Here is a 115343-nt window from a genome sequence, read left to right as displayed (position 1 = left end):
GACGCGGCGGTTAGATCAAGCGCCCAAAATTTCGTGTTTTCTCAAACATAGCCTGCGGGGAAGGGCGACATGCCCGCAGGCCATTTGCTGCCCGCTGTCCCTAAAGGCGGATCCCCGAACGGTAAGGATCCGCCGGATTGAATATCAGCGTGGCATCGGACGTGACGAAGGCCTGCCCGGTGATGGTGGGGATGACACCGCCGTCAGGACCGGGCTGGTAGCTGATCTTGTAGGTGCTGCCGATGACGCTTTCCTGCCCGTAGTCCTGGCCCGGGGCCAGTGCACCATCGGCGGCAAGGCAGGCAAGCTTGGCCGAACAGCCGGTGCCGCAGGGCGAGCGGTCATAAGCACCGCCCGGACACAGAACGAAGTTGCGGCTTTGGGCGGCCGGGTCTTCTGCCGGTCCGAAGAGTTCGATATGATCGATCCAGGCACCCTCCTTGCCGGTCACACCGGCCTTTTCCAGCGCAGTTCGGATTTTCAGGGTCAGATCCGTCAGAGGACGGATGTTCGAGCCCGTCAGGGCAATCGGGCTGTTCTTGACCAGGAAGAACCAGTTGCCTCCCCAGGCGACGTCGCCCGTGACCGGCCCCACCCCTTCAACCTCGACCGTGACATCCTTCGCCAGCCGGTAACTCTCGACGTTGACCACGGATACCGTGTTGGCGTCGATCAGGTCGATCTCGACCACGCCGACCGGCGTTTCAAACTTATGCCGTCCAGGACCGATCCGCCCGAGATGAGCCAGCGTCACGCCAAGGCCGATTGTGGCGTGGCCGCACATGCCGAGGTTCTGCAGGTTGTTGAAGTAGATCACGCCGGCGGCACACGCCGGGTCGGACGGCGGCACCAGCAGAGCCCCGATAATGGCATCGTGACCACGCGGTTCCAGAACGACGGAGGCACAGAAATCGAGGTTCTCCGCTTCCAGCCGGGCAGCCCGCTCCGCCAGCGTCCCGGATCCAAGATCCGGGCCACCGTCAAGCACGACACGGGTCGGCTCACCTGCAGTATGGCTGTCGATTACGCGCATTCGGCAATCACGCCCCCTTTCGTGCTCCAGTCGGCGTACCAGGTCTTGAACAGCTTGTACTGTGCTTCGGCATAATTGCGCTGCGCATCACTGAGGGCATCCGTCTCGTTGAAGTGCAGCCGGTATTCGTCTTCACCGTTCAGCACCATCAGGTGCTTATAGTAGAGCACAAGGTCCGGACCTTCATCGAAGCTGGAGAGAACGGCCAGAGCTTCTTCCAGTTCCTGCGCCCGCAAACGCGCTTCCGCGTGCCCTTCGGCAGCCTTTTCGCAAAGCGCCACGAGATGCAGAACTTCCTTCGGAAGGGCATTTCCAATGCCGGTGATCGCACCTGTGGCACCGCAATTGACGAAGCCATGGTAGACAGCGGTGTCGACACCGACCATCAGCGTCACCTGATCGTCCTGTGAGGTGATGTTTTCAGCCGCATAGCGCAGATCTGCCAGACCGCCGAACTCCTTGAAACCGACCAGGTTCGAGAATTCGCCGCGCAGATCGAAGAAGAGATCCGCGCGGGTGGCAAAGCCATAGTAGGGGCTGTTGTAGATCACTGCGGGCAGGCTCGGGGCCGCTTTCAGAATAGCGCTGAAGTGGTGGCGCTGCGCGGAAATGGAACTTCCGCGGGACAAAACGCGCGGGATAAGCATCAGGCCACGCGCCCCGACCTTTGCCGCATGGACGGCGTGGGCAACGGCGGATCTGGTGTTGACGGCGCCAGTTCCAACGACAACCGGAACGCCGGCCTTCACCAGGCGCTCAACGCCTTCCATGCGCTGTTCGTCCGTCAGGAGCGGCCAGTCGCCCATGGAGCCGCAATAGACAACGGCGGACATGCCGGCCTCTATCAACTCCTTGCCCTTCTTCACGAGAGAATCGAAATCCGGCAACCGGTCGGCCCTGCACGGGGTCATCAGCGCGGGCATGCATCCGGAAAAGACATTGGACGTCATCATTCACTCCTGAATAGGCCAGACCTGACGGCGAATTCCCGCACCAGAGGTCTGGCGGTAAGATCTAGTTGCGCCGTGCCGGCGCATGTTGGCAAGAAATTTTCGGCTGTTCCCTGTTTCCCGCTTCAGGTTGACCGAAGACCGAAGCCGGTAGCCGATCCAGTTTGGCTACCTTGATTTGATGTCCCCCTGACGTCCATCGCCCCCCCCAACGCATCCTTGACGGGCAGCACGACACTCTTTTCGGTGTCAGGGCCATTCCCGCCCCTGAAACGCACCAAGGCAACTCTCAACACCGCAGACCTTGAACATCGGCCGTCTTTTTCAGTTTGCGGAATGGCACCTCTTCGGAAGACCTGGCGCGCCATGCCACGCACCGGCGAGAAACAGGATCGCGAACCGTTTCCTTTGCTTGCGATCAACGACATCACTCATTGATAGGTCAAATTGGATCCAATATTCAATATATAATATTGAAAATCATTTTCGCTTCACCAATCGGGGCCCATCCCGTAAAACGTGGCCTCAAGGAGATGTGGTCCTATGAAACTGAAAACGATGGATATTTCCGCGACCGCCTCGGCGTCGTCGATTGTGTTCGACGCCCTGCGGAAAGCCATTATCGAGGGCCAGCTCGAAGAAGGGGAACCTCTCCGGCAGGATGAGATCGCCCGCCTGTTCAACACCAGCCGCATTCCAGTGCGCGAGGCGATTTCGCGGCTGGAGGAACAGGGGCTCGTCAAGACACAGCGCTACAAGGGCGCGGTGGTCGCGGGTCTTTCACCGAAGGAAACAGCGGAAGTCTTCGACCTTAGGGCCCTGGTGGAACCGGAAATTATCCGCAATGCGGTGCCGCTAATGTCAAAGGAGATTCTGGAAGATGCGCGGGTAAAATGTGCAGCCTTCTCCTCAGCCACCAACCCGATGACCTATGGCGACCTCAACCGTGATTTTCATGAAACGCTCTACAGCGCCAGCGACCTGAAATTCTTCCAGGAGATCGCCAACAACGCGATTGACCGGGTGGAACGGCAGATACGGGCTCAGCTGGTCATGTCCAACGGCATGGAGCGGGCAGGACGCGAACATTTCGCCATCCTGGAAGCCTGTGAAAAAGGCGACGCGGACCTCGCCTCAAGGCTCATCCGGGAGCATATTCACGGCGCCAAGGCTTCGCTCCTGAAGCATCTGCCGAAGGCATGAACTGGTCAGGGTCCCGTTCAAACGGGACTGATGGACTGTACGGTGCCGGTTTCATCGATGACGCAAACCGCCTGCCCGCCGTCGAAGGTCAGATTCACCTGATAGGCGGTCTCGCCCGAGGGCATGGAACTGACGGGCAGAACATTGCCACCGGCGACTTTCAGCTCTTCAGCGGTCTTCGAGGCACACAGAAGCTGCAGATCCGTCGGCGCGGTTTCGCCCGACGAGCGCACGGCACCGGCGGTCGGGGCCTGATTGGAACTGGTGTTGCAGCCCGCAACCACGGAAAGACCGAGCCCCGCAGCAAGAAGGGCGGCACATTTCCTTGATACAATCTCGTTCATTCCACTCGTCTCCCCACCCATCACCGGCAGATCTCACACGCCCTTGTAAAGCGCGGCCCCCTGCATCAACACAATCACCTTCGCGCCGACTTCCACGCGGCTGTAGAGATCCGCAACATCCTCATTGTTGAGGCGGATACAGCCGGACGAAATGTTGAGACCGATCGTCCAGGGCTGATTGGTGCCGTGGATACGATAGATGGAATCCTTGTTGCCGATATAGAGATACATCGCACGGGCACCGAGCGGATTGTCCGGTCCGCCCGGCATCCCACCCGCCCATTTGGCAGATTCCGGATCACGGGCAATCATTTCGGGCGGCGGTGTCCATGTCGGCCACTCCTGCATGCGGCCGATCTTGACGATACCGGCCCAGCCGAAGCCGTCGCGGCCAACACCAATGCCATAGCGGATCGCCTGGAAGTTGGGTTGGACCAGATACAGGAAGTGCCGGTCGCCATCGATGATGATGGTGCCGGGCTTTTCCGCCGTGCGGAAGGTAACAACCTGTCGCCGGAACTCCTCAGGCGACTGGCCGTGCCGGTTGTAGAATTTTGCCGCCGCGCGCGGCGTGTAATCCACCCACTTGCGTGTCGTCGGATCATAGATTTGCGTCTGGAACGATTGCGCCAACGCCACCCCGGCAAAAGCCAGCACGACAACGGCTGGCAGCCAGCCCAGGACGGCGCGAAATGCGCTCGGCAGCTTGATCATTTGGTCCACTCCCCGATCCTGTCCGCATTCGCGGCAATCCAGTCCCTTGCAACCTCTTCGGCAGGCTTGCCCTCAACGACGACAGCATAGCTCATTCCGGTCACATCCTCCGGCGTCAGTTCCATTTTCGACAGGAAGGAAGCCACGTCCGGCATGCCGCTTTCCAGAGAGGTTGCAAAGGCGATCTTGAAACTGGAGGCATCCCAGGCGGTGTCAGCATGAGACTTTGCCAGCCAGTCGTTGTCCTTGGCCCGGGTGACGATTGTCCAGCGCGCAGGATCATACGCCGGTTCCTCCAGCGTCACGATGTCATGAAGCTCAAAAACATGATGCGGGCCATAACAGTAGAAGACCATGGGTTTGCCGAAGGAGACCGCCGCATCGACGGCCGCCATGGCGACATCTTCCGGCATTTCCAAAAGCGCCATGGTCTGGTCGTAGCCATAGGAATGCGCGCGAATTCTTTCGATCTCCGTCGAAGACCAGCTTGGCGCACCAATCCAGATCTCACCTTTGCCGTCACCGTCGCTGTCGAATTGCGCCGCCATCTCCGGCTTTGCAAGGTCGGCAACCGCCTTGATGCCGGTTTGCTCGACCGTTGCCTGTGTCGCGCAGATATTCTGCGTGGCCGCTACGCTGTTGGGACTGAGAGACAGAACATGTTTTTCCTCGCTCAGCCTCGTCGCCATCGCCGACAGGTTTGGAAACCAGACTTCCGGGTGAACCTGGATTTCGCCCCTGCCGATATCGGCAAGAATTGTCAGCGTCCCGCGCTCGCGCAGTTCCGTTTCAAGACCGAGACGCTCATTCAGAACATCGTGGATGATATGGGCCGTGACCTGCGCCGACGGCCAGGCAGGCACACCGATGACGATGGCATCAGCCTTGACCGGAGTGGCGGCGGCAACCGCCAGAAACGAGGACATGAGTATTGAACGCCACACAGCCATCACTCCCTGCGCACGTGGATCTCTACCATAAACACCGGGACAAATCTTACGCAACGGCAAATAGCAAAGGCAATTTATTCCCGAGCCTCCGCTGCAACGCGGGAGTTCGCAGATATGGCCTCAGTCCAGCAGAACGTCTTCCCGGTAATCAGGCAGCCAGCAGGGCCAATCCAGCTCGCTCTCGATCCTGTAGCGCAGAGCATCGGCGGCATCCGGTTCGCCGTGGGTGATGAAAGTCATTTTCGGCCGCCGCGTGAAATTGCCGAGCCACCGCAGGATCTCGTCCGCATCCGCATGGGCCGAGAGCATGTGCAGATTGCCGACCTCTGCACGGATCGGCACGTCGGACCCGTGGATCCTGACGCTTGTAGCACCGGACGTTATCTTCGCACCGCGCGTCCCGGCTGCCTGAAAGCCCGCAAACAGGATCATGTTGCGATGGTCGGGCGCGTAATGTTTCATATGATGCAGCACACGGCCACCGGTCGCCATGCCGCTGGCCGAGACAATCACCTTGGGCATGCGGTTCCGGTCGAGATCCTTGGATTCCTCGACATCCGCAACGTAGTGCGCCGCTCCGTTCGACCAGTCGCATTCCTCCGCCGTAAGCCGATGGTCGTCCGGGTGTTTGCCGTAGACGTTGGAGGCATTAACCGCCATCGGACTGTCGAGAAAGACCGGAAGATCCGGAATTCGCCCTGCCTTCTTGAGGCTCTGGATGTGGAACAGCAGCGATTGCGCCCGGCCGACGGCGAAGGACGGAATGACGACCGTGCCCCCGTGCCGGGCCGTCTTTGTGATGGCCTCGGCCAGAATATCCTCGGCATCCAGCTTTTCATGCCGCCGGTTGCCATAGGTGGATTCGACCAGCAGATAATCTGCCTCGCGAATGGGTGACGGATCGAACATCGTCGCATCGCCGTAGCGCCCAAGGTCCCCGGAAAAAACAATCCGCGTTCCGTCCCAGGTCAATTCAACGATGGCCGCTCCCAGGATATGCCCGGCCTTGCGGAAGGTGACGCTGAAGGCGTCCAGCATGTCGTGCGCTTCATTGAATGCCACCGGCCGGAACCGGTCCAGCGACTTTTCCGCATCCTTTTTCGTGTAAAGCGGCAGGGCCGGGCGATGCTTGGAGAACCCGTGCCTGTTGGCGAACTCCGCATCCTTTTCCTGCAAAAACCCGCTGTCGGGCAGAAGGATCGCACACAGGTCCCGTGTTGCCTGGGTACAGACGACAGGCCCCTTGAAGCCGTTGCGAACCAGCAGCGGCAGATAACCGGAATGATCCAGATGGGCGTGCGTCAGGATGACCGCGTCAATTGTTTTCGGGTCGACGGGCAGCGGCGCCCAATTCTTGAGCCGCAACTGCTTGTAGCCCTGGAACAGGCCGCAATCGACCAGCACGCGGACACCGTCCTTTTCGAGCAGATACTTTGAGCCCGTAACGGTGCCAACACCGCCCAGAAAAGTCAGTTTCACGCTCATTGCGCTGCATTCTCCCCATCGTTCGCGAAAGGTTCAGGTTCAACGCCTCACCTGCCCGCACAGTTCGGGAAGGGCAGTTTGAATTCATGCATGAAATCAGAAACTTGCGCAAGTGTCCCTTTGTCACGGAGGTCATGCGATATCGCAGCGCAGCAGTTTTTTGCCTGTTGAAGACCACCAGATCTGGCCGGAAATTTCCGCCTGAGCGAACGAGCACATTGAAAAATGCTGCATTGCAACATATCTTAGTGCTCTGATGCACCGACAGGCCGTGAATGGTTTACCGCCGATCGCCGCTGACAAGCGGCCGGGCATCTAACTCAAGCAAAAAACATCATGAGGAAACGTTTCGGGGTGGGACCAAACTTCGTGGAAAGGAACACGGACCTTGAAACAGACCGTTTCACACAGCCCTTCAAGGGCGCGCAGGACACGCGTAAACCTGGCACTCCAGGGTGGCGGTGCCCATGGCGCCTTCACCTGGGGCGTCCTGGACCGTCTCCTGGAGGAAGAGACACTTCAGATCAACGCCCTTTCGGGCACCTCGGCCGGCGCAATGAATGCGGCGGCGCTTCTGACCGGCCTTGAGAAAGGCGGACATGAGGAGGCACGCGCAGCACTGGCAGGCTTCTGGAAAACGGTTTCCAAGCGCAGCCGGTTTACCCCCTTCAACATGACGACATCCAGGGCAGTGCTCGGTGGATTGGGGATCGATTTCGAAAAATTGCCATTTCTGTTCGGCGCAGGCATGTCATTCCTGTCGCCCTACGATCTCAACCCGGCAGGCTTCAATCCCTTGCGGGAAATCATAGAAGAAACCATCGACATCGAAGCAATCTCCCGCTCCGAAATTGCTCTGCATGTCACGGCAACTCACGTCGGTTCGGGTGAAGCACGCATCTTTTCCAACGACTCCATCAGCGCCGACGTTCTTCTGGCCTCCGCCTGCCTCCCTTCCCTCTTCCACGCGGTCGAGATCGATGGCGAGCACTACTGGGACGGCGGCTATACCGGCAATCCCAGCCTGATGCCTCTCGTGCTGGAATCGGGGGATGCCGACCTGCTGCTGGTGCAGACCAGCCCGACCGAACGCGTTGCCCTGCCACAGGATGCCCGGCAGATCGCCGCGCGTGAAAAGGAGATTTCCTTCAATGCGCCCTTGATAAAGGAATTGCGGCTTCTGGCTGAACTGCAGCACCAGGCCGGCACAAAAGCGCCGTCCGTCCGGCCGGGTTTCCTGCCGAGCCTGACCGGACGTACTGCAAGTGCGGGACGATCCGGCTCCACGGGTGAAGCCGACCGCCCCACGAGCTCCATCGCCGATCTGCGGGTCCACCGCATTGCCGGTGCCGTCATGAATGGCCACAGCGACCAGTCGAAGCTCAACTCCACCTGGCCTTTTCTGGAGCAATTGCGCGAGGAAGGCCGCAGTGCGGCCGACGAGTTCCTGCAACACCATGGCGCGCAACTCGGGCGGCGGTCTACCCTGGACCTCAGCCAATGGCTGCAACGACCGGATGCCGCTCCTCTGCGAAAGGCAAAGGCCTCCTGAATCACTCCCCCTGAACGGTCAGCGTGGCAGCAGGCCGTTCAGGATGAGCTGAATCGTGTGGTTGAGATAAGTCCGAATATCCGACACGCCGGTGATCACGTCAGGCGCCCTGGGGCGGAACAGCCGGGCCGCGATGAGGACATCCAGAAGATATTTCGCGGTGTCCCGGGAAGACTGGGTCACGATCCGGCCCTTCGCGACTTCCTCCTCCACCCAGGCCGTCACCACGTCATGCAGTTCGCTGCCGCAGGCCCTTCTCAAAAGCACGCCCAGCTCCTCGTTGGCGACGGCCTCCACATAGAACAGGCGCATTTCGGCAGCTTGCTGAAGATGTTTTTCGTCGCTCTGGTCAACCTTGAAAAGCGCCTTGAGGGCCTCTTCAAGCGTCTCGGCCTCCCGCCCCGCCGGAATATCAAGGAGGTTGGCGCGGTGGCGCATGGCAAGTTCCGCGAACAGTTCGATTTTCGAGGGAAACAGCTCGTAGAGTGTTCGCTTCGAGATACCGGTGTTCTTGGCGACCAGCGCCATGGTGGTGCCGTTGTAGGAATGTTTCTGGAACGTGCTGAAAGCAATCTCGACGACACGCGCTTTCAGCGTTGCCTCGTCGTGAACCTTCTGGCGTCCACGCTGCCGCTGTTCAGCGCCATCGTCCTGGCACGCCGGACAGGTTTCCGTTGCTACGTCTGTATTTCCTGAAGAGCTCATCATGTCTCCTCCCCTCAATACGCACAAATACCGAATTTCGATTGACTAGGGAACCTCTGACATAATAATGGTACTCAGGAGTTTTCTAATGCTCCTCAGCATTTGCGACCAACGAGGTTCCTCCCGGAAATGACGTGTATCCCTCTCGGTTCGAGCACTGCGTTCCTGTGCTCAGCGAAGAAGCCGTTTCGTGCTTTTCTTTTCGCCTTTCTGATGTCCTCCAGCCTGGCGTCCGGTGGTGCTCAAGCCCAGCAGATGGGAGGTGCCGCGCCCAAGCCGGAAGTCGGTGTCGTTGAACTGCAACCGGAATCGGTGGCAATCACCGCCAAGCTGTCGGGCAGGATTGCGGCCTCCCTGGATGCGGAAGTCCGTCCGGAGGTTGGCGGTATCATCAAGGAGCGGCTGTTCAAGGAAGGCACCGAGGTAAGCGCCGGGGACGTGCTCTACCGGATCGAGGACGATCTCTACAAGGCAGCGCACGACAGCGCCCTGGCCGCCCTGCAAAGAGCGGAAGCCGCTCTGCCGAGCGCCCGGACCAAGGTTGAACGTTACGAGGAACTGATCACGCAGAACGCGGTCGCCAAGCAGGAGCTGGATGACGCCAAGGCGGCCCTCGCCCAGGCGAAAGCAGACATTGCCTCGGCGAAAGCCAGCGTGCAAACCGCAAGGATCAATCTCGACAACACCGTGATCAAGGCACCGATTTCAGGCCGCGTCGAAGCGTCGACGCTGAATGTCGGCGCCTTGGTGACTGCCAGCCAGCCGGCGCCACTGACCATTATCCGCCAGCTTGATCCGATCAATGTCGACGTCACCCAGTCGAGCACCAACCTGTTGAAGTTGCGCAAGGCTGTGCGCGAAGGCCGCATCAAGCTGTCCGGTGAAAACGTACGGGTGCGTCTGCTGCTGGAGACGGGTGAAGAATACTCGGAAACCGGCAAGCTGGAATTCTCGGAAGCGCACGTGGACCCGACCACGGGCACCTATACGCTGCGTGCTGAGTTCCCGAACCCCGACCGGCTTCTCCTGCCGGGCATGTACGTTCAGGCGATTGTCGAGGAGGGCATCGCCCAGAACTCCTTCCTGGTGCCGCAGCGCGCGGTGTCGCGCAATGCCAGGGGTGAACCGACAGCCCTGTTTCTCACCCGGGACGGCAAGGTGGAAGAACGCGTCCTCAGGGTGGAAGGCGACATTGGCAACAACTGGCTGGTCAACGAGGGCATCTCGCAGGGAGACAAGGTCATCGTTGAAGGATCGCTGTTCGTGCGGGCAGGCCAGGAAGCCACCGGTACTCTGGTGACCATTGACGAAGCAACCGGGGAGGTGGAAAGCCGCGGTGAGGCGGTGAAAAACACGGGTGAGACTTCCGACTGATGTCAGCTTTCTTCATCGACAGGCCGATTTTCGCCTGGGTTATCGCCATTGTCACCATGCTGGCAGGCGCACTGGCCATCACCACCCTTTCCGTTTCACAATATCCGCAGATCGCGCCGACCACGGTCAACATCAGCGCCAACTATCCCGGCGCCGATGCAGCGACGGTTGAAAACTCGATTACCAAGGTGATCGAGCAGGGCATGTCCGGGATCGATTATCTGGACTACATGACCGCAACCTCGTCGAACACCGGTTCGGCCCAGATCTCGCTGACATTCTCGTCCAAGGCCGATCCGGACGTTGCCCAGATGCAGGTGCAGAACAAGCTGCAGCTCGTCTCCAGCCAGCTCCCGCAGATCGTGCAGAACACCGGCATCACCGTTACCAAGTCGACCTCCGGCTTCCTGATGGTGCTTGGCTTCGTTTCGACCGACGGACGCCTGACCTCCACCGACATTGCCGACTATGTCGACAACACGCTGAACGACACGCTGAAACGTGTCGAGGGTGTCGGGGAAACCCGGCTGTTCGGTTCCGGCTATGCCATGCGCATCTGGCTCGACCCGACGAAGCTGCTGAAATACAACCTGATGCCGAGCGATGTCAGCTCCGCCATTCAGGCCCAGAACACCCAGGTTTCCGCCGGTCAGCTCGGCGGCCTTCCTCAGGTCGAAGGTCAGCAGCTCAACGCGACCATCACAGCCTCCAGCCGCCTGCAGACGGCCCAGCAGTTCCGCGACATCATTCTGAAAAGCTCCGAAGACGGCTCGGTGGTCCGCCTCAACGATGTGGCCCGGGTGGAAGTCGCCAACGAAAGCTACAGCACCTCGGCTTTCTACAACGGCATGCCGGCCTCCGGCCTTGCCGTCTCGCTCGCGACCGGCGCCAACGCCATCGACACCGCCGAGAGGGTGCGCGACACCATCGACAGGCTGTCCTCGACGCTGCCCGCCGGGGTCGAGGTGGTTTACCCCTATGACACCACCCCCTTCGTGAAGCTCTCCATCGAGAAGGTGGTTCACACGCTGCTGGAAGCGGTCGTGCTGGTGTTCCTGGTGATGTATCTCTTTCTCCAGAACCTGCGCGCGACCATCATTCCGACACTCGCCGTGCCGGTGGTTCTGCTGGGCACCTTCGGGGTTCTCGCCCTGTTCGGTTATTCGATCAACACATTGACGATGTTCGCCATGGTGCTTGCCATCGGGCTATTGGTGGACGACGCCATCGTCGTGGTGGAAAACGTCGAACGCGTGATGGCCGAGGAAGGCCTGCCCCCTCGCGAGGCCACTCGCAAATCCATGAAGGAAATCACCGGTGCGCTGATCGGCATTGCGGTGGTGCTGTCCGCCGTGTTCGTGCCGATGGCATTTTTTGGCGGGTCGGTCGGTATCATCTACCGGCAGTTCTCGATCACCATCGTCTCGGCCATGGTGCTGTCGGTGTTCGTTGCCCTCATCCTCACGCCTGCGCTCTGCGCGACCATCCTGAAAAAGGGCGATCACGGCCATAGTCGCGGCCCCTTCGCCTGGTTCAACAAGGGCTTTGATGCCAGTGCAAACGGGTATCGCGCAGCCAATGGCGGCATCCTGAAACGCGGCAAGCGCTTTCTCGTATTGTTCATCGCCATTGGCGTTGCCATGGGCTGGATGTTCAACCGCCTGCCGAGCTCCTTCCTGCCGCAGGAAGACCAGGGCATTCTGATTGCCATGGTCAACCTGCCCGTGGGCGCCACCCAGGGCCGGACACTGAGCGTGCTCGACAAGGTGCGCACCCACTTCATGGAAAACGAACCGGATGCGGTCGACAGCGTCTTCACCGTCGCCGGCTTCGGTTTCGGCGGTCAGGGCCAGAACGTCGGCCTTGCCTTCGTCCGCATGAAGGACTTCACCGAGCGTGAAGACCCGAGACTTGCCGCCCAGGCCGTCGCCGGGCGCGCCATGGGGGCCTTCTCGCAGCTCAAGGACGCTCGCGTGTTCGCGCTTGCCCCGCCTGCCATTCAGGGCATGGGCAACACCAACGGCTTTTCCTTCTACTTGCAGGACATCAACGGCGCCGGTCATGAGCGGCTGATGGAAGTTCGCAACCAGCTTCTGGGCATGGCCGCCCAGTCCGGCAAACTGGCTGCGACACGGCCCAACGGCCAGGAAGACCAGCCGCAGTTCAAGGTCGACATCGACACGCAAAAGGCGCGCCTGCTCGACCTCGGCATCCCCGACATCAACAACACCTTGTCGATTGCCTGGGGCTCCGACTACGTCAACGACTTCATGGACCGCGGCCGCATCAAGCCGGTCTACGTTCAGGCCGATGCTCCGTTTCGGATGCAGCCGTCCGACCTGAACCTGTGGCACGTTCGCAATTCCAATGGCGACATGGTGCCCTTCAACGCCTTTGCCTCCTCGCGCTGGGCCTACGGCTCACCAAGGCTTGAGCGCTTCAACGGCGCGTCCGCGGTGGAACTGCAGGGCCAGGCGGCTCCCGGTGTCAGTTCGGGCGATGCCATGGCGGAAGTCGATGCGCTTGTTTCCCAGCTCCCGACAGGCTTCATTCACCAATGGACCGGCCTGTCCTATCAGGAACGGCTATCGGGTGATCAGGCCGCTTCGCTTTATGCAATCTCGATCCTGATCGTGTTCCTGTGTCTTGCCGCGCTCTATGAAAGCTGGTCGATCCCCTTCGCGGTGATGCTGTCGGTGCCCATCGGTATCTTCGGCGCATTGGCCGCAGCGCTCATCTTCGGACAGACCAACGACGTCTACTTCAAGGTCGGCCTGCTGACGACCATCGGGCTGGCGGCGAAGAACGCCATCCTGATCGTGGAGTTCGCCATCGAACGTCAACGCCAGGGCAAGGACCTGCTGGAGGCAACGCTTGATGCCGCCCGTCAGCGGCTCCGGCCAATCCTGATGACGTCCTTCGCCTTCATTCTGGGCGTGACGCCGCTTGCACTCGCCACGGGCGCAGGCTCGGGCGCGCAGAACTCCATCGGCATCGGCGTCATGGGCGGCATGATCTCCTCCACCTTGCTCGGCATCTTCTTCGTGCCGCTTCTCTTCGTCACCGTCCGGCGCATCTTCAGCCGCAAACAGACGAACGAAGCCGCTCCCGATACGACAGGCAGCACAGCCCATTGAGAGAGTTTCCATGACCCTTTTCAAACCTGATACCGGCCCTGCCTGCGCCGCCCCCTCTCAACGCCGCAAGACCTGGCGGCGGCTCGGTGCGGGCCTGATGGCGGCAACACTGCTGAGCGCCTGTTCCGTCGGCCCCGATTACCAGCGGCCGGACGTCTCCGTCCCCGGCAAGTGGCGCAATACCACCAGCGAAACACCCGCGTCCGTGCCTCAGCTTGCCAACTGGTGGACACAGCTGGGCGATGCACAGCTCAACAGCCTGATTGCGCTCGCGGTTCAGAAAAACCTGGACGTCCGCACCGCCAAGGCCAAGGTACGCGAAGCGCGGGCCAGCTACAAGCAGGCCTCCGCCTCGCTCTTTCCCAGCCTTGACGGCGCGGCCGGACTGAACCGGTCCAAATCGAGCGGGTCCGACAGTGTCAACACGCTGTGGAACGGCGGCTTCGATGCGGCCTGGGAGATCGACATCTTCGGCGCCAATCGCCGGGCGCGGGAAGCTGCCAAATACGGTCTCGACGCTGCCGAGGAAGAGCTGAGGGCAAGCCTCCTGACCCTGATCGGCGACCTTGCCACAAACTATGTCGAGGCCCGTGGTCTCCAGCAGCGGGTGAAACTGGCGCAGGACACTGCAAGGTCGCAACATTCCTCGGCCAACCTCATTCGCAAGCGGTTCCAGGCAGGCTCGTCCTCCGGTCTCGACGTTGCCAATGCGGAAGGCCAGGCAGCATCGACCGAGTCCAATATTCCGGCCCTGAAGACGGCTCTCGCCGCCTCCATGCACCGCTTGAGCGTCCTGACCGGTCAGCAGCCAACCGCGCTCACCGACCAGTTGTTGAAAAGCAGCCGTATTCCGACACCGAAGCTGCCGATCCCTGTCGGTATTCCGGCAAGCATCCTGCTGACGCGCCCGGACGTACGCCTGGCAGAACGCAAGCTTGCGGAATCGACGGCGAAGATCGGACAGGCAACGGCAGCGCGCTATCCCTCCGTCAGCCTGACCGGTTCCATCGGTACGGCGGCAGCCGATTTCGGCGATCTCGGCAAGAATTCGTCGATCAGCTGGGCCTTTGGCCCGTCCCTCTCCGTGCCGATCTTCAATGCCGGCAAACTGGCGGCAGGCGTGGAGATTGCCGAAGCCCAGCGCGACCAATATTTCCTCGCCTATCAGGCTTCGGTTCTGACAGCGCTGGAAGACGTCGAAAACGCACTTGTCGGCCTCACACAGGAACGCAAACGCGTCGCCAGCCAGGCGCGCGCAGCAGCGAACTTCAAGTCGGCGGCGGAACTGTCCAGATCGCTCTATCAGACCGGCGCGGCCAGCTTCCTTGACGCTCTCGACGCGGAACGCTCGACCTACTCCGCCCAGGACACGCTCATCCAGAGCCGTGTCCGCCTGACCACCTATTACATCGCCCTGCAAAAAGCGCTTGGCGGCGGCTGGACCGGCAAGGTGGAAACCGACAAGCCGGAAGTGGTCGACAAGAACACCGGCCCGCATCTGTCCGTGGCTTACTGAGGGTGCGTTGATAATTCCGATCTTTGTCGAACAGACATCGGAGGAAAGGCCTTTCGGCCAAATTCGAAACAACCAGGACTGAGCAAGGGCCAGCCGCCCCTGCTCAGTCCTTTTTGCTTTTGAACGCCTTCAGCAAATCGGCGACCAGCGGGTTGGGGAAACGCCGATGCAGCGTAACGGCGAAGAACTCCTCCTTGAGCCCTTCCAGCCTGCCCAGTTCGATAAGCCGCCCGGAGGCCAGTTCGTCTCTGACGACGATCGGCGGAATGACGGCAAGCCCCGCATGCGCACGGGCAAGCAGGCGGATCATCGCCATGTCATCGGCTTCCGCGGCAACTTTCGGGGCAAGACCCAGTTGCTCCACCATCGCGTCGAAGGAGGCCCGCAGGGCCGACTCCGGTGTCGGCAGGATCAACGGCTGGGACGACAGCAGCTCCGGCATCGGCCGCCCGACAAGTCCAGTCGCGGTCGCCGGACCGACCAGGCTGACCGGCTGCTCGGACAGCCCATGCACCAGATAGGGGCTGGATGCATCGCGCGCCGGCACAAGGTTTGTCAGAACGACATCAATCGCCAGCGCTTCCAATGCCCTCAAAAGGTCTCCCTGCGCTCCAGAGCGAAGCACCACTTCGACATCCGAACGCCCGATCAGGGGTTCGATAAAACCGATCTGAAAGTTTCGCGACAGCGTTGCAAGGGAGCCGACCCGCAAAGCCCTGCGCTCTGTGCCGGTGTTGCGGAGCGTCGCCGTGAGGTCATCCGCGGTGCGGAAGATCGCTTCCGCGTGATCAAGGGCGATCCGGCCGGCCTCCGTCAGCACGAGACCTCTGCCGCGCCGTTCGAACAGGTCGTGACCAAGGGCGGCTTCCAACGTCTTTATCTGCGAGGAAAGCGCCGATTGCGAGAGGTTCAGCACCCGGGCTGCGCCCGTCAACGTTCCATCCCGCGCAACTGCCCGGAAAAGCCGAAGATGATGAAGGTTCAGCACGACAACACTTTCAAAGAATAGAACGGTTTTGACGATAATATGTAATTTTTTGCAAGAAAGCGAGACGGTATACCCACGACGTCTTTCAGCGCCCGTGAGGTTCCCATGTCGCACATGTTTCCCCTGCCCCTTCTGGCCCCGATGCTTCTGCTGGCCTCTGCTGCCCTGTCGACAGTGCGCCCCGGCCGCCGCCCGGGGTCCTATCCCCAGATCTCGGAAGCAAGCGCTTTCATCGCCTTTCTGATCGCACTTGCTGGCCTTACGCAGCTTCTGATTTCCGGAGCATCCGAGGCGGTCCTGTTCGAAGGTCCGTTCGCGCTTGCCGTCAAGCTCGATGCGATCAGCGTGACGATGACGCTGCTGGTGGCTTTCATCGGCTGGGTGGTGATGCGCTATTCCCGGACCTACCTCGACGGCGAAGCGCGCGAGGGCACTTTCCACGGCTTGATGCTCAGCGCCCTGGCAGCTGTCCTGATGGTTGTCCAGTCGGGCAGCCTACTGGTGTTGCTGCTGGGATTTGTGGGGATCGGCCTTTGCTTGCGCAGGCTCTTGCTGTTCTACCCGCAGCGCGCCGCCGCCCAACGGGCGGCAACCAAATTCGCGCTTGTCTGGCATGCGGGCGATATGTCCCTGCTGCTGGCCGCTGGACTGTTCATGCTCAGCGCCGGCTCGACCCAGATCGGGCAGCTCTCTGAAATCGTCGGCACCCACCTGTCACTGACCGAGCACTTGGCCGTCACCTTTCTGGTGCTGGCAGCTGTCCTGAAGACCGCCGCCTTCCCCCTGCACGGATGGCTGACAGAGGTCATGGAAGCACCAACCCCGGTTTCCGCCCTTCTTCACGCCGGCATCATCAATGCCGGCGGGTTCCTGCTGATCAGAACGGCCGATCTGGTTCAGGCCAGTCCCGGCGCCATGGGCGCGCTCGTCGCACTCGGCGGCCTCACCGCACTTTTCGGGGCCGTGGTGATGCTGACCCAGAGCGCGGTGAAGACTGCCCTTGCCTGGTCCACCATTTCCCAGATGGGGTTCATGCTGCTGCAATGTGGCCTCGGCCTGTGGCCGCTGGCGCTGCTGCACGTGGTGGCGCATTCCCTCTACAAGGCGCACGCTTTTCTCTCCTCCGGAGGCGCCGTTCTGGCGGTTGCCAAATTGCGGCGGCCCGGCCCCATCGCGGTCCCGAGCGTTGCCAACGTTCTGCGGTCCTTCGCAATCGCCCTTTTCCTCTATGCGGTTGTTTCCGTCGCCTTCTCGATGGTCGCCGGACCAAAGACCCCTCAGGCGCTTGCCATCGGAGCGATGCTGATCTTCGGCGTGGCCTATCTGGTCGCCCAGGGCCTCGCAGACGCAGCCCCCGCCGATCTGACGTACCGCACGTCGCTGTCTGCCATCGTCGTTGCCTTTGCCTATTTCGGCTTCCAGCAAGTCGCCAACCTGCTGTGGGGCGCAGCCCTGCCGAAGGCGCCGGTCGCCGGTCCGCTTGAATGGGCACTGATCGTCCTGGCGGTTCTTTCCTTCGGCGTCGTCGCCGTGGCCCAGACGCTGTTTCCTCTCTGGTCCCATCACCCGTCCACGTCCGGCTTGCGCGTTCACATCGCCAACGGGCTCTACCTCAACGCGCTCCTGGACCGCTTCATCGGCGGATACCGGGTTGCGAAATCCAAGTAAGACGAGGCAGCACAGATGTTTATCAAACACACACAATTCGCCTCGGCGCGGGTTTCAGACATCCTGGCGTCTGGAACGGCAGCCATTCGGGCGATCCCGCCGGCCTTTCCCCTGGACGCAACCGTTGCCGTCAATCCGTTCCTCGGACAGACCGGGGAAGATCTCGTAGAGGCGTCCGTGCGGCTGGCCAGAACAGCAGGCGTCAGCCTGACCCGGCCCAGAAGCAGCTTTGCCGCCGATGTCGCCAGTGGCCGCATCACTGACACAGACCTGCTTGCTGCCCTCGCAGCCAGCAACGCCGACACCAAGCCGGAGGATCTGGCACAGCTGAAGGCGCTTCTCCAGCAGGAGCCACCCGTGCCGACGGCGGCACCGACGATTGCCGATCTCGCAGCTTCGGTTTCGGGCATCGATTGGCCATCGATCATCGAAAAGTCGGTCGGCCTCTGGGCGGCCGGTTATTTCGACCGTGGGCAGGCGCTTTGGTCTCCGGCTCCAGGTGAAGGCGCCTATTCTGCCTGGCGGTCCTGGGCGAGCCGCGACCTGACACCGGAAATCGCAGGTCTTCCGGGCTTCTGCTCGCATGTAACCGCATCGCCGGATACCTCCGAGCAAGCCATCCTGCAGGTAACCGGCAGGCTGGCGATCAGCGTTCCGGCGGCCGAGACCGTGTTTCACCGGCTGCTGATGGATTTAGGTGGCTGGGCGCAGCATGCGCGCTGGCTGCTCTGGCAGGCCGAACAGGACGGCAAGACGGATGGAACGCTTGGCGACCTTCTGGCGGTGCGGCTGATCTGGGAAGAAGCGCTTTTCAACCGGTTCCCGGCCGTTGCCGAACAATGGCAAGCCACTTTGCAGCTCCATGAGGCCCCTCTTGTTCCGACGCAGGATCAGGTTGTCGACGCCGTTTTGCAGGATGCAGCCGAACGGGCCTACCAGCGGTCTCTTGGCCAAAGCCTGACCAACACGGCTGCAAGCACCGGCACCCGGCCAGCCCTTCAAGCGGCGTTCTGCATCGACGTACGCTCGGAAGTCTTCCGGCGGGCACTGGAGAACCAGAGCCCCTCGATCGAAACACTTGGCTTTGCCGGCTTCTTCGGCCTGCCCGCCGCCCACCGGGACCACGGCTCGGATGTTCAGGAAAACCACCTGCCGGTGCTGCTGAAACCGGCGCTCACCTCGACAAGCCACGGCGCTGCGCAAGAGGAAAAGACGGCACGCATCGGTGCGCGGGCCGTACGGGCACTGGACAGGTTTCGCCAGGCCGCCGTCTCGTCCTTCGCCTATGTGGAGGCCGCAGGCCCGCTATATGTGACCAAGCTGATAAAGGACTCCCTTGGCTTCCACGCAAAAAGGGCCGATTGCCCTCCCGCGCCCAGGCTCGATCCGGCGCTCGATGCCGAAACCAAGGCGGCAACGGCCGCTGCGGTTCTGAAGGCCATGAGCCTGACAAAAGATCATGCGCCGGTTGTGCTCCTGGTCGGACACGGAGCCAATGTCAAAAACAACCCTCATCAGAGCGCCTACCATTGCGGCGCGTGCGGCGGCTATTCGGGAGAAGTCTCGGCACGGCTGCTTGCAAACCTGCTGAACGACACGGAGACCCGCGCGGGGCTTGCCGGCCATGGCATCGAACTGCCGGACGACACCTGGTTTGTCGCGGCCCTCCACGACACGACGACCGACGAAGTTACGCTGTTCGACAAGGACCACCCCGGCCAGATCGACGGGCACGACCTTCTGAAGACGTGGCTGAAGCGGGCAGGCGTTGAAGCCCGGGCGGAACGCGCCCTGCGCCTGCCGGGTGTCAAACCTGCTTCCGTGGCGGCCAGAGCGTCCAACTGGGCCGAAATAAGGCCTGAGTGGGGCCTGGCCGGCTGCGCGGCATTTGTCGCTGCCCCCAGGAATGTAACCTCGAAAGCGAACCTGGGAGGCCGGGCGTTCCTGCACAGTTACGACTGGCAGTCTGACGAGAATTTCAAGACACTTGAGCTTGTCCTGACAGCACCTGTTGTCGTCGCGAACTGGATCAGCCTTCAATATTATGGCTCAGCGGTCGCCCCGGATGTTTTCGGTGGTGGCAACAAGCTCATTCACAATGTTGTCGGCGGTATCGGTGTCGTTGAAGGCAATGGCGGCCGTCTGCGGCCCGGACTTCCCGCACAGGCCCTGCACGACGGCGAAAAGGGAATGCACGCCTCGCTGCGCCTTTCGGTTCTGATCGAAGCCCCCACAGAGGCGATCTCCAACGTTCTGGAGGTGCACCCGGAGGTTCGGATGCTGTTCGACAACGGCTGGCTGCACCTCTTCGCGCTCAGGGACGGGCAGATGAGCGCCCGGTATCAGCCTGGCGGCACCTGGACGCACTAACAGACAGTGGCCGGCTTGCCCTGGCACAGCCGGCTACCCGTGCCAGAATTGAACCCTATGGCTGTTCAGGCGTTCTCAAAGGAGAGCTATCCATTGGAGGACAAAATGCATCCACATAGAAATGCCCGGGCGACCGCGACTTTGGCTGCCGCAATGCTCCTTGTTTGCGGCTCAGCGCTTGCGGAGGAAAAACCTGAGGACTGCCAGGTTGCCCCCGGGGCGAAGGCGCAAGACAGAGTTCCCACTGAAACGGAAGACACCGTAACCCTGTCAGACTGCAATGGCATCTTGAAACCGGCGCTGGTCGGCGATCGAGAGCTGGTTGAACCTGCTCCCGATGCCGGTGAAACGCCGATCATCTCGCCGGACGAGATTCCGGACCAGCAGCCGGCGGATTGAAGCTCCGCCGGTGCAGGACCAATTATGAGCGCAGCAGACGCTTCGTGGACCCGACAGCGGTCGCGATCTGGGAATAATGCGTCTTGCGTTTTTCGGAGTTTCCGGCCGAGCGCAACAGCTTGGTGACGCTCTCATCAATGGCTGCCGACGCTTCGCTGCGGGCCTTGGAGAGGTTGGCCTTGGAAACGGCACGATAGCTGCGCTGCCCCACGGACGCGCGCGGTGCGCTGCGATCCTGATACTTTGAGACGATTCCATCAAGCTTGCGCGAGAGGCTTCGCAGTTCCCGAGCCGCGTCGCGATAGTTGGGACGGTTCTCGATTGTCGAGGCGGCACGTCCCAGAACGTTTCTCAGACAGTCAAAGCGGTATTCGGGCCGAATGGAATTCTGGCACTCGTTGCTGCCGCTCTGAATGATCCACACCACACCACGTGTGATCCTGTCATCCAGGTCGTAAGCCGAACTGAGGTTTGGATCACGTTCCTGACGATCAAGATCATAGGAAGGTCCAACCGGTTCCGAATAGGTATCGGAATATTGCGATTGCACAAGCAACAGATCCTCCAGAACGGACTCCAACGGGTCCTTCTGCACAAGGGTCTGCCCACCCGGCACAGCGACGGCATAGGCCGGCACGACGGCGGCAGTCACGGTTTGCCCGGCAAGAACAACGGCCGCGACACCGGCAAAAAATCTGCTTTTAAACATGAATTCCCCCAATCAAACACTTCGAACAAATCGCCAGAGACAATGTATCGGGACGGTCAGTCATCGCCTTTGATGCCACGACTGCAATTAAGAAGCTGAAAAAACTGCAAATAACATGAAGAAAAACGTCTGCACTTCTATCACTGAAATCAGGGATCGATATTTCCCGACTCGTTTCTTTTGATTGCTCTTTAGAATTTTAAACCCTTGAAACAATAGAACAAGACAAAAAATTCCCTAACGTTAATTTTCGGGATCGTCGCTGATGGTCCTGCCTCGGTCCACCTTCGGCAAGAGCAGACCCTTGCCCTATTCGGAAAGCCCGTAAGCCTTCCGCAACCCTCTTTGGGTCTGTGGGCCGAATTGACCGTCGATGGTCCCTGTGTAGAACGCGCGTTCCGACAATTTGCGTTGCAGGGACCGGCGTGTCGTGTCCTTGAACATCTTCGGGTTTTCCGAGAGCTGGTTCAGGACTTCCTCGTTTCCCGACCGCAAGGCCCGGTAAAGATATTCCGCGGCATCGTCCGGCTGCTTGCCGTCGACAACGCCGTCATCGATCAGCGCCGCATAATTGAACATGGCTTCCGGATGCCGCTGGTCGGCGGCCTGCCCGAACAGTTCGATTGCTTTTTTGGGATCACGCGCGATCCCAAGACCGCCCTGATAATAAAGGAACCCGAGATCGTTGATGGCATCAGCAAAGCCCTCGTCTGCGGACTGGCGGAACAGCTCCAGCGCCTTGTCGACATCCTGCTCCACACCGATGCCGCGTTCATACATGCGGGCAAGTTCGAACATGGCTTCAGGATCGCCAGCCTCAGCTGCCTTTTCCAGAAAGGCCGCCGCCCGGGAAGGGTCGTAGCGGTCCTCGCTCGGGTTGAGACGCATATAGGCAAGGCCCTTCAGCGCCCTGCTGTCGCCTTCCCGTGCCGCGACCTGCAACTGCTCTTCCTGACTGACCTCAAGACGCCCCCACGCATTGCGCCGGTCAACCGCTGCAAGCACATTGACCTCCTGACTGCCGCCCGCCAGAAAATAGGGCTTGCCGGACAGCGAGCCGTAGGTGTGCGGCTCCTGTGCGTTGGCAGTGGATTTCAGCACGGAATCGCGCACCTGGCGGAAGGCGAGGCCTATTTCCAGGTCCCGGACCTTCAACGTCCGGGCCAGCGCTGATGCAAACGGACTGTTGTCGCCAGCCCCGTCCAACGCAACGGCGCCAGCTTCAGCCGCATAGGCCACAAGGGTGCCGCGTTCGGGAGAAGGTGCCGCCAGCCCGCGTCCCTGGACGCCTTGCCGGACGGTCAGCGTCTGCTCTCCGCCCGCATCCGCAAACGGGTCGTTCCGGCAGGAATCCAGGATCACGATCCTGAGCTGGCGCGCCTTGTCGACCGCTTCCAGAATATCGTCGAGAGAAACGGAGGTGTCGGCAACCTGCTGCCGGCTGCCCGACTTGGCATCCGAGGGAACCAGGAAGTTGCGCCCCCCCACTTCAATCCCGTGTCCGGCAAAATAGACAAGGGCAACGTCAGCGGTCTCCGCCTCGAAAGCAAAACGGTTCAGAAGGTCCCGGAACTCCGCAAGGCCGATGTTGAAATGCTCGGAGACTTCGAAATTCAGTTCGTTCAAAGTGTCCGAAATAAGCTTGCCGTCATTGGTGGTGTTGGTCAGGTCGGGGGCGTTCTCATAACTGGCGATCCCGACCACCAGCGCCATGCGCCGTTCCGCGAAGGGATCCGTTGCCGCATGAGCGCTCACACCCGTGGCAAGCAACAAGGTCATCAGGCACCAGACGGCCAATCCGTTGATATTAAAAGCCTTCAACAGCAGTTCGACCCGGTTTCGCATTTGGCGCAATCGCATGAAACACCCGTTTCCGCATCGAAACTCAACGCCGGAAACACCGCTGGTATAATTGAAGGAATGCCGTGCGAAGACAAGCCTTTCTTTTCGTTGCGTCACATGCCCGGGGTGACCGTCACCTGACGGCGTACATTGCGAAACTGGCCTTGCGAAAAAAGGCCGGTCCGCGTGAAACGAACCGGCCCAAGGCGGACATTGCCTGAAGACCACATCAGACAATCCGGATTGGCAGCTCCTCATGAACGGAGCCGCAAAGGCTTTTCCGGGACCGCGCCCTTCCAAAGGAAAGGGGCACCGTCCTGGCGCTTACTCCTCGCGGAAAGCGCGTGACATGCTGTCGACAATCGGTTTCGTCAGATACTGCATGAAGGTCCGCTCGGCGGTCTGGATCATGATTTCCGCAGGCATGCCGGGTGTCGGAACGAAGTTCAGCACCCGCGTGAGTTCACCCGGAGCGATGCCGATGCGGGTGACATAGACTTCCCGGACCATACCGGTGCTGTTGTCGGTGATCGCATCTGCCGAGACATATTGCACTTCGCCTTCCAGCACCGGGGTCGTCCGCTGATTGAGAGCGGACAGGCGAATAGTGGCCTGCTGACCGATGTGAACACTGTCGATGTCCGTTCGTGAGATCAGGGCCTCGATGATCAGCGGTGCATCGGAGGGAAGGATTTCGACAATCGTCTTGCCGCTTTCGATAACGCCACCGGCCGTATGATAGTGCATGCGCACAATGGTGCCGGATACCGGAGCCTGGATGACGGCCCGCGCCAAAACGTTGCGCACCTTGCGGGATTGTTCTCTCGCCGCATCCAGTTCCGCCTCGATGGACTGCAGGTCATCGAGCACCTTTTCGTTGTAGGCGGCCCGCGTCTGCTTGACCTGCTCCCGATGCTGCAGCACCTGGGCGTTGGCCTCCTGCATGGCCGAGGCCAACCGTCCGATCTGGCCTTCGGCTTCGGCAATCGCTCTTTCAAGCGCGTTCAGGGTCGGCTTCAGCAGAAGCCCCTTTTCGAAGAGAAGTTTCTTGCCCTTGTGCTCTTCCTTCAGGATCGCAAGCTGCTTGATCATGGAATCGTGCTGTTCGCGATACCCGTCGTGGCGGTGTTGAAGGGATTCGATCGTGCTCTCCAGGATACGAATGTCGCTCATCAGCTTCGCCTGAGATCCCAGAAAGCTCAACTTCTGGCCGGCGATGATGGTGGCAATTTCCTTGTCGTCCTTGTGATCGAGCAATGATTGCGGAAACTCGACTTCTTCCTGCCAGAGATATTCCGCGCGAAGACGGGCGTTTATCGCCTCAAGCCGGGCCAGCTTGAGCCTGAGCTGCCGTTCATTCGCCGATGCGACGGTTTCGTCGAGAACAACGATCGGGTCGCCCTTCTGAACGCGCGCGCCTTCCTGCACCAGGATCTCCTTCACGATCCCGCCTTCGTAATGCTGAATCTGCTTGTTCTGTCCGGTTGCGACAAAGGTTCCGCTTGAAATCACGGCGGCAGCCAGCGGCGCGGTAAAGGACCAGGCGGCAAATCCTCCGATGAAGAACACCAGCAGGAAAACCCCGATCAGCGTGTGCCAGTAGATCGATCTCGGCACCGCCGAATACCAGTCCATCGGTTCGTTATGCGTCAGAGCGTTGCTCATCTTTCCCCCCAGGCCTGAGCCGTTCCATGCGGCCACCAGCGCTTATCCTTGTTTCTGAACCGCTTTTTGCTTTTTCCTGTCGGCAAGGAGTTCAAGAACCTCGTTGCGGAAACCGAACATGCTGATGGAGCCATCCGCCAGAACAAGGATCCGGTCGACGCATTTCAGAAGGGACGGTTTCTGGGTGACCGCGACAACGGTGATGCCCTCGGCCTTGGCATGCGCCATTGCCCGCGCAAGCGCTTCGTCACCATTGGTGTCCAGATTTGAGTTGGGCTCGTCCAGAACGACGAAACGCGGATTGCCGAAGAAGGCCCGGGCAAGCGCGATGCGCTGCTTCTGCCCACCGGACAGCGGCGCACCGTCCGCCGCAACGACGGTTTCATAGCCATGCGCCAGGTCGGAAATCATGGCATGAACGTCCGCAAGACAGGCCGCTTCGTAGATCTGCTCGTCCGAAGCATCTTCCCGCATACGGCCAATGTTCTGCTTGATGGTTCCGGGAAAAAGCTGAACATCCTGCGGCAGATAACCGATGTTTTCACCCAGTTGCCTCTGGTTCCAGTTGCGCAGATCCATCAGATCCAGACGCACCGCGCCCGATGTCGGCAGGATCGACCCCACCAGCATCTTTCCGAGCGTTGTCTTGCCTGCGCCCGAGTTGCCGATGATTGCAAGGGAATCGCCGGCCTTGAGCGAAAAGGTGATGCTGTTGAGCACGACCCGTTTGGTGCCCTGGGGCACGTAAAGCAGACGCTCGACATCAAGCCGGCCCTGCGGTTTCGGCAGGACGAGACGCTCGGAATTGAGCGGCGAGGACTTCAGCAGTGTCGAGATCCGGCTATAGGAATTGCGCGACAGCAGATACTGGTTCCAGCCTTCGATCGCGCCTTCGATGGGCGACAGAGCCCGGCCGCCAATAATGGAGGCGGCAATCACCATGCCCCCGGTCAGCTCGCCCTGGATGGCGAGGAAAGACCCCCACCCCAGCATTGCCACCTGCGTCAGCAGCCGAACTGCCTTGGTGATGGAGGCCGATATGATGTTCCTGTCCTGTGCACTCACCTGCGCACGCAGCGACGCAGCCGTATCACGCCCCCAGAGGTGGACAGCTTCCGGGATCATGGCCAGGGCATTGATGATCTGCGAATTTCTGGACATCGCATCCAGATGCAGGTTCGCCTTGCTCTGGTTCTGGTTGGCGTCGCTGAAATGGCGGGACGTGATCTTCTGGTTGATCACCGCGATCACGAGCAGGATCACGCAGGTTCCCCCCACGATCATCCCCAGATGTGGATGAATAAGGTAGATCGCCACCAGGAAAAGCGGTGCGAAAGGACCGTCCAGAAACGCCATCATGGTCCCGGACACCAGGAAACCCCGCAGTTGCTGCAGGTCGTTCAGGATCTGGTACTCCTTGCCATTGCTGTTGAGGGAAGCCCGCGCGGCGGCGGCAAGGATGGGCGAGCCCAGTTGCGATGCGAGCTCAACCGCCGTGCGCATCAGGATGAACCGGCGGATGGCATCGAAGGCTGCCTGCAACAGAACCGCTCCGATGATGACGCCGGTCAGCATCACCAGAGTGTCGAGCGAGCGGCTGGTCAGGACCCGGTCGGAAATCTGAAACAGATAGACCGGAATGGACAGCACCAGCACGTTGATGACGCAGGAAAACAACATGACGATGAGAAGATTGCGCCTGACGGCGGCAATGCCGTTATCAAGTGCGTTGGAAAGATCGGGGGGAGTCGTGCGGCGGTGGAATTCGGGCTTCTCCCCCTTGCCTTTGCCGGCGCCGGTTCGTCCGGGTTTGCGCCCGTCCACCGGTTTTGCCGGGACGTCTTCCGCTTTCAGGGTCGGCTCGCCGGCGGCAGCGGCTTTCGCGCCCACCAGCCGTTCATCCCCCCTTTTGGCATCCGGCCCCAGAACTTCCGGTTCACCGGCACGGCTCGCCCGCTGCCCATCGGCAACATCATAAGAAATGGTCATGTGCGGTCTCCCCTAAGCAACCATGGTCGCCATCGGATCGACACAAACCTCGTCCGGCATCTGGTTCAGATTGACTGTTTCAAAGCTGTTGTCGGCATCGGTCAGCATGCCATCTGCCAGAAACACCACGGCCTCGGAGGCCAGATGCGCCCCGCCTTCGTCCGGCTGCGCCACATCTGCCGTCAGGATCTCTGCCTGATAGAGCAAGGCTTCAGAATAGGTTTCGCCACCGACGCGAACGACGGTGTCCACACTGGCTTCCTGGATCACCGCGGCGTTGTAAAGCAGATTTGAATCGCCATTGATGCTGGTGTCTTCGCTGGCGACATCCACCCCGAGCGTGGCGATACTGTCGCTGTCGCCCAGGATATTGACCTGTTCGAGATAATTGATGTCGTAGACGTCGCCGGAGACATAAAGCACGTTCAGCATGTTGACCGGCGAGGCCTCACCGCTGAAAGCCCCTGACAGGAAGTCGCTGTCGAGATCGTCCTCATCGGCAGTCGCCAGACGGTTCGCACTCACCGGGTCCAGGTCGACGACGGTGTTGTTGAAATTGGAAACGATGTAGGCCTCGTTCCACAGCAGATTGTCGATCTGTCCGTCCGGCCCAGCCAAGGGTGCGTCACCCGTTCCATCCGAGATGATCTGGTCGAAATTGACAAGAACGTTGGTCTGGCTGATCACATTGGCCGAATAGTAATTTCCGCCGATGAGGATCATGTCGAAAAAGGTGCTGAGTTCCGTCAGGTTGAGGCCGTTCGTCAGAACATTGCCGCCGGATGTGATCATCGTGCCCGAATTGTCTTCCTGGTAGACGATGGTGTCATTGTCGACCAGGTAGTTTGTCTGGGTCAGCCAGTTCACAAAGGTCATGTCACCGTCGTGGAAGGTAATGTCCCACAGGGCATGATTGCCGATGGAGGTGGCGTCCACCGGCAGATCCGATCCGGTGTTCAGGATCGACGCGATGTTGTAGCTGCCGGTAGTCGGGTCTGACGCCAACGCGCCAAGCCCGGCCAGATGCGGCGAGGCCAGAACGTTGGTCTGGCTGATGATGTCTAGATCGTAGTAGTCGCCGGCAACAGCGATCGTCGCGGCCTTTCCCCAGACATCCAGCACAACGGCCTGATTGATCATCGTGTTGTTGCCGGTGCTGATTTGCAGCGATGCGGAACCTGCCGCTGTTTCCTCCAGCAAGGCAATCTGACCGGAGGCGCTTTGCGGCCCATTATCCGTAACGTCCTCGGCCAACCCATCGGCGTCCTCGTCCGGAGCGCGGCCCTTCAACTGCTTGATGACCTCATCGAGACGTGCGGCTTCCTCGACAACGACACCATTCTGGTAAAGTTGGCCGGTCTCCTCCCCCGTCACAAGAACCTGCTGTCCGACACCTGGAGCCCCTGTCTGCATGGCCTTGGCCGTTTCCGCCCAGGCCTCGACAGTCGCGCTCAGGTTGCCTGCCGGATTGTCCGCTTCCGAAAAACCGAACCTGCCCGTAATTCCGGCGGCCTCCAGCGCATCGACAAAAGCGGTGAGCGAAGGCGCCTCGGCATCAAAACGATAGGAAAGACCGGTATTCGACAGATAGTCGTTGTCATCCAGCAGGTTTTCCGACCGGGACAGCACCGCAAAACTGTTGGGAAGCACTTCGTGGTGGTAGGTTATGAAAATCACGCCGCCCGTCAGTGTGATGGTATAGGGATTATAAGTCCCATCGTTGGGCGGCAGGGTCAGGTTTGCCCGCATGCCGATGCCGTCCCATTCATAGAAATTCAGGGCGGCGGGAATATCATCGAAGAGTCGGTAACCGTTGAATTCGTAATGGATATTCGGGTTGAGATCGAGCAGCTGATAGTCTGGCCAGACCGTTAGCAGCGCCTCCATCGTGTCGCCCTGCTCGGCCTGTTCTGCAGCCAGTTGAGCGGCGCGGAATTCCAGATATTCGAGGCGGGCCCGCGCCTCCTCCAGCGACATGGCAAAGCTGCCTACAAAATGTGAAATCGCCTCACGCGTAAGGTCGTCATAAAAAAACATGTCAGCCCCCGAAACGGAGTGAAGGGTTTTATTCGCGGTCGAACTCGCGCGAATTAAAAAACGAGAGGCCGCGTCCAGGAGGCGCGGTGCGAATGGCGCCGCGCCTCCTGCTATCTTCAGGAATAAAAGATCAATTCAGATGTGGAGCGCATCAGCTGCCCAGGGAGCCCAGGTCTTCACCGGTCATGATGTTATCCATGTTGCCCCCGACAATGGTCATGTCGACAGAGTTGTTCAGGATGTTTTCGCCCTGGACCAGTGTGTTGGTGAACGCCGTTGCATCGTTGGAAGCAGAGGCTTCGGCCGCATTGAGGCCCTGAACCAGAGCATCGTCGTCGGCAATGACCTTGACGCTGCCCGACCCCAGATCGTCGATTTCCAGATTGCCATCCAGGTCGAGCGACATGCCGTGGAAACCGGAATGACCGAACCAGTTGGCCGTGTGACCACCGAAAGCACTCATTTCAGCATCGATGCTTCCAGTGCCGCTGGAACCGCCTGCGGAAATACCATCGTCGGTCGTCGAATCGCCGCCCTTGGCATTCAGGGTCTGGTTGAAGTTGGCCCCATTGGTTGCCGTCGTGTTTTGAGCCGTATCGTTGTCTTCGAGCTGGTTGGTGTTGTTGAGCACGACGCCTGCGTCATTGCCCGCGCCATTGAGAGCTTCGTTCAGAATGTCCTCAACGCTGATGTCATCACCGGGAGAGTAGTCAATGCTGCCATTGACGCTGACGAGCATTTCGTCGACTTCAGCACAATCTTCCAGGTCGATGTCCACGACATCGTCATCGTCATAGACGAAGCCTTCTTCGAAGTGCATATCGACTTTGGCCATGTTGACGATCTTTGATTCATCGATTGCATCGAAATCAGAGTAGTTGAATTGAGTTCCACGCTTACCAGACATGATAAAAGTCCTTGTTCAAGGCGGTGATCCAGACCTCGTTAAGGCTGACGATCACACCGCATTCTGACTTGGAGACAGGCGCAGCCGGATATTCAGAAACAGGTTCGAAACAGGAATCCGCAGCGCCTCGCAAACATCTTAGAGGTCGTCTTCACCAACGCTGTCGGTATAGAGATCACCACCGACGATCGATGTATCGACCGAGTTGTTGAGGATGTTCGCGCCTTGCACCAGCTCGTTGACGAATGCCTCGGTTGCATTGGCGGCATTGGCTGCAGCCATCACTTCGCCGATCACCGTCGCGTCATCGAGGGCATCCACGGTCATGGAAGAACCGCCGAATGCCAGACCGTCATCCGCCACAGAAGAACCGCCGGTCGCGGACAGTTTCTGCGTGAAAGCAGCGTTGTTGGCGACATAAGTGTCATTGGCCTGGTCATTGTCTTCCAGCATATTGCTGTTGTTCAAGACAAAGCCGGTATCGTTTCCAGCGCCGTTCAGCGCATCGTTCAGGACGTCTTCGACATTGATGTCGTCGCCCGGATCGAAGTCGATGTTACCTTTTGCAATCAGCATGTCCCCGACACTGGCGTGATCGCTCAAATCCAGGTCAATGTTGTCGACGTCCGAAGGACCGTTCTCGAAATCAACGTTGATGACGGGATTGAAATCACTGTCGACATACTTGAACACCTGATTGTTTACATCCTGGGTGTTATCGTCGTCAGAGTACTCCCACTCGTAACTCTTCGAGTTGTCGATATTTACCTCGTGATTGTATTCACGAGAGAAATCCGGACGATACGACTTATCGATGTTCAGCTCGTTTTTTTGCCAAACGTATTCGCTCATGGTTCTGTCCTCAGATCGGACAGCTCGGCAGATCGTCTTCTATCGATTTGCATAGAACTGTCATGGTTTAAAAGGAGCGTTTCCACTCCCGATCAAATGGAAATTGGCAAAACGCGCCACGTCAGCCAGACAAAAACAGAATGGCCGCTCCATTTACTCATCGGACGGAAGTCAAATTCAGATAACGCATCTCACCAATTATGAGAAATACATAAATTCGATCACTTCCGAGCCGATTAAAACAATGACAGAACAAACCCGGCGCAATAAGCCGGAAATCCTAACTAAATATTAACCCCTTAGTTTTCGTGGGTGTATAGGGACACAGGCCCTCACGTAAAATGAAAAAATTGAATGATTTTAATGACTTGAATAAGACTAAAAAACTCGGATAAATCGAATTATTAATATAACCTAGGGTAAGCTTGCTATATACAAGTTGTGGGTGAGGAGGAATTCGGATCGGGGAATTACAAGAATCACTGTTAGTACTGCGCTTTGGGCGGCATGTTGATTTTAACTCGCCTTCCATTGCCTGAGTCTATCCTTGGTCTGAACAGACAAATAAAAATTTTTATTATTTTCAAATCTGAAGGCGAAAGCCAACGGCAAAATAAGCCGGCTAATTACTTAAAAAGACACGTTTCTCCCAGCCCCTGCTTCTGGCAAGTGCAAGCAAAAGAGGGAACGGTTTAAATTATAGCTTAGTATCTAGGGATGATTGTAATGGCTACTGCGAATTATGAAAAAAAGGGTTCAATCTATTTTGTTGGCGCATCCGAAAAGTTTCCGAAGGAGCTGGAAGGTGTAATCGAACGAGAAATAGACAATGGACGTTTCGTCCGTATCAGTCAGAAAATTGATCTTTACCGCTCGGAACGTCGTGGAGAATTTTCGAAACGGCTTTTCCTCATCGACGAAGGTTTCAGCGCGGAACGCAAGGAGTCGGTTGCCTGCTTGCGGAAGAACTTTCCGGAAGCAAACCTTTGCATGTTGATCAACGACGATCTTTCCTTTCCCTCGATCATCAGCGAATATTTCCAGGAAGGTCTGATCAAGAGCGTCTTACCCATGAACCTGCGGATCGACCTGTGGCTCGGCGCCATCCGTCTGATGCTGAACGGCGGTCACTATCTGCCGGCCGATGCTATCAAGTACATGGGTCACGAACGGCCTTCCAGTGCGGCTCCCGCCTTGCAAAACCACAAACAACGCGGTCGCACCATGAACCAGTTCAGCAAGCTGACCCGCCGGGAAACCGAAGTCCTGTGCCTGATTTCAGAGGGCCACCAGAACAAGATTATCGCCGACAAGCTGTCCCTGTCGGAACATACGATCAAGCTGCATATTCATCACATCATTTCAAAGCTCGGCGTTTCCAACAGGACGGAGGCCGCGGCAATTTTTATTCAGAAGGAAAACCATTCACCCAGTCTTGAGGCCTGAAGATGAGCGCCGCCGAAATGTCACCAATGGCGGATGAGTTCCAGACATTTCTGACCCTCATGGGCCGCCTGAATTACACATGGACCAACACGGAGAGCCTGTTGATCCACATGATCGCCGGCCTTGCCGGTGTCACCAAGGAAGTTGCAACGGTCATCTTCCTGACCCTTAACACGTCGCGCGCCAGAATTGATCTGGTCGAGCGGCTGGCCAAGCTGGACACCCAGACGCCAGACATGAGGGAAGGTGTGCTGGGCCTGACGCGGGACATGCACAAGATATTGAAATTAAAAAATAAATATAATCACTGCATTTATTCTTTCGACAACGGGGGACGCAATGCCTCTACTATTCTCATGCGAATTAGCGACCAGAAACACAAGATCGAATACGGCAAGTCCAGCCCAATCAATTCCCGTGAAATCACGCTGGTCAGGGAGACGATCCAGAAAACCCAGGCGTTGAACAAATCGCTGTGGGAGTTCTTCAAGCTGCGCAGGTTTCCGGTCTGAAGCTGCCGCCAACTCCGTTTCCTGGACGAAAAAAGAGGCCGGATCAGCGAACCGAACCGGCCTTACAGGGGAGGTAACACGGCAATTGAGCCGGCTTGGATCAACCTGATCCGGGCCGCCTTTCTCTAACCGATCCTGGCAGCGACGCTCTTGGTCTTGCAGTAGCTCTTGAGCCCCTCCAGACCTTTTTCGCGGCCGAAGCCAGATTTCTTGTTACCTCCAAACGGCACTTCGATGCCCCCGGCAAAATACTCGTTGATGAAGATCTGCCCCGCGTCGATCTTGCGGGCGAGCTGATGGGCTTGTGCAAAATTCGAGGTGTAGACGCCGGCGACAAGTCCGTACTGGCAGTCATTGGCCAACGCCAGCGCGTGATCGGCATCATCAGCCACCTGCACCGTCAGAACCGGCCCGAAGATTTCTTCCTGGGCCAACTCGTCAGTGGCGGCAACATTGTCGACGATTGTCGGCTGATAGAACCATCCCTTGCCGCTTTCCGGATCGGCGGCGATGGCGCCGCCCGTTACGACATCTGCCCCGCGCGCCTTCGCACGGTCGACAAAGCCGGCGACCTTCGCAAGATGCTCCGCAGAACTGACCGGGCCGACATCCGGATTGGCAAGGCCATGCCCGAGCTTCAAGGCCCTGGTGCGTTTGACCAGCTCTGCGACAAAATCCGCGTGGATGCTTTTCTCGATGACGAGACGGGATCCCGCCGAGCAGATCTGCCCGGCATTTTCATAAATCGCGCCGAGTACACCGGAGAGCGCCTGTTCCCGGTCGCAATCCCCCAGCACCACCACCGGCGATTTGCCGCCGAGTTCCAGCACCACGCGGGTGATTTCGTCAGCAGCCGCCTTCATCACCGCCTTGCCCGTCTGCACCGAGCCGGTGAAGGTGATGTGGTCGACATCCGGATGGGACGTCAGCGGCGCACCGGTTTCGGCGCCTGTGCCGGTCACGACATTGCAGACCCCGGCCGGCAATCCGGCATCATGCAGGATCTTCGCCAGAAGCAGAGCCGTAAACGGCGTCTGTTCTGCCGGCTTTGCCACGACGGTGCAGCCTGCCGCGAGCGCAGGCGCAAACCCGCGTGCGGCCGTGGAGATCGGAAAATTCCACGGAATGATCTGAGCAGTGACCCCGACCGGCTCGTGAATGGTATAGCCGACATAATTCGGGCCGAGCGGAAAGCTGTCGCCCTGCAGCTTGTCGCAGGCACCTGCGTAATACTCGAACGCCCGGGCCGCACCGCGCACATCGCCTTCTGCTTCCTGAAGCGCCTTGCCGCTGTCGAGCGTTTCGGCAACAGCCAGAAGATCGAGGTTTTCCAGGATGAGCCGGGAGGCCTTCAGAAGAATGCGGGACCGTTCCGCCGGTGCCATGTCGCGCCAGACCGACTCGAAAGCAACCTTTGACGATTGGACCGCCTGATCGACATCCTCGGCAGTTCCAGCCGTGAAGCGGGCAAAGGCGTCGCTTCGCCCGGGATCGAAACTTTCCATGGTCCGGTTATGGGACGGCTGGGCGAAACGGCCGTCAATGAAATGGCCGAGCGGCAGCGCCTTCAGCGTGCCCGTAGCCTGATATTCCGCGATGAGTTCACTTGCTGCGGGCATCGTTAGCCTTCCAGGGAGCTGATCTTGTAGGTGGATTTGGCCAGCCATTCCGGGCTGATCTCGACACCCCAGCCCGGCGCGTCGGTTACCATCGCATGGCCGTCTGAAATCTCGAACGGAGACGAGGTGAACAGGTCATACTGCCACGGATAATAGTCCGCTTCCTCGATGGAGAATTCGAGATACTTGCCCGCGTTCGGGATCGCCCGCAGCAGATGCATGGTGAACAGTGTCACCAGCGACAGATTGGCCGCATGCGGCGTGCAGGGGATGCCGGCTTCATGTGCCATCCGCGCCACCTGCAGAGTGCGGACCATGCCGCCGAGATAACACACGTCCGGCTGAACGATATCGACAACCCGGTCATCGATCATGCGCTGCCAGTCCACCAGCGAGCAATCCTGTTCCCCGCCCGTTACGTCGATGCGCAGCGCATCCGTCACCTGCTTGGTCTGGTCGTAATGCCAATAGGGGCAAGGCTCTTCGTAATGGGAAATTCCGTTGGCTTCCAGAAACCGGCCGATCTCGATGGCTTTGGCCGGCGAGTAGCAGGAGTTTGCATCGACCAGCAGCTGCGTACCGTCGTCAAAGGCCTTGCGCATGGTCGGGACAATCTCTTCCGTCCGACCAGGCCACTCGTCGCGGTCACGTCCGCATTCGGCGCCGATCCGGAACTTGAACGCGGTAAAGCCATTCAGGTCCTGCTGTTTCTTCAGTCGATCCGCTTCGTCCTTCGGCGTGATATCGCGCTTCATCGACGACCCGTAAGCCCGCACCTTGCCCGGAGTTCCGCCGAGCAGTTCACAGACCGACTTTCCTTCCAGCTTGCCGCGCAGGTCGAACAGCGCCGTGTCCAGACCTCCCATCGCCCGGCGCAGATAGGAACCGGGGAACTTGTGTTCCCGCTCCGGAATGATCCCCATCAGATGTTCGATGTCATAAGCATCTTCACCCAGTGCGTATGGCGCCACCTGACGATGCACGACTTCGGCAGTGATATCCGCGTAATAAGGAGCAACCTGTCCCCATCCGGTCGCGCCACTCTCGTCAGTCACGCGGACGAAGCAGACAAACTCATTTGTAAATGTTTCTATTGATTGTATTTTCATCGTGAAATCAGGTCCTCGGACGGGCGGTCGCGACGGATAAGTGTTGGCTCAGGACCGACCCTTATCCAGAATTGGACTTGATAAAAGGTCCGTTTTGCGCAAACTCTCATACCAATTTGAGGGAACGCGATGAAACGCCATGCCGGTGCAGTGCTCTCGTCGATCAAGATCGACAAGACGGCCGAAAAGAAAATTTCGATCCAGCTCTACATGGCCTTGCGCGACCTGCTGCTGACGGGCGCCCTGACCCCGGGCGACCGTATGCCGGCAACACGTACCCTGGCGCAGGAAATCGGCGTTTCCCGTACGACGGTGATCGACGCCATCGACCGTCTGACCGCGGAGGGCCTGCTGGAGGCAAGGGTCGGCGCCGGCACCTATGTCAGCGAAGCACTGAACGCCCGCCTTGCACCGAAGCTTTCACAGGAAGCCAACGACATCACCCCTGTCGTGCCGCGCCTTTCGCACGCATCCCGCCACGCAATCCCGGACTTCACCTTGCGCTCGCGCCTGCCGCACAAATCGCAGGCCTTTGTCACCGCGCTGCCCGCGCTCGACGCCTTTCCCATGGCACAATGGGCGAAGCTCTCTGCCCGGCACTGGCGCAAGGACCGCGACCACATTGCCGGTTATGGAGAACCCTTCGGCTACATGCCGCTGCGCCGTGCCATCGCCCGCCAATTGAATGCCTCCCGGGGCATCAAATGCGATCCGGAACAGATCTTCATCACCAACGGCGCTCAGCGGGCCTTCTCCCTGATCGGCGGCATGCTGGTCAATCCGGGTGAGCCGATCTGGTTCGAAAATCCGGGTGCCATCGGCGCACGCAACGCTTTCGTTGCCATCGGGGCAAGGCCTGTTCCGGTTGCCGTCGACGAGGAAGGCCTGTGCATTGAAGACGGACTGGCAAAGGCCCCCTATTTCCGGCTTGCGTTCGTCACACCATCCCATCAGCAACCGCTGGGTCATGTCATGAGCCTGTCACGCAGGCTGGCGCTGCTGAAGGTCGCCAACGAAGCCGATGCCATGATCGTTGAGGACGACTACGACGGTGAGTTCTATTTCGGCGACCAACCGCCACCAACCCTCAAGAGCATCGATACGCATGGCCGGGTGATCTACGTCGGCACGTTCTCAAAATCCCTGTTCCCGGCCCTCAGGCTCGGCTTCGCGCTTGTCCCGGAAGGTCTGGTGGAAAGCTTCGAGCGCGTCTGTCTGACCTGGCTTTCCGGCGTTCCGACGGTCACCCAGGCGATTGTTGCCGAATTCATGGATGAGGGCATGTTCGCAACACATATCCGCACCATGCGCCAGCTTTACAAACACCGCCACGACGCCCTGATGACGGAGGCAGCCGACCTTGCCGGAGATATCGATCTTCAACCGGCCAGCAGCGGCTTTCATACAGTCGGCTTTGTGTCGAACAGACACGATGAAGACAGGATTGTCAGCGAAGCGGCGAAACTCGGCATCATCACCGCACCGCTCTCCCGTTACGCCCTTGGACAGATACCACAGCGCGGCATTGTGCTCGGCTTTGGCAGCTCCGGGCAGGAAGACATTCGCAAAGGCATGAAGGTTCTCAAGAAAATCCTGCCCGGCTGCAGTGCCGGGTGAGGCGCCGCCCCGCCAATTGGACTGAAAAATTATCTGCAATGGATATATTTCACAGGCCAATTCCAACCTAGGCTTTCTTCCGGTTGGTACGCTGAGCGCATTCAGGAGGACGTCATCCATTTGGAAACAACACGAACCAGCCTGATGCCTGTCGCGTTCGGGCAGCTCTCCTTCATTTCGCCCACGACGAGGCCGGGGCTCACCTCCAGACTGAAGAAATTCGGCGCGACCATGAAAGAAACAGCCTTCAAACCGGGCGCAAGCCGGACGTCTGGTCTGCGCACGATCGCGCTGCCCTTGCCGCGGCCAGCCCTGATCGCCGACGCAATCGTTGCGCCGCTGTCGATTGCCATCCAACCTGACAAGACCTCTCGATAGGAGCATTCATGGCTGAGTTCGACTTTGTCATTGTCGGCGCGGGCTCGGCAGGCTCGGTGCTTGCCGACCGGTTGTCGGAAGACGGCAAATACACTGTCTGCCTTCTGGAGGCCGGCGGTTCGGATCTCAATTTCTGGATCTGGATGCCGATTGGCTACGGCAAGGCTTTCTACAATCGCAACATCAACTGGATGTACCACACCGAGGCGGATCCCGGCCTCAACGACCGTTCCGGCTACTGGCCACGCGGCAAGGTGCTGGGCGGTTCCAGCTCCATCAATGCCATGGTCTACATTCGCGGTCAGCATGCGGATTTCGAGGATTGGAAGGCCCTCGGCAACACAGGCTGGGGCTGGCAGGACGTTCTGCCCTATTTCAAACGGTCGGAAACCAACGGCAACGGTGCTGACGCCTATCGCGGCGGCGATGGCCCGCTTTATGTGTCCTCCATGGACAAGGAGGTTCATCCGCTGTGCGAAAACTTCCTGGCGGCCAGCGAAGAGGCCGGCTTCAGCCGCAATCCGGATTTCAACGGCAAGACCCAGGAAGGTGTCGGCCTTTACCAGATAACCTCGAAAAACGGGTTCCGCATGTCGGCAGCCCGCGCGTATCTGTCCCGCGCGAAAAAACGGCAGAACGTGTCCATCCTGACCAGGGCACACACCACCCGGCTGCTCCTTGAAAACGGACGGGCCACGGGTGTTGTCTACAGCCAGGGCGGAACCGAACAGACCGTCAAGGCCCGCCGGGAGGTGATCCTGAGTGCCGGCGCCGTCAACTCTCCGCAGATTCTGATGCTGTCCGGCATCGGCGATGGTGCGGAGCTGCAGGCAAAGGGCATCACCCCCACCGTGCAAAGCCCGGCCGTCGGCAAGAACCTGCAGGACCATCTCGGCCTCGATTACCTCTACCGGTCCAAGGTGCCGACGCTGAACCAACTGCTTTACCCGTGGTGGGGAAAGCTCGCCCAGGGGATCCGCTATGTCCTGACCCGCAGAGGTCCGTTGTCACTCAGCGTCAACCAGGCCGGTGGGTTCGTCAAAAGCAATCCGGATTGTGAACGGCCGAACATGCAGCTTTACTTCTCGCCTGTCAGCTACACCAAGGCACCAAAAGGCAAGCGCCCGCTAATGAATCCAGACCCCTTCCCCGGCTTCCTGCTCGGCTTTCAGCCGACGCGGCCGACCAGCCGCGGCCACATCTGCCTGCGCTCGGCCAACCCCTTCGACATGCCGGAGATCCACCCCAACTCGCTCAGCACGAACCGCGACCTCACCGAAATGATCGAAGGCAGCAAGCTGATGCGCAAGATCGCCGAAAGCCCTGCCATGAAATCGGTCATCGACGAGGAAATCACCCCCGGCCCGAGCGTACAGACCGACGAGGACATGCTGGCGGATGCGCGCAGCCGGTGCTCCACCGTCTTTCACCCGGTCAGCACCTGCCGCATGGGGCCGGCGCCGGGCGAAAATGTTGTCGACACGCGCCTGAAGGTTTACGGGGTCGACGGACTCAGGGTTGTCGATGCCTCCATTTTCCCGACAGTTACATCCGGCAACACCAATGCACCCGCGATCATGGTTGGCGAAAAAGGTGCCGATCTGATTCTGGAGGACGCGCGAACAGCGTGAGGCGAACAATGACACAGGCTCTTTTTACAGACGGCTTCAAGACGACACCCTATTGGCAGGACATCGCCACGAAAGTTCCTCTGCGGGAGACTGGCCTGCCGGAGGAAGTCGACGTACTTGTGGTCGGCGGCGGCTACACCGGCCTCAACGCGGCACTTCAGACCGCCCGCGAAGGCCTCGGCACGCTGGTTCTTGATGCGGAAGACCCCGGTTGGGGGTGCAGCATGCGCAATGGCGGCCAGCTGTCGACCAGCCTCAAGCCCTCTTTCTCCAGCCTGGCACGCCGCTATGGCAAGGAGCTCGCCACCCAGCTCTGTCTGGAAGGCCAGGCATCGCTCGACTATATGCACGCACTGTCGAGGGCAGAAGGCCTTGAGATGGGCCTGCACGAGACCGGCCGCTTCCACGGCGCCCACAAGCCGCACCTTTACGAAAGCCTTGCCAAGGACTGTGCCGCCGGGCACCCGGTCTGGAAGACCGATGCCTTCATGGTGCCGAAAAGCGATATGGCGAAGGAGCTTGGAACAGAGGCTTATCACGGCGGCATCGTCAATCCGCGTCATTGCAGCGTCGATGTCAGCAAATACCACCCCTCGCTTCTGAGCAAGGTTCTGGCCGAAGGCGCAATGGTGCGCGGCAAGTGCCGGGTGATGTCCCTTGAACGCGAAGCCTCAGGCTTCAAGGTTCTCACAAGCAGCGGTCCCCTCAAGGCGGGCAAGGTCATTCTGGCGACCAATGGCTACTCCGGCCCCCTTTCGCCATGGCTGCAACGGCGGCTGATCCCCATCGGTTCCTACGTGATCGCAACGGAGGAAATTCCGAGCGAAACGATCGACCGGCTGTTCCCGACCGATCGGATTCTGTCGGACACCAGAAAGCTGGTCTATTACTACCGGCTGTCGCCAGACCGGAAGCGCGTTCTTTTTGGCGGCCGGGTTTCCTTGAGCGAAACAGACCCGCGCAACAGCGCGCTCAAACTCCACCGCGACATGACGGCCCTTTTTCCCGAACTGGGCACCGTGCGGATCAGCCATGCCTGGATGGGATTTGTCGGCTACACCTTCGACACGCTTGCCCACGCTGGCGAGGACAAGGGCCTGTTTCATGCAGGCGGCTATTGTGGGTCCGGCGTCGGCATGGCGAGCTATCTGGGCATGCGCATCGGCCAGAAGGCCGCCGGCCTGGAAAAATCCCCCTCCGCCTTCGAGAAGATCCCTTTCCGGACACGGCCGCTTTACCAGGGCAATCCCTGGTTCCTGGCACCGTCCGTGCTGGTCTACCGGCTGCGGGACAGGTTCGGGATCTGACCCCGGCAAAACCGTCAGCCGGTCACCGGTTTGCGCCGCTACCCTGCCGTCCTGACGAGACCTCGCCAGGCTCTGGAATATCGGCCAGCAGGCGCACCAGCCAATCGACGAAAACGCGAACCTTGTTCGACAGATGCCGGTTGGGCGGGTAGACGATATAGAGAGGAATGGTGTCGGCGGACCATTCCGCCAGCACCGGCACGAGGTCTCCGCGCTCCAGTTCCTTCTGCACCATGAAGTCCGGCAACTGAGCGATGCCATGCCCGGCCCGCGCAGCTGCAACATAGCTGCGGGCATCGTTGACCGAGCAGTGATACCGTCCGTCGACCAGAATTTCCTCACCGTTCTTGCGAAAGGTGAGAGGATTCGTGCGCCCCTTGGCGGCAACAAAGTAGCTGACACTCGAGTGATTGGCCTGCACATCCTCCGGACTTTCCGGAATTCCGGCCCGCTCCAGATAAGAGGTTGCCGCACAGGTGATCAGCCCGATTTCCGCCACCCGCCGCGCAATCAGCGACTGATCGGCCGGGGCGCCCCCGCGCAGGGCGCAATCGACATTTTCCGCCAGATAATCGACCGTCCTGTCACCAATCCCGAGATCGATCCGGATATCCGGATATTTTTCGTAAAACCCGCCAAGCGCCGGAATGACGAACCAGTCTGCGAAAGCACCTGACATTTCCACGCGCAGCCGTCCCCCCGGCGTGCTTTGCGCCTGGGTCAGGCTGGCATCAAGCTCATCGACCTCCGACACGATCTGAGCGGCGCGCTCATAGTAGAGCGCCCCATCCGTCGTCACGATCACCCGCCGCGTGGTCCGGTTGAGCAATTTCGTCTGCAGATGCCTTTCGAGATTCTGGATCAGGTTTGTCACCGTTGCCTTCGGCATCTGAAGCGAGTCGGAGGCACGGGTGAAGTTGCCTGTTTCAACAACCCTGACAAAGGCACGCATGGCAGAGAGCTGATCCATTTCCAGGCATCCTGATCAAGAAATAGGCTTATTGTTCGAAATTTCGAATAGTGAAACCAATAATACACCTCTTATTCCAGACTTGGAACAACAATACCTATCAGACAAGCAAGAGGGCTGGTGTACTCTGCCTTCCTTCAATCAACGGACACGAAACGGCGCTGAAAATGACGGTGCAGATAAAGGACATGACGCTCGATAAGGTGGCCATCGGCCCCGTGGCGGCGCGTGTCTATCAGGGCGCTGAATACAGCAAGGCGCCGCCGGTCCTGATCTACTTCCACGGCGGGGCCTTTCAAGGCACCTTGCCGCAGGACTGTGAGGTCGCGCATATCATCGCCGAAACCGGCGCCATTGTCGTGATGCCGGATTACAACGTGCCGCTTGGCAGCGTTTTCCCGAAACCACTGGAAACCGGGTTTTCGATCTTTTCCTATCTGGCGAAGAAACGCGCTGGTTTGGGAAACCGCAAATCCCTGCTTCTTGTCGGTGGCGTCGAGGCTGGCGGCAACATCGCCGCGGCAGTCGCCCTGAAGGCCCGGGATCATTTCGCCGATGAACTGGACGGACAGATCCTGCTGTCGCCCCTGCTCGATCCGTTCATGGGCTCCACCTCGTTTCAGGCGGCTGCCGGGGTCGGCATGAAGGATATCTGGGCAGACGGCTGGAGCCACTATCTCAGCACCGGCATGTGCCACCCTTACGCTGCCCCTTGCATGTGCTCACGCCTGACCGGCGTTGCGCCGGCGCTCGTTCTGTGCTCGCAGGACGATCCGCTGAAAGACGAAACACTCGGTTTTGCCACCTGCCTCCAGAATGCAGGTGTTGACGTTCACCAGCATGTTCTCCCCGCCGGGGCTGGCTGGCCATCGCTCTACGGCGGAAAGACGGACGAGACCCCGACCTGGCAGGAAACCGTTTCCGCGCAATTTTCGGGTTTCGCGCAGTCCGTCAGCCTTCATTGAATTTGCACTTAAACCCTTCTGAAGATTGATTTTTCGAGAGGGTTTCCAAGGAGAGACCAATGACATCAAGAAGCAAGCTCTGGGCCCTGACGGGCGCCAGCCTGGCAGTTGCTGTCTCTGTTTCAGCCGCTGTCCTCATCATGAACCTTCCGGCGACCAGCCCGGCGACAGCCGCCGGCAATACAGCCACCATCCCGGCGGTGCCGGTGACCGTGGCCGAGGTCAAGTCACGCGAGATCACCGTGTGGGAGGATTTCTCAGGCAGGCTTGAAGCCATCGACCGGGTACAGATCCGCTCCCGCGTGGCCGGTGCCATCCAGTCCGTCGATTTTCGCGAAGGCGCGCTGGTGGAAGCCGGTGATCCGCTCTTCACCATCGACCCCGCCCCCTATGAAGCCGCTGTCGCGCAAAGGGAAGGTCAGGTTGAACTGGCGCAAACGCAGCTGAACCTCGCCAAGCTGGAACTGGATCGCGGCAACAAGCTCATCGAAAACCGGACGATCTCTCAAAGCGTGCTCGACCAGCGACGCAACACCTACGCCGAAGCTCAAGCCACCCTCAGAACCGTGAAGGCAGCCCTCAGGTCCGCCAAGCTGGAGCTTGGTTACACCAAGATCCTGGCGCCCGTGTCCGGCCGTGTCGGCAAGATCGAGATCACCGTCGGTAATCTGGTTGCGGCGGGCTCCGCCTCTCCGGCCCTGACCACCCTGGTGTCCGTCGATCCGATCTATGCAAGCTTCAACGCAAGTGAAGACCTGGTCTCGCGGGTTCTGGCAGAGCTGCCAAAGACAGATGCCGCAGTTCCCCCGCTGGACATGATCCCGGTGGAAATCGAAACCTCGTCAACCGCGGGACACCCGGTGAAGGGCAAACTTCAGCTGGTCGACAACCAGGTTGATGCCGTCAGCGGCACCATTGGTGTCAGGGCCGTTTTCGACAATCCGGGCGGCAAGCTCATACCGGGCCAGTTCGTGCGCATTCGCATGGGGGAACCCAGACCCGAACAGAAAGTCCTGATCAGCGAACGCGCCATCGGCACCGACCAGGACAAGAAATACGTCTACGTTGTCGGCGATGACAACAAGGCGGCCTATAGGTCGGTTGAGCTTGGCAGAACCGCCGAAGGCGCGCGCATCGTCAACAGCGGGCTCAAGCCGGGCGAACGGATCGTCGTCAACGGCCTGCAACGCATCCGCTCAGGTGCGCTTGTCGATCCGCAGCTCGAAAACGATGTCGCCGCTGCAAACTGAGTGATCAGGTGGAGCGCATGGCGCTCCGCCTCCCCCTCTTCAACAATTCAAGTGATGATCGCCGGAGGCCCCGCCACCGGCCGGGAACGTGTTGTCCCGATTTCCTGCTGGAAAGGGCCTGGCCATGAATATCTCGAGATTCTTCGTCGACCGACCGGTTTTTGCCGGCGTGCTGTCCGTCCTCATCCTCATCGCCGGCCTGCTCGGCATGAGGGCTCTTCCCATTTCCGAATATCCGGAGGTGGTACCGCCCTCCATTGTCGTGCGCGCCGCCTACCCCGGAGCCAACCCGAAAGTCATTGCCGAGACGGTGGCAACACCGCTGGAAGAACAGATCAACGGCGTCGAGGGCATGCTCTACATGACCAGCCAGGCGACCTCCGACGGCGCCATGACACTCACGGTCACCTTCGAGCTTGGCACCGATCCCGACCAGGCCCAGCAGCTTGTCCAGAACCGCGTTTCGCAGGCCGAGCCGCGCCTGCCGGCAGAAGTCCGGAGCCTGGGTGTGACCACGGTGAAAAGCTCGCCCGATCTGATGATGGTGGTAAACCTGACCTCGCCGGACAATCGCTACGACATCACCTATCTGCGCAACTATGCCGTTCTCAACATCAAGGACCGGCTGGCCCGCATTCAGGGCGTCGGCCAGGTGCAGGTGTTCGGCTCGGGCGATTATTCCATGCGTGTGTGGGTCGATCCACAGAAGGCGGCCGGACACAATCTGGCAGCCAGCGACATCACCAGAGCCATCCGCGAACAGAACGTGCAGGCAGCAGCCGGCACCATCGGTGCGTCGCCCAATCTGGAAGGCGTCGACGTTCAGCTCAGCGTGAATGCGCAGGGGCGCCTTCAGACACCGGAAGAATTCGGCAACATCATCGTCCGCACCGGTGACAACGGCGAGGTCACCCGGTTGCGTGACGTCGCCCGGATCGAGCTGGGCGCGGCCGATTATTCCTTGCGCTCGCTGCTCGACGGCAAGCCCGCCGTCGCGATTCCGGTGTTTCAGGCACCAGGCTCCAATGCGATTGCAATCTCCGATGCGGTGGTCGAAACCATGAACGACCTACAGGTCGCCATGCCCGACGGCGTCAAATACGAGATCGTCTACGACACCACGAAATTCGTGCGTTCCTCCATCGAAAAGGTCGTCGACACGCTGCTTGAAGCCGTGGTGCTGGTGGTTCTCGTCGTGATCCTGTTCCTGCAGACCTGGCGCGCGTCGATCATTCCCCTGATCGCGGTTCCCGTGTCGATCATCGGCACCTTCGGTGTCATGTATGTCTTCGGCTTCTCAATCAATGCGCTCAGCCTGTTCGGACTGGTTCTCGCCATCGGCATCGTCGTCGACGATGCGATTGTGGTCGTGGAAAACGTTGAGCGAAATATCGAGAGCGGACTGCACCCACGCGAAGCCACCTACAAGGCCATGAAGGAAGTCTCCGGGCCGATCATCGCCATAGCGCTTGTGCTGGTGGCCGTGTTCGTTCCTCTGGCCTTCATCACCGGTCTGTCGGGTCAGTTCTATCGCCAATTCGCGCTGACGATTGCGATCTCCACCGTGATCTCGGCCATCAACTCGCTGACCCTGTCCCCGGCGCTGGCCGCCCTTCTCCTGAAGGATCATCATGCGCCCAAGGACTGGCTGACGCGTGCGATGGATTTCCTGTTCGGCTGGTTCTTCAGAGGCTTCAACCGGGCGTTCGGCGCCGGGTCCAACGCCTACGGCAAGAGCATCGGCGGCCTGTTGTCCCGCAAGACCATTGTCATGGGGATCTACATGGTGTTGGCAGGAGCAACCTACAGCCTCTTCACCACGGTTCCCGGTGGCTTTGTTCCGGCGCAGGACAAACAGTATCTGATCGGCTTTGCCCAGCTTCCCGACGCTGCCACACTGGACCGCACGGAAGACGTCATCCGCCGGATGAGCGAGATTGCGCTGGAACAGGAAGGCGTCGAACACGCCATCGCCTTCCCGGGCCTGTCGATCAACGGGTTCACCAACTCCTCCAACGCCGGCATCGTCTTCGCCACTCTGTCGGATTTCGAGGAACGACAGTCTCCGGACCTGTCAGGCAATGCGATTGCCATGCAGCTGAACCAGAAATTCGGCACGATCCAGGATGCGTTCATCGCCATATTCGCGCCGCCGCCCGTCCAGGGCCTGGGCACCACCGGCGGGTTCAAGCTGCAGATCGAGGACCGCGCCGGGCTCGGCTACCAGGCACTCGACGCCGCCAACAAGGCGTTCCTGGCACAGGCCTACCAGACACGGGAGCTGGCCGGACTGTTCTCCAGCTTCCAGATCAATGTGCCCCAGCTTTATGCGGATCTCGATCGCACCAAGGCCGAGCAGCTCGGTGTTTCGGTAACGGATGTGTTCGAGACGCTGCAGATCTATCTGGGGTCGCTTTTTGTCAACGATTTCAACGCCTTCGGCCGCACCTACAGCGTCCGGGTGCAGGCAGACGCCCAGTACCGGGCCCATGCCGACGATATCGGCAAGCTGAAGGTCCGCTCCGCCACCGGCCAGATGATCCCGCTCTCCGCCCTTCTGAAGGTGGAGGCGACCACCGGGCCGGAACGCGCAACCCGCTACAACGGCTTTCTTGCCGCTGACATCAACGGCGGCCCGGCGCCCGGCTATTCCTCCGGCCAGGCACAGGCCGCGGTCGAACGGATCGCGGAAGAAACCCTGCCCAAGGGCATCGCCTTCGAATGGACCGACCTCACCTACCAGCAGATCCTTGCCGGCAGTTCCGGGTTCCTCGTCTTCCCTCTGGCCCTGCTTCTGGTCTACCTGGTGCTTGCCGCCCAGTATGAAAGCCTGATGCTGCCTGTGGCGATCATCATGATCGTTCCCATGGGTGTGCTTGCCGCCCTGACGGGCGTCTGGCTGACAGCGGGCGACAACAACATCTTCACCCAGATCGGGTTGATAGTGCTTGTCGGCCTCTCGGCGAAAAACGCGATCCTGATCGTGGAATTCGCACGGGAACTGGAGTTCGAGGGCCGGTCACCCGTGGAAGCGGCCATTGAAGCCAGCCGTTTGCGGCTTAGGCCGATCCTGATGACCTCCATGGCCTTCATCATGGGGGTCGTCCCGCTGGTGCTTTCAACCGGTGCCGGCGCCGAAATGCGCTCTGCCATGGGGGTCGCTGTCTTCTCCGGCATGATCGGCGTAACCTTCTTCGGCATCTTCATGACACCGGTCTTCTACGTTCTGGTTCGCAAGCTTTCCGGCAACCGGCCGCTTGTGCAGCACCATGACACCGTCGAGCGGCCGCAAGCGCAGGAAGCTGCCTTCTGAATGAAGACGACATGACAGATAAGCGCCCTGGAAACAGCCGTTTCCGGGGCGTTTGCACTTGATCGGATCTTCGCAGGCTCAACGAAAGCGACCATCCGGCGACGATTGCCGGACGGTGCTCCTGCTCCTTGCCTCTTTTGAAAAATTCCGAAAGTCGCTTTCGATATCTCCGGTGTGGAAGGTCGCCACATTGAGGCTGATCGGCACATCCAGGGGCTGCAATACCGGCACCAACACCCAAATTGCGGGTTCCCGCAAATGGATTGCGTGAATCGCCCTGTCACATCCGGTTCCTCGCCGCGTAACGTGACGTGCCAAGCGTTGGCGAGCCAACACTGTGGCGATGTATGTGGGAGGAAAACATGCAATCGAATAGTTATCGTGAAGACACAAAAACGCCGCGCGGCGGTGTGCAATTTCAAAACCTTGCAGCCCGCGTCAGGCAGACAGTTGCAAGCGACGGGCCTTTGGGACGTTTGCTGTCACTGAAGACCGGAATTCTATCAAGCCTGTTCGCCCTGTCGGTTCTTGCCGCACCGGGTGTCGCTACGGCGGCGGACTACAACTGGACCTTCCAGACCTCGGAAACGGCCGGTGAGCCGGGCTTTATCAACAAACAGAAATGGGCTGAAAGCGTCGAGAAAATGTCTGGCGGGCGCATCGCCATCGAGATTTTGCCGATCGGCGCCGTTGTCCCTCACACCGATACGCTTGATGCCGTTGGCTCCGGCATTTTGCAGGGCCACCTGACCGACCCGAGCTATTTCGCCGGGAAAGACCCCGCCTTTGCCATGATGGGCAACCTGGTCGGCGCCTGGAGCGATCCTTTCGAACTGATCGGGTTCATGCAATCCGGTGGCGGCCATGAGCTCTACGCCGAACTGGTCGAGCCTTACGGCGTCCATTTCATCGGAGCCGCGGCAACCGAGCCGGAAGCATTCGTTTCCAGCGTTCCGATCCGCTCCGTTGAAGACCTGAAGGGCGTCAAGATGCGTGCGCCGGAAGGTATGGTCTACGAGATCTTCTCCAAGGCTGGTGCGTCTCCGGTTGCCCTGCCCGGTTCCGAAGTCTTCACGGCTCTCGACAAGGGCGTGGTCCAGGCGGCCGACTACACGGTTTTCGCAACCAACCAGTCGCAGGGCATGAATGACGTTGCCCACTATCCGCTCTATCCGGGCTTCCACTCCCTGCCGCTGATCGACATTTCGATGACCAAGTCGATCTGGGATGAACTTCCGGACGACCTCAAGGCCATCCTGAACGCCTCCGTCGACCAGTTCATCTTCGATCACGTTTATTCCGTGCGCAAACTCGATGCAGCCGCTGTCGAGGAAGCCAAGGCCAATCCGGACATCGAAATCGTCAACTGGTCTGGCGACGAGCGGGCGAAGTTCCGCAGGATCGCGCAGCAGGAGTGGGAAAACTGGGCCGGCAAGAACGACCTAACCCAACGCTACTACGATGCGGTTGTCGCCTATCTGAAGGGCCGCAACCAGCTCTGATCTGACCAGCGTCTCCTTTGATGCAGCCGCTCCCGGCCCAACAGGCCCGGGAGCGGCCAGACCTCGCGTCTGCCTGACCCTGGTTCAGCCGGACCTTTCTTCTGGCAGACCATTCCCGATTTCCCACAAAAGAATGCCAACCGCACGACGGGAGAAGAAGCCATGCCGGACAATCCGGACGTGAGTGACCTGGAAGACACTGGCCAAGCCGAGCTGCGAACCGGCCTCGACCGGCTTATTGCCGGGTCCGCCAAGCTCTTTTCCTGGGCCATCTTTCTGGCGTTTGCCATCAGCGTCTATGAGGTTATCGCCCGCTACGTGTTCGACAGCCCAACCTATTGGGCGCACGAAAGCACGACCTTCCTCATCGCAGCCATCTTCCTGATCGGCGGCCCCGTCGCGCTCGCCCGCGACAAGCACATCCGCGTCCGCATGATTTATGACTCGGTTTCGCCCGGGGTTCGGCGATGGCTGGATATCGTGAATTCGTTGATCGCAATGATCTTCTTTGCAGGTCTCGGATACGCAGGCGTGACGATGGCCTGGAAGGCCACCCACCGGCCCAATGGAGATATCCATCTGGAAGGCACGGGAACGGCCTGGAACCCACCGACACCCGCCCTCTTGAAAATCATTATCCTGATCTGTGTTTGCCTGATGTTCGTTCAGACCCTGATGCATCTGATCAAGGCCATCCGCGGCGATGACGCTGCCTACAGCGAACGCGGAGGCAAATGAGATGGGACTGAACGAACTGGGCATTGAATACGGAACGCTGCTGCTCGTGGGCAGCATCTTCGTCTTGTTGCTGACCGGTCAGCCCCTGGCCTGGGTGACTGGGCTTGTTGCCCTGGTATTCACATTCGGCTGGTTCGGCGGGAATGCCCTTCCGCTGGTCACCGCCCGCATCTTCGGCTTCATCACCGAATATTCTCTCGTTGCCATTCCGATGTTCATCCTGATGGCGGCCCTGCTCGACAGATCGGGCATTGCGAAGGACCTCTTCAACGGAATGCGCGTCCTCGCCGGACGGTTACCGGGTGGCGTCGCCGTTCAAACCCTGATTGTCGCGACCTTGATGGCCGCCATGTCCGGTGTCATCGGCGGTGAAATCGTTCTGCTGGGTATTCTTGCCTTGCCCCAGATGTTGCGGCTTGGCTATGACCGCGACCTGTCAATCGGCGTCGTCTGTGCTGGCGGGTCACTCGGGACAATGATGCCCCCTTCCATCGTCCTGATCATCTATGGGCTGGTTGCAAGTGTCTCCATTGCCGATCTCTTCGTTGCCGCTGTCACACCCGCGCTGATGCTGCTGGGCTGCTACATCGCCTATGTCCTAGTCCGATGCGTCCGAAATCCGGACCTTGGCCCGCCGATTTCCGAAGAAGAACGGGCAGAAGAAACCGTTGGCAGTGCGATCAGGTCCCTCATCGCGCCGGTCTTCATCGTGGTGGCGGTTCTGGGCTCGATCTACGGTGGCATTGCCTCCATTACGGAAGCCGCGGCACTTGGGGTCTCCTCGGTGCTCGTCATATCCCTGCTCCGCCGCGAACTAAACACCCGAATGTTGCAGGAAAGCCTGGTCCACACGCTGGAAACATGCGGCATGATCATCTGGATCGGGATCGCCGCGGCCGTTCTGGTCGGTGTCTATAACCTGATGGGCGGCAACCGCTTCGTCTCCGCGGTCATGCTTGGTCTCGACTCTTCACCGGTGGTCGTCATCCTGTTCATGATGCTGATCCTGCTCGTGCTCGGCATGTTCCTGGACTGGATCGGGATAGCCCTGCTGACCTTGCCGATCTTCGTGCCGATCGTCGTTCAGCTTGGGTACGATCCGATCTGGTTCGGTATCCTGTTCGCAGTCAACATGCAGGTCTCCTACCTGACGCCTCCCTTCGGACCGGCAGCCTTCTATCTGAAAAGCGTGGCCCCACCGGACATAACGCTCGGCAACATCTACGGAGCCCTGCTGCCGTTTATCCTGCTACAACTCATTGTCCTGGCCATCCTGCTGTTTTTTCCCGGCATCACAACCTGGATGCTCTAGGTTAAATGTGTGCCGCATTCCTTTGACTGAATGCGGCACAAGACCCGAGGGAAAAGACCGGATCTCCCCTGCTTCTGCGCACCTCCAAAGTGTGCTGGCCGAAGGATTCTTCTGGCAAGTCCGTGCCGCATATGGTTGTGTTTTGCCTTGAACGCCGCCCCATCGACGCCTACGGCTCATTCATTGCGGGAGTAGCAGATGTTTCCAGGCTCAGCCGACCGTTCCAGGTTCAGGACATTGTCACGCCTCGCGGCCCTGCTTTGGGCGGGACTTCTGTTGAGTAGCGTCGTGTCGGTTCAGGCGGACGAAACAAAACTGCCACCCTTCTCCAAAGCAAGCGTGCCTCCTGCCCCTGACTACGAGAGTGCGGCCGGGTGGCTCGACAGGCCGGAGGATCCGGACAGATTTGGCGTCGATATCATCTGGATCTATCCGACGGTGCTCTTTGACAACTCGGCCTGGCTGATGGACATCACACGCAAGGACCTCGTCGCCGCTGCCGCGGAAACCGTCACGACCGAGGCCCGTATTTTTTCGGGTCAGGCTAACCTTTACGCGCCGTTCTACCGACAGATGAACCTTGCCGGTTTCAATCTGCCGGAAAAGGAGCGTGACGCCCTCGTTGCCTATGGCGAGAACGATGTCAGCAGGGCTCTGCGCTACTACATGCAACATCACAACAAGGGCCGGCCGTTCATTCTGGCGGCCCACAGCCAGGGGTCCTACGTCCTCACCCAGCTGCTGGTCGACCACTGGGGCAAGCTTGGCATCGAGGACCAGCTTATTGCCGGATATGTTGTCGGTTGGTCGATTACCGAAGAAGACCTCAGGGACAATCCGGCTATCGAGATCTGCGAAGAAGCCCATCAGACCGGGTGCTTCATCAGCTACAATTCGGTCGCTCCGGGCAAGCAGAAGGACTCGCCCGTCATTCTGCCGGGCGCCATCGTCGTCAATCCTTTGACCTGGACCCGGGAAGACACTCTGGCGTCGGCGGAGCTCAATCGCGGGTCGACTTTTTTCAACCAAGACGACACCTACCAAACCTATCCGGGTTTCGCTTCAGCCCAGATTGCAGACGGAGGACTGGCCGTCGTGGCAAAGGACCCGAAGCGGCTCGATGTGCCGTTCTTCCCGTCCGGTGTCTATCATGGCTATGACTATCCCTTGTTCTTCGAAAACATCATGACAAATGCCGCGCAGCGCATTCAGGCCTATCTCGCCAAAAAGAAGTAAGACCGGTCGAGAGACTTCAACTCAGTGCAGACAGCTGAAATCCGCGGCGAGCCCGTAGCATTCCGTTGAGTTTTTGTTAACATTCACCGGAACACCGGGGAATCAGCGGAAACAGGTGCACATGAGCGGATCAGTCGTCACCATCGCCTCCTTGAAGGGGGGAAGCGGCAAGACCACGCTGGCCACCTGCCTCGCCGTCCATTGGCAGTTGAAAGGCCTGACACCGCTTCTTGTCGATGCCGATCCGCAAAGGTCGGTCATGCGTCTTGCCGAACGCGAACTGGCACTTGGCGGCGTTGATCTTCTCGAACAGTCTGACAAGTCCGTTTGGACGGCCATCAAGCAGCATGGACCGCGCCATGGCGTCACCATCGTCGACACGCCTGGCTTCGACAGCGATATCACGGTCGCGGCTCTCGCCGTCGCCGATCTGGTTCTGATACCGGTCAAGGCCTCGCCGCTTGATGTCGACCGGATGATGGACACCGTCAAGACGCTGATGAGTGGCGTGAAGGGCTGGGCGCCGACATTCCGCTGCGTCCTGACCCAGACGATCAGGGGAAGCGTGATCTCGAGGCATATTCGGACCGAGCTGGAAGAGTCCGGTTTCCCGTTGCTCGTCAACGATATGCCAAACCGGGTTGCCTACGCGGAGGCCGGCCTTTATGGCGGCACACCCAGCCTGATCGCACCGGATGGGGCGGCGGCAAGCGACATTATCGAAATCGCAAATGAAGCCGAGGCCCTTCTGGCAACAAAAAAGGCCCTCAGCGCGTGAGCAAGAGACTGCCGAGAACCTCAAGACGGACGCTGGACGACCTGCGCAAGGCCGCAAAGTCCGCCCTTGAAGCGGAAGACCTGCCGCATCGAACCGCGCAGTCTGATGAACCGGCAAAGTCTACTGAGGAGGAACCGGCTCCGCTGAACCCGGACCGCCAAGAAAAACCGTCGCGCACGCGCGCTGCCGAACACAGTGCACAGGCTCCGCTGCCCGTGACAGTGGCCGCACCCTTCGAAACCCGCAGCCGCCCGACCAGAGCCGCCTTCCGGCAAGCTTCCGGGAAACTGATTGTGGAACGTCATGCAAATCTCGCCACTGTCGCGGGATTGATCCCAATGCCCTGGGTCGACCTTGTCGCGATTTCGGCGATTGTCGACCGCATGCTACGCCGCTTGTCCCGCCTGTACGGCCAGCCGCTTGATGGAACTCGCAGCAAGCAACTTGCGACCTCGATGCTGACCGGCATGGCGGCCCCGGGCATTGCAAGTTTCGCGACAACAGGACTGATGAGCATGATGCCCGGTCCGAACCTGGTCGCGACGGCGATTACGTCCATATCCGCGGCCGTGCTCGTGCGGATTGTCGGGGAAGTCTATCTCGCGCATCTCGCAGGATTGGCGGGTGACACGACTGCAACGAGCCCAAATACGGCGATACCAACCGTTTAACTGCGTGGACGCTTTTCATTTTCCGCCAGAAAGAGTACCGTTCTGGCGGTGCGGATGCCGTACAGGAATGTAGGCCACCTTCACTTCGGTCGGACATTCGATAAATGTCCGTGCGGATCTCAGGAGATTTCTATGGCGAGCAGAACTACCGCAAGCAAGGCTGAAGAGCCGGTTGAAGACGTCGCAGAGGCGGAAGCCGTCGAAAATGACGCTGAATTCGATATCAACCGCGAACTGACGGCTGACAACCTGATCAAGGACTATGTGATCGGATCCGTCGCCGCGAGCATCGTTCCGGTTGCGTTTTTCGATATCGCTGCCGTCGTGGGAATTCAGCTGCGCATGATCCAGAAGTTGTCGCAACTCTACGGCAAGCCATTCTCCGAAAAGCTTGGCCGCAAGGTCATTTATGCGCTTGCGGGCGGCGTGCTCGGCTACGGCGCCGGTTATGTCGTGGCGGCCAGCGCCACCAAGATGATCCCCGGTATCGGCTGGATGGTCGGAATGGTGTCCCTGCCCGTGGTTGCAGGCGGTTCGACCTATGCGGTCGGCAGGTCCATCGCCAAGCATTACGAGGAAGGCGGCACCTTGATGGATTTCAACGCCAGCAAGATGCGCGAGTTCTACAAGGAACAGTTTGAAAAGGGCAAGTCGGTTGCCCGCAAGTTCAAGCAAAAGGCAGAGACAGAGGAAGCAGCTGCGAGCGAAGCAGCGTCCTGACCGATCTCGACCTTCCGGAAAATCTCGGTGCCGCAGTGTTCCAACGCTGCGGCATTTTTGTTTCGGGAAGATGTGGAACACCGATTGACGGAAAAGGGCTGGCTTCAGCGCCGTGCCCGTTTCAGATACCTGTGCCCTCGCGCCGTTTCAGGCCTTGCGTCTCTTGCGGTCCCGCGACGGTCTGCGCCAGCGATCCGCAGCGAGCAGGACAATAATACCCACCAGCGGCGAGAACACGAAGGCGATCAGGAAATTTCCGACAAAGCCGAAACGTGTGTCCCTGCCCAGAACACCGATGACCCAACTGGCCAGTACCCAGATCAGGAACAACCAGGGATTCACGAAGATAGTCATTGGCCAATAGTCTCCATCGCTGAAGGAAGCGCTTCGGTCTGGTTCGCGTCAGATCCTTTGCCATCCTGCGGATCCAAATGCAGCACCGATTTTGGCCCCAACGGTATCTTGATGCTGTCGACAGTTCGGAACTCGGTCCCATCGTGACGCACGACAAAGACATGCGTGTCGGTAATGAGGCCGTTCCGGTCAAACACCAGCGGGCCCGTTACGCCCGAAAACGGGTTCTTGTAACGGGACACTTTCAATATATCCGAGACGCGGTTGGGGTCCAGCGATTCCGCCCTGTTGACCGCATCGCGGATCAGCAAGGTGGCGTCGTAGCCGATCGCTGCGTTCAGGTCCGGCAACCGGTCGAATTTGCTTTCAAAGTCTGCTGCGAAAGCCTTGCCCTTTTCGGAAATTGCGTCCCTGTCGTAGAGCGACACGCCAATCACGTCTTTCATTCCCGCCTTGCCGACGTTGGCTTCGATGACTTCGGAAAACATGTATTCCATTCCGAGGACGGGAACATCCAGTCCGAGATAGCGTGCCCGTTTGATGAACTCTGACGTCTCCTGGACTGAAGACGACACGATGAAAAAGGCATCAAAGTCTGTTCGCTTGAAGAGCTTGTTGTCCAGGACGAACATCAGCAGCTCGTCAATGGAACGCTGCGTGCCTGAAAGAAAGCCCCGGTAGACCAGCTCCGCACCTTCGTTCGCAACTGCTTCGGAAAAGAAATTCGCGGACTCCTTTCCGTAGTCGGTCTTGTCCGAGAGGACGATATACCGCTTCAATCCTTGCTTGAGCGCGTAGCTGGCAACGATATGCGCATTTGTGGAATTATCCGGCTGCAGCGCGAACACCGTGTCGAAACCATGGTCTGTCAGGGACCTTGCAGTGGCCTGTGTCGCAAGGAACAGCACATTTTCCCGCGCATAGACGGAACTAGCCGTAACGGCTGTGTCCGACCATTCGTGGCCAATGACTGCCAGAAGATTGTCCGTTTCCGCAATCTTTCCAGAGACTTTCAGGGTTCTTGAAACGATCGTCTCCAGTGGGACCACACTCGTCGCTTCCGCTTCCCTGACAAATTCCAGCTTCAAGGGCTTGCCGAGAACTTTCTGACGGGTCGCGTTCACCTGCGTGACCGCCATGCGGACCCCGTTGACGAAGTTGCTGTCCTCACTGTCATCGGAGTAGACCGCCACCAGACTCAGGGAATTGTCTTTCTGCCGGAAGAGATCTGTCAGATACCCGGTCAGACGCGACACGGTCGGGGCGGTGGAACTTATCCGCGAAAGAGCAACGACCAGAACTCCAAGTCCGAGGACAAGAAGAAGGCCTGCGAAAAGCAGCTTTCGCGCCTGGTTCCGGGCTCTTCCCTTTGCCGGTGGATCTGTCTCGCCCCGCGCCATCACGTCTATCTGTCGCCGCCGAGAATGATCGGCAGTCCATCCTTGCCCGATCCGATAACGACCGTCTTGGAATTCGGCGATGTCGCCAGATCCTTGGTGGCCTGCACTCCCTGCCATCTAAGCAGGTTTTCCGTCAGGCTTTTCTTGATCGTGTCCTGGTACTGCTGAATACCCCCGGCCTCGATCGCCTTGCGCTTCGCCTCTTCCTGCTCGATTTCAATCCGGTACCTGTAGGCTTTCTGCTCCTCCGACAACGTCAGCTTGCGCTCGATCGCCAGACGAACCGCTGCCGGAAGCTCCACGTTCCGCACCAGCACGTTGTCGACGATCACATACCGATCCTCGACACTGGTCAGGCTGCTTATGACCACCGACTCCAAGAAGCCGAGCTTGCTCGTATAGACCTGCTCGGGTGTGTATTGCCCGACAGCGCGGCGCAGGACCGCCTCCGTTTCGGGAAAAACGACCTTGTCCAGATACTCCGGCCCGACCGTGACATGCAGCAGGGGAAGAAGACGCAGATCCGGCTGATAGCGCACTGCAATCTGAAGATCGATTGGCAGACCGTCTTTCGTCAGCATCGTGTAGTTGCGTTCTTTGGTCTGGAGGCGGACGTTGTAGATATACATCCTGTTCCACGGCCAGAGGATGTGCAGCCCCTCGCCATAGATCTGGTTCATCTCCGTTCCGGACACCCAGCGATAGAGCACACCGGCTTCACCCGAGTGAACCGTAATGACGATCCGGTTCCACAGAACAGCCAGGGCAACGCCGAACGCCAGTAGCATGATGAACAGGTAAAGCTGCAACTGGCGCCGCCGCTCACCACTCAACGCCTCTTCGTAGTCGTCGAATTCGTCATCATATGCCATTCGGCCGACTCACCCTATCGGTTGCAAATCGAAACAAGACTATAAAGTTAGCACTACCAGCGTTCCAGCGCAGAACTGTTTTGAACCTGCACGCAACACTTTCAAACGCGCTTTGTGCAAAGAAAATCCACGCTTTGCTCATCTTGTACTATCTCCTCGGGTGGAGACCGGACGGTCGTCGAAAGCGGACAGCCACTGGGACAAAGCCGGTTGCCGGAGGACCGAATAGTGACCGGCCTCGACGTTCAGCAGATTGACCGATGCCGAAGTCAGGTCCTGCCAGCTTTCCACGAAGTGCCGGTCCTGGCCCTCGACGGCTCTCACCAGTGTGATGGTGACGTCACAGGACTGCGGCCGATACGCGCTCAACAGTTTCTCATGTGCGCTGAACACAGTCAGCAGCCGTTCAATGTCTTGCGGCCCGGCGCCCGGAAGCACGGCTTCGAACTGGGGAAAGCCACGGACGAGCTCAATGACATCCTGATCAGTCGCGAGATCCACCTCGACACCGAAAAGATCCCTGACGAACGCCTCCTTGCAATCCCGGGCGTTGTCTGCCCCAGTGCTTCCCGACATGATCCCCATGTCCTTCAGGTCCTGTGGGGTGAAACTGTCGACAAGACCAAGGAAGGCGATTTCCTCACCGGCCTGTCTCAGCTGCCGGGCGATTTCGTAGGCGACGACACCGCCGAACGACCAGCCGCATAGCCTGTAGGGACCGCTGGCTTGCTGCCTCAGGATCTCTTGGCAATACCGTGCCGCCAGTTCTTCCAGGCTTTCCGCCGGGCACGTTTCTCCCGGTTCCAGTCCCTCGGCACGCAGACCGTAGACGGAGATATCCCGGGGCAACGCGTCGAGCAGTGGCTGGTAACAGGACAGAGCGCCCCCGACCGGGTGGATCAGGAACAAGGGGGCTTCGGTCACGGGTTTTGCGCCAGGGTCCGGCTGGCGGAGGGACACCATCAGCGGCACCGTTTCAGGGGGATCACTGTCTCTACCGGAGGTGCCTGCCATGAGACCGCGCTGCCGGAGCAACTGGGCCTGTGCGGCAACAGTGCCAGCAAGAGCGAGATCGGAAACCGACAGCGTACAATTGAAGGCCTGCTGGATCCGGCTCAACAGGCGGACAGCGAGAAGGCTGTGGCCTCCGGCTTCGGAAAAATCCTCATCAATGTCGAGGGGCCTCTCCTGCGCACTTCGCCCAAGCACTTCGGACCAGATTTCAAGAAGCCTCGTTTCAAGCCGGTCCCGGGGCGCCCGAATTTGACCGGTCGTCCCGCCATCCGCACTTGCCGGTCTTCTGAGGGAATGACGGTCGATCTTGCCGCTGACGGTTTTGGGAAGCCGCTCAAGACATACCCAGACGGAGGGCACCATATGCGCGGGCAGCGTTTCGGAGACCCGTCGCTTGACCTCCAGTTCGTCGAAGCTCTTTTCCTTGGCGCCGAGATAGGCGGTCAGAACCGGGTCCCCTGCCAGGCTTCTTTCCAGAACAACGGCGACTTCACTGATGCCGCAGGAGGCGATGGCCGCCTCGACCTCCCCGAGTTCGATCCGGTACCCACGGATCTTGACCTGATCGTCCAGACGCCCGTGAAACTCGACCAAACCACCGCTGTTTGCCCTGAAGCGGGCGAGATCACCGGTCGCATATAGCCGAACCAGCCGGTCGGCTATCCGATGATCGCGAAACTTGGCTTCTGTCAGCTCGGGACGTTCGTGATAGCCGATCGCGAGACGCTCACCGCCCAGATGCAGTTCTCCGACAACACCGTCGGGCACCAGGTTGCCATCCCGGTCGAGAATATAAACTTCCATGCCAGGCAGGGGCCGGCCGATGGGGACACTGTGATCGCGGCTGTTCGGTTTCACGCTATGGGTCAGGGCCGTGATTGTCGCTTCAGTCGGCCCGTAGGCATTGATCAGGCGGCATCCAGCCAGAGCACTGCGGCTCCAGAGATCCACGACCTCCGGGGCGAGCGCCTCGCCGCCGACGATCAGAAGGCGCAGCGGCAGGCCCGACAGGTCGGCCTTGCCCTGTTCCCAGGACCTCAGAAGCTCGTGCAGCAGGACCGGGGGCAGGTCAGCCACGGTGACCGCCCTTGCGCGCAACATCTTCAGGAAGTCCGCCGGGGCCTGCAGGCCGTCGGGCCTGAGTTCCAGTCTCCCGCCTTTGGTCAGCACGGGCAGGATCTGCTCGATTGCCGTATCAACCGATGTCGGAGCGAACTGCAACACAGCGTCGCCTGCGGTCAGTGCGTATTCCTTGGCAATCACCTCGCAGTGGCCGGAGAGGGCTCCGTGGGAGATGGCCACCCCCTTGGGTGCGCCGGTCGAACCCGACGTGTAGATGATATAGGTCGGATCCTCGGCCCGGACAGCTGCGGACGGCGGTCTGGCCAGGCGCCCCTGAAGACCGGTGCGTTCCTTTGCAAGATCGATGATGACCGCCGGGGGATCGCCCAGCTTCCCGAGCCGGTCCGCATGAAGCCCTTTTGTGAGAACCGCTGCCGAACCCGCGTCCTTCAGGATGGACCCCAGCCGTTCATCCGGATGATCGGGATCGAGCGGAACCCAGACAGCGCCGATGCTCATGACCGCCAGGAGGGCAGCAATGCCGTCCGGCTCCCGGCCAAGCAGGACAGCCACGCGGTCACCCCGTTTCACCCCGCGCCTTTCAAGGAAAAAGCCGATCCGTCTGAAGCGTGCTGCCAGTTGCTTGTAGCTGAGGCGCCCACTGTCACCGGTCACCGCGATTGCAGAGGGCGTCTTGCGGGCCTGGCCAAGGAACTGTTCGTGAACCGGAACGCCAGAGGTCCCCTGCGAACGGCTCCGGCTCCAGTGATGCAGGGCACGGTCCACTTCCGCCCGGGTGAGCATCGGCATTTCGGAAATCAACCGATCGGACCGGGCCACGAGGCCTTCGAGGAGCAGCCTGTAGTGCTGCAAAAGCCGGTCCATCGCGCCGGGTTCAAAGACGCCGCTGCCCGCATTTGCAATGACAACGACGCCGTTTGAGCCGTTCTGAACCTCAATTCCCAACGGTGTATCACCGGCCTGCCGGATGTCCGGGACAAGACGCGCCTGTCCTGTGTGGAAGCACTCAAGGCCGGACAGATCCTGTCCGAAGTTCTGGTAGGCGAAAGTCACCTGATACGGCATCTCACCGGTCGACGTTCCACCCAGTTCCCGGGCAATCGAACTGAACGGAAACTCGCTGCGCGCCAACCCTTCGCCGAGTTCGGCGTGCACTTGCCTCGATAAATCCTCGCCCGTGAATTCCGGACGCAGTGCCAGCCGCAGGGCAACAATGTTCGCACAATACCCGACCGTTTCGGCAAAACGCACTGACGGACGCCGCAGCGTCGGAACACCTATGACAAGATCCCGCTCGCCGGTGTAACGGTAGAGCAGTGCCGCAAAGGCCGTCAGGCAGAGCGATGCCAGGCTTACTCCGGAGGCCTTGGCCCGGTCTGCAAGGGCCTTGCCAAGGGTCGCGGGCAGTTTCAGCTCCCCGCTTTGCCCGGGGCCGCCGGCCTGCTGGCCGGCAGCCGGGTCGCGTGGCAAATGAAGTGTCGGCAGCGTCCCGGAGAGCTTCTCCAGCCAGTATTCTTTCTGGGCCTGCCCCTGTCCGGAGGCCGAAAAAGCGTTTTCCCAGGCAACAAACTCCGAATAGTCCGCACCGCTGCCGATGACCGGCTTTGAGCCGCCCCCTGAGAAATGCTCATAGGCGCTCCAGAACGCCCGCGTGATGACCTCCGAAGAAACACCGTCTGTCACAATATGATGGGCGACAAGCAGGACGACGCAGGCCTCGTTCTGAAGGCTCCCTCCCGTGATGTGCTCGACCCGAAAAACACCCTCGCCCAGATGAAACGGGATTGAGGCACGCTGACGCAAAATGGCCCCGGTTTCGATTTCCCTGGGAAGGGTCACAAAGTCGATCTCAAGGGGCTCCGGCCGTTCAACCAGAACAGGGTCCTCGTCTTCAAGCACGACATGCGTGGCCAGAACCGGATAGCTGCGGACCAGCCAGTCGACGGTTTTTTTCAGTGCCTCAATGTCCAGCGATCTGCATTCGAACGTAATCGGTACGTTGTAATCCCCGCGCCCGGCATAAAGTGACTGCAGCGCCCACAGCCCCTTCTGGGCTTCGCCGAGGGGCAGTCGATAGGGACCTGTCGAGCTGGCAGCCTGCACCGTCTCGCTTCCAGGTTCGGGCCTCGAAGCAAGCGTCTCCAGGTAGCCGGACAACAGCGCAGGGGTCGGGTGGGCCTCGATTTCCTGCTGGTTCAAGGACACGCCACAGGCCTCTTCAACAGCGTAGATCAATCGCATCCGAGCCATTGAATCGACCCCAAGGCCCTCGAAATCCTTGTTTCGGTCGATGTCGCCCGCCTCGCAGCCAAGTTCCCTACCAAGGGTCTTGCATATCAGTTGCAGTGCTGCGCCCTCGTCCGGACGATCTTGATCCCGATCCTGGTCCTTGTAGTCAGGTAAATCCTTCACCGGAGCAGCAACGACCGCCCCTTCCTCGCGGGCGCGTGCTCCTTTCAGCCAGTGCCGTTCCCGTTTGAAAGGATAGACGGGAAGAACCAGAAACGGACCTTCCCTGCTCACTTCGTGCACCGCAGCGGCCATCTGCCGTTCGTCCCCGCGGTAAGCCCCGTCCTCCAGTTTGGCGATGAGTTCGTCTGCATTCGCGGCGACAAACACCGCCTGGCAGTCCAGGCGTTCGCGGCCATGGCCAAGCGTTCTGGACAGCGCTTCCAGCGATACGTCTTTCGTATCGCGCAGGTACCGGCCAAGGAGCCGGCGTAGCTCGCTTAGCTGTTCCTCGGTTCTGGCAGAGACCGGGAAGAGCCAGGGTCCGAGGCTTTCGCTTGCGGCTCCGGACGCCTCAACGACAGGAGCGCTTTCAAGAATGAGGTGTACATTTGAGCCACCGGCGCCGAAGGAGCTGATGGCCGCCCGCATCGGTTCCTCCGAACCGGTCTCCCCGGTGGGGTTCCAGTCCGGTTTCCAGGGAGACAGATCTCTTTGCGGCCTGAATGGCGTGCCTTCGAAGGTATCGAGAGGTGCGGCTTTGCCGAACGAGGGAAACAGCTCGCGGTGTTCGAGTTGCAAGAGCACCTTGGTCAGTTGCGCAAGACCCGAGGCAGCCTCCGCGTGCCCCATGAGGGCCTTGACCGATCCGATCGCCGGGCCTGGAGTGTCGCGGTCTGCGTAAACTCTGGCGAGCGCCCGGAGTTCGATGTTGTCCCCGATGCTCGCGCCTGTGGCCGCTGTTTCGACATAGCCGATGGTGGCTGGATCGATGCTGGCGTTCCTGAAGGCATCTTCGAGCAGGCGGGCCTGCGCGTCCGCGTTCGGAACCGCGTAACCGGCCGAATGTCCCGCGTGGTTGGCAAGGCTTTCCTTGATCACACCGAGGATCCGATCCCCGTCTGCCAGCGCATTTCCCAGCGGCTTCAGCAGTACGGTGCCGACCCCTTCGGCCGGCAGATAGCCGTCACCACCGGCGAAGGGCCGGGCGTCAGGTGTACTTGCGACAAGTCCCGCCCGGCTGAGCGCTTCGTATTTGGCCGGATGAATTGAAAGGTTGACGCCGCCGGCGATCGCAAGCCCGCATTCCCCGGACCGCAGGCTCCGGCAGGCCTGGTGTACTGCCTGGAGGCCGGATGAGCACATGCTGTCGACCGCAACGCTTGGCCCTTGAAGGTCGAAGAAGAAAGATGTCCTGTTTGCTATGCCAGCATAGGAGGACAGCGCCAGCAGTGCCCGGTCCTCTTCATCCGAGGCCAGCGCGGGATACTGGTTGTACATGGCGCCGACAAAGACGCCGACACGCTTCTGATAGTGTTCGGCGAGCCAACTGCGCGTATGTCCCGCCCGCTCCAGCAGGTGCCAGGTCGTTTCCAGGAAGAGCCGTTCCTGAGGATCCGCCAGATCGGCTGCCCGCGGGGTATAGCCGAAGAATTCCGCATCGAAGCTGTCGATGTTGGAAAGGAAGCCGCCCCATTTGCAGTGGCTGGAACCCGGCGCTCCCTTGCGAGGCGAATAGTGTTTCAGGAGCTCCTGCCGGTCGGTCGGAATTTCGGTTATGCAATCGCTGCCCGCCCGCAGGATATCGGCGAAGGCTTCTATCGTTTCCGCACCCGGATACCGGCCGGCAACGGCGATGACCGCAACATCCTTTGCGTCGACACTAGGTGCAGCTCCCGTTGGGGCTGCAGGGTCTGGCCTCTCCAAAGGAGGTTCGGTCAGCCCGGCCTGTTCCAGTGCCGGCGGCTTAGGTGCGCCACTGCGTTCAAGCAGTTCATCGGCCAAACGATTGATGGTCTGGAATTCGAACAGGATGGTCTGGGAGAGAGGTCCGAAGTGGCTTTCCAGCGCTTCGACAATCTCAAGTGCCGACACGGAATCGACGCCGAACCGGTCGATGGTGTCATCCGGCGCCAACCGGTCCTGCGGGATGCCGAGACAGGCGGAGAAGGACGCCTTGATTGCCGCGACAACCTTTTCCCTGTCGTCCGGGACAGGTTCAGTTTTTTCGCTCTGGACAATGGCGGGCGCACTCCTGGCAGCGGCAATGCTCTCTCGTTTCCCGTCAACCGGGGTAGTCGGCGTCATCAGGGAGCGAAGTCGTTCGTGATCTCCGTCGAGAACCAGAACCTGGTCGACGTTGCGTTGCGCCAGGATGGTCGTCAGGGCGGCGAGCGCCGGACCCGTCTCCAGAGGCCGCACACCGGACGCGCGTTCCATGGCCACCGCGGTGCGCTCGTCCATGTGCATGCCGCCTTCGCGCCAGTACGGCCAGTCGATGGAGACTGTCCTGCCGTGCCGGGTACCTCCGGCAACCTGGCTGTTGCGCCAGGCTGCAAAACTGTCGAGGAAGGCATTCGCCGTCGCGTAGTCCGATTGCCCGGGATTGCCAAGCGCCCCGGCGGCCGATGCAAACAAGACCATGAAGTCGAGCGGTCTGTCGCCGATCACCTCGTCCAGCAGGCGTATGCCACTCGTCTTGGGCGCAAGAACTTCCCGGAATGTTTCTTCGGTCTTTCCTGTCAACAATCCGTCACGGGTCAAACCAGCCCCGTGGATGACACCATCCAGCTCACCCTCGTCCTGTTCGATTTCATGCAGCAACCCGGAAACGGCGAGTTCGTCGGTGACATCAATGCTCCGGTAGCGAACAGACGCGCCGAGTGCTTCGAGTTCGCTCAGGCCTTCACGGATTGCCGGTGTCATTGGAGACCGGCCGGTCAACCAGAGCGAGGGGCTGTTCACGGAAGCGGCGATTGCCTTGGCCACATGCTGCCCGATACCGCCCATGCCTCCTGTCAGCAGATAGACTCCGCTATCTTTCCAGGGCAATTGCGAGACCTGCTGCGCGACTTCGAGTTCCTGCCAGGACCGGACGAAGCGCCGTCCGCGACGATAGCGGATTTCGCTCTGGTTCCCGGCGCACTTTGCGTCTTCCGACAGGCGATCAGCGAGATCGTGAACCGATCCGTCCGTTGCGACCAGTTGCCAGCTCAGGCCAGGATGTTCGAGCTTCGCGCAGCGCAGCAGGCCGGCAAGGCCTTCCAGGATAGTGTCTGTTCCCCCGAGAGGCACAACGACCTGAAGAAGCGCCTGCTGACGTTTGCACGCAAGGTCCTGGCAGAGCCTGAAAAGGTGCAGGGCGTGGAACTGGTAGCGGTCGTCCACTGCCGTCTGTGGCGCGGCCAGCACCGTGACTTCCGCACCGACTTTGCCGAGGTCCCCGGCCAGTTGCGGCATCGAGGAAGCCAGATCGCAAACCACCTGATGGACCCGCCCTTGCGGCCGCCCCTCGTCCGCCGAAGCCGTTCGTTCCTGCCAGATACCGGAATAGAGCAGCGGCAGCGGGGCGGCAGGAGCAGCGGGTTTTGCAGGCGCGGTTGCGTCTCCGGCAAGTTCGGGCAGCCAATAGCGATCCTCTGCAAAGGGATAGGACGGCAGGCTGATCGGGCGCGCTCTGGCCCCAGCCCACAGAACTCGCCAGTCGACCGACGCCCCCCTTGCCCAGGATGCAGCAATCTCCCGAAGCGGAGCGGCAGGATCAATCGGCTTCACGAGTCCCGAAACTCGCGCCCGGATAATGTCGTCGCCCTCAACCACACCGGTGCGCTTGTCGGCGAGGAAATCGTCCAGTTTGCTTTGCAAATCGGCCTTTCCGCGCGCAACAATCGCAAGCCGCTCCTCGAAAGCCTCACGGCCCTGTTGCAGGGTCCAGGCGACCGACGGCAGGTCATCGTCAGTTAGACTATCGAGCCGTGAGAGGAAATTCGTCAGCACCGCAGTCAGCCGCTCCGGATCGCGAGCCGATAACGGATAAATCTCAGGGAACTCCCCGGTAAAGGCGTCTTCCTTTTCCAGATGTTCGGCGACAATGAAATGCGCATTCGCACCACCCGCGCCGAAGGAGGAAAGCCCGGCAATACGTGGCTGGACGTCCCCCGCCCTGAACGGCGACGGCCAGGGTGCGAGAGACCGTTGAACGCGGAAGGGCGAGGCTTCGAAGTCGATATTGGGGTTCAACCTGCCGGAATGGATGGAGGGCGCAAGCTGAGCGTGCTTCAGCTGCAGCAGAAGTTTGGTCAGGCCGGCGATCCCCGCAGCGCTCTCCGCATGACCGATATTGGATTTGACCGACCCGATGGCACAGGCGCCCCGTGTCCCGTAGGCCCTTGTGAGTGCCGTGACCTCGATCGGGTCTCCGAGGCTGGTTCCCGTTCCGTGGGCTTCGACGTAACTCACGTCTTCCGGCACGACCCCTGCTCTTGCGAGCGCTTTTTCGATCACTGCAGTCTGAGCCGCCGGGTTCGGAACGGTGTAGCCATTGGTCTTGCCACCGTGATTGAGCGCCGAACCGAGGATCACGCCATAAATCCGGTCACCATCGGCTTCTGCCCTGCTCAAGGGTTTCAAGAGGATGGCACCGACGCCTTCAGCCGGAACATAGCCGTCGCCACCCTCGCCGAAACTCTCGCACCGCCCCTTGCTGGACAGGAACCGGCCCTGGGAGAGCGCCAGAAACTTGTTTGGATGCGGGGTCAGGTTCACGCCGCCCGCCAGCGCCACCGCACAACTACCGGACCGCAGGCTGTCGCAGGCGAGGTGGATCGCCGTCAGGGAAGACGAGCACATCGTGTCGACGGCGATACTCGGCCCGTGGAAATTCAGGAAGTAGGACACCCGGTTGGCAATCGATGCCGCGCTGCCTGTCAGCGCGGCGGGCGTGCCCCGCGCGCTCAGGTCGGGACCATAGAGCTGGTATTCTTCCCACATGACCCCCGCGAACACGCCGACATCGCCCTGTTCCGCGAGGGCTGCCCGCGTGTAACCGGCGTCCTCGAGGGTTTCCCATGCACATTGCAGGAAGAGCCGCTCCTGGGGATCCATGTAGAGCGCTTCTCGCGGCGCGATGTTGAAGAACATCGGGTCGAAACGGTCGTAGCCGTCGACAAAGCCGCCCCATTTGCCGGTGGTCTTGCCGGGCTGACGAACGGGATCGTAAAATCGCCTGTGGTCCCACCGTTCCGCGGGGACTTCGGTAATGCAGTCACGCCCCGCGGCAAGATTTTTCCAGAAGTCTTCAAGGCTTCGCGCGCCCGGATAACGGCCGGCAAGGCCGATTATCGCAATCGGATCGTCAGCAGGTGCATCGCCCCGTTTCGCGGTTGCCGGTGCTGTTGCCGGCAAGGCCGCGACCGCAGGATGGGTCCCTCCACCGCACACCTCGGCGAGGCGGTCGCCATGATTTGCGCGAAAATATCCGATCAGGGCTTCAAGCGTCTGGCAGTCAAAGAAGAGCGTCTTCGACAGCGGACCGAAATCCCGCTCCAGACTGTCCGTCAGCTGCATGATAAGAACGGAATCGATGCCGTAGTCCTCAAGCGGCGCTGTCAACGAGATGGCCGCCGGATCGATCTCGGTTTCCCGGGCAACAAGTCCGACGAAGTAGTCTTCAACGTGGTCTGCGGTGGCAGTGTCTGCTGAACGCATCATTGCTGGAGGCGCCTGCTCGCCCTTGGGTTCCTCCAACAGGCGCAAGGTGAAGCCGGTAATCCGGACGCAGACAGCGCCTGTGTCGTCTGCCAGATCGATATCGAGTTTGCGAAGCCCCTGGCTTGCCGGACAGACACGCAGATGGGCCCACATGGCCTCGCTTGTCGGCCTGGTCACGTCCATCCGGTCGATGGCAAAGGGCAGGGCCAGACCTGCGCTGTCGTCTTCTGAAAACGCGACAAGTGCGGCGTGGAACGCGGCATCGATCAGACTGGGATGCAGAATGTGGTCGCTGCCCCCGGCCGCCTTCGGCAACTGCAGCCGCGCCAGTACCTCGCCTTTGCGGGAACTCAGCTCTGTGATCGCGCGGAAGGCCGGGCCGTAATCGATCCCGAGCGCGGAGTAGCAGGCATAAAGCCAATCCGGGTCATGGCCAGTCCGACAGGCATTCTGGAGCGCATTGATGTCCAGCCTGCCGAGCTGACCCGCCTCCGATACACCGCCAATCTGTCCACGCATGAAGTCCGGCTCGCCGGTGCCGGCAGAGCTCAAACGGAACTGCAACCCCTCCTGGCTCCCCTTCGAGAAATGGACATCGAGCGCCAACTGACCAGTGTTGAGTTCTATGGGCCTTCGCCAGGTCACGTTCGCGAAGCGTGCCGGAAGGGCGTCCACGGCCTTGTCATCCAGGGCTGCTGTCAGCACGACGTCCAGGCTCATCGCACCGGGCAGAATATGGCTGCCGTGAACGACATGGTCCTTCAGATAATACGCATCTGCATTGAGTTGCCTGCCGTTGGGCCTGGTCGACGCGGGTTCCGTTTTCGCCGCGGTTTCTGCTTCGGCACCGCCGACGCGGTAAATGTCGCGGGCGAACGGATAGGTCGGCAGCCTGAGCCGGCGACGCCGGCCCGGGTTGAGCTTCTGCCAATCCACCTTGCCACCCCGGACCCAATGGCGCGCGATCCCGGCCGCATCGGCATCCTGCGGCCGGTCCGGTCCCTTGGCATCGCCAAAAAAGGTGTCAGGTGGTTCGCTGCCTGCCAGAACAGCCGTCAGCTGGGACCGCAAGTCATCGAGGCTCGAAACAACGCATGCAAGGCGCTCGCCGAGACCGGATCTGCCTATCTGCAGCGTGTAGGCCAGATCCCCCAGGTCGGCTTCCCCCAGGCGGCCGCTTTCAAGCTCGCAAAGGAAGTCACGGACCACGTCGTTCAGGCGGGTGCGGTCCCGTGCCGACAGCACGACGACGACCGGTGCGTCCAGACGGGACGGCGCGGCCGCCACCTCTGCTCCGCCCAGGTATTCCTCCACCACGACATGCGCATTGACGCCGCCGAACCCGAAACTGCTGATGCCGGCTCGCAGCGGCAAGGCTGCTCCGCTTTCGTCCTTCACGGGCTTCCAGGGCCGTGCCTCCCGCACAATCTCGAAAGGACTTCCGCTCAAGTCGATGTAAGGATTGACCTCCTCGCAATGAAGGCTCGGCGCGAGTTGGCGATGCTCGATCTGTTTCAGGACCTTGATCAGCCCGGCAACCCCGGCAGCGAGCTCCAGATGTCCGATATTGGTCTTGACCGAAGCAAGCCCACACACTGCTTCCTCAAGCCGGGTGGCACCCTTCGGCAGCGATGCGAATGCCGATTTCAGGGCATTGATCTCGACCGGGTCTCCCAGGGCCGTGCCCGTACCATGTGCTTCGATATATCCGACGCTGCGCGGGTCGATGCCCGCACGGGAATAGGCGGTGGTCAGAAGATCGGCCTGGGCCTGCGTGTTTGGTGCCGTGAGAGAGTTGGCACGGCCACCGTGATTGATCGCCGTGCTGCGGACCACGGCCAGGATCGGATCGCCGTCCCGCTCCGCGTCTGACAGTTTGCGGAGGAACACCATGCCGACGCCTTCACCACGCACATAGCCGTTGGCCAGTGAAGAGAAGGTCTTGCAGCGGCCATCGGCCGACAGCATGCCCGCCTTGGCAAAGTTGATATGGGCTTCCGGAGTGAGGATCGTGTTGACCCCGCCGACAAGCGCCATGTCGCAATCCCCTGCCCGGATCGCCTGAACGGCCCGATGCAGCGCGACCAGGGAGCTGGAACATGCCGTCTCGACCGGTTCGCTCGGCCCGTGCAAATCGAGCAGGAAGCTGATCCTGTTGGGACCAACGGACGGCACCGATCCTGTCGCGACATAGCCTTCACCGCCCGAGTCCGCACCAATCATGTCCCGGTAGCCGCTGGAGGATGTGCCGACGAACACGCCGACCTTCTGTCCGGCAAGGCTTTCGGGCGCATGGCCCGCGTCTTCGATCGCCTTCCAGGCATGGGTCATCATGAGGCGCTGCTGGGGATCCATCAGGCGGGCTTCACGAGGTGAAATGCCGAAAAAGAGCGGATCGAATTCAAAAACCCGGTCGATGAAACCACCCCAGTGGATGTTGGTTCGCGACGGATCCTGCCTCGGGTCACCATCAAGCTGCTGCCAGGACCATCGGTCGGCAGGAATCCGGCTGATGCTGTCCCGGCCGGAGATCAGGTTGGACCAGAATTCCTCAGCATCCGCTGCGCCAGGAAAACAGCAGCTTTGCCCCACGATAACGACCGGATCATCCTCCGCCCCGGACGGACGGGCGACCAAATTCGCGGCCGGGTCGGAAAAAATGCCTTGCGCAGAACCACTCGTGTCTGCCGCGGCCTCCAGAGGCTGCGTGCTGCCGGAAGAGCCCAGTTGGGCGTCTGTCAGCTCGTCGCAAATGTGCCCTGCGAGCCGAGACAGCGTTGCGAACTCGAAGAAATCGGCAGGCGTCAGGTTCAGGCTCAGGTCCGAATTTATCTGCGCGGCAAAGGCCGTCATGCTGACGGAATCGAAACCGAAATCACCGAGTTCCGTATCCGGATCCAGCATTTCCGGCTCGATCTCCAGCACTCTCGCCGCAATGCCGGTCACAAGCACCAGCGTTCGTTTCCGCCGCTCCGTTTCGTCAAGAGCGGGCTGCGCCTCGGGTCCTGCCTTGCCCGAAGACTTGGCGACGGGCAACGGTCTGGTGACAAGATCCTCAAGACGAATGACGAGAACGCCGTCATCATCGCAGAGATCGATTGCCGTCCCTTTCGCCTCCTGCCTGATGACCGCCCACATCCGGTCAGCCGTTCTGCCGTAGATCCTGACGCGGCGCACGGAATAGGGCAGCGCCAGCTCAAGTCCGTCCCCGACATCGTTGAGCGAAAGGACGGCCTGCAGGGCTCCGTCAAGAATCGAGGGATGCAACGCAAATCCGCGGTCCGCTTCCTGCGGGAGATCGAGCTGCGCAACCACGCCCTCCGCGCCGTGCCAAAGATGCGTGATCGCCTTTTGCGAGGGGCCATATCCAAGACCAAGCGCCTCAAATCTTTGGTAGAGCGCGTGTCTGTCTATTTCTGTATCCGCAGCCTGTCTTGCCTCTCCCAGGTCAATTCTGGGAGCGTCCTCACCGGGAAGCAGGCGGAGCACGCCTTCGGCATGCCGGCGCGCGCCTGTGGCGACAATCGAATACCGGAAGCCCTCAGACGGCCCTTCGTTCAGAAAGACGTCGAGCTGCTCGGGACCGGTTTCAACAGCCACCGCACCTGTCCAGGTGTGGCCGGCGAGTTCGAACGGGCTCGCTGGCCGTCCGGCACTGTCGAGCGCAAGCCGCACCAATTCGAAGGACAGGACACCCGGCACAACCCTGACGCCGTTGACCAGATGGTCGCGCAGATAGCTTTCCGAGCCGTCGAGTCGTAGCGTGCAGCTGCCCGCTGCCAGATTGGTCGCCGGTGAAACCGTCTGCGCCTTGCCGACCCAGTAAGGCTTCCTTGCGAAGGGATATCCGGGAAGAGAGATGCGGCGCGCAGGCCTTCCCTCGCGGACCGCGGCCCAGTCGACACTCAAACCACTGGCCCAGAGCACCAGCAGGTCTTCCGCTCGCCCTCTCGCGGCCAGGCTAGCCGCCGCTTCGCGCAGGGGGCCGTCGCTTTCGAGAACCGAGAACGTCTTGCGGCCGGACTTTACGGTCCCGGTATGGAGCGCCTTGCCGGTTTCCCCCGCCAGATATTCCTCGAGCCGTTTCCGCAGGTCCTCCATGGACCTGCACACGAACCCCAGACGATGGTCCATCTGCTCTCGCGCCGTCTGCAGCGTAAAAGCAATATCCGCCAGGCTTGCTGTGTTTGCGGGACCGGCAACAAAGGCACGGAGGTCCTCCGCCATTTCCTTGAGCTGGTCCGCGGTCTTTGCCGACAGTACGATAAGCTCCGGCGTCTCTCTCAGCTCAATGTCCGGAGCGTGATGTGGCGCCAGGTATTCCTCCAAAACGACATGGGCGTTGGTGCCGCCGAACCCGAAACTGCTGACGCCCGCCCGCCTCGGCAGCAAGTTGCCGTCGCTGTCGACGACATGGGGCCAGTCTTCGGCCTGCTGCGCAATATGGAAGGGGCTGTCCTGCAGTTTCAAATAGGGGTTCAGGTCTTCGCTGTAGAGCGAGCGCACGATCTTCCCGTGCCGCAACTGCAGCAGGACCTTGATAAGGCCGGCGATCCCCGCGGCAAGCTCCAGATGGCCGATATTCGATTTTACCGAGCCGATGGCACAGCTCTGTTCCGGAGCAGGTCCGAAGACGGCTTCGGCATCGCTCGCAAGACCGGCAAAGGCGGCGGTCAACGCCTCGATCTCGATCGGGTCGCCGAGAGGCGTACCCGTACCGTGCGCCTCGATATATCCGACCGTTCGGGGGTCTATTCCGGCCCGACGATAGGCGGTGCGAATGAGGTCAGCCTGGGCTTTCGGATTGGGCGCTGTCAGCGACGCGGCGTGACCGCCGTGGTTCTCCGCACTCGAGCGAAGCACTCCCAGAACCCTGTCGCCTTCGCGTTCCGCCTCCGATAACAGCTTCAGGAAGACTAGCCCGACGCCCTCGCCACGTGCGTAGCCGTCTGCTCGTTTGGAAAATGGCTTGCAGAGCCCTTCAGGCGACAGCATGCCGGCCTTGGAAAAGCCGACGAAGGCTTCCGGCAGCAGCAGCGTGTTGATGCCCCCCGCGATGGCCGACGCGCAATGTCCGGCGCGGATTGCTTCAGCCGCACGGTGGACCGCGATCAACGCGCTGGAGCAAGCTGTTTCAACCGCAACGCTCGGGCCGTGAAAATCGTAGAAGTAGCTGATCCGGTTCGGTCCGAGCGACGGGGCCAGCCCGGTCATCGAATATCCTTCGACCTTGGTGCCATTGTCCGCGATGAGACGGCTGTAACCGGTATCCGCGGTCCCGATGAAGACCCCGGTATCGGAGCCCGCCAGCGCAGAAGGAACGTAGCCCGCATCTTCCATCACGCGCCAGGCCTGGGTGAGCAGCAGGCGTTGCTGGGGATCCATCATCCGGGCTTCCGGTGCGGATATTCCAAAGAAAGCCGCGTCAAAGGCGGCCAGATCCTCAATGAAGCCGCCCCATTTGACGTTGCCCTTGCCGGGTTCGGACAGGGGATCTCCCCAATAGTCCCGCCAGTCCCAACGCTCGGACGGCACTTCGCTGATGGTGTTTCTGCCTTCGTTCAGGACGTCCCAGAAAGCGTCGATATCGGGTGCGCCCGGAAACTGTCCGCTCATTCCGATAATGGCCACCTGGCCAGCATCGGTATTCGCGGCTGGTCGGGCCTCCGGCATGTCAAAAGCCGGCTCCCTTGAAGGTGTCACGGCACTGACAGCTTCGCTTGCGGGCGCGACCGCGCCGGCCCTGGCTCCAGCCCGCTCTTCGTCCCCTGCCCTGTCTGCGCTATCAGCCGCAGGGGCACCGAAGACCGCGCTCATCGCGGCAGCTTCTTCGCCCACAAGGTAATCCGCCAAGCCGTCAAGCGTCGGATATTCAAAGAAGAGGGTTGGCGTCAACTCCAGCCCAAAGCGGTCATTCAGCCGGTTCGCGAACTGAGTGAAGCCAATGGAATCGAAGCCGTATTCGGTCAGTTCCTCATCCGGTTCAAGGTCCTCTTCAGAGACCTTCAGCTGCGCACCGGCTTCTTCCATCAGGCTTGCAAGGATCATGCGGCGCAGGCTGCCGGTCGCGACGGGCGGCCGGCTTTCCGCAGGTGTTTCGGGGTTTGCCTGCATCGCAACATCAGCGGATCGCTGCTCGAAGGCGTCACCGACAAAACGCCGGATGCGATTGCCCTCCCCTGATGCGATCAATAGGCGCGGTTCCACGCCGCCCAGGACGGAGTAAAGCGCATCAAGGCCCTGGCGCGTTTCAAGCGGCACAAGGCCGGTTGTCCGCCGCATCAGGGTTTCCTGCTCTGGTGCGAGCGACATGCCGCCCTCGCGCCAGAGCGGCCAGGCGACCGACACCGTCTTGCCGTGACATGTGCCCGCTTTGCGCCGCGTCTCACGCGCTTCGGCAAAACCGTCGAGGAAACTGTTGGCCGCTGCGTAGTCGGCCTGACCAACATTGCCGACAATGCCGGAGATCGAGGAGAAGAACACCAGGAAGTCGAGCGGCGCGTCGCCGATCGCCCTGTCCAGGGCCACCGCACCTGTTACCTTCGGAGCCAGCACATCGGCGAGCTGCTCCGGGGTCTTGCGCAGGACCACCTCGTCTCGGATGACGCCTGCTGCATGGATGACACCATCCAGCCTTCCGTATTCTTCCCGGATGTGCTGCACAAGGTTTTCGACCGACCGTGCATCGGAAAAGTCCGCAATCCTGTGATTCAGTGCCGGTGTCTCGGCGATCCAGTCAGCTATCTCGGGCTTTGGCTGGCTCCGGCTCGCAAGAACGACCGTCGCACCGGGGACCGTCTTGATGATTTCCCGGGCAAGCTTAATCCCAAGCCCGCCAGTCCCCCCGGTGACGAGATAGACACCATCGGATTTCCACGGCAAGGACGCCGGTTCCGGCGTGGCCGAGACCTCTTCCCAGACTTCCAGCGACAGGTCTTTTCCCGTCGTTTTCAGGCAAGATCCTGCGGACGCGCCGGCGGCCTTCTTCAATTGCTCCGCCAGATCCGCAGAGGATAATCGATCCGTGAGAACCAGAACCTGGCCACGGAAAGCCGAATGTTCACGGCTTATGCTGCGAAGCATGGCCGCCAGACCGGCCAGGGCGCTGCTGTTTTCCTCCGTCCCGAGAACCATCTGCATCTGACAAGGTCCCGAAGCCAGATCCGCTTGAGCGATGCTCAGGAGCTGGTTGGCCAGCTGCAGGAAACGCTGGTCTAGAGACGCGGCAGGATCGTCCTGAAGCAAACGAACGTCGTGGTCCGGCAGCAGCGCCGCCAGCTCCTCAATGTTCCCGGCTTCCTTTGGAAGAAGCACGATGCCCCGCCCGTTGTGCACAGGTGCTACCACCGCATCGAGCGGACGCCAGCGCGGTCTGAAGCGCAGCGGCGCGCTGTCCGCTGTCTTGTCGAGCGCTCTCGTCGTGAACCCTTGCAGGGATAAGCGGACCCTTCCCTGTTCGTCGATCAGGTCAATATCCATCTTGCGCAAGCCTGAGCCTGCGCCCGCCTGTTGCCGGACATGCGCCCACATGTGTTTTTCGCAGGCGCCAAAGATCTTCACGCCCTCGACTGAGAACGGCAGGGCAGCCGCTTCGGGAGCTTTGCCGGAGGCATCCAGCGCCAGACCGATTGCTGCTTGCAGCGCTCCGTCCAACAAGCTGGGGTGCAGACCGAAATCGGCGAAACCTGCCTCGACGCTTCCTGGAAGTTCAAGTCTGGCAAGAACTTCCCCGCCCCTTGAGGCGTCCTGGGTAACGGCAAGATCCGTGATCGCGCGATGGCCTTGTCCATAGACGAGCCCCATGGCGTCGAAGCCCGCATAGACCTCGCCAGCTCCCAGACGCGTTGCCGGTTTGCCTCGAAGACTGTTCAGATCGACAGACAGTTCGGTTGCCTCCACATCGGCGGCAACCCGCATTTGGGCATGCAGAAGACGTTCGCCGTTTTCCGTTGTGCTGAAAATCTCCGCGCGCAGGTTCCCGTCCCCGAGACCTGAAAATTCGCAGGTGATCGGAACCGGTTTTTCGACCACGAGCGGTGCCATCCAGACCACCTGCCGGAGAGCCGGGTTTGCGATACCTTCCTGAACAGCTGCAGCTCGCGCCAGTTCCAGATAGGCGACCCCCGGCAGAACCGGCGAGCCGGCGACCTTGTGGTCCTTCAGAAAGAACTCGTTACCGGTCAACGACAGCTGATAGACCCCGGCGCCGGTGGCAACCGGCGTGAGCGACACCCTGGGAGCCTCGGCTCCGGTGTCCACGTCCGGCAACCAGTAGCGCTTGCGCTGGAAGGCATAGCCCGGAAGTGGAATGCGGCGCGGGCAAGCTCCGGTGTCAAGCTTCGGCCATTTCACCTCCCCACCGGACACCCAATGCCGGGCAATCGCGGCCGGGTCTTTTCCCGAGGGATCGAGCGGCTGGAACTTTTCCCTGCGGCCAGCCGCAACGGTTCCCCGTTCCGCAGTACTGCCGTTCCCGGCAAGGAACGCTTCCAGCTTTTCGACAAGGTCTTCCCGGTCGGCAGCCACGAAGGCAACACGGTGACGCATCGCATCGCGCCCCACCTGAAGCGTATAGGCAATGTCCGCCAGATCGTTTTGTCGGACCGCGGGTAGCAGCCGGGTCAGCGCCTGCAACAGCGCCGGCTCGGTTTTCGCCGAAACGGGAACCACGAAAGGGCCGTTCCCGGACTGTGAAGACCGACGCTCCGGCTCAGAATATTCCTCGATCACCAGATGAACGTTGGCGCCGCCAGCTCCAAAAGAGCTGATGCCGGCGCGCCTGGGGACCTCCTTGCCGTCGATCAGCGGCCTCTTCCAACCCGCCTCGTCCTGCAGCAGATAGAAGGGGCTACCGGCAAGATCCAGCAGAGGATTGGGTTCTGCGCAGTGCAGTGTCCGGAAGAGCGTCCCGCTCTTCATGGCAAGGAGCACCTTGATCAGTCCGGCGACACCCGCTGCCGTTTCCGCGTGACCGATATTGGATTTCACCGAGCCAAGACCGATTTTCGCCGCGTCTGGTCGATTAAGATTCCAGTCCCGGTAGAGCTCACCGAAGGCAAGCTTCAATCCCTCCACCTCGATGGGGTCGCCGAGCGGCGTGCCCGTGCCATGACACTCGATCAGGTCGATGGACCTGGGATCGACACCGGCTTGCCGGTGGGCTTCGACGATAAGACGGCCCTGTGCCTTCGGGTTCGGGGCGGTCAGAGAGGTCGCACCGCCGCCGTGATGTTCCACCGATCCCCGAATGACTCCAAGGATCGGATCGCCGTCCCGTTCGGCAAGATCGAGGCGCTTCAAAAGCACGGCTCCGACACCATCCGCCCGGGCATATCCGTTGGCGTCCTTTGAAAAGGTCTTGCAGCGCCCGTCCGGCGTGATCATGCCGACCTTGGAGAACATGATGTGCTGCGTTGGCGAAAGCATCAGGTTCGAGCCGCCGGCAATCGCCATTTCGCAGCCTTCGTGACGGATGCTCATCACGGCGCGATGAATGGCCACCAGCGAACTGGAACAGGCTGTATCGATCACTTCGCTCGGCCCGTGGATATCCAGAAGGAACGACAGGCGGTTCGGACAGAACGCATGTCCCAGGCCGGTGAGCTGCTGGGCATCCATGATGCCCGCGCGGTTCACCATGTCGGTGTAATCGAGCAGATTGATGCCCAGAAACAGGCTGATTTTCCGGCCGGCCAGAGACCCCGGCGCATAGCCGCCCTTTTCGATCAGGCTCCAGACGCACTCCATGAACAGGCGGTGCTGCGGATCCATGAGTTCCGCTTCGCGCGGGGAGATGTTGAAGAAGCTTGCATCGAAATGATCGACTTCCGGAACGAAACCGCCGTATTTGACGTCGGTGAAGGGACCCTTTTTCGGGTCACCGTGGACCGCCCGCCAGTCCCAACGGTCGGCCGGAACTTCCTCGATGCAATCCTTTCCGGCCTTCAGGTGAGCCTCGAAGGTCTCCAGATCCGAGCTTTGCGGGAACATGCCCTCCATCGACACGATGGCAATCGGCGCATCGTCTGCAGCATCCTTCGTGCTTTCCGGTTCTGCAGGGCGTCGCAGTCTTGCGGCAGGTGCCCCCGCAGCCGCGCGTTGGCGGCGGATCCACGGCTCTTCCCCGCCCTGATCGTCCTCGTCGCCGGCTGATGCTGCCGGCACAGGGGTGGTATCTGCCGCGGGCGTCGCGGTCTTCTGCGAAGCTGGCGGGGGCGTCTGGGCTGCGTCGTGTTTTGCGTAATGTGCCGCAATCGGCGTGCCGAAACGCTCCAGCAGAATACTGCTCAAGTCGTCAATGTGTTTCGCCTCAAAGAAGGTGGTCGGCGCGACGGAGATCCCGAAATGGCGGGAGATCTGCACCATGATCTCGGTGATCGCGATGGAGTCGACACCCAGGTTGGCGAGATTTTCCTGCGGCTCCAGTTGCTCCTCGGGCATGCGCAAGGCGGCGGCTGCAATCCGAAAGACATCGAGCGCCAGTCGGTCGGAGATGCTGCTCTCGCCGGTCGTCTCTGGCGAAGAGCTGTCCGCTTTCGCCTCTTGAGCCCGGGACGCCACGCGCATGCTGGCCCGCTCGACAAGCTCCTTGTCGAGGAGTTTCGCCATTCGGGCGCGCAGGTCGTCGCCGGATCCGGTACTCATCGCAAGGCGACCTCTCTTTGATCCGGGGCCTCTTCGGCCAACATGTCCCGATAATGGCGCATGTGGCCGAGCAACTTCCAGAGATCCGCTTCCCACTGATGCCGGTAGCTGTCGATGAAATACGTCTGCCCGAGATCCGGAGCATCGGATTTCTTCGCGGCGAGGAACCGCTCCAGTCCGGCGGTCCTGCCGAAGAACGCCCTTGCATAGTTCAGCACGAAAAGGCCCTGGGTTTTCAGCCCGTCCCCCAGTCCACCCGCGGCATTGATGAAGCCCATGAACAGGATGTTGTCCAGATTGCGCGGCGTAGAATGCAGGAAGAGGTCGGGAATGCTGCCCTTCCACTCCAGCAACGACCGGTCGAGGAACGGGAACTCGCGGCTGTATCCCGTAGCATAAAGCACGAGATCGATTTCTGCCGGAGGCCCTTCCCTGAAATGCACTGTCTTGCCGTCGAATTTCTCGATGGCGCCTCTCGGCGCAACATCACCATGGCCGATATGATAAAGCAGCAACGAGTTCATGACCGGATGGGCGGCATCAAGTGGATAGTCCGGTTTCGGAAGCCCGTAGTCGGTGCCGTCGTACCCTGCGAGCCGGAAGACTTCCTCGATATAAGCGAGCGTTTCTTCCTTGGTGGCGAACTTGTTGCCGAGTTCCATCATCCATTGCGGCGTGGGTTTTCCGGAGATGAATTTCGGCTGGTAGTAATAGCCCCGCCGCGTGCTGTGCAGAACGGTCTCAGCCGTCCTGATGGCGTCAACGGCAATATCGCAGCCCGAGTTGCCGCCACCGACGACCAGCACCCTCTTGCCGCGTAGCAGGTCGGCCGACTTGTAGTCGCGCGCATGCAGCACCTCGCCGGAGAATTGGCCGGGTATGGCCGGCTCCGGAAAACGCGGTACCCGTTGCAGGCCGTTGCAGACGATCACCAGCGGATAAAGGATGTCGTGCCCAGCGCTGGTCTTCAGGCGCCAGCCGTCGCCCTCCTGTGTCAGCGTCTCGACCGCCGCATTGAAAGACGCACGCTGATAGATACCGAAGGCCTTCGCGTAGGAACGGATATAGGCCAGCATCTGGCGATGGTTCGGATAGGGAGGATAGTCCTCCGGCATCGGAAAGTCGGCGACCTGGGTGTTGAATTTCGGCGAAATCAGATGGAGGGACTCGTAGGTCCTGCCGCAAGCAGCGTCACCGTTCCAGACACCGCCGAAATCGGCCTCCGCCTCGTAGAGATCGATGTCGATACCGCCATCGATCAGTTCGCGCGCGACGCCAATACCGGTCGGGCCGCCGCCTATGATCGCAACCTTGCTGGGTGAACGGTTCATGAGCGAAGCTCCTCCCTGATCCGGATATCCCGGCTGCGTTCCAGTGCCGTCACCCGGACGCCTTCCAGGCGCAGAACCTCTGCGCCGTCGGCACCGTAAAGCTCGACCGTATAGGATACGGGCCCCGAACCGGCCGACCGCGGAACAATTCTGACAAGCCTCCGGTCTCCAGCCGTTGCGAATCCGGTCATGGATTCCATGCTGCGCGGAAAACTCAGGGCATTGGCGTCTCCGGCATCGGCAACACAGCCGCCGTTATGGAAAGCCAGCAACCGCCAGACCGCATCGAGATGATACGGATCGAACAGAATGTCCCGACGCTCCGGCGCAGCGCGTTGGGAAAGCTCCACCCTTGCGGTCAGCACGTCTGTCTCAAGGGAGACCTCCGAAACGCGAGCCATTTCGGGCGTTGGCGGACCTGAATGAACCGAGCAGCGTTCGGCGAAGGCGCGGTAGGGCTCCGAGACATCTCGGCCCGAAAGCGCCTCGTCAAACGCGATGGACTTGCGCGCCTCACCCGTATTTGGGCCGAATGCTCCGGAGCCCAAATGACACGGACTTCCTTCGTCGCCATCCGCCTCCACCCGGTAGAGCAGTCCCTCCGCATCCGACATTACCACGAATGTCAGGTCACGCGGTTTGCCGTTGATGGCGACCGGCCTGCCCCAGATCAACTGCGTAAGGCCGGAAACGGGTTTTCCAGACAACCGCTCCAGGGCACCGCGTGCCATCTCCGGCAGGTAAAGGCCGGTCATCAAGCGCGCCTCACCTGTCAGATGCGTTGTCAGATAGGGCTCGTCCCCGTTGATACGCAGCGTGATCCGTCCGATTTCGCCTTCGGATGGCTGAACGCCAAGCAGTGGTCCTCTTGCAACCTCCTGCACGAGTTCCGCGCCAGGTTGCGGATCGCTGGAGACCGGCACCCAATAGGGTGTGCGCGCAAAGGGATAGCCAGGCACATGCAGACGTTTGCAGGATGGTGTCGGCCAATCGATTTCAAGCCCCTTCGCCCAAAGCTCCGCGACCTTGTCCATCTGCTGCGTGTCTCCGGAGGCCAACCATTTGCGAACCAGCGTGCCCGCGTCATCATCCGCGGAGAACAGGCTTGTTGCCGCATCGTCGCCGGAAGACAGATGCACACCCTCGAGATCGGCACCGACTGTTGCTGCGGCGAGTTTGCGCAGCAGATCGTCCCGGCCGGAGAACACGAACGCGAGACGCTCCCGGAAATCAGGCCGGCCGGTCTGCAGGCTCGCGGCGAAGGCCTCCAGATCAAGATCCGGTTCGCCAGCGATGAAGCACTCGATCCGGGATGCGTATTCGATCAGGCGATCCCGGTCCCGGGCGGAGAGCACAAAGATCAGCGGCGTGGTGCCGCCTTCCGCGCTGGCGACTGAACGATATTCTTCCAGCACCAGATGAGCGTTGGTGCCGCTGAAACCAAAGGAACTGACGGCGGCGCGCCTTGGCAGGCCATCCCGCGGAGTTTCCCAGGCCGACAGAGACCGGCTGACGGCAAAGGGGGTCCTGTCGAACGGGATGTGGCTGTTCAGGGTCTTCAGATTGATCGAGGGCGGGATCTGCCGGTTTTCCAGCGACAGCATGGCCTTCAACACACCGGCAATACCGGCAGAGGCAAGGACATGGCCGATATTGCTCTTTACCGAGCCGATGGCGCAGCGGCCGTCAGCAGGCACGGCGCTGAAGGCATCGGTCAGACCTTCCACTTCGATCGGGTCTCCCAGAGGCGTTCCGGTGCCGTGGCATTCGACGAGACCTATGGTTCCCGGATCGATGTCGAAGCGCTCGTAGACGTCCTTCATCAGTGCCGTCTGAGCCTTCGGGTTGGGCGCCGTGATGCCGTTCGTGCGTCCGTCCTGATTGATACCCCAACCACGGATGACAGCGTGGATCGGGTCGCCATCCCGTTCCGCATCCGTCAGACGCTTCAGGACAACGGCTCCGACGCCTTCCCCCGGCACGAACCCGTTCGCCCGCTCGTCAAATGAGTAGCAGCGACCATCTGCCGACAGCATGCTTACCTTGGCCGTGTCGATGAACATGTTCGGCCCGACCAGCACACAGGCCCCTCCGGCAAGCGCCATGTCACAGGTACCGGATAACAGCGCCTCGCAGGCCTGAGCGGTCGCGACAAGCGAGCTGGAGCAGGCCGTGTCGATGGAAAGACACGGGCCGCGCAGGTCCAGCAGATAGGATATGCGGGCCGCCAGGATCGATCCGGAACTGCCAAGCAGGCTGTAGGTATTGCGCTGGTCGATCAGGTCTTCGTATCCGCTCGGACCGGAGGCAACATAGACACCGAAGCGCTTGCCGGAGAGGCTCGACGGATTGATCGCCGCATCCTCGATCGCATGCCAGGCCGTTTCCAGGAAAAGGCGCTGCTGTGGATCCATAAGCTCCGCTTCCAGCGGCGTTATGTTGAAGAAACGCGCATCGAAGGCTGCAACATCGTCAAGCGCGCCCATCCACTTGCAGTAGGTCTTGCCCGGGGCCTGGGGATCGGGATCGAAATATCGTCCGATGTCCCAGCGCGACCCGGGCACTTCTTTTATGCAGTCACGGCCTTGGGCGATGTTTCGCCAGAATGCGGCAAGGTCCTCCGCCTTCGGGAATTTGCCCGATGCTCCGACTATCGCAATTGCCTCCAATCGATCCTCGGCCAAGTCCGTACCGGAATGGATGGTCTCTGCCACGTGGACCGCAGATGCGGAACGGGGAACGGAACGGTCCTCCGCTTCCGGGAGCGTCGGCGCGGCAACAGGTTCAGGCGTCTCCGCAGCCGGCACAAGTTCACAGACATGCCTGACCAGCGCACCGACGGTTGGATGCGCATAGACCGCGGTTGCCGGCAGGCTGATCTCGTAGCGCTCGTTCAGGTTACGGATCCAGGTCACCGCCAGGATTGAATCGAGGCCGAGGTCCAGGAACCCGGCACTGTTGGTGATGTCGGCCGGATCCAGCATGAGGTTTTCGGCGAGAGACGCGACGATCTCGGCTCGCAGTCCCTCCTGAACGGCGGTGTCTTTCGCATCGGCTTTCCCACTCTCCGGAGGCTTCGGCGCTTGCCGTGCCGGGACTGGCGGGATGCTGTCGCGTCGAACACCGGCAAGAGACGCCACGTGGGTGATCAGGGCCTTCACCGTCGGGTGCGCATAAATGACAGTCGCTGGCAGATCGATTTCGAAGAGCGCATTGAGTTTCCGGATCCACGTGACCGCCAGAATGGAATCGAGACCGAGGTCGAGGAAACTGTCTTCCAGACGAATGTCCGCGACATCGATCATCAGGTCCTCGGCTAGCGACCTGACGAGATTGGCTTGAAGAGCGGTGGCGTCGACAGGCGCAGCCACCCCGTCTTTTTCAAGTTCGGGTACTCCGGTGTCCTCGCCAAATTTTTCCGCGATGCGTTGGCGGACTGCGTCGTTGCCTATGAAGGTCTTTTCATGCATCGCCAGTTCGCGTTCCAGCACCATGTCGAGCCGACCCCGCAGAAGAAGCGTAGCCTTTTCCTTGGCGGCGATGAGGCTCTCCCGGCGATCGCGTGCGAGCTCATGCGCTGCCGCGAGGGCGGTCTCCAGGACCTCCCGGGCCGGTCGCACAGTGAGACGCGCAGACCTGTCACCCAGGTCGCGTCCGCGGTACTGACGAGCGCTGAAGAGGATTTCGCGCCCAAGCTCGTCGCCGAGGCGATGCGGGAAGATCAGGGTCGCTCCGGCGCCCGGTGTGAAGCCGTACCAGAGATAGTTGCTGTGATAGAGGCCTTCAGCCGCGAGGATGACGTGATCGCAATACATGCCAAGCGACCAGCCGGCCCCGATGCCATGCCCCTGCATTGCAGCGACCACCGGCAGCTCACACTCTAGCGGCAAGGAATAGATCCGCCGGTCGGTGAACCGGCTCCCGCCCTTTTGCAGGTCGGTAAGGCCGTCTCTGGTGCCGCCGCAGGCGAAATAGTTGTCATGACCTGTCAGGACCACGACCCTTGCGTCGGTAAGCTCGGATATCTTCGCAAAGGCTTCCTCAAGTCCGTCCATGAAGGCCGGCGTGAACATGTTGCGGTTCGCCCGCTCGTTCATCGTGACCAGCGCGACACCGTCGTCAAACAGCTCCAGACGCATCACCTCCGATTTGAGAGGAACGTTTCGGGACGCCCGCGTCGGTTCTACTGGCAGCCCTTCCGGCAAGCCGGGTGCCCTTTGATCGGGTTTCAGGTCGGCCAGAAGCAGCGGCAGGTCTCGGCGCATGTGGCGCTTGAGCAGTGAAAGCGCCTCGCGCGGTCCTTCCGCGATCTCCCGCGCAAGGGCCATGGCCGCATCTTCGACCTCGCTTGCGGGAACGCGCAGTAGGCTGTTTTCCGGTGCAAGCCGCCGGTCGCAGAGATGCTTTGCGAGCTTGCTCGCCGGCACCGGAAAACCGATCAGCTGACCAGTGGTTTCCACGACAACGAAATCACTCAGGAGAGCAAGGCCTGCTGCCTGCCCGTTCGCCCCGCCACGGACTGCAGCAATCACCGGCAGCGCGCAATTCACGACACATTCGGGATCGAAATCGCTCACCGTCCCGGCCCCCGCTTGCCACGCTCTCTCGCCAGCCAGGACGACCACACGAACTGTCTCATCCGCGCTTGCGGCCTCCAGCTCTCGCGTCAGACCGCTCGAAAGCGCTTTGCACCAGTCCCCCGAGAGCTCCAGAACGCGAACGCCATCAGTGTCCGCACGGCGCTCCACACGCCCGGTCGGGTCCTCTTTCAAAGACGTGGGGACGAGCGGTGACAGAACAATCTTTTCCGAAACCACGGCATCGGCTGAGCGCAGAGACATCGCGGCAGGCCGGGAGAGCCTTACCCTGTCACTGGCCTGACGCTCAGATGTTTCCGGCAATGCCGGTGGCTGCGATTGGGGTTGTTGTGATTTGGCAACCTCGGCGCCTGTTTCGGCAACCGGCTGCCTCTGCGGTCTTTCCGTATCGACCCAATAGCGTTTACTGGCAAAAGGATAGACAGGCAGCGGCACGCGGCGGCGTGGCCGGGTGAAAAGCTGTTCGGGATCGAGCCGCGCGCCTGCAAGGAACTGCCGTCCGAGGGCTGTCAGGTCTGCCGTTCGCTGTTTGCCATCCAGCGCCTGCGGAGGCGCTGAACCCTCAGCTTCGCCACCGCGCTCCCCTGTCATCTCACGCACTTCGACACCCGAGTCCGCATCCCCCGCGAGCCAGGCCCTGATCGCAGCGCTTGCCGTCTGAAGACTGTCAGTTACAAGGAAGAGCCTGTGCGATAGAGCACGCCGGCCCGCAATCAGAGTAAATGAGACGTCTTCGGCAAGCAGCTCCGGGTGCTCCTCGATATGGCCTGCAAGGTTCCCCGCCAGCTCCCTGAGTTGTTCAGGTGTGCGAGCCGACAGCACGAACAGCTGACTGGAGGCTGGTTCGCGATGCACATCGGGTGTGGGGCCCTCCTCAATCACCACATGGGCGTTGGTGCCGCTGAAGCCGAAGGAACTGATGGCCGCACGGCGCTGTCCCTCCGGCCGCGACGGCCACGGGACGCAGCCTTTGTTGACCTTGAACGGCCCCTTGCCGAAATCGATGGCCGCATTGCCCTTCCCGAAATGCAGCGTCGGCGGAATGGTCTTTTCCCGAAGGCTCAAAAGGACCTTGGCCAGGCCCGCAAAACCAGCCGCCGTGGTTGCGTGGCCGATATTCGACTTTACCGAGCCAAGAAAGATGTCCCGCTCGCTCACATCGCTAAAGGCCCGAACAAGGGCGGCATGTTCGATCGGATCGCCAAGCACCGTGCCCGTGCCGTGGGCTTCGACATAGTCGATGCTCCCGAAATCGATGCCGTGATCCTCGTATACCTGCCGTATCAACCGTTCCTGCGACGCTGCGCTCGGGGCCGTGATACCGTTGGTGGTGCCATCCTGGTTGGTGCCTGAGGCGCGAATGACACCGAGAATGGTGTCGCCGTCCGCGATGGCATCGGCAAGCGGCCGTAGAAGTACAGCTCCGACCGCTTCTCCCGGAACGATGCCGTCGGCACCTTCACCAAAGGCCGCGCAGCGTCCGGAAGGGGACAGCATTTGGGCGGCGTTGGCATAGCGGAAGAAACGCGTCGAACATTGGACGAAGACACCGCCCGCAAGTGCCATGTCGCATTCGCCATTCCGGATACTCTGACAGGCCGTGTGCAGGGCGACGAGCGAGCTTGAACAAGCCGTATCGATGGCGACAGCCGGGCCTTTCAAATCAAGCCAATAGGAAATCCGCGCCGGAATGAGCGATGTCGTGTTGCCCCAGAAGGCCTGACCCGGTGGCTGCTTCGTGAACAGCTCCTGATAGTCCCCGTGAGCGCAGCCGACAAAGACCCCGCAGCGGCTGCCAACCACGTCTTCGCCGGCATGTCCGGCAGCTTCCAGGGTTCTCCAGGCTTCTTCAAGGAACAGCCGCTGCTGCGGATCCATGTAGGTGGCCTCGACGCCGGAAATGCCGAAGAAGACCGGGTCGAAACAAGCGACATCGTCCAGGAAGCTGCCGTGCTTGCCGTATGTGGCGGGATCGACGTCCTCGTAGAAGCGCGCGAGGTCGAAGCGGCTGACTGGCTCGACAAGGTCACGGCCCGCGCTGAGATGGGTCCACAGCGCATCGAGAGTATCCGACCCTGCAAAGCGCCCACTGGCCCCGATGATCGCGATCGGTTCGCGTCCCCGGTCATTCATCGCGGGTGCTTCCTGACCGCCGCTCCGGGCGGTTGTCGGCGTCACGCTTGCATCCGCAGGATCGGGGAAAGCGTCTGCGCCCGAGTGGGCAGGCTGCGGGTGAAGGGTCTTCAGATGTTCTTCAAGTTTCGCGACGCTGGCAAAATCGAAGAGGTCTGTCTGGCTGAACTCGATCCCCAGCATCTTTCGCAGCCGGTGGCTGAATTCGGCCCCCAGGATCGAATCCAGTCCGTAGTCCGCAAAGCTTTTCTCCAGATCGATCGTCGCCGGCGCGATATTGAGCGTTTCGCCCAGTGCCTGCAGAATAACTTGGCGCAGGGGCTGCCTGTCCGAGGATACGTTCGCCCCGGCCGGAGTGGCAGTAGCGGCTTGCGACAGTTCGGCGCGCGCTTTCGCGACAATGATCTGCTGACCGAGGTCCTGCTCGGCTTCTCCGGATCCGACAACCCAGTCAAAGCCGCTGTCCTCCAGTGCCCTGCGCCATTGCTCCGCCGTCAGCGACGGCGACCCGGGAATGCGCCGATCGGCATCGGTGAACCGCCACCAGCCATCCAGCAGGCCGAAGGTCACGTGGGTGAAGAATGTCGGCTTGCTGGTCTCGTTCAGCAGCAGCACCCCGCCCGGCGTCATCGTTTCGCGGACCCGGGCAAGAGTGGAGACAATGTCCGCCGTCGCGTGCAGAACGTTTGCCGCAATGACGAGATCATTGTTTCCCCGCGCAATGCCCTGCCCTTCGAGCGGCTTCTCGATATCGAGAAGCGCCGTCTTCAGAAAGGGAACGCTGCTGGCGTAGCTTCGCTCGGCATGGATCAGGAATGCCCGAGAAACATCCGTGTAGGTGTAGACGCCGATCCGGTCGAAGTAAGGACGCAGTGCCTCGAACACCGGCTCGCTGGTGCCGCCTGTACCCGCCCCGATTTCAAGAATGTTCAGCTTGCGCACCGATGCATCCCAGGCGGCGGCATGTCGTGCGGCTGCGTCTGCCACGGTCTGACTGAAGCGTTCTGCGATCCGGTTTTCCTTGTAGACCGCTTCCACCAGCGTCTGTCGCCCTTCCGGAAAAAGAATATCGGTCGCTCGGCGCTTGCCTGTCAGGATCTCCGACAGGGCCTTCAAGGCTGTTTCCGCGAGCGCCATCTGCGCCGGCGATGCGCCGTCTCGCTCAAGTCTCACCCAGGTCGACCAAGCCTCGGACAAGGACCGGCGATGGTTGCCCGCTTCCATCGACACCAGCGCATTCGCAGCCTCAAGCCAGGGCCGATAGGCCGGGATCACGTCTGCTTCCGGCAGATCCCGCAAAATGGCCTGAAGAACGGACGCTACCGCGGTGTCAACGATCCGGGCAGTGCCGAGCAGGTCCGTATCGCCACGCCTTGCTTCCACAAGCTGCCGCATCCCGCTCGAACTGTCTTCGGTTATCTGAAGCGTTGCTCCGGCCTGTACAGCCAGCTTGTCGGCCGGGAGCCAGTACCTGTTTTTCTCAAACGGATAGGTTGGCAGCGAGATGATGCGACCAGGCTTATCCAGACGCAGGTCTGCCCAGTTGATGTCCACTCCCTCGACCCAGAACCGCAATATGGTTTCGGAGCGGCCGGTCTGCCACGCCCTCTCCGCAACCTCCTGAATGACCTCATCTTCGGCAAGTGCCGCCAGTGCGCCTCGCCTGTCATAAGCCTGACTTGCAAGAACCGGGACCGGGCTTTCCTTGCCGGCAAGCCAAGCTTCCAGAGCCGTCTCCAGCTCCCGGATGGACGTCACCAGGAGCCCGAGACGGCACTCCATCGGCTCACGGCCGACCTGTAACGTATAGGCGATGTCTCCAAGGCTCCGCGCGGGGCTCGTGGATGCTGCGCCATCAGCTGCGTTCGCCTGCACAAGATCAGAGAGGCCCTTGACCGATCCGGCCATATCCAGTTCAGCCGGGCTCGGCGAATAGCCGAAGCGTTCCAGACACCACTTTTGCAGAGCAGGAATGTGCGACACATCCAGACCGAACGTATCGAAGCTCTCGTCCGGATCGATTGCATCGGATCCGACGTCCAGCAGGGCCCCAAGTTTTTCGCAGATGTTTCGGATGAGTTCGGCAGGGTCAAGCGGGTGACGCGCACCATCAAAGCCGCCCTTGTGAAGGAAGGACCGCAGACGCAGCGCGCTTTCCTTCAGCCGCTCGTCACTGCGTGCCGACAGCAGGACGATTTCCCGCTCGGCTTCGCCTGATCTGCCGGTGTTCCCCTCTGCGGGGTCGCGCCATTCTTCCAGCACCACATGAGCATTGGCACCGCCCGCGCCGAAGGACGAGACCCCGGCAAATCGGGGGCCCGAAGACAACCAGCGGTCTGCCTGGCGTTGCAGGGAAAAGGGCGTGCCATCGAAATCGATGTTCGGATTGGTCCGGTCCGCATGAAGGGTCGGCACGAGGGTGCGGTGCTTCATCTGCAGAACGACCTTGGTCAGTCCGGCGATGCCAGCCGCCGCTTCCAGGTGTCCGATGGCGGATTTCACCGAGCCGAGGGCACAGAACCTTTCGTCGCTGGTATCGGCCCCAAAGGCCTGGACCAATCCATCGACCTCGATCGGATCTCCGAGATTTGTTCCGGTCCCATGGGCTTCGATATAGCCGATGTCCCTGGCACTCAGACCGGCCTGCTCCAGTGCGCTGCGCACGACATCCCTCTGCGCATCCGGATTGGGGACTGTATAGCCGTTGGTTCGTCCGCCGTGATTGACCGCGCTGCCCCGGATAAGCGCATGGATACGGTCTCCGTCGGCAAGCGCGCGCGACAACGGCTTGAGCACGAGACACCCGGAGCCTTCGCCCGGAACAAAACCGTTCGCCCCCTCACCAAAACTGCTGCAGCGTCCCGAAGGGCTCAGCATGTGGGCGGCGCTCAACTCGACGTAGTTTGAAGGATGCAGGTAGAGATTGACCCCGCCCGCAAGCGCCATGGAGCAACTGCCCCTGCGCAGATGCTCGCAAGCCTCGTGGATGGCAGTAAGCGACGACGAGCACATTGTGTCGACCGGCTGGCTGGGACCTGAAAGATCCAGGACATGTGATACCCGATTGGCGATTCCGGCAAAGGACGTCGTTGGGCGCACCGTCGCCCCGCCTTGCGCGGTGAAGGGACCATGGAGGGAGTAACCGGTCTTGGTCACACCGGCGAAGACGCCGACGCGGGCGCCGCCATGGTCGCTGCCGGCAATTTTCTTGAGCCGCGCGCGCGTGTAACCGGAATCTTCCAGGGCCTGCCAGGCGCTCGTCAGGAACAGCCTCTCCTGGGGATCCATGACAGCGGCATCGCGCGGGGACAGTTTGAAGAACAGCGGATCGAAATCCGCAAAGCCTTCCAGGAACGCTCCCCATCTGGAATAGCTTTTGCCCTCGGCGGCCGCCTTATCCGGGTCCGGTTCGAAAAAACCGTCCAGGGACCAGCGGTCTGCCGGTATCTCTCCGACCGCATCGTGCCCGGCAAGAAGATTTTCCCAGAAGGTGTCGAGGTCGGGCGCGTCGGGATAGACGCCGCTCATGCCGACAATGGCAATCGGTTCCGCTTCGGAGGGCTGCGATCCGCCGCGGCCGGATGTTTCCGTGGCAACGGCTAAAACGGGTGCCGGTTCCAGGGTCTCGGTTTCTACGCCCGCCCAGCTTGCGCAGGCCGCCGGTTGAGCATCGACAAGATAGTCGACGACTGCGGCGAGCGTGCGGTGTCGGAAGAACAGGGTCTTCGGCAGCGCCTCGAATACATTGCCAAGCTCGTTGTTGAGCTTGGTGATCATCAGCGAGTCGATGCCGTAGTCTTCCAGCGGCGTCCGGGGGTCGATCTGTGCGGCGGAAAGACCGCTGACCTTCGCAAGGAGCGTGCTCAGCAGCGATCTGGTCTTTTCGACCAGCACTGGCGCTGTCGTCGTCCGGGATACGGCCGGAGACACCCTTGACGCATGGGTCCCGGCGGACGCTATGGCGGGTGCTCCACTCCGATCCGCTTGCCCTTTGGCGAAGAAGGCGCGGATGCGATCCACATCCCCGGCCACAACGGCGGTCTGCTCGGTCTTGTTCGCCAGGCATCGGTCAAGAGCCTCAAGCCCGGCTGCGGTTCCCAGGGGCTGCTGACCCATTCGGCGAAACAGGGCTTCCCTGGTGGGATCGTCGACACGCATGCCGCCCTCGTCCCAGAGCGGCCAGTTGATCGACATTATCGACCCGCAGGAAGAGCGGGCGAGCGCATCCAGAAACCCGTTTGCCGCCGCATAATCCGCCTGGCCCGGATTGCCGAACGGACCTGCGAGGGAGGAAAAGAGCACGAAGGACTCGAGATTGAGACCGGCACAGGCATCCCGCAAGGCCAATGCACCGCAAACCTTTGGCTTGAGAACTGCGGACAGATCGCCATGGGTCTTGGTGGCGATAAAGCTGTCGCGCAGAACACCGGCCGAATGGAAAGCACCGTCCAGATGTCCGTGCACTTCGACGATGTGATCGACAGCGGCCTTGACCGCTTCGGGGTCGCCAAGGTCTACCTGCCGGTAAGCGGTGACTGCGCCTAGTTCACGCAACACACCAAGAAAGGCCGAGCGCTCGACGTCAAGCGGTCTGGTCCCCGTCAGGACCAGCACGGCGCTCCTGACCGTGCCTGCGATGTGCTCCGCAAGGATCCGCCCGAGACCGCCCATGCCGCCGGCGATCAGGTAGACGCCGTGGTCGCGCCAGAGTGGTGCGGAGGGTTTCTTGGTGAGTTCCTTCCAGACGCGGACGTTTCTCTGCCCGTCGACATAGCGGACATGGCTGCCTCCATCAGCAATGCTCTCCTGCGCCAACCAACCAGCCACCTGCGCAGGGTCAGCCTCTTCAGGAATTTCGACGACCTGCGTCCTGATCCGGGGGTCTTCCTGGGAAGCGGTCTGAAGCAGGCCACCCAGCCCCGCATAGAGGTTGCCATCCCCTTTGGCAGGAACAGCGAGTTGAATGAGAACCCGATCGTGCCCCGGCAACGCCATTTCGCGTCGAACCAGATCGAGAAGCTGCCGGGCAGACCTCTCGTATTTTCCCGCAAACCGCTCACCTGACAAAACCGGATGAACCGTCTCGGCGCTTGCGGTTTCCCCGACAATCACGCCGCAGGCGACAACGATACGCCGGCCCGGAAATGGTTCCCCCTTTGCTTCGGCGGCGACCCAATCCGAGGCGAAGAGCATGCAGTCCCGCTCTGCGGGCTTTGGCTGCACGCCTGGCAACCAGAAACGGTCCTCGGCAAACCGCCGGGGTGCAAGCGGCTTCCTGACAGCGCCCGACGGCTTGTCGTAGCTTTCCAGGACAACATGGGCATTGGCTCCACCGAAGCCGAAACTGCTGACGCCAGCCCGCCTCGGTGTTCCGTGAGCGTCCGCTGGCCAAGGCGTCCGGGCTGTCAGGATGCGGAACGGACTGCCTTCAAGCTCGACATGCGGATTGAGCGGCTCGCTCTCCAGCGTCGGCGGCAGCTCCCCCCGCCGCATCGCCATCAGCACCTTGACGACCCCCGCCATGCCGGCAGCCGCCTCCAGATGACCCGCATTGGACTTGACTGTGCCCAGGCTGATCGTCTGTCCGGTGGATGTGCCTTGTCCCAGCATCTCCGTATAGGCCCGGCGAAGTCCATTGACCTCGATCGGATCGCCGAGCTCCGTTCCCGTGCCATGCGCTTCGATATAACTCACGGTTTCCGGATCGATCCCGGTCATCGCCTCCACGACCAGGCGGGCCTGCGCCTTGACGTTCGGAGCCGTCAGCGCCCCCGACCGGCCGCCGTGGTTTTCAGCGCCCCCTGCGATCACGCCGAGGATCTCGTCCCCGTCGCGCTCGGCTTGGTCCAGCCGCTTCATCAGCAGCGTCGCAACACCTTCGCCTCGTGCATACCCGTCCGCAGCCTTGCCGAAGGCATGACAACGGCCTGTCGGCGACAACATTCCGGCTTGGTGCGGCCCCTCGAAGCTTTCCAGCGAGAGGCAAAGGTTCACCCCGCCGACGAGCGCCATCGAGCATTTACCCGACAGGAGCGCATCGCGGGCGCGCAGCATCGCGATGAGCGAACTTGAACAGGCCGTGTCGATTGCCTGGCTCGGGCCATTCAGGTTGAACTGATGCGAGAGGCGGTTCGCGGCCATCGCCAGCGAGTTGCCGGTGGCGACATACCCATCCGTCGCCAAGCCTTCGGCACGCCATAGCTCCGCGTAATCAAGAGACGTGATGCCGATGAAGACACCCGTGTCGCGCGGCAACTCCTCCGGTGCGTAACCGGCACCCTCGAACGTCCGCCAAGCCGTTTCCAGGAGCAGCCGCTGCTGCGGATCCATCCTTTCAGCCTCGACCGGCGAGACTTTGAAGAAGGCGGCATCGAACCGGTCAATATCCTCCAGGAAGCCACCCCTCAGGGCGAAACCGGCGCTGCGAAGACGGTCGGCGTAAACCGGGGAATACCGATCCAGCGGCAGGTCGCCGGTGAGATCCCGTCCGGCCAGCAGATGATCGAAGAAGGTTTCGACATCCGGGCTCCTGGGGAACCGGCCTGCCATGCCGATGATGGCGATCCGGTCGACGGAGCCCTTCGCTTTGCCCTTTTGCTCTGTTGAGGTTCGGAATACCGCTGTCTTTCCGGACGTCACCACGTCTTGCGGGGACCGCGCCGCCATTGCGGAAACCGGCACCGCCTCTTTTTGCGGGTCGGACGATTTCACTGTGTACCGGTTCACAAGGTGCTCCGCCAGCGCCTCGATATGCTCGCATTCGAAGAAGATCGCCGGTGACAGATCAATGCCATAGGCGGCACTGATTTCGTTGGCATAGCGCGTCAGCGAGATGGAATCGAAGCCGAGGTCATGGAAGGCTTCCCGGGCCCCGAGATCTGACGCCTCGAACTTCAGGATCGCCGCGGCCTTTTCCCTCAATTCGTCCTGAAGCCGAAGCCGGGCATGCGCAGGTTGAGTGGCCTCGGTCTCCCGTGCTTCTACCGCGGTCCGGGCAGGCGCTGTTCCGCTGGTCATCGCAAGGCCGGAAAGGAGCCCCAGAACAGTGCCCGTCCGATCAAGCAACTGGACGCTGTAGGAGCCAGCCCCTTCCGGAAGGCACAGCAGATGACGAACGTCTCCGCCCGTGAACGAGGCGGCGTCTATTGCATGGAGCAGTCCGGCCTGGCTCTCATCAACAAGGAGCAGACACTGGTAGACGGCCCCCAGGACGGGCGCCGGGCACGAGGTATTCTTCTTGAAGAAATCCTGCTGCGGCAGGTCTTCGCACAGGTCGCACAGCAAGGCTGCGTCCGGCAGACGCCAGAGTTGCTGAACGCTCTCCAGATAAGGACCGAAGGCGAGGCGCCGTTCCTTGAATTGCGCATAGACCGCCGCCTGGTCGAGCCTCTCGGACGCCGCTGCGCGCAAGGCATCAAGGTCGACGGACGACCCATCGGCAAACTTGGCGTCGCAAACACAGGCCTGGAGCCAATCCAGGCGCTTTCCGCTGACCAGAACGCAGGCGATGGTGATGACATGGCGCGTGCCTGCCGGGTCCGGGTGCACTTCGATTTCAAGTTCGCCAACCTCAGTCCAGACCGGGTTGGTCTTCAGGCGCAAGCCGCTCACACTGGGGCTGTCGACAACCTCTGCAATCCGTGCGGCGGCAGAGGCGATGTCGACGGCAACGATCGGCAGGATAGTTTCGCGCCCGCCATCCAGATAGATATAGTCGCGCAATTCCTTCAGATGGATCGCGGTCCTGTATCGCAGGCCCGTCACGTCCGAGCAGTTGAGGCCGATGAAGGGATGGATCTTCGAGCGGGCCCCGATCGGATTGACGACGGACGGAGCATCCGGCTCTTCCTGGTACCAGCAGCGGATCTTTTCGAACGGATAGGCCGGCAGGGCAACGCGGCGCAGGTCGCGTCCTTCGTTGAGGCTATCCCAGTCGATATCCGCGCCATGGCACCAGGCCTCCCCGACACGCTCGAGCCGACGGGCGGCACAGTCGGCCTTCAACGCCTCTCTGTCCTGCGGCGGATCAACATCCAGAATGGAGGGGACATAGACCATGCCGGTCGACACACTGCCATCCACAAGGAAGGCATCAAGCGCCGACAAAACCTCTTCCCTGTCCCGAGCGACCAGCGTCAGGCGCGACGTCAGTTCGTTCTTGCCGACCTGAAGCGTATAGGCGACGTCGGCGAGGCGTGCCTGCGGCTGGCCGTGCAGGAAAGCCCTGAAGGCCGCAAGCACCGACCTCAGCCGGTCCGGCGTCATCGCGGAGAAGGTCAGAAGTTCGGGCTGTACCGGCAGGGTCTCCGGTTCGGCGGACCGGTGTTCCTCGATGATGATATGGGAATTCATGCCACCGGCGCCGATGGAGGTCACTCCGGCCCTGCGCGGTAGCTCCGCTCCCGTTTCATCCGTCAGCCGCTTCCAGGGCGAAAGTTCGCGCTGAACGTAGAAAGGCGAGGTCTTGAACGGGATGTCCGGGTTGAGCGTTTCAGCATGTAGCGAGGACGCAAGCTGCCCATGCTTGAGCTGTGCCAGCACCTTGACGATGCCGGCCAACCCGGACGCGCCGAGCAGATGGGCGACGTTGCTTTTCACCGTCCCTATCGGGCAGATCTCGACCGCGTCGGTGTATTTCCGGAAGACCTGGGTCAGCGCCTTGACCTCGATCGGGTCTCCCAGCGCCGTTCCGGAACCGTGGCCCTCGACATAGCCGATGGTTTGCGGAGTGATGTCCGCGTCTTCCAGGGCACGCTCGATGGCAACGGCCTGCTGGTTTGGATTGGGCACGGTAAACCCGTTGCGCACCCCGGCGTTGCTGATCCCCGAGCCCTTGATGACCCCGTAAATATGGTCTCCGTCGCGTTCGGCATCGGCAAGCGGTTTCAGCACCAGCGCTCCGACGCCTTCGCCCAGGATCGTGCCCTCCGCGCCGAGGCCGTAGCCGCGAATGACGTCTGCGGATTTGGACGTGAAATGCTCCTGGGACGTGGCGATTAGCTTCTGCGGGTGCAGCAACAGGCTGACCCCGCCGGCAAGCGCCATCTTGCATCGCCCGGCCCGCAGCATATGCACCGCTTCATGCACGCAGGTCGAGGAGGCCGAACACATGGTGTCCAGGAAATAGGATGGCCCCGTGAAGCCATAGTAATACGACACCATGTTGGGCACCGTGCCCGTGTAGCTTCCGCTTGCCAGCGCCCCGCGCATCAGCATGTTCTGGAAGCCGTAAAGGTCATATTCGTTGGTCATGGAACCGACGATCACGGCGACATCGCCGCCGTAGCGCCGCGCCATCGTTTCCCTGGAATAACCCGCATCCTCGAAGGCTTCGACGCTTGCCTGAAGAACCAGACGAACCTCCGGCGACATAAGCTCCGCTTCGGCCTGGGAGATACGGAAATAGCGCGGGTCGAACTTGTCGATATCGGGAAGGAAGGCCCCGGTCCTGACCACCGTCTTGCCCAGGACATCCCTTTCAGGGTGATGAAGTGCGCCGTTGTTCCAGCGCTCGGCGGGCACCGGCTCGAAGCCGTGAACGCCCTCTGACAGCATCTTCCAGAACGCGTCCTGCGTGCCGGCATTGGACACATGCAGCGACAGGCCGACGATCGCGATGTCGTGCCGCGCGTCCATTTCAACCGCGGGGGACCGGACCTCCTGCATATCGCTCACCGGTGCAGACGAACGGACATCAGCGGCAGACCGGCTGGACCCGGCCGCCATTTGCCTCGTCTCGGCCTGTTCAGGTTCTGAGGGGTGCTCCTCGGCGAACAGCGCCCTCAGCGCGTCGCCATGCTCGGACACCAGATGCCCCGCGACACCTTCCAGATCGACATATTCAAAAAAGAGCGTCTTCGACAGGGGCCCGAGCGTCTCTTCCAGTCGGTTGGTGCTCTCGACAATCGCGATGGAATCGAGGCCGTACTCCTCAAGCTTCCGGTTTGCACGTATGCGAGCGGCATCCATTTCCAGCACATCTGCGAGGATTGCACGGACATGGTCGATGGTCTTCGACAGCAGCGCCGCATCGTCGAGGCCCGCCGTCCCGGAGGTGGTGCCAGAGACAGAGGCTGAGGCAGACGCCGACGGCGCAGGGCTTGGCTGCGCCTGGTTTGTTTTTGCCGCGCTGGTCTGCCCGACCTCCAGCAAGACCTCCCCGATCCTTTCCAGGTCGCCGTGAAGCACAGTGCAACAGGGCGCGCCCTTCCTCGAAAGTATTGCCTCGAGCGCGGCAAGTCCCGCGTCGCTTGGCAGCGGCGTCAGCCCAAGACGGCGACGCAGACTTTCGATTGTCGCTGCATCGGCAGACATGCCTCCTTCGGCCCATAGCGGCCAGGCAACGGCAACTGTCCGTCCCTGCCGATTGCCCGCGGTGACCTCGGCAGCCCGCTCCTCGGCAAAGGCATCCAGGAAGGCATTGGCGCCGGAATAGACAGCCTGCCCGGCAGTTCCGAAGACGGAAGCAATCGACGAACAGAAAACCAGGAAGTCCAGCGGGGCGTCCTTTGTCGCCAGATCCAGATTGACGGTTCCGGCGACCTTGGGTGCAAAAACGCCAGCCGCGCGTTTCGGGTCCTGGGTCAGGATATAGCCGTCATCCAGAACGCCCGCGGCATGGATGATGCCTTTCAGTGGTCCGAGTTCTTTCTGGATCTTTTCTGCAAGCGTCTCAGCATCGGCGGTCTTCGCAAGGTCACAGGGCCGATAGACCACCTGGGCGCCGGTCTCCCCCAGCTCCTTCATCCATGCCTTGGTGTCTCGGTCGGTTCTCTTGCGCCGGCCGGTAAGCACCAGTTTCCGCGCGCCCTTGGAAACCAGCCATTCGGCAAAGAGGCGCCCGAGCCCGCCCAGACCACCAGTGACCCAGTAGACACCGTCCGGATCGATGGCAAACTTTTGTCTCGCAGACCCGGCCGCCTCAAGGACCGGCCCCCAGGTCCGCCGTATGCCCCCGGCATCGTATCGCAGCTGGACAAGACTGTCGTCGGCATCGATCTCTGCGGACACGATGGCGCGGAGGCGATCCGGTGTGGTTGCCCCCTCGACAGAGACCACCCGACCGGAAATTTTGGGGTTCTCGATCGCAGCGGTCTTCAAAAGAACGGCAAGGGGTGCGGTTACAGTCGCCGGAAGAGTGCCTTCGGTCAGCACCAGAAAATTGACGGGCAGCAGCGGACGCTGTTCCAGAGCTTCCCTGACGAGCTTGTGCAGGAAACCAAAGAGCGTTTCGGCTGCCTTGGCGTCTTCAAGATCCGACACATCGGGCAGTGTCTCGACCTGCCAATCCACCTTCTCCGCCAATGCCTCGGTATCGGCTTGCGAACAGGCCGTAAGCACACGAACCCTGGCCTCGCCCTTTTTCTGTCGGAGCTGCAGCGGGGTTGCCTGCCAGCGCAGGTCCGCGATCACCAGCGGTCCAGTCGTCTCGCCCGCCCCCTGATCTGTCGCCGCATGTTTCAGCACCCGGAGCGCAAGATCCCTGATCACGATCCGCCGCTCCCCGTTCTTGTCGAGGAGATCAATATCGAGCTTGCGAACCGGCGCGTTCGCAGCCTGGCCCGACTTCAGGCGCACATGGGCCCACATTTGGGTTTCGCACTGCCCGTGGACTTCGATGTTCCCGCAGGCGAAAGGCACGGCCGCTCCTGCCGGAGCTTCACTGCCGGTCGCAACCCACGCCTGGATGGCTGCGTCCAGGAGAACGGGGTGCAGCGGCATGAGTTCAAGGGAGGGCAGCAGCCGACGTGGCAACTTGATCTGCGCAAGCACTTCGCCGCCGCCCAGGCGCATCACCTTGGAAAGTGCCCTGAAAGCCGGCCCGTGATCGACACCGCTGGCGCGCAGCCAGTCGTAGCAGATCTGCGGCTCCAGCGTGCCGGTGCTCCGGCTTTTCAGTGCCTCAAGGTCTGCCTGTTCCGGTCTGGAAAGCGTCAGGGGCTGGAGTATCCCGCTGGCATTGGGCACCAGCGCCTTCCGGTCATCACTTTCCTCGAAACGATCTCCCGTTGTCCCGATCGTGAACCGGATCTCGCCGCTTTCGCCGCGCTCCAACGCCGTTTCCACGGTGACCGCCTGCCGATCCCCGACCAGAATCGGCCTGGACCAGACGACATTGCCGATGGCGAAGGCGGGCGCTTGCAGGCCACCGGCAAGGTCGGCTGCCGCGCGTGCCATTTCAAGGCAAGCGACGCCGGGCAGCACCTTCCGGCCGTCGACATGATGATCGGCCAGCGCGAATTCATCGCCAGTCAGCCGTGTTTCGAAACTGCTCCGGTCGAAACCGGACGTGTTCCTGTGCAGAAGCGGATGGGGCGCGGGCTCAAGGTCCTTTGCCCCCAACGACAGATCCATCCAGTGCCGTTGCCGCTCGAACGGATAGACCGGTGCATGGATGCGGTCGCCCGGCTGTTTCGCATCTGCGCCGGGCCAATCGACAGGCTCCCCCGCCGCCCAGCGCCGAGCCAGATCAACAGGGCCTCCTGCCTTTGTATCTTCGGACCCGGCCATCTCCGCGGGCAGGACGCAGCCCTCGGTCTCCGCCCCGATCAGATACCGACGCAGGAGATCGGTCAGCCCTGCGAGATCATCGGCCAGGAAGACGCATCGCGCCTCCATGGGTTCTCTTGCCACCTGAAACGTGCGGGCAATATCGGCCGCCGAGATGGTATCCGGATCGCATTGCTCCAGGAAACGGAGGAGTTCGACCGCATATTGCGACAGTTGTCCGGCACTTGCGGCAGACAGGGGAACGGCAACAAGGGGGACTTTGGCAGGCTTCGAGGTGACCACGCGGAGTGGAGCTTCTTCCAGCAGCACATGCGCGTTGCTGCCACCGAAGCCGAAGGAACTGACACAGGCGCGTCTCGGGTGCGCTTCGCGCCGCGGCCAGTCTGTCGTTTCCTTCTGGATCCGGAAAGGTGAACCGGAGAGGTCTATCAGTCGATTGGTCTCTTTGAAGCCGAAGTTCGCCGGCATACGTTCATGTCTGAGAGCGGCCAGCACCTTGACAATACCGGCGACACCGGCAGCGCCTTCAAGGTGGCCGATGTTGGTTTTCACCGAGCCGATGCCGCAGGTCTCTGGGTCAAGGACCACGTTGTTTTCATCGGCCAGTGCCGAGAAAGCCTGTTTGAGGCCGGAGATTTCAATTGGATCGCCGAGCGGCGTTCCCGGACCATGCGCCTCGACATAATCGATTGTCTCCGGACTGGCGCCCGCCTCGTGGTGCACCTGCCTGATCAGCGCCGCCTGGGCCGCCGGATTTGTCACGGTCAGCGAATTGGTCCGCCCGCCGTGATTGATGCCGATGCCGCGAATGACAGCATGGATGGGATCCCGGTCAGCCAGCGCTTTCGACAAGGGTTTCAGGAGCAGGATCGCTCCTCCTTCGCCCCGGACGTACCCGTCCGCTGCGTCGTCAAAAGCCTTGCTGCGCCCCTCTTTGGACAACATGCCGGCCTTGGAAAAGGCAACGAAATGGTTCGGTGACCAGATGAGGTTCACACCTCCGGCAAGCGCAAGGTCGCAGGTCCCGTCCTGCAGCGCGCGGACCGCTTCGTAGACCGATGTCATCGACGCTGCGCAGGCCGTATCGTTGGTGATGCTCGGGCCCTGAAAATCGAAGAAGTGGGAAACCCGGTTGGCGATGATCGAAAAGGCGATGCCGGTCGGCGTATAGGCATCGACATTTGCCAGATGTTTTTCCAGCAATTCCGCATAGTCCCAGTGGCAGACACCCATATAGACGCCGGTGCGGCTTCCGGCGAGATCCGAGGCCCGGTAGCCGGCATTCTCGATCGCGTGCCAGGCCATCTCCAGGGCGAACCGCTGCTGCGGGTCCATCCAGGCGGCTTCGCGTGGCGAGATTCCGAAAAAGGCGGCATCGAAACAATCTGCCTTTTCGATGAAGCCCCCCCAGATGCTGTTTGTCTTGTTGCCCCTTGCCGGATCGCCCATGAGATCTTTCGCATCCCAGCGCTCTGTCGGCACTTCCGATATCAGGCAGCGTTCGGCGGCAAGATGCTGCCAGAAATCATCCAGCCTGTCGGCGCCCGGCAAGCGCATCCCGACGCCGATGATTGCAACCGGTTCCCGAGTACCGTCAGTCGCCATGGCCTGCCCCCCACCCCATGAGGACCGAAAGCCGGCGGTTCAGCAGTTCCGCCGTTTCGTCAAGCAGGCGCAGGCCGATGGTATCGACATGGCGTTTGCGCCAGGACTGCAGTTCCGTCCCCTCGACCCATTGGTTGAAGGCTCCCTGTGCTGGCCCGCAATGCACCTGAAAATCCACCTTGTGCGCCGTGTCTCCCTTCAGGGCCCAGTCGGTCGTGTCCCGGTAGTAGCGCCTGAAGACGAGGGCCATGCGGTGCTTGGGCATGCGCAGGGCGCGTTCGATCTCGGCCTCGGGATAGGACTGCGTGACTTCGTCAAAGACCGCATCGAAGCTGCGGCCGAAATAGCGTTCCTCGATCTGCTTGCGCAGCTTGGAATCGATCGCATCGAGCCCGTCATATTGACGGTAAAGAGCGACAAGCTTCTCCGCGCGGGCCGGAAAGAACACGCCTTTCTTCAGAACCTGGATCTTGGAACCAAGCTCGAACATCTCACCAGAAGGGGCATAGGCGGTGTCATAGACATTGATGCCTTCGAGCATGTCCTTGACCGCATCACTCGTGCCCGCTTCGACCGTGCACTGGTTGATCGAGCCGGTCAGGATGAAATCCGCACCCAGAATCAGGACGGCGGCCGCCGCCTCGGGCGTGCCAACGCCTCCCGCAGCCCCGACGAACAGAGGGCCGAACAAGCCGAATTCCCGCTCCGCCGCGTCCCGGAGTTTCAGGATCGGAGGGATCAGCGCAAAAGGCATGCCCTGATCCGTGTGACCTCCGGAATCCGCCTCGACACAGATCGCGTCCGCCACCGGCACCTGCCGCAGAAGCTCCGCTTCTTCGTGCGTTATGGATCCGTTCTGGAGCAGCTTTTCAACCGCCGGCCGCGGAGCCGGCGCAAGGAACTGTGCAGCGACATCCGGGCGTGAAACCTTGGCGATGACCTTGTTTTCCGACCGGATCTTTCCGTTCTCCCGTCGCAATCCCTTCGCCCGATAGCGAACGAGAGCCTGGGTAACCTCCATGAACGCCGAGGCTTCGACGATCCTGACACCTTCCTCAAGGAGGACATCGGTCAAAACGTCTTCCAGATGCGGCCGGTTGAGATGAGCGATGAAGTTGACGCCGAAGGCGGCACCGGCGGGGATGGACGACCGGATCTTCCGGATTTCTGCCTTAATCTCTTCGGGCGGCAGTCCCGCGGCCCCGAAGAACCCGAGCAAACCGGCCTTTGCCATGCGGATCACGATGTCGCTGGACGCTATGCCGCGATACATCGCCCCGCTCACATAAGGATATCGCACACCGAACACGTCGCAGAAGGAGCGCGAGCCGATCGTTTCCATCGTTACCCGGCCAAAGTCGTGCCGCGCACCGTTTAGCTTGACCGGCGCCTGCTCGTGGCATTCCGCGGAGGGCTCGTCAGGCTCAACGGGCGAGACTTGAGTAGCGGGGGGCAGATCGGCGGCAAGATCGGCTTCGCCGAGCGGACCGGCTTCCAGCTCCGTTCTCTTGAACATCGGCCGAACAACCGGGGGGCCTTCGGGCCCGATCTCGACCGTGTCGGCAAAGGCAACACCTTTCGCCAGCAAATAGCGCAGGCTCTCGCTCCAACGAACGGGCGCGGTAATCTGCTCGATCATGCGCGCGCGAATATCCGCGTTCACGTGAGGCCGGGCGGTGACGTTTGAAATGACCGGAACCTGCTGCGGAGCAAAGGCGACCGTTGCAACAAATTCGGCAAATTGCGACCGGGCGTCCTCCATGAAGGGTGTATGGAAGGCCCCACTGACGGGCAGCACCTTGTAGTGTGAAGCCCCGGCCTTCAGGAAAAGCGCCTCGGCGTCGACAACCGCCTGACGGCGGCCGGACACCACGATCTGTTTGGGCGTGTTGAAGTTGGCCGGGAAAATGTCGGTGATGCCCTCACCGCGCAGCAACTCTTCGACGGCCCCCGCCTCCAGCCCCAGGACAGCCGCCATGGCGCCCCCCTCGGCCCGCGACATCAGGGCCCCCCGCCTGGCGACCAACCGCAGTCCGTCGGCAAAGTCCAGGACGCCGGCGGCGAACAGGGCGACATATTCCGACACGCTGTGACCAAGCAGATAGTCGGGTTTGGCCCCGGCCTCTTCGAGATGGCTAAGGTACTGAAGGCTGTTGACGACGTAGAGCGCGGGCTGGGTGTATTGCGTTTGGCTGAGTTTTTCGATCGGCCCGTCCTGACACAGCCCGGCAATGCTGTAGCCGAGGATATCATGCGCCTGTTCGACCTGATCCTTGAACCGGGTGAACATGCCAAGGCCCATTCCAAGACGTTGAGCGCCTTGCCCGGGGAACATGCAGACCTTCATTCCGCCTCCAACTCGGCCCCGCTTTTCACCCACTCGATTTTCCCCAGATCCAGCTTGACCACTCGGTCGGCAACTTTCCAGTACTTTTCGTCATGGGTGGTCGCAATGACCGTTTTGCCTTCGTCCCGGAGCCTGGGAATGAGCACGTTGTAAAAGTAGTCACGGAAATGGACGTCCTGTTCGGCCGACCATTCATCAAAAACACAGATGGGACGGTCTTCGAGCAGGGCAGCAACGAGTGCGAGGCGCTTGCGCTGGCCGGTCGACAGGTGGATCCGGTCGAAATGCCCGTCCGCGAAACTCACCTTGTCGGCCAGTCCCACTTCGGCAATCAGCCGGTTCACCCGGACGGGATCGATGTGCTCCAGCCCGTAGAGCCGGTCAAACAGGTGAAAGTCGACGAAGACAGATGAAATCAGCTCCCGGTATCCGGCAACCAGTTTGCCGGTGACCGGCGCCTCGTCGACACCGATCCAGCCTGACTGGACCGGAAAGAGGCCAGTCATCATCCGGAGAGCGGTTGATTTGCCGCTGCCGTTGCCGCCGACAAGAAAAATCACCTCGCCGCGATGGACCGACAGGTTGAGCGGTCCGACAACATAGGCTTCCGGGTCCCTGGCGTTGTAGCTGAAGCGGATGGCATTGAACGAGAGGGTCGAGAAATCGACGTAGGAACGGGCATAATTGCGGGCGTCGTCCGGCGTCGTGGAAGAGCCTTCCGACAATTCCCGGTCGATCGCCAGGATGGACTGAAGCCCGACCTCCGCCCGCATGAACATGGGCGACTGGGCAACCGTCTTGCCAAGCGTTCCCATGCAGAACAGGAGCACGGGAACCAGTTGGAAAATGGTCGCCTTGTGACCCGCGACGTAGTCGGGAAAGGCGAAGGCGACGACACCGAGCATGGCGAACATCGTCACGCTGCCCAGCATGATCAGGGACACCCAGTGCTCGACCGACCGCACCAGAAGGCGCTCCAGAATCATCGACTTTTTCCGGTAGGCTGCGGCGACGGCTTCACTGCGCTGCGCGTTCATGCGCAGTTCCTTGCTGCCATGAATGATGTCGAGGATGGCATCGAGCATCTTTGCCTGCATACGCTCGACGAGGCGCAGAATTTCACGGTAGCGGCCGTCAATGATCTTGTAGCCCATCACACCGGCACCAACGGTCGCCAGAAAGACGACAAACGCAGCCGGAGACAGGTAAAGCAGGTAGAGAAGAGCGACCAGAAGCAGAGTGATTTGCTGAACGGCGTCGACGATCAACGGAAAGGTGACCGACAGATGGTTGGTTTCCTTGGCCACCAGATTGTAGAGCCGTCCCCGGTCCAGCTTGTCGACGACCAGAAGTTCCGATTTGCGCAGCTTGTCCGCGATATCCAGCCGGATCCGGTTGAGCAGATCCTCGATGATTGTCATGGAGCGGATGAGGGCAAACTGGTTGGCAAGGTAGTAGATGCCAAAGGCCCCTAAAAATGCCGCCCATGAAAGCGGGCCCGGGCTGCCCGCCCCGGCGACTGTTGCCGCAACGTTGGTGACGACCACGATCAACGCCGCATTGGCACAACCTGCCACAAGGGTCAGCAGCCACATCCGGCGCAGTTGCTGCGGGTCCGCGCTCTTCAGGAAGTCGATAAGGGCCATGCCTATCTCTCCCCTTCCGCGAGGATCGCGCCGAAATCCAGGAAAAGGCGCCGGTCGCAGCAATCCCAGTAGTGGTCGTCATGACTCACAGCCACGACCGTCTTTCCGCGTGCCTTGAAGTCCGGAAGCATCTCTTTGTAGAAAACTTCGCGGAAATGGGCGTCCTGGTCGGCGGCCCATTCATCAAAGACATAGATTTCGCGATCTTCCAGCAGCGCCACGATCATGGCCAGGCGCTTGCGCTGCCCCGTCGAAAGATCGCTTGTCGTGAAGCGACCGTTCTCGAACCCGACCTTGTCGTCGAGTTCCATCCGCTTGATCAGACGGACAACTTCCGCCGGCTCCGCATCCTCGATGCCGTACAGGCGGTCAAACAGGTGAAAGTCCGTGAAGATGCAGGAAAAGATCTCCCGGTACTGCTGCCGGTTTTCTTCCTTGATTTCCAACCCGTCGCACAGGATCTGCCCTGATGAAGGCTTGTAGAGACTGCAGAGCAGATTGAGGGCGGTGGATTTTCCCGCGCCGTTGCCCCCTGTCAGGAATACCGTTTCTCCCCGGTCCAGCGTCAGGTTCAGCGGCCCGGCTTCGAAGGTGATGTTTCCGTCGGCATCCAGATACCGGAAGGTCACGTCAACGAGCTGAAGTCTGGAAAAGCTCTTGAAGGGAGACCTTTCGCGCGGCGACGGGCCGGCGGGGGGCGGCGCCCCGTCGTCCAGCCGTTTTTCCAACGCGTAGACATGACCGAGCCCGGCTTCCGCGCGCCCCACGAGACGCAGGACCGACAGGATTGCGGCGGTTGGCCCGAGAGCGAAGACGGACGCAGCGGTGATCTTGTAGATCGTGTCCGTATAGCCGGAGAAGAAGGCTGGCAGGATGAACACAACGACACCGACCAGCAGAAAGATGAATGCATTGCTGAACTGAAGCAGCGTGACCCACTTTCCGCCCAGCCGGATCACGACATCGCGCAGCCGGCCGGTTACATCGGAAAAATGCGCGAACAGCGCATCGTTCTTGTTCGCATTCAGGCGGATTTCCTGAAAACCAAGCGTGAAATGCATGAGACTGTCCAGCATCTCGGCTTCCCGGTAGTGAACATCGACCAGTGAGGCCGTCAGCGCCCTTTGCCGCGACAGGAAGAAACGGACACCGAGATAGGTGAAAATCGAAATCACCAGGAAGGAAATGAGGGACAGCGTCGCGATGTAGAGAAACAGAAACAGGACCAGCAGCGCGCTCTGGGCGGCACCAATAAGCAGCGGCAGGGTCTGCGACAGGTGATCGGTTTCCTGGGCGACGGTCACATAGATATCGCCCTGCCCAAGCCGTTCGAGCGTTCTCAGATCCGCCTTTCTGATTTTGCTGACGATCCGTCTGCGCGTCGCTTCCAGGCGCGACTGCACAAACCGGTTGGCCTGATGCAAGGCAGACCGGTTGGACAGGAGGAAAATCAACAGCGTCAGAACATAGACGATGAGAAGCTGAGGCTCGACTTTCATGCCGAGAAGCGACTGTTCGGCAGCCTCGTTGACGAGGCCGACCAGACCGGCATTTCCCACCCCCGACAGGGTGGCCAGAACAAAAATCAGTCGGCGGCTTGCAGGCGGTCCGTCACGCAGCAGGCGGAGTATATTCATGCCGAACCTGCCATTACGAATTCAGCCCCCCTGATCCGGCGGCACCGGATCGCCTGACATCCTTGCAACGGGGTCTCTTCAGCAGCCAATCAAAGCTTCAAAAACGAGATCTTGATCGGCGCCACAGCCCTTCCGTTGGGTTGCATGCTATGCGGCGGACATGACCTGTGCAAGCATTGCGAAAATTGCATACACACGTATTTCCAAGAAAACTTCCCGGACAAATCAAGGTCTTCCTGCGCCGCAAAAGATTTTTCTATAACGGAATTCTACACTGGTTACCCTAAAGTCAGTTTTCCTGCGAATTTTGGTGCAAGCATGCAAAATACCAGGGTGGGGGGACTGTCCCTGTGCCCTCCTATTGGCTAACGTGACTCGCAATCGGACCGACGAAGGACACACAAAAACAGTCACCGGTTCGACTTCCGCGGCCCCATTCAGAGCGTTCGGACACCATGCAGAAAATCCGCGATTTCATAGAAGAGCAATTTCTGATCGAGTTCGATGAGAGCTTCCCGGAGACCTCCGACCTCTTCAAGGAAGGCGTGATGGACTCCTTCGGCTATATCCAGCTTGTCCGCTTCCTCGAGCAGGAGTTCGGCATCAAGTTCAGCGAACGAGAAATGACCGGCGGCGTGATGGTCAGCCTGACCCAGATCGAGCAAACGGTCGCGCAAAAAGTCGCTGAACGGGTAGACAGCTGATCCAGGGCGGGCAGTAACTTCATGTGCGGAATCGCTGGCATACTGAACCCGGTCCTTTGTGCAGAAACGCTGGGTGACGACATCCAGAGGATGCTCTCCCATATCGGGCATCGTGGCCCCGACGGAGCCGGTTATGTGGTCGACAACGGCTTTGCCATGGGCACTGTCCGCCTGGCGATCCTGGACCCGGCATCCGGCGTTCAGCCGTTCGGTGACCCGACCGGCCGCTACTGGCTCTGTTACAATGGCGAGATCTACAACTACCGGGAACTGAGAACGGAACTGGAAGCCAGGGGCTGCCGGTTCAGGACAGAGTGCGATACCGAAGTCGTTCTCAATGCCTGGATCACCTGGGGGTCGGATTGCCTGCGCAGGTTCAACGGCGGCTTTGCCTTTGCTGTCTACGATGCCAGGAACCGAGAGGTCTTTCTGGCGCGTGATCGCTTCGGAAAGCGCCCCATGTTCTACGCTCAGCGGGGAGAAACGCTGCTGTTCGGGTCGGAGATGAAAGCGTTTCTGGCCGTCCCGGGTTTCTCCTTCGAACAGGATCCGGCACAAATCGCCGCGATCCTGGGCCAGTGGACACCTCTGCCCGACCAGTCGGGCTTCCGCGACATAAAAAACCTTCCGATGGGGCAGTGGCTTTCGTTCCGCAATGCTGAGCTGACGACACACACCTACGCAGATCTCAGGTTCGACGAAGGACCGGATGTCAGGTCCGAAGAAGAGGCTCTGGAACTGATCCGGAAGCGCCTGACCCGGAGTGTCGAGCTGCGGTTGCGCAGCGATGTCGAAGTAGGCGTCTACCTGAGTGGGGGCGTTGATTCCGCCATCGTCGCTACGCTTGCGAAGGACTTTGCGACGAGGCCCGTGTCAACCTTTTCGGTAGAGTTCGAAGACGCGGAATTCGATGAGTCGGAAGACCAGCAACTGGTTTCCAGTCATCTCGGCACCCATCACCATGCGCAACGCATCACCTATGCCGACATTGCGGACAACACACCGGATGCGGTCTTCCATGCCGAGATCCCGGCCTTCAGAAGTGCCTTCGTACCCATGTACATTCTTTCGAGGCGAACGCAGGAAGAAGGGATCAAGGTCATTCTCAGCGGCGAAGGCGCGGACGAGGCTTTCCTCGGTTACGACCTCTTCAAGGAAACGCTTCTGCGTGGCAGCTGGGATGACCATACCGACGATGCCCGCCGGGAGCGGCTGAAACTGTTCTATCCACATCTCACGCATTACGGTCCGGAACACATCGCCGCCATGACCGGTCTTTACCAGCAGTTCTCGCAGGAGAAGATGCCCGGGCTTTTTTCGCATGAGCTGAGATTCCAGAACGGCCTTTTTTCCGCGCGCCTCCTGAAGGACGCAGGCGACCCGTTTGCGGAGATTTCAGCCCTCGTCGCGGCGCAGGCCTGCTACTCGGATCTGTCGCCGGTTCAAAAGGCCCAGTGGCTGGAATACAAGACGCTTCTCTCCGGCTATCTCCTGTCGACACAAGGGGAGCGGATGAGCCTCGCCCACGGTGTCGAGAACCGGTGTCCGTTCCTGGATCCCGATGTTTTTGCCCTGGCCACGTCCATCAACCTGAAATTTGACGACGGCTTTTCGGAAAAGCGCCTGTTGCGCGAAGCCTTCCGCGACCGGCTGCCCGACAAGATCATCGACAAGCGCAAGTTCCCCTATCGCGCGCCTGATGCGGCTGCATTTGCCGCAAGGCGCCCGGACTATCTCGACCTCGTCCTGAGCGAGACCGAGCTTTCGGGGCTGCCGTTCCTGAACGCGAAGTTTGCACAGAGGCTTGCGAACAAGGTCCTGACCAAGCCCGCCGGGGAAATCAGCACGAAGGAAAACCAGACCTTCCTGTATCTCCTGTCAATCTGCCTGCTCAATCGCACTTTTGTCCGGCGCGAAGAACTCCCTTCGGCAAACCTTCCGCCCCTTCAGAAGGTTGTCGATTTGAGTCAGACGTCCGAGGCTCACGTCTCCCACGGAAATTTGAGCTTGGTGACGTAACGGCGAATTCCAGCAAGAACAGCAGGATCGGAAAACATGCTCCTGTTGGCTTCGAGCGCGCGTTGCCTGTCCTGAACCGGATCTCCGCTACAGCCGGCAAGATAGGATTTGTACCGGGCAAGAGCAGGCCGCGTCAGATGCCGAAGACGAGCCAGGTGCTGGCGCAAGGCCACCTCCCCGTCTTCCGCCAGAACATCCACCAGCCCCGACGATAGGGCTTCCTCAGCGGAAACGGGTTTGGTCATCAGCGTCATGTACTGGGCACCTCGGCGCCCCATGCGTCTGATCAGAAATGGCAGGACACAGGCCGGGTAGATGCCGAAGAGCAATTCGGAAAGGCCGAACCGCGCGGTCTTCTCCGCAATCACGATGTCGGATGCTGAGACGAAGCCAACTCCGCCGGCGTTTGCACGCCCCTTGACCAGACACACCGTCACGAAGGGCCCCTCGGCCAGCTTCAGCCAGATATCGTAGAGAGGGGCAGGATCACCGGCCGTTCCGTTTTCGGAAATTGCCTCGAAATCCCCGCCAGCGCAAAAGATGTCCTCGCCGCCTTCGATCACGATCACCGTCACAGGCCTGCCGTCCGGGCCCGTGTCGGCAGAGCAAAGCTCCAAAAGGTGCGTGATATCGTTGATCATCCGGCCATTGATCGCATTGCCGACCTCAGGACGATGGAAAGCAACCCGGCAGACCCCTTCGTGAAAGGTCACCTTGAGAGTGTCATACGTCATGAGGTGTGACCTCCGCTATCGGGAGCTTCGAGCACCAGCGCCGCATCCATGCCACCAAACCCGAAGGAGAGTTTCAACGCGCGCCGGATGTCATGGACAGCGGGTTCCGAACGGACCCAGTTGAACCGGCTATCCAGAGGCTTTTCAAGATTGCGCGTCGGATGCAGCAGGCCTTCCTTCATCTGGATGAACACCGCTGCGGTCTCGATGGCTCCGGCAGCACTCAATCCATGCCCCAGAATGGATTTGGTCGCATTGATCCGGGCCTCCTCCAGCCCGAGGGTCCGGTAGGTTTCGCACTCGGCATCATCGCCTGCGGGCGTGCCGGTTGCGTGACCATTGACATAATCGATATCGGACGCACTCAGGCCGGCTTCAACCAGCGCCGTCATGGCTGCACGAACCTGCCCTGCCGAATTGGGTTCTGGCCCTCGTGCCCCATCGACAGCAAGTCCGACCCCGGCAATCCTGCCATAGGTCTTGCCCGCCGCTGCCAGATCCTGACGGCAGAGCACCAGAGCCGCACAGGCTTCGCCATAAATGAAGCCGTCCCGCGCGGCATCCATGGGCCGGCAGGCCTGCCCGGGTTGTTCAGAAAAGCGCATGGACCCCATCGCCCCCAACGAGCGCATGGCATGGAGATCGTAAGCTGACAAATCCTGCAGGGCTCCAAGGGCGATGCAGACATCGACACGGCCCGACCGGATTGCCTCTCGGGCCTGAATGAGTGCCACGGCACCGCTTGCAGACGCAGCACCAAGCGAATAGGCAAAGCCGCGGATCTTGAAAGTGGACGCACATAAGCCGCAGATGTCCGTATCAAGGAACATGTGTGCATGGCGCGGCGGCACATAGGCAAGCCTTGCCGAATAGTCCCGCGCCGCCAAAGCCTGTTCACGGGACATCAGGTTGCTGCCGCCGACGACAAGCCCGATCCGCTCCGGATCGATATCGTCCAGCCCCCCATCCTGCCAGGCCTCCTGCAGGACGGACAGCGCAACACGGCCGCTGAAGGACGCTGTCCTGGCGAGGCGCGGTGCCAAGACTTCGCTAGGCTCCGGCATCTCCACACCGATGAAAGGCGGTTCACCTTCCGCTGGCCCGCGCCCTTCGCGCGTCAGACAGGAAAAGATGTCGGGCGCTTCGTACAGTCCTTTCCGAAATGCCGTCTTGCCGTGGCCAAGGCCACAGGCAACGCCAATTCCGGTCACTGCGACGGTCACAGGGTCATCCAGCGCTCTTGTTGAACAGCAACTCGGCAAGTTCTCCGATGTTCTTGGGACCATGCAACTGGACCATCGGGATCTTCAGGCCGAGTTTTTCCATGGTCGACAGGATAACCTCGCTACGTTCAATGGAATCGACACCGAGTTCCGCCATCGAATCCTCGGGACTGATGGGCTGATCCGCCAGTTCAGGCACGGTTTCACGTATCTCCGCGATGACCATGTCCGCGATTTGCTTGCTGTCCAAAAGCCCCCCCCCTGACGTTTCGTCAGATCCAGATATAGTTTCGGTGGTAGTCTTTTACGGTATCGAGAACAAGGCGGTCTTTCATTCCCGTGGTCGGCCAAGCGCCGGGAATGATTCCGTGGTCAAGTTTCGTATCCTTGGTGCCGAAACGAATGACGGCCCCACCGGAAAGCAGCTCTTCATATTCAGCGATGGAAAGCCGGTATCGCTGATCAAGAGACTTTGAAATCTCCATGGACTGCAGTTTCTGCTTGCTCTGCGCAGTCGCGACGCCGCTGAAGAACTCCGAACAGCAACCCGACCCGTAGGAAAACAGGCCGATGCGGATCGGTTCGGTTAGATCCACAGTATCGATGGTTCCAGCCAGGGCGACAAACACCGACCCGCCAGCCGTGTTGCCCACCCTTTTTCCATAGGCAAGGCTTGGTCCCAGCCGCTTGTCAAAATCGGCCGCGATTTCCTGGGGTTTGGCCTTGTAGAGTTTTCTCATCAGGTGACGATGCGCGCCCTTCACCATGCCGCCGAAGGGCGTATGGAAGCAAAGCTGTGAAAAGGTCTGACGGAAATCGGCCCCCTCGACCCGGCGGGAATAATCCTCGAAGGCGCCGGCGCAGCAATCCAGGTAGGCCATCAGGGAAAGATCGGCATCTCCAGCTTCCGTGTCCGGCCCCGGGCGGCAGGTATCCATCACCTCGAAGGCATGATTGCCGTAGGCACCGGGATCGATCTGGAATATGTTCGGGCTGTCGGACACCAGCATGGCCACGGCGCCGGCGCCTGAACTTGGCTCTGAATAGGCCCATTCCTGAACAGCGTTGGCATCGGCGAGGGCAAACCGGGAAATGTCGGTGGTCACCACCAACGCTTTCCCGCCGGGGGACGTCTGGGCCAGAACGAAGTTGACCGCCATCTGCAGACCGGCACCGCCCGAATAGCAGGCCTGCTTGATCTCGAAGAGACGGCAGTTCGGTTTCAGATTCAGATGCTTGTGGACATAGGTGCTGAGCGATTTGCCGAAATCGATCCCGGATTCGGTGCAAGTGATCACCATTTCGATCCGGTTCCGCTCGTCCTCGCTCAAGCTGTCAACGATCGGCCGGGCGGCATTGACCGCGAAGGTGACCGGGTCCTCGTACGGCAGGGCGACGGTCTTTTCCTCCATCAGGAGGTTTTCGAAACGTGGCATGTCTAGGCCGCGATGGGTGCAGAGTTCCCGCACATCAAGCGCAGCCATGCCGACAAAGACGTTCATGGCTTCGATACCCACGGGGCGGCTCATGCAGCTGTCCTAACGTGCAGAGGCAGGGCCCCGAGACCACGGGCATTCATCCGGTCGAGCCGCCATTCCGGCGGCCCCGCCAGTTCAATGTGCCGGTATTTCCCAAGAACCGAGGAGAACGCGATCTGGGCCTCAAGGCGCGCCAGTGGTGCACCTATGCAGAAATGCGCCCCGCCACCAAAGGTGAACTGTGCATTGGCCTGCCGTGCGATATCGAATTCGTCGGCGCGTTCGAAACGCGCGTGGTCCCGGTTGATGGCGCCAATCAGGCCGATCACGGGCGCCCCTTTGGGAATCCGCGTGCCTTCGACATCGAAATCCTCCAGGGCAACGCGCAAAATCATGTTGCCGCCCGGTTCCATGCGCAGGAATTCCTCGATCGCGGTCCGGGTCAGCCCGGGGTCTTGTCGCAGGCGCTCCAGTTCCCCGGGATGGCGAAGCAGGAGCAACATGCCGTTCCCGATCAGCGTCACGGTGGTTTCATGTCCGGCTACCAGCATCGACACCAGGTTCGTCAGGGTCTCGTCTTCATCCAGCGTTCCATCGAGACGTGCCTGGATCGCCAGCCTCATCAGATTGTTTTCCTGCTTGTCCTGACGCTGCCTGATCTGCTCTCGCAGGAAATCCTTGAAATCGCGAAGGGCGTCCATGGCCTCGCGCTTCTGCTCCGGCGTCATCAGGATATCGCCAATGCGAATAAGCGATGCGCTCCATTGGCTGATCGTGACATCAAGGCTATCAGGAATGTCGAACAGTTCACACAGCACCCGCAGCGGCAGAGGCGCCGCGAAGGCTTCGATGAAATCGACCTGGCCATCATCGGGCATCGCAGCCAGCAACCGGCTGGCCTGTTGTTCGATCATGGGCACGAGGCGCGACATGGCCTGAGCCCGAAAGGCCGGCTCGTAGACCTTGCGCATCCGCCTGTGCTCGTCGCCGTCACAGTTGATCATCTGCGGCTGAAATTCACTGAAAAGGCGAAACCCCACCGGATCATGCTGGCGGTAGTCGTCGGATGTCCAGCCTCCAAGCCAGTTGCGCGTATCCCGGCCCATCGCGGTGGATTTGGAAAGTCGGCCGAAGGCCTTGTGCCCCAGTACGAAATAGATGCCGCTGCGCTCGTCGAACTGAACCGGTCCCCGGGCCTGCAGGCGGTGTAGTGTCGGATAGGGATTTTCCAGGAAATCCCTGTCGGACAGGATCGACCACCAATCGATATCATGACCATCTTCGGAAGCACCCGCCGTCTTTGGCAAATTCCCTTCGACTGGATGGTGTTCGGTCATGAGAGCTCGCCTGCGGGAGGGATCTGGGCTGGACTTTTACATCCTTTCCGTGAAGTGTTTCCCAAGCGCCCGTCGGCGTCAAGGAAGTAGGTGACAATCCCCAACGCCATGAAAATAAAAGCCATCAGCGACCTTCATCTGGCAAGCCCTGCCAATCGCGACGCGCTTCTTGATCTGCCTGCCTTCGGCAGCGACTGGCTGATCCTAGCCGGAGACATTGCAGAAAAATTCGAGCATATGCGCCTGGCGTTCGACGTGCTGACGCGGAAATTCGAAAAGGTTTTCTGGGTTCCGGGCAACCACGATCTCTGGGCCATTCCGGAGGAAAGGGGCCGCCCGGCACTCGCCGGCGAAAACCGGTATCGTGCGCTCGTTAATCTGGCCCGGTCCTTCAACGTGGTGACCCCAGAAGACCCATATGAAATCTGGAAGGGGCAAGGCGGCGAGCATGTCGTAGTGCCTTTGTTCCTCCTCTATGACTACAGCTTCCGCCCGGACCACATCGACCGCGAGACCGTCGTTGCCTGGGCCCGGGAAGAAGGCGCCGTGTGTGCAGATGAGATGTTCCTCGATCCCTCCCCCTGGAAAAGCAGGGACGCGTGGTGCGACAGGCGTATCGAGGAAACCGAACAACGCCTTGCTGGCATTCCTGAGGGCATGCCGACAATCCTGATCAACCATTTCCCCCTGCGCAGCGACCTTATTCACATTCCTCGTGCACCGCGCTTCACGCCCTGGTGCGGTACGCGCAGAACCGAAGACTGGCACACCCGCTTCAATGCAAGCGTCGTCGTGTCCGGTCATCTCCACACGCGCCGCACCGACTGGCGCGGCACCACCCGCTTCGAGGAAGTATCCCTTGGGTATCCGAAACAGTGGGATCAAAGCATTGGTATCGAGCCGTACCTGAGGGACATTCTGCCCGCCTAGCGGATCTCCGCAGCGGACATCGCTTCAGTTGTGTGTGCCGGCAAGATCAAGGAGATAGGTGAGCGGTGCGGGCTGTGGATCGACGATCAGGCTGGATTTGTCGGGATGACGCACGGCCAAAGCCATCAGATGTTCCGGGCCGGGCCGATAGCGCTCGAAATACCAGTTGGCGGCCGTATCAGCCAAACCGTCCCGGAAACTGATCTCGTCCGTTTCCAGATCGAAGGCAAAGGCGTCGAGAGGTTGCGACAAGCCTTTGCCGATGGCTTTCACATAGGCTTCCTTGAGGGTCCAGAAGCTGAGGAACGTCTCCAGTTTTTCCGGTCCCGTCGCGTCCTTGACCTTCAAACGCTCGCTTTCGGCGAACATCCGCTTGGCGAGGTCATCCGCCGGCGCATCGCGCTGAAGCCATTCCACGTCAACGCCGATATCGTGCTCCCGCGCCAGCGCGACAGCAGCCAGCCCGCGGGTGTGGGAAATATTCACCCGGTACCGAGGCTGTCCCGGCGGGCAGATGAGCTCGGGTTTGCCATGGTCTTCAACGCTGAAGCGCCAGTTACGGGGCGGTTCTCCGAGACAGTAGCTCAACAGACCGCGGCAGGCGGCATGCGCGGCGATGTAAACTTGCCTGTCGCGCTCGAAATGGAACCTGTCCGATCGCTCCTGCTCTTCATCGATCAGGATGCTGTCGAGCTTTTCCCAGTCTGCATCGCGGATCTCGTCCAGAAGCAGCCACCACACCGCCACGCGATCGGCTGACAAGAGCTGCTTGCCGGTCGCAGCGGGTCCGTGCGACAAGAAACTGCCAGTGTCCGGATTGCCACTCAGGGTCTTTTGCATGCGTTCAAATTCCTCCGCCCTGCCCACGGCCTTCTGCTTTGCAGGACAAGGATCTCAGTACTATCATATGGCGGTGGATCTTTTTAACACCGCACCGGTGTTCAGACAGTGGATGGAGATCGGTGACCGGATCGTAAAGACGACGCAAGGCTTTTCCCCCCTTGAAATCATCTATTCCACCGAACACAGCCTGAGCGACCCGTTCGACCATCTCGAGCATTCCCACCCGGCCCTCTTCATGACCCAGTTTGCCGCGGCAAAGCTGCTGCAGAGCAAGGGCATTCGGCCCGATCTTCTGCTCGGGGTCAGCCTGGGCGAGTTCGTTGCCATGAGCCTCGCCGGCATGTTGCCCTTTGAAAAGGCCCTCAAGGTCCTGGCCCACCAGCCTTCGGTCTTTCGCGGGACAACGTCACCCGGCGCACTGATCGCAATCCTGGCACCGGAACAGATTCATGAACAATCGCAGGTTCTGCGCGAGACGACAGAGATAGCCGGCATGAATGCCGAGCGCCACTGTGTGCTTGCAGCGCCGGAAGTCGAAACAGACCGGGTGATCGCGGAATTGCGACGCCTGGATATCCCTTTCCAGCGACTGCCGGTTCCCTTTGCCTTTCATTCCCGCTGGATCGAGACTGCCCAGGATGACTATCTGAATGCAGTGAAGGACGTCTCATTTGAAACACCGTTCTGGCCGGTCTGGTCTGCCTGTCTCGGGGCGCAGACGGAAGCCGCCGACGGCTCCTTCCTGTGGCGGATCGTCCGCGAGCCGATGCGGCTGCGCGCGACCATCGCCGCAATCGAGGCAAGAGGAAGCACGAACTACATCGACCTCAGCCCGACCGGCACTTTCACGGCAATCTTGCGCCAAGAGGTGGCCGGCGGATCATCGTCTTCGATCAGCGCACTGATGTCGCCCTTCGGCGGAGACCTGAAACGGCTCGATGCCCTTGTCAGATCCAGCCCCGACGAGACTGCTCTCGACTCAAGAAACTGAACCAACACAGAAACAGTTGCGAGGCCAGTACCACCGTTGGGTCCAGCAATCAGAACATGTTACCGGCTGTGCCTGCATTTGATGGGCAGCGCATTTAGGGGCTCCTCCCCTATGAGTTCGCAGCCCAGTCCAAAACCGACCACGCCATAAACAGAGCTAACTCATAAACGAGGACGATCGGTTACGTCAGCCTAGGTATTTTTGGACCTGCTTTTATCGGGGACCAAAAGCCCTCCTCGGATATTTCCGTTCGGCTTTATGTATTTAGTTTCTGGTAGAGGATTTTTCGATCGCGTGTCTCGGCTACGTCTTCGGGGTTCGCGCTTGCCATGATGCGGCCAAAGCTTTGTTTAGCCAATTTTTCGCGAGTTTACGTTGGACATGCGCCGTGAGCTCCGACCGACAAGGATTCGCTGTGAGTTTTTGCTTGTTTGTGTGGGACTGGAGTCCAGCTATCGGTGTCCTTGTGAGTTTAAGAACCTGGATGCCGTTGTGCGAATAACATAAAA

Annotated in this window: 61 protein-coding genes; 27 read left to right on the top strand and 34 right to left on the bottom strand. The window is 60.6% G+C overall.

Translation table 11 applies throughout. The annotated features are described in order from the left end of the window. Positions 1-100: 100 nt before the first annotated feature. On the bottom strand, positions 101-1033 hold the full coding sequence (locus tag FMN63_RS06585; protein WP_148583166.1) for a 4-hydroxyproline epimerase: 933 nt from the start codon (positions 1031-1033) through the stop codon (positions 101-103). Continuing rightward, positions 1024-1983 carry a dihydrodipicolinate synthase family protein gene (locus FMN63_RS06580; RefSeq protein WP_148583165.1) on the bottom strand — a complete coding sequence of 320 codons (960 nt, stop codon included), beginning with the start codon at positions 1981-1983 and terminating at the stop codon, positions 1024-1026. The genes FMN63_RS06585 and FMN63_RS06580 overlap by 10 nt, the downstream gene beginning before the upstream one ends. Positions 1984-2526: 543 nt before the next feature. Here FMN63_RS06580 and FMN63_RS06575 point away from each other — a divergent pair. Further along, positions 2527-3186: a GntR family transcriptional regulator gene (locus tag FMN63_RS06575; protein ID WP_148583164.1), complete on the top strand. Its 660-nt coding sequence runs from the start codon at positions 2527-2529 to the stop codon at positions 3184-3186. Positions 3187-3203: 17 nt separating this feature from the next. Here the strand turns inward: FMN63_RS06575 and FMN63_RS06570 are convergent, their stop codons facing one another. The 4 genes from FMN63_RS06570 to FMN63_RS06555 form a co-directional block, all read right to left on the bottom strand. After that, positions 3204-3530, bottom strand: a complete 327-nt coding sequence (locus FMN63_RS06570) for a hypothetical protein (protein ID WP_148583163.1) — start codon at positions 3528-3530, stop codon at positions 3204-3206. A gap of 33 nt (positions 3531-3563) precedes the next feature. After that, positions 3564-4244: a L,D-transpeptidase gene (locus FMN63_RS06565; protein ID WP_148583162.1), complete on the bottom strand. Its 681-nt coding sequence runs from the start codon at positions 4242-4244 to the stop codon at positions 3564-3566. Continuing rightward, positions 4241-5170 carry an ABC transporter substrate-binding protein gene (locus tag FMN63_RS06560; protein WP_209000978.1) on the bottom strand — a complete coding sequence of 310 codons (930 nt, stop codon included), beginning with the start codon at positions 5168-5170 and terminating at the stop codon, positions 4241-4243. The genes FMN63_RS06565 and FMN63_RS06560 overlap by 4 nt, the downstream gene beginning before the upstream one ends. A gap of 144 nt (positions 5171-5314) precedes the next feature. Next, the gene (locus FMN63_RS06555) at positions 5315-6679 is read right to left on the bottom strand and encodes an MBL fold metallo-hydrolase RNA specificity domain-containing protein (RefSeq protein ID WP_205513884.1); all 1365 of its coding nucleotides are present in this window, start codon (positions 6677-6679) and stop codon (positions 5315-5317) included. A gap of 388 nt (positions 6680-7067) precedes the next feature. Here FMN63_RS06555 and FMN63_RS06550 point away from each other — a divergent pair, with 388 nt between their 5' ends. Continuing rightward, a complete protein-coding gene (locus FMN63_RS06550) occupies positions 7068-8231 on the top strand; it encodes a patatin-like phospholipase family protein (protein WP_148583160.1) in 1164 nt (387 codons plus the stop codon). Between the two features lie 18 nt (positions 8232-8249). Here FMN63_RS06550 and FMN63_RS06545 read toward each other — a convergent pair whose 3' ends face one another. Next, complete coding sequence (locus FMN63_RS06545) at positions 8250-8936, bottom strand: TetR/AcrR family transcriptional regulator (RefSeq protein WP_162529996.1); 687 nt, start codon at positions 8934-8936, stop codon at positions 8250-8252. 213 nt (positions 8937-9149) lie between these two features. Here FMN63_RS06545 and FMN63_RS06540 point away from each other — a divergent pair, with 213 nt between their 5' ends. Genes FMN63_RS06540 through FMN63_RS06530 form a run of 3 tightly spaced genes read left to right on the top strand, consistent with a single transcriptional unit; the run spans position 9150 to position 14963 of the window. Continuing rightward, complete coding sequence (locus FMN63_RS06540) at positions 9150-10310, top strand: efflux RND transporter periplasmic adaptor subunit (RefSeq protein ID WP_148583158.1); 1161 nt, start codon at positions 9150-9152, stop codon at positions 10308-10310. After that, entirely contained in the window at positions 10310-13447 is a 3138-nt protein-coding gene (locus tag FMN63_RS06535) for an efflux RND transporter permease subunit (protein ID WP_148583157.1), read from the top strand. Before FMN63_RS06540 ends, FMN63_RS06535 begins: the two co-directional genes overlap by 1 nt. Before the next feature lie 10 nt (positions 13448-13457). Beyond that, positions 13458-14963, top strand: coding sequence for an efflux transporter outer membrane subunit (locus FMN63_RS06530; RefSeq protein ID WP_148583156.1), 1506 nt, complete (start codon positions 13458-13460; stop codon positions 14961-14963). Between the two features lie 103 nt (positions 14964-15066). On the opposite strand, the gene FMN63_RS06525 is transcribed toward FMN63_RS06530, so the two are convergent. Next, positions 15067-15951, bottom strand: coding sequence for a LysR family transcriptional regulator (locus tag FMN63_RS06525; RefSeq protein ID WP_148583155.1), 885 nt, complete (start codon positions 15949-15951; stop codon positions 15067-15069). A gap of 105 nt (positions 15952-16056) precedes the next feature. Here FMN63_RS06525 and FMN63_RS06520 point away from each other — a divergent pair, with 105 nt between their 5' ends. From FMN63_RS06520 to FMN63_RS06510, 3 genes are all read left to right on the top strand, one after another. After that, positions 16057-17619: a proton-conducting transporter transmembrane domain-containing protein gene (locus FMN63_RS06520; protein WP_148583154.1), complete on the top strand. Its 1563-nt coding sequence runs from the start codon at positions 16057-16059 to the stop codon at positions 17617-17619. 15 nt (positions 17620-17634) lie between these two features. Further along, positions 17635-19989: a YbcC family protein gene (locus FMN63_RS06515; RefSeq protein ID WP_148583153.1), complete on the top strand. Its 2355-nt coding sequence runs from the start codon at positions 17635-17637 to the stop codon at positions 19987-19989. 105 nt (positions 19990-20094) lie between these two features. Further along, entirely contained in the window at positions 20095-20388 is a 294-nt protein-coding gene (locus FMN63_RS06510) for a hypothetical protein (RefSeq protein WP_148583152.1), read from the top strand. A 22-nt stretch (positions 20389-20410) separates the two neighbouring features. On the opposite strand, the gene FMN63_RS06505 is transcribed toward FMN63_RS06510, so the two are convergent. From FMN63_RS06505 to FMN63_RS06475, 7 genes are all read right to left on the bottom strand, one after another. After that, positions 20411-21097 carry a hypothetical protein gene (locus tag FMN63_RS06505; protein WP_148583151.1) on the bottom strand — a complete coding sequence of 229 codons (687 nt, stop codon included), beginning with the start codon at positions 21095-21097 and terminating at the stop codon, positions 20411-20413. Between the two features lie 309 nt (positions 21098-21406). Beyond that, complete coding sequence (locus FMN63_RS06500; protein WP_209000976.1) at positions 21407-22957, bottom strand: caspase family protein; 1551 nt, start codon at positions 22955-22957, stop codon at positions 21407-21409. A gap of 306 nt (positions 22958-23263) precedes the next feature. After that, entirely contained in the window at positions 23264-24604 is a 1341-nt protein-coding gene (locus FMN63_RS06495) for an HlyD family type I secretion periplasmic adaptor subunit (protein WP_148583150.1), read from the bottom strand. A 42-nt stretch (positions 24605-24646) separates the two neighbouring features. Further along, complete coding sequence (locus tag FMN63_RS06490) at positions 24647-26593, bottom strand: type I secretion system permease/ATPase (protein WP_148583149.1); 1947 nt, start codon at positions 26591-26593, stop codon at positions 24647-24649. 12 nt (positions 26594-26605) lie between these two features. Continuing rightward, the gene (locus tag FMN63_RS06485) at positions 26606-28630 is read right to left on the bottom strand and encodes a hypothetical protein (RefSeq protein WP_148583148.1); all 2025 of its coding nucleotides are present in this window, start codon (positions 28628-28630) and stop codon (positions 26606-26608) included. A 151-nt stretch (positions 28631-28781) separates the two neighbouring features. Then, positions 28782-29537: a hypothetical protein gene (locus FMN63_RS06480; RefSeq protein ID WP_148583147.1), complete on the bottom strand. Its 756-nt coding sequence runs from the start codon at positions 29535-29537 to the stop codon at positions 28782-28784. A gap of 138 nt (positions 29538-29675) precedes the next feature. After that, a complete protein-coding gene (locus tag FMN63_RS06475) occupies positions 29676-30389 on the bottom strand; it encodes a hypothetical protein (protein WP_148583146.1) in 714 nt (237 codons plus the stop codon). A gap of 726 nt (positions 30390-31115) precedes the next feature. On the opposite strand from FMN63_RS06475, the gene FMN63_RS06470 reads away from it, so the two are divergent. Next, the gene (locus FMN63_RS06470) at positions 31116-31835 is read left to right on the top strand and encodes a helix-turn-helix transcriptional regulator (RefSeq protein WP_162529995.1); all 720 of its coding nucleotides are present in this window, start codon (positions 31116-31118) and stop codon (positions 31833-31835) included. A gap of 2 nt (positions 31836-31837) precedes the next feature. Further along, positions 31838-32347 (top strand): hypothetical protein, encoded by a 510-nt coding sequence (locus FMN63_RS06465; RefSeq protein WP_286192552.1) that lies wholly within the window; start codon positions 31838-31840, stop codon positions 32345-32347. A 125-nt stretch (positions 32348-32472) separates the two neighbouring features. Here the strand turns inward: FMN63_RS06465 and FMN63_RS06460 are convergent, their stop codons facing one another. Together FMN63_RS06460 and FMN63_RS06455 are read right to left on the bottom strand one after the other, a co-directional pair. Next, a complete protein-coding gene (locus FMN63_RS06460; protein WP_148583143.1) occupies positions 32473-33966 on the bottom strand; it encodes an aldehyde dehydrogenase family protein in 1494 nt (497 codons plus the stop codon). A 2-nt stretch (positions 33967-33968) separates the two neighbouring features. Continuing rightward, positions 33969-35075, bottom strand: coding sequence for a mandelate racemase/muconate lactonizing enzyme family protein (locus FMN63_RS06455; protein WP_148583142.1), 1107 nt, complete (start codon positions 35073-35075; stop codon positions 33969-33971). Positions 35076-35204: 129 nt separating this feature from the next. Here FMN63_RS06455 and pdxR point away from each other — a divergent pair, with 129 nt between their 5' ends. Continuing rightward, on the top strand, positions 35205-36692 hold the full coding sequence (pdxR, locus tag FMN63_RS06450; protein ID WP_148583141.1) for a MocR-like pyridoxine biosynthesis transcription factor PdxR: 1488 nt from the start codon (positions 35205-35207) through the stop codon (positions 36690-36692). A gap of 101 nt (positions 36693-36793) precedes the next feature. Here the strand turns inward: pdxR and FMN63_RS06445 are convergent, their stop codons facing one another. After that, positions 36794-37045: a hypothetical protein gene (locus FMN63_RS06445; protein WP_148583140.1), complete on the bottom strand. Its 252-nt coding sequence runs from the start codon at positions 37043-37045 to the stop codon at positions 36794-36796. Between the two features lie 33 nt (positions 37046-37078). Here FMN63_RS06445 and FMN63_RS06440 point away from each other — a divergent pair, with 33 nt between their 5' ends. Together FMN63_RS06440 and FMN63_RS06435 are read left to right on the top strand one after the other, a co-directional pair. Then, the gene (locus tag FMN63_RS06440; RefSeq protein WP_148583139.1) at positions 37079-38701 is read left to right on the top strand and encodes a GMC family oxidoreductase; all 1623 of its coding nucleotides are present in this window, start codon (positions 37079-37081) and stop codon (positions 38699-38701) included. Positions 38702-38709: 8 nt separating this feature from the next. Beyond that, positions 38710-40008: an NAD(P)/FAD-dependent oxidoreductase gene (locus FMN63_RS06435; RefSeq protein ID WP_148583138.1), complete on the top strand. Its 1299-nt coding sequence runs from the start codon at positions 38710-38712 to the stop codon at positions 40006-40008. A gap of 22 nt (positions 40009-40030) precedes the next feature. Here FMN63_RS06435 and FMN63_RS06430 read toward each other — a convergent pair whose 3' ends face one another. Continuing rightward, positions 40031-40978 (bottom strand): LysR family transcriptional regulator, encoded by a 948-nt coding sequence (locus FMN63_RS06430; RefSeq protein ID WP_148583137.1) that lies wholly within the window; start codon positions 40976-40978, stop codon positions 40031-40033. 167 nt (positions 40979-41145) lie between these two features. Here FMN63_RS06430 and FMN63_RS06425 point away from each other — a divergent pair, with 167 nt between their 5' ends. The 10 genes from FMN63_RS06425 (at position 41146) to FMN63_RS06380 (ending at position 53463) form a co-directional block, all read left to right on the top strand. Then, positions 41146-41943, top strand: a complete 798-nt coding sequence (locus FMN63_RS06425) for an alpha/beta hydrolase fold domain-containing protein (RefSeq protein WP_148583136.1) — start codon at positions 41146-41148, stop codon at positions 41941-41943. A gap of 59 nt (positions 41944-42002) precedes the next feature. Then, positions 42003-43193 (top strand): efflux RND transporter periplasmic adaptor subunit, encoded by a 1191-nt coding sequence (locus FMN63_RS06420; protein WP_148583135.1) that lies wholly within the window; start codon positions 42003-42005, stop codon positions 43191-43193. Positions 43194-43317: 124 nt separating this feature from the next. Then, positions 43318-46506, top strand: a complete 3189-nt coding sequence (locus tag FMN63_RS06415; RefSeq protein WP_148583134.1) for an efflux RND transporter permease subunit — start codon at positions 43318-43320, stop codon at positions 46504-46506. Between the two features lie 362 nt (positions 46507-46868). After that, positions 46869-48008, top strand: coding sequence for a TRAP transporter substrate-binding protein (locus FMN63_RS06410; protein WP_209000975.1), 1140 nt, complete (start codon positions 46869-46871; stop codon positions 48006-48008). 162 nt (positions 48009-48170) lie between these two features. After that, a complete protein-coding gene (locus FMN63_RS06405) occupies positions 48171-48746 on the top strand; it encodes a TRAP transporter small permease subunit (protein ID WP_148583132.1) in 576 nt (191 codons plus the stop codon). A gap of 1 nt (position 48747) precedes the next feature. After that, positions 48748-50058 (top strand): TRAP transporter large permease, encoded by a 1311-nt coding sequence (locus FMN63_RS06400; RefSeq protein WP_148583131.1) that lies wholly within the window; start codon positions 48748-48750, stop codon positions 50056-50058. Between the two features lie 276 nt (positions 50059-50334). Next, complete coding sequence (locus tag FMN63_RS06395; RefSeq protein WP_162529994.1) at positions 50335-51294, top strand: DUF3089 domain-containing protein; 960 nt, start codon at positions 50335-50337, stop codon at positions 51292-51294. Positions 51295-51415: 121 nt separating this feature from the next. Beyond that, positions 51416-52072 carry a nucleotide-binding protein gene (locus FMN63_RS06390; RefSeq protein WP_148583129.1) on the top strand — a complete coding sequence of 219 codons (657 nt, stop codon included), beginning with the start codon at positions 51416-51418 and terminating at the stop codon, positions 52070-52072. Next, complete coding sequence (locus FMN63_RS06385; RefSeq protein ID WP_148583128.1) at positions 52069-52743, top strand: YcjF family protein; 675 nt, start codon at positions 52069-52071, stop codon at positions 52741-52743. Before FMN63_RS06390 ends, FMN63_RS06385 begins: the two co-directional genes overlap by 4 nt. Positions 52744-52875: 132 nt before the next feature. Further along, positions 52876-53463 (top strand): YcjF family protein, encoded by a 588-nt coding sequence (locus FMN63_RS06380; RefSeq protein WP_162529993.1) that lies wholly within the window; start codon positions 52876-52878, stop codon positions 53461-53463. A 147-nt stretch (positions 53464-53610) separates the two neighbouring features. On the opposite strand, the gene FMN63_RS06375 is transcribed toward FMN63_RS06380, so the two are convergent. From FMN63_RS06375 to FMN63_RS06335, 9 genes are all read right to left on the bottom strand, one after another. Then, positions 53611-53817: a hypothetical protein gene (locus FMN63_RS06375; protein ID WP_148583126.1), complete on the bottom strand. Its 207-nt coding sequence runs from the start codon at positions 53815-53817 to the stop codon at positions 53611-53613. Continuing rightward, entirely contained in the window at positions 53814-55217 is a 1404-nt protein-coding gene (locus tag FMN63_RS06370; RefSeq protein ID WP_162529992.1) for an ABC transporter substrate-binding protein, read from the bottom strand. Before FMN63_RS06370 ends, FMN63_RS06375 begins: the two co-directional genes overlap by 4 nt. 5 nt (positions 55218-55222) lie before the next feature. Beyond that, positions 55223-56089, bottom strand: coding sequence for a prohibitin family protein (locus FMN63_RS06365; RefSeq protein WP_148583124.1), 867 nt, complete (start codon positions 56087-56089; stop codon positions 55223-55225). A gap of 138 nt (positions 56090-56227) precedes the next feature. Next, on the bottom strand, positions 56228-76768 hold the full coding sequence (locus tag FMN63_RS06360) for a non-ribosomal peptide synthetase (protein ID WP_148583123.1): 20541 nt from the start codon (positions 76766-76768) through the stop codon (positions 56228-56230). After that, on the bottom strand, positions 76765-78099 hold the full coding sequence (locus FMN63_RS06355) for a flavin-containing monooxygenase (RefSeq protein WP_148583122.1): 1335 nt from the start codon (positions 78097-78099) through the stop codon (positions 76765-76767). Before FMN63_RS06355 ends, FMN63_RS06360 begins: the two co-directional genes overlap by 4 nt. Then, on the bottom strand, positions 78096-98945 hold the full coding sequence (locus tag FMN63_RS06350; RefSeq protein ID WP_148583121.1) for an SDR family NAD(P)-dependent oxidoreductase: 20850 nt from the start codon (positions 98943-98945) through the stop codon (positions 78096-78098). The genes FMN63_RS06355 and FMN63_RS06350 overlap by 4 nt, the downstream gene beginning before the upstream one ends. Beyond that, positions 98935-101292 carry an ACP S-malonyltransferase gene (gene fabD, locus FMN63_RS06345; RefSeq protein WP_148583120.1) on the bottom strand — a complete coding sequence of 786 codons (2358 nt, stop codon included), beginning with the start codon at positions 101290-101292 and terminating at the stop codon, positions 98935-98937. Before fabD ends, FMN63_RS06350 begins: the two co-directional genes overlap by 11 nt. Next, entirely contained in the window at positions 101289-102938 is a 1650-nt protein-coding gene (locus FMN63_RS06340; RefSeq protein ID WP_148583119.1) for an ATP-binding cassette domain-containing protein, read from the bottom strand. Before FMN63_RS06340 ends, fabD begins: the two co-directional genes overlap by 4 nt. Before the next feature lie 2 nt (positions 102939-102940). Next, on the bottom strand, positions 102941-104575 hold the full coding sequence (locus FMN63_RS06335) for a cyclic peptide export ABC transporter (protein ID WP_148583118.1): 1635 nt from the start codon (positions 104573-104575) through the stop codon (positions 102941-102943). 455 nt (positions 104576-105030) lie between these two features. Here FMN63_RS06335 and FMN63_RS06330 point away from each other — a divergent pair, with 455 nt between their 5' ends. Continuing rightward, complete coding sequence (locus tag FMN63_RS06330) at positions 105031-105279, top strand: acyl carrier protein (RefSeq protein ID WP_148583117.1); 249 nt, start codon at positions 105031-105033, stop codon at positions 105277-105279. A 21-nt stretch (positions 105280-105300) separates the two neighbouring features. Further along, the gene (asnB, locus tag FMN63_RS06325; RefSeq protein WP_148583116.1) at positions 105301-107298 is read left to right on the top strand and encodes an asparagine synthase (glutamine-hydrolyzing); all 1998 of its coding nucleotides are present in this window, start codon (positions 105301-105303) and stop codon (positions 107296-107298) included. On the opposite strand, the gene FMN63_RS06320 is transcribed toward asnB, so the two are convergent. The 5 genes from FMN63_RS06320 to FMN63_RS06300 are packed head-to-tail and all read right to left on the bottom strand — an operon-like array spanning position 107262 to position 112070. Further along, positions 107262-108032 carry an enoyl-CoA hydratase/isomerase gene (locus FMN63_RS06320; RefSeq protein ID WP_148583115.1) on the bottom strand — a complete coding sequence of 257 codons (771 nt, stop codon included), beginning with the start codon at positions 108030-108032 and terminating at the stop codon, positions 107262-107264. The two genes, asnB and FMN63_RS06320, sit on opposite strands and share 37 nt — an antisense overlap. Next, positions 108029-109255, bottom strand: a complete 1227-nt coding sequence (locus tag FMN63_RS06315; protein ID WP_205513880.1) for a beta-ketoacyl synthase N-terminal-like domain-containing protein — start codon at positions 109253-109255, stop codon at positions 108029-108031. Before FMN63_RS06315 ends, FMN63_RS06320 begins: the two co-directional genes overlap by 4 nt. A gap of 4 nt (positions 109256-109259) precedes the next feature. Then, the gene (locus FMN63_RS06310; RefSeq protein ID WP_148583113.1) at positions 109260-109505 is read right to left on the bottom strand and encodes an acyl carrier protein; all 246 of its coding nucleotides are present in this window, start codon (positions 109503-109505) and stop codon (positions 109260-109262) included. Positions 109506-109527: 22 nt separating this feature from the next. Then, entirely contained in the window at positions 109528-110784 is a 1257-nt protein-coding gene (locus FMN63_RS06305) for a hydroxymethylglutaryl-CoA synthase family protein (protein ID WP_148583112.1), read from the bottom strand. Then, positions 110781-112070, bottom strand: coding sequence for a cytochrome P450 (locus FMN63_RS06300; protein WP_148583111.1), 1290 nt, complete (start codon positions 112068-112070; stop codon positions 110781-110783). Before FMN63_RS06300 ends, FMN63_RS06305 begins: the two co-directional genes overlap by 4 nt. A 108-nt stretch (positions 112071-112178) precedes the next feature. Between FMN63_RS06300 and FMN63_RS06295 the strand changes: the two genes are divergently transcribed. After that, positions 112179-113000, top strand: coding sequence for a metallophosphoesterase family protein (locus tag FMN63_RS06295; protein WP_148583110.1), 822 nt, complete (start codon positions 112179-112181; stop codon positions 112998-113000). Between the two features lie 24 nt (positions 113001-113024). Here FMN63_RS06295 and FMN63_RS06290 read toward each other — a convergent pair whose 3' ends face one another. Beyond that, positions 113025-113840, bottom strand: a complete 816-nt coding sequence (locus FMN63_RS06290; protein ID WP_148583109.1) for a 4'-phosphopantetheinyl transferase family protein — start codon at positions 113838-113840, stop codon at positions 113025-113027. Here FMN63_RS06290 and FMN63_RS06285 point away from each other — a divergent pair. Then, complete coding sequence (locus FMN63_RS06285; RefSeq protein WP_162529991.1) at positions 113839-114834, top strand: acyltransferase domain-containing protein; 996 nt, start codon at positions 113839-113841, stop codon at positions 114832-114834. The two genes, FMN63_RS06290 and FMN63_RS06285, sit on opposite strands and share 2 nt — an antisense overlap. Positions 114835-115343: the final 509 nt, after the last annotated feature.

Origin of the sequence: Stappia sp. BW2, from assembly GCF_008107695.1 — a bacterium.
In the GTDB taxonomy this organism is placed as follows: Bacteria; Pseudomonadota; Alphaproteobacteria; order Rhizobiales; family Stappiaceae; genus Roseibium.
This window is presented reverse-complemented; position numbering and strand designations above follow the sequence as displayed.

Excerpts from the sequence above, each read along its gene's own strand:
- FMN63_RS06585 (WP_148583166.1), bottom strand. The coding sequence starts at position 1,033 with ATGCGCGTAATCGACAGCCATACTGCAGGTGAGCCGACCCGTGTCGTG.
- FMN63_RS06580 (WP_148583165.1), bottom strand. The coding sequence starts at position 1,983 with ATGACGTCCAATGTCTTTTCCGGATGCATGCCCGCGCTGATGACCCCG.
- FMN63_RS06575 (WP_148583164.1), top strand. The coding sequence starts at position 2,527 with ATGAAACTGAAAACGATGGATATTTCCGCGACCGCCTCGGCGTCGTCG.
- FMN63_RS06570 (WP_148583163.1), bottom strand. The coding sequence starts at position 3,530 with ATGAACGAGATTGTATCAAGGAAATGTGCCGCCCTTCTTGCTGCGGGG.
- FMN63_RS06565 (WP_148583162.1), bottom strand. The coding sequence starts at position 4,244 with ATGATCAAGCTGCCGAGCGCATTTCGCGCCGTCCTGGGCTGGCTGCCA.
- FMN63_RS06560 (WP_209000978.1), bottom strand. The coding sequence starts at position 5,170 with ATGTCCTCGTTTCTGGCGGTTGCCGCCGCCACTCCGGTCAAGGCTGAT.
- FMN63_RS06555 (WP_205513884.1), bottom strand. The coding sequence starts at position 6,679 with ATGAGCGTGAAACTGACTTTTCTGGGCGGTGTTGGCACCGTTACGGGC.
- FMN63_RS06545 (WP_162529996.1), bottom strand. The coding sequence starts at position 8,936 with ATGAGCTCTTCAGGAAATACAGACGTAGCAACGGAAACCTGTCCGGCG.
- FMN63_RS06540 (WP_148583158.1), top strand. The coding sequence starts at position 9,150 with ATGTCCTCCAGCCTGGCGTCCGGTGGTGCTCAAGCCCAGCAGATGGGA.
- FMN63_RS06535 (WP_148583157.1), top strand. The coding sequence starts at position 10,310 with ATGTCAGCTTTCTTCATCGACAGGCCGATTTTCGCCTGGGTTATCGCC.
- FMN63_RS06530 (WP_148583156.1), top strand. The coding sequence starts at position 13,458 with ATGACCCTTTTCAAACCTGATACCGGCCCTGCCTGCGCCGCCCCCTCT.
- FMN63_RS06520 (WP_148583154.1), top strand. The coding sequence starts at position 16,057 with ATGTCGCACATGTTTCCCCTGCCCCTTCTGGCCCCGATGCTTCTGCTG.
- FMN63_RS06515 (WP_148583153.1), top strand. The coding sequence starts at position 17,635 with ATGTTTATCAAACACACACAATTCGCCTCGGCGCGGGTTTCAGACATC.
- FMN63_RS06510 (WP_148583152.1), top strand. The coding sequence starts at position 20,095 with ATGCATCCACATAGAAATGCCCGGGCGACCGCGACTTTGGCTGCCGCA.
- FMN63_RS06505 (WP_148583151.1), bottom strand. The coding sequence starts at position 21,097 with ATGTTTAAAAGCAGATTTTTTGCCGGTGTCGCGGCCGTTGTTCTTGCC.
- FMN63_RS06500 (WP_209000976.1), bottom strand. The coding sequence starts at position 22,957 with ATGCGATTGCGCCAAATGCGAAACCGGGTCGAACTGCTGTTGAAGGCT.
- FMN63_RS06495 (WP_148583150.1), bottom strand. The coding sequence starts at position 24,604 with ATGAGCAACGCTCTGACGCATAACGAACCGATGGACTGGTATTCGGCG.
- FMN63_RS06490 (WP_148583149.1), bottom strand. The coding sequence starts at position 26,593 with ATGACCATTTCTTATGATGTTGCCGATGGGCAGCGGGCGAGCCGTGCC.
- FMN63_RS06485 (WP_148583148.1), bottom strand. The coding sequence starts at position 28,630 with ATGTTTTTTTATGACGACCTTACGCGTGAGGCGATTTCACATTTTGTA.
- FMN63_RS06480 (WP_148583147.1), bottom strand. The coding sequence starts at position 29,537 with ATGTCTGGTAAGCGTGGAACTCAATTCAACTACTCTGATTTCGATGCA.
- FMN63_RS06475 (WP_148583146.1), bottom strand. The coding sequence starts at position 30,389 with ATGAGCGAATACGTTTGGCAAAAAAACGAGCTGAACATCGATAAGTCG.
- FMN63_RS06470 (WP_162529995.1), top strand. The coding sequence starts at position 31,116 with ATGGCTACTGCGAATTATGAAAAAAAGGGTTCAATCTATTTTGTTGGC.
- FMN63_RS06465 (WP_286192552.1), top strand. The coding sequence starts at position 31,838 with ATGAGCGCCGCCGAAATGTCACCAATGGCGGATGAGTTCCAGACATTT.
- FMN63_RS06460 (WP_148583143.1), bottom strand. The coding sequence starts at position 33,966 with ATGCCCGCAGCAAGTGAACTCATCGCGGAATATCAGGCTACGGGCACG.
- FMN63_RS06455 (WP_148583142.1), bottom strand. The coding sequence starts at position 35,075 with ATGAAAATACAATCAATAGAAACATTTACAAATGAGTTTGTCTGCTTC.
- pdxR (WP_148583141.1), top strand. The coding sequence starts at position 35,205 with ATGAAACGCCATGCCGGTGCAGTGCTCTCGTCGATCAAGATCGACAAG.
- FMN63_RS06445 (WP_148583140.1), bottom strand. The coding sequence starts at position 37,045 with ATGGCAATCGACAGCGGCGCAACGATTGCGTCGGCGATCAGGGCTGGC.
- FMN63_RS06440 (WP_148583139.1), top strand. The coding sequence starts at position 37,079 with ATGGCTGAGTTCGACTTTGTCATTGTCGGCGCGGGCTCGGCAGGCTCG.
- FMN63_RS06435 (WP_148583138.1), top strand. The coding sequence starts at position 38,710 with ATGACACAGGCTCTTTTTACAGACGGCTTCAAGACGACACCCTATTGG.
- FMN63_RS06430 (WP_148583137.1), bottom strand. The coding sequence starts at position 40,978 with ATGGATCAGCTCTCTGCCATGCGTGCCTTTGTCAGGGTTGTTGAAACA.
- FMN63_RS06425 (WP_148583136.1), top strand. The coding sequence starts at position 41,146 with ATGACGGTGCAGATAAAGGACATGACGCTCGATAAGGTGGCCATCGGC.
- FMN63_RS06420 (WP_148583135.1), top strand. The coding sequence starts at position 42,003 with ATGACATCAAGAAGCAAGCTCTGGGCCCTGACGGGCGCCAGCCTGGCA.
- FMN63_RS06415 (WP_148583134.1), top strand. The coding sequence starts at position 43,318 with ATGAATATCTCGAGATTCTTCGTCGACCGACCGGTTTTTGCCGGCGTG.
- FMN63_RS06410 (WP_209000975.1), top strand. The coding sequence starts at position 46,869 with ATGCAATCGAATAGTTATCGTGAAGACACAAAAACGCCGCGCGGCGGT.
- FMN63_RS06405 (WP_148583132.1), top strand. The coding sequence starts at position 48,171 with ATGCCGGACAATCCGGACGTGAGTGACCTGGAAGACACTGGCCAAGCC.
- FMN63_RS06400 (WP_148583131.1), top strand. The coding sequence starts at position 48,748 with ATGGGACTGAACGAACTGGGCATTGAATACGGAACGCTGCTGCTCGTG.
- FMN63_RS06390 (WP_148583129.1), top strand. The coding sequence starts at position 51,416 with ATGAGCGGATCAGTCGTCACCATCGCCTCCTTGAAGGGGGGAAGCGGC.
- FMN63_RS06380 (WP_162529993.1), top strand. The coding sequence starts at position 52,876 with ATGGCGAGCAGAACTACCGCAAGCAAGGCTGAAGAGCCGGTTGAAGAC.
- FMN63_RS06375 (WP_148583126.1), bottom strand. The coding sequence starts at position 53,817 with ATGACTATCTTCGTGAATCCCTGGTTGTTCCTGATCTGGGTACTGGCC.
- FMN63_RS06370 (WP_162529992.1), bottom strand. The coding sequence starts at position 55,217 with ATGGCGCGGGGCGAGACAGATCCACCGGCAAAGGGAAGAGCCCGGAAC.
- FMN63_RS06365 (WP_148583124.1), bottom strand. The coding sequence starts at position 56,089 with ATGGCATATGATGACGAATTCGACGACTACGAAGAGGCGTTGAGTGGT.
- FMN63_RS06360 (WP_148583123.1), bottom strand. The coding sequence starts at position 76,768 with ATGAGTACCGGATCCGGCGACGACCTGCGCGCCCGAATGGCGAAACTC.
- FMN63_RS06355 (WP_148583122.1), bottom strand. The coding sequence starts at position 78,099 with ATGAACCGTTCACCCAGCAAGGTTGCGATCATAGGCGGCGGCCCGACC.
- FMN63_RS06350 (WP_148583121.1), bottom strand. The coding sequence starts at position 98,945 with ATGGCGACTGACGGTACTCGGGAACCGGTTGCAATCATCGGCGTCGGG.
- fabD (WP_148583120.1), bottom strand. The coding sequence starts at position 101,292 with ATGAAGGTCTGCATGTTCCCCGGGCAAGGCGCTCAACGTCTTGGAATG.
- FMN63_RS06340 (WP_148583119.1), bottom strand. The coding sequence starts at position 102,938 with ATGGCCCTTATCGACTTCCTGAAGAGCGCGGACCCGCAGCAACTGCGC.
- FMN63_RS06335 (WP_148583118.1), bottom strand. The coding sequence starts at position 104,575 with ATGAATATACTCCGCCTGCTGCGTGACGGACCGCCTGCAAGCCGCCGA.
- FMN63_RS06330 (WP_148583117.1), top strand. The coding sequence starts at position 105,031 with ATGCAGAAAATCCGCGATTTCATAGAAGAGCAATTTCTGATCGAGTTC.
- asnB (WP_148583116.1), top strand. The coding sequence starts at position 105,301 with ATGTGCGGAATCGCTGGCATACTGAACCCGGTCCTTTGTGCAGAAACG.
- FMN63_RS06320 (WP_148583115.1), bottom strand. The coding sequence starts at position 108,032 with ATGACGTATGACACTCTCAAGGTGACCTTTCACGAAGGGGTCTGCCGG.
- FMN63_RS06305 (WP_148583112.1), bottom strand. The coding sequence starts at position 110,784 with ATGAGCCGCCCCGTGGGTATCGAAGCCATGAACGTCTTTGTCGGCATG.
- FMN63_RS06300 (WP_148583111.1), bottom strand. The coding sequence starts at position 112,070 with ATGACCGAACACCATCCAGTCGAAGGGAATTTGCCAAAGACGGCGGGT.
- FMN63_RS06295 (WP_148583110.1), top strand. The coding sequence starts at position 112,179 with ATGAAAATAAAAGCCATCAGCGACCTTCATCTGGCAAGCCCTGCCAAT.
- FMN63_RS06285 (WP_162529991.1), top strand. The coding sequence starts at position 113,839 with ATGCGTTCAAATTCCTCCGCCCTGCCCACGGCCTTCTGCTTTGCAGGA.
- FMN63_RS06290 (WP_148583109.1), bottom strand. The coding sequence starts at position 113,840 with ATGCAAAAGACCCTGAGTGGCAATCCGGACACTGGCAGTTTCTTGTCG.